This window comes from Bradyrhizobium sp. USDA 4353 (genome assembly GCF_054063215.1).
On record NZ_JBSSGB010000001.1, the window covers coordinates 2,439,126 to 2,554,468 of the forward strand.

Consider the following 115,343-nt stretch of genomic DNA (forward strand, 5'->3'; position numbering starts at 1 on the left):
TGTCCGTGGCCAGCGAGGTGAATGCTGGCGCCAATCCGAATACGAACAATGCGACGATCCTTCAGGCGCTGCGCCAAGGGTTCGGCAACGCAATGAGTCAGACGGGGCAGCAGCTCGTACGTCAGCAGATGAACGTTCAGCCGACTTTGACCGTCAGGCCTGGCTTTCCTGTGCGGGTGATCGTCAATCGTGATCTCGTATTGGAGCCCTATCGAGGATAGCCATGTCATCGATCTTGAAGATTACGGCGCTGCCCAATGAGAAACCCGTGAAGCTGACGGTAGAGTTGCCGGCTTCAGTGCATCGCGATCTCTTGGCTTATGCGCAGCTGATCGTGCCGCAGACCGGCAAAGCAGAGCAGGAGCTGGCTAACCTGATCGTGGCGATGGTGACGCGGTTTATGGCAACGGATCGTGCGTTCTTGAAAAAGCGACGCACTTCAGATCGGGGTTGACTGCCGGCGTGCCGGCTCTGGCGGGCCGCATAGACGAGTACGTCACCACAGCGCTGCAGGCCTCGAATGGCAGAGGGCCATCACTGAAAGGAGGTCTCCGACCGACGCGGCATGGCGGCTTCCTTGTTCCAGATTGCGGGCTGCCAAGCTCCCTGACCCCACCGACCCTCCGGGCAGCGGTGCAAAGACTCGACTCTGTGTTCATGTTGTGTTCTCATGATGGTCATGACGACCGACCGCCCCGCCAGCTGGCGCATGCCGACCCGGAGACAGATGGACCAGCTTGCCCGCTACGTCGGCAGGAAGGCCCCTCCCGGGCGCGGGCTCGCCCCAAACGACGACCTGCCGCCGGAATACTGGGAGGCGCTGCTGGAGGCCGCCGGCACCGCTGGTGACCAAGCGGGACCCGACGCGGCCCGACGACTGCTTCGACTCAATCAGGTGCCGGATCACGTGCTGCGCATCGGATGCCGGCGCTGCGGCCGAACCGTCGAGATCCAGAAGGCCGATGCCGTCCGGCTTTACGGTCCAGAGTCGGTCTGGCGGGACGTGGGCCAGCGCTTGCTCGACGACACCTGCACGCAGAGGACGGGACGCCACGAAGAGGACGGCTGCTGGCCGTCGTTTGGGTGAGCCGGCTGGATGGCGCCCAAACGTCACCCGACACCGCTCAGCGGAGGCGACCGCAAGGCGTTGCAGAAGGAGCTCGGCCGGCCTCGCGCAATGACGACCATCCTCGCCGAGCAGGCGGCCGAAGCACGGGCCGAAGGCGAGGCGCTGATCCGCAAGGCCGATAAGCTTCTCTCCGAAAGCTGGAACGAGCGGATGTGGGCCAACGGCGGCCCGGTCGACCCGTCGCCAGCGATCGACCAGGCGATCAACGGCGGCTATTCGTGGCTCGAGATCGCGTGCTCCAGCTGCAATGCGCGGCGGGAGGTCGACTTGGCCACGCTGCGCCATCCGCCGACCACGTTTGTCCACGACCTGGCTGGCCGGCTCCGGTGCAGCCGGTGTGCGGGGGCTAATCGCCGGCCGCCTGCGACGCTGGTACAACTGGCGCAGCGCCCCCGCCAGGCCGCTCCGGAGACCTGACGATGTGCAATCTCTACTCGATGACCAAGAACGCCGACGCCATCCGGCGGCTGTTCGGAGTGCAGCCGGGGAACGACCGCACCGGCAATCTGCCGTCCATGCCGGGCATCTTCCCGGACTATCCCGCGCCGATCGTCCGCAACTCGGCCGCCGGCCTGGAGCTTGCGATGGCGAGGTGGGGCATGCCGTCCTCGGCAAAGGCCATGATGGATGCGACCAAGAAGCGGGCCGAGAAGCTTGAAGCCAAGGGCAAGACCGTTGATTTCAAGGAGCTGTTGCGCCTCGAACCGGACAGCGGGACGACCAACATTCGCAACGTCGGCAGCGCGCACTGGAAACGCTGGCTGGGCCCGGACCACCGCTGCCTGGTCCCGTTCACCTCATTCTCCGAGTACGACACGATTGATGGCAAGAAGGTGCCCGTCTGGTTCGCCGCCGACGAGAGCCGGCCTCTCCTGGCGTTCGCCGGCCTCTGGACAACCTGGACATCGGTCCGCAAAGCCAAGGAGGGCGAGGTCACGATCGACGTGTATGGTTTCCTGACCTGTGAGCCGAACGCCGAGGTTGATGCCGTGCACCCGAAGGCGATGCCGGTGATCTTGACCACTTCCGAGGAATTCGAGGCTTGGCTGCGGGCGCCCTGGACGAGGCCAAAGCACTGCAGCGGCCGCTCCCGGACGGGGCGCTGCAGATCGTGGCGACCGGCCCAAAAGAGGACGCGGTGCCTTCGGGCTAGCTCTACGGGCGCGCACGGAACACATGAGCTCTGCCGATAGCACCCCTGCCGCCTACAAACCGCCCGGAACGGCGGGCGGTCGGAAAGATGGTGGAGTGATTTCGATATTGCGACCTCCGCTATCGCCCGTCAGGACCGCCCCGACGGCCTGTCGTTCGACGAAGCCTTCGCGGAGGTCCAGAGCGCTTTCTGTAGCTTCTACTACGCGCTCGCCCAGCGCCTAGTCTAAGCTCGGCTTCGATCCGCTTCTCCCTTCCGGGCCTCTTCCCTCCGCCGCTCGGCCTAGCGTTTTTTCTGATCGAGTTGAACTCCGCGGCGAGCTTTTGAGCATCCTCGACGTTGGGGGGCGGGGAGCGGCCCTGTGCTTCGCTTCCCGACGGCGTCCTCTCGTCGTGCCGCTGGGCTCCCCCTTCAAGTCTGTAGGCCGGCATGCTCACCGGATCGGCCGCTCGATCCGGCCGCACGCTTCAGCGCCACGCTCGGCTTCGCCATGGTGGCGGCGACCACGTCCCGATCTTTGGTTTCCTTGGCGACGTCCTGATGAAAGAGATTGCTCCCTGCACGCCATGCCTCCAGCGCCGCCTTCATAAACGGCGCTGCGATCGCGAAATCGCAGAACCCAAGCGAGGTCTGATAGAGATTCATGTAGTGCGACACGTTAGGTTACCTGCACGACCGCAAGGCAACAGCATACGATGCAGCATATGTGGTGCCCCTTGCCATCTGGCAGTTAAGATCAGGCGCTCCGTCCGTCCATCAAACCGCCCCGGCTCTCCAGCACTGTCTTTGGCCCAGCCATTGCGCCGTGCGACGCGGCTTCCGGACTCTTGGCCATCTTGGCGGCTAGGACGGCGCTTGGCCGACATCAGCTGCCCGGTCACAACGGAGCTCTCAGAGCCTCGGATCGGCCATTCGCCAAAGGCGCCCTTGCGCTACGTAGTAGCGTACGTCCAGTGTCGTGGGATGCTTCAAGCCGACTTGCGCTGGTTGCCGGCGGCTGGCTTCTTCGCCGGTGCCTCCTGACGGCGGCATTGTTCCCGGATAACGGCATTAGCATCTCCCGGCCGGCGGCAGCCTTCTTCGGCTTCCTCTCGGGCTTCGCTTCCTGTGATGGCTGCCGCGTGCAGACAAAACCGCAATCAGGTCGCATCACTGGTCCTGATCCCTTATGCGCTTCACCCGCGAAGTCTAGTGTAGTGGTGCAGTTGGTAGAGAAGTGACGCTCGTTGTAAAGGAGCGCTTCGTTGCCACCGCATCAGCTTTCTGGCCGTTCCGATCCGCGCCATTCGCGGCCGTGCTTGCACATGACAACCACATGAATGCTGGGTGGTCCTTTTTGGTGCATTCGAGGTGATCCGCCGGTCCACTCCTCCGCGACGCGGCGCTCCAACATTCCAAGGCGCGTTGCATGCGGACATCTCGTTGCTCGCGACCGTAGAGAGCGCGGCGTAGCTTGATCGAAGTTGTAATTGTAGTTCGCGCTCCCGCCCATGTTGTGGATAAAGCTTCGGTATAAATTGACCGTTCGAAACGAATAGCGTTCCATCAGCATGGAATAGTGCAGATGCTGCGGGGGGCAGGCATGTTCGGTGGTTCGGCTGCGGTGGGTAGAGGCAAGGGCGCGCAGGTCTTATTAAGGCGAGCAGCATGCCTGGGTTTCGGCATCATTTTTTGTTTCTCAAATTCAACCTTAAGTAGTGCCGGCAGTATGTCGCTGCCTGGTCAGTTCTCGGTCGGTCAGGTCGGGGCTGCGGCGTATTCCGTTCCGATCGCGTTGCCGCCTGGAACGGCTGGCGTGAGTCCGTCCTTATCGTTGAATTATAGCAGCCAAGGAGCGAGTGGGTTGCTCGGTGTGGGCTGGTCTCTTGGTGGTCTTTCTGCAATCGGCCGTTGTCCGAGGACGGTAGCGCAAGACGGTGTGGGGGGTGGAGTTAACTTTGACGGTAACGACCGCTTTTGTCTGGATGGACGGCGGCTCGTTGCGATCAATGGTGTGTACGGGGCGGACGGGACGGAATATCGTACCGAGATCGAGTCCTACTCCAAGGTCATCTCGCATGGGGCCGCTGGTAATGGTCCGGCTTGGTTCGAGTTGCATACGAAGGCCGGGCAGACGATGGAGTTCGGTCGTACGAGTGACTCCCGGGTGCTGGCCTCAGGTAAGGCGGCTGCACGTGCGTGGCTGCTTGATAAGGTGAGCGATAGCAAGGCGAACTATTTCTCTGTCGCGTACATGAACGACGCGCCGAATGGGCAGGCGTACCCGCAGCGTATCGACTACACCGGAAATACGGCGGCAGGATCGGCGCCCTATAATTCAGTAGAGTTCGTGTATGCATCGCGTCCCGATTATGTGCCGTCTTACCAGGCTGGTTCGGTGTCGCAGCTCCCCTATCGGCTTACCAACGTCAAGACATATGCTGGGTCCGGTCTAGTGGCCGACTATCAGATGTCGTACCAGCAGAGTGGGTCGAGTGGACGTAGCGAGCTTGTGTCTTTGAAGCTATGTGCCGGAGATGGGATTTGTTTGCCCCCATCGAGCTTCGGTTGGCAAGTCGGTGCGAGCAATGGTTCTTTTTCGGAGTCTACTCAGACTCTTCCGAATGGATGGAATTTCAACCTTGCGCATTATCCGGGTGAGATTCCGGTCGTCGGCGACTTCAATGGCGACGGCAAGACGGACTATTTGCTGGTGGATGCGAACGGCTATCCAAATCAGTACGTTTTTATGAGCAACGGCGATGGAACATTCACCGGGCAGACTCAGACGTTGCCGAACGGGTGGAATATCAGGTCGCCCAATGATGTTCTTCAGGTGACCGGTGACTTTAATGGTGATGGAAGGACTGATTTCGTCCTCATCGATGTCCATGGCTATCCGAATCAATATGTGTTTATGAGTAATGGTGACGGTACATTCACGGGGTACACTCAGACGCTTCCCAACGGTTGGAGCTTCAATAATGGGGCAGGATCGTACCAGCTGATCCCAATCACTGGAGACTTCAATGGAGATGGGCGGGCTGACTACCTTCTGATCGATGGCAGTGGCTATCCTTATCAGTATGTTTTCATCAGCAATGGCGACGGAACGTTCACTGGACAAACTCAAACGCTGCCCAATGGTTGGAACTTCGCGTCAGCGGTTTCCGTTTCGACGGCGCCAAACGCTGGATATGGGCTAGCGCATGCTTGGAGTGCGCCGTCGCCGCCCACGCCACATGAATTCATTCCGGTCACGGGCGATTTCAATGGCGACGGTAAGACGGACTATCTGTTGATCGATACCAACGGCTATCCGTACCAATATGTATTCTTGAACAATGGCGATGGAACCTTTGCAGGTCAAACCCAGACCCTACCTAACGGATGGAATTTCAACACCACGTCAGGATCAGGTTACAAACTTATTCCCATCACAGGTGACTTTAATGGTGATGGCGTGACAGACTACATTCTGATCGACGGCGGTGGCTATCCCAATCAGTACGTCTTCATCGGCAAGGGGGATGGGACGTTTCTCGGGCAAACGCAGACGCTGCCAAATGGATGGTCCTGGAACTTGGCGCAAAATCCAGGCGAGGTGCCGATCGTCGGTGACTTCAATAGAGATGGTAAGACTGACTACCTGCTAGTCGATACCAACGGCTATCCGTACCAGTACGTCTTCTTGAACAATGGCGACGGCACGTTTACCGGCCAGACGCAGACCCTGCCGAACGGCCTGAAATTCTCGAACCCCCACGGGTACATTCCGATCCGAGGTGATTTCAACGGTGATGGACGATCAGAGTTCATCCTGATCGATGGGAACGGATATCCCTATCAATACGCCTTCGCCAGCAATGGGCCGATCGGCGACTTGATGACCTCGATCTCGACCGGTACTGGTGCCAACATTGCTATTACGTATCAGCCGCTAACGAACTCGAGTGTCTACTCGAAGGATAGCAACGCGTCCTACCCGCGGGTCGATATCCAGGGTCCGATGTATGTTGCCTCACGCGTTGACAGCTCGAATGGCATCGGCGGGGTCTCCCGGACGACTTACACTTATGCTGGTGCCAAGGTTGATCTGACCGGTCGTGGCATGCTCGGTTTCCGGCAGATGACGGTGCGGGACGAGCAGACCGGGATCAGAAGCGCGACGACGTATCGGCAGGACTTTCCGTACACTGGCGCAACGTCAGCCGTGACCAGTTCGCTTGGCTCGCAGACGATTGGACAGAAGAGCTTCACCTATGTTGCAACATCGGCGCCACCGTATAGCGTCCAGCTCTCGCAAGTGGTCTCGAGCGGTTCGGATCTGGATGGTTCTGCATTGCCGACGGTGACGACGTCGAACCAGTACGATACGTACGGCAATCCGACCCAAGTGGCGGTGTCGACGTCGGATGGATTCAGTAAGACGACGGTGAACACCTACAGCAACGATCCGACGCTCTGGTACCTAGGCCGGTTGACCAGGTCGGTGGTGACGAGCGCAACGCCCTGAATTGACGGGGGGAGACGACTGCCGCGTGCCTGCGCGCGCGGCAGCGGGTGAGTTGTGTCCTGTGTTGGGGCGATGACGTTTATTTTTGGCTGGTTCGGCGACTTGGGGGCTTGGCGCCATGCGAAATGTAATCAAAGGTGGATATATCGCGGCGACGCTCGTCGGATTGGTCGCGAGCGGCCCGGGCTGGGCCGCTAGTACGGTCACGCAGACGTCGTCGTTTGCGTATGACGCCGACACCGGGCTGGTGACCCAGCAGGTGGTCGAGCCCGACACGCCGGCGTTCCGCCTGCAGACCGATTACAGCTATGACAATTTCGGCAATGTGCTGACCACGACAGTGAGTGGGGCTGACATCGTCACCCGCGGCAGCGTGAGCAGTTACGATACGCGCGGCCAGTTCGCCACCTCGAACAGCAACGCGCTGGGGCAAAGCGAGAGCGTGCAGTATGACGCGCGATCTGGTTCACCAACCAGCCAGACCGGACCGAACGGGCTGACGACGAGCTGGAGCTATGACGGCTTCGGCCGCAAGATCCTGGAGATTCGCCCCGACGGAACCCAGACCAAATGGGCGTACCAGTTTTGCAGCGGGGTCAACGGCGGAACAGCGACCTGCCCGACGGGAGCGATCTATCAGGTTCAGGAAACGCCCTATGCGGCGGACGGGACCACGGTCGACGGTCCGTTCGTCATCGTCCATTACGACGTGCTCGATCGGGAAATCGCGCGGGACAGCCAGGGCTTCGACGGCAGCACAATCCGGGCGACGACCAGCTACGATGCGTTGGGGCGGGTCGCGCAGACCAGCCGGCCGTATTTCGTCAACGGCGGCACGCCAGTCTATACTGCGTTCACCTATGATGTGCTGGGCAGGGCGCTGAGCAAGACCAAGCCCGACGGCAGCGTGTCGCAGGTCGCCTATCATGGTCTGAGCGTCACCAAGACCAATGCGCTTGGCCAGACCCGATCGGTCACGCGGGACAGCCAGGGCAAAGTCGTGTCGGTGACCGATGCGCTCAACCAGACCATGACGTTTGGCTATGACGCGGCCGGCAATCTGGTGCGCACCACCGACCCGGTCGGTAACGTCGTGACCGCGAGCTACGACGTCAGGGGCAACAAGGTCGCGAGCTCGGATCCCGACCTCGGTACCTGGAGCTACGCCTACAACACGCTCGGGCTCCTGGTCAGCCAGACCGACGCCAAGGGTCAGACGGTCACCCAAAGCTACGACAACCTCGACCGCATGGTGCAGTCGGTCGAGCCGGACATGACCTCGATCTGGATCTATGACACTGCCGCGCACGGCGTTGGCAAGCTGGCCTCGACCGTCATCACGGCGGGTCCCGGCAACGGATACTCCCGGACGGTGAGCTACGACGCGCTCGGACGCCCGGTGCAGGTCGCGACCACGATCGACGGTGCGATCTATACGATGGGGGCAAGCTATGACGCCAACGGGCTCCTGAGCACGGTCAGCTACCCCTCCGGCTTCACCGCGCGCTATGGCCATACCGCCCTGGGCGATACCAACCAGTTGCTCGACAATACGACTGGCCAGTCCTACTGGACCGTGAACACGCTGGATGCTGAGCTGCGGATCACGCAGGACACTGCGGGCAATGGCCTGACCACCACGCGCAGCTTCGATGCCCTGACCGGACGGTTGGTGGGCATTGCGACCGGCGGCGGCGCGGTGCAGAACTTCAGCTACACCTATGACCGCCGCGGCAATCCGCTCTCGCGCTCGGACGCCAACACCAATCTGAATGAGACCTTCACCTATGACGCACTGAGTCGGTTGACGTCATCCACGGTCAACCTGACACCGACGCCGCTGTCGAAGACCTTCACCTACGACCCCATCGGCAATCTGCTGACCAAGTCCGACGTCGGGACCTACAGCTATCCCGCGGCCGGCTCCACCAAGCCGCATGCGGTGATGAGCGTCTCCGGCGCATCGATCAGCACGACCTTCACCTATGACGCTAACGGCAACCAGACCTCTGGTCTCGGCCGCAGCCTCGTCTACACCTCCTACAACAAGCCGTCGAGCATCACGCAGGGGACGCGGACGATCTCGTTCTTGGACGATACCGATCATCAGCGCTTCAAGCAGGTGACGCCGGAGGCGACGACGCTGTACATCGCAGCGTTTGGGGTGACGGCGGAAGTCAGCAATCCTGGAACGCTGACCCAGAAATGGACCGACTATCTGTCGGTCGGAGGTACATCGGTCGGCATTCGGGTGACTCAAGCAAGCATGGCCACGCCGTCGACGCGATATCTCCACAAGGACCACCTCGGCTCCGTCGCGGTGATCACGAATGAGAACGGCGTGGTGCAGGAGCGGCTATCCTACGACGCCTGGGGCAAGCGGCGTCTTGCCAACGGGGCAGACGATCCTGCCGGCAGCATCACCAGCCAGACGACCCGCGGGTTCACGGGAGAGGAGCAGCTGTCGGTCGCCGGTCTCGTGCATCTGAATGGCCGTGTTTACGATCCCATCCTTGCTCGTATGACAAGTGCAGATCCGACTGTGCCATATGCAACCAGCTCGCAAGGATGGAATAGGTATTCATATGCGCGCAATCGACCAGTCCGATCGGTGGATCCCTCAGGGTTCGGAGATTACGACTATCTCGGTGTTTCTGACATCGACGAATCTGGGCTGCCCGCATGGAACGGCTATTCAATTATGCCCCTGTATGGACTCTCTTCTTCGACGAGCTCTGGTGGTTATTCCAGTTCTGCGAGCGGCTCGAGTTGGAGCTTCGGCTACACACCGTTGCCGTCTCCTACTATCTTTCCTTCGGTTGATGTTTCCCCGTTTCAAGCCCAGGTGGCTGCCGACAATGCCGTAAACGCTGCCCGTCAGGCACAGGTGTTAGCGGACATGGACGCTTACAATCAGCAGCTTAAGCAAAAATTCGAGGGCTTTGCGATTGGCAATAATCTGCAACAAGCGCAAAAGGCGCAAGTCATACAGGTAGGAAACAACGGCGGTCCGCGAAGCGGTAAAGGGCCGGATCCATTCAGCGCGGTCGGAGACTTCATGAGTCGCTGTCTCGAGGAATGTGGAGGAATAAACTATTTTACTGGCTCCAATGGGTTGCGAAGGGGGATCGCCGGACTATTGGAATTGTGCGGGGTCGGATGCGAAGAAGGCACGCAGGCGTCAATTGGTGATCTGCCAGGTGAAGCCATGGTCGGCATATTGGGGGCAATGGCTGCCACAAGAGTAGGCGCTGGCTCAATTCGCGGCGGGCGGTTCTACCGGGGAGCCAGAGTGGGTGAGGCACCGTCCTTTGTTCCAAGACCACAGGATTTCCAAGTCGATCGTCAGACGGGCCTTGTGAAGGAGGGTTACGGGCTATCTGTGTTCAACAATGCTGAAAGCCTTCGATCCAAAGGATTTATTCCGTACGAGGTCGACCAAAGCTCGATACCAGACTCTCTGCGTATAATTCAGCGCGGCCGGGATCCGAATCATTTCGAGATCGTGCCTCAAGTGGGTGCAAAGTTGACACCTGAACAGTACATTCAAGCGTGTAGCAGCATTGTCTGCATCAAGTGATGGAGAGGACCATGCAAGAGTTCGCCCTCATGTTTCCGCCTGATTTTGCAGATTATGAATGGGAGGTGACAGTAAAGGGACACTTCTCGCAGGCGAAACTTGTAGTCGATGGAAGAAGCTATAGCTTGAGCTTCTTTGACCCTGCGCGTCTGGCTCAGGAAATTCAGGACGAGCTAAGCAGGGGTGAAATATTTCTGGAGCCGAATCTGGTGGTAATTTCCTCTTTGACACGAGTGGAAATTGAACGGGCGGTTGAGTTATTGATGACGAGAGGTTGTGTCGAAAGGCTCTTGCCTGATTAGAGAATTGGCGCGGTAGAGATTGAGATTCGCTGGATTGAACATAAACTGTACTGAGATTCACGTAGTGGGTTGAATGGCTGCATGAAAGTTTGGAGCGTCCTAGGTGTTCGGCGATCCTGATTTATGCGATGCGGCTTTGGTTGTGCAGTGTGTCGTTCGGCGCACTCCGTGTACTAAAGTATGTACATGATTAGCTGGCGTGTCGTGCGAACAATATCTCTCGCTTTCAAAACCTTCTAGAATCTGCTTGTTTGTTGGCGAGCATACTTGGCGCTTCGCGATGGGGTGAACTGTAGTGCGTGGTGGCTGGTATCGGCCGGTGGGTGGTCTTCCCCGTGGCGCTGGTGCTGTCGGCTTGTCAGACAATGGAGGAAGTGTTCGCGGGGGGGGGGCGCGAGCGCGGTGGAGTCCGATGGGGTGGCGCAGGCGCGGGCGGCGATGCGGTCCCATGCAGGAAATGTACGTGCCGGAAGAATTGCAGGCTCTCCGCTGCTTCTTTGAAGATGAGGGCGTGCATTATTTCGCAACGCTTCTTTCCGCCGGTGTGGCGCTGCAGTGACGAGTGGAACTTGGCCGAGTCAATGCAGCTCTGAATTGTGATCGGTTGCGGTCCCTGCAAATGTTGCATTAATGCATGTGCATGACTCATTGACGCATCCCGCAAACAATATCTCTGGTGACCGAAACCCCTTAGACTGTGCTTGTTAGTTGCTGGGTAGTGTAGCTGTTCGAAGTCGGGGTGATTGCGTGCGCGGCGGAGTTCGCAAAGGTCGTTGGATGGCGCTGCCCGTGGCGCTGACGCTGTCGGCGTGCCAGACCATGGAGGAGGGCACGTCGTCGTTCGCCTGGAGTACGAGTGCCGCGGATTCCGGAGCGGCAGTGCAGGCGCAGGCGGCGATGCGGTCGCCCGCAGGGAGTGCGCGTCCGGGCAAGCTGTCGGGGTCACCGCTGCTCGACGACAATAGGGGCGGGCCGGCGACGATGGTCGAGGGCACCGGGCGCTTCGTCGGCGAGCCGCGGACGGGGGCGGTGTCGCGCGGCACGGAGGATGTGGTCGACGGCGTCACGATCAATCTCCTCGGCGTGCCGGCGCCGCAGGCGGCGAAGACGGTGCTGGGGGACATTCTCGGGGTCAAATACACCGTCGACCCGGGAATCGAGGGGCGGATCACGATCCAGACGCCGAAGCCGGTGGCGCGGGCCGCGGTCATTGACCTGTTCCAGGCGGCGTTGCGGGCTAACAACGCGGCTGTCGTCAATAACCGTGGCATCTATCGTATCGTGGCGGCGGACCAGGCCGTGACGTCATCAGCGTATCGCACGGATGACGTTGCTGATGGCGGCGAGATGGTCGGCAACGAGCTGCAGGTGGTGCAGCTGAAATATGTCTCGGCGTCCGAGATCCGGCGCGTGGTCGAGCCGATTGCGCCGCGCGGCGGGGTGGTGCGGGTCGATGATGCGCGCAGCCTGATCACGTTGTCCGGCAATCGCCAGGAGATCGCGGCGATGATGGAGGCGATCGCGCTGTTTGACGTCGACACCATGAAGGGCATGTCGTTCGCTCTGATCCCGGTCAAGACCTCGGCGCCCGACGCGATCGCCACCGAGCTCAAAAGCGTTTTCGCCTCTGACCGCGACGGGCCGATGGCCGGCATGGTGCAGTTCGTACCCAACAAGCGGCTGCGCTCGATCCTCGTGATCTCGCCGCAGGTTGCGTATCTGCGCCGCGCCGAGACCTGGATCCGCAAGCTCGACGCGCAGGCGCAAGGGTCCGAGAAGCAGCTCTTCACCTACGCCGTGCAGAACCGCCGCGCGCAGGAGCTGGTCGACGTGCTGCAGTCGATGTTCACGACGGACACGCAGGCCGCGACCGCCGGGCGGCGCACCGTCGCGCCGAACTATCAAGAGGCCAGCGTTCAGTCGCAGCCGTCGCAGTCCGGCGGCGGGTTTTCGGGGTCGTCGTCGCCGTCCTTCACCGGTGGGCTTGGAGCGTCGGGCGGCGGCTTCGGCGGCATGCGCAATTCCGCGCCGACGGCCGCTCCACCGAGCGTCACGCCCGCTACGGCGACATCGGCGCCCACCAGCCGCGACGGCGATGCGGACGGGCCGCGGCTGCGCATCGTTGCCGACGAGGCCAAGAATGCGATCCTGATCGAGGCTGCCTCCGCCGACTACAAGCGTGTGCTGCAGGTGATCGAGCGCCTCGATCAGATGCCGAACCAGGTGTTGATCGAGGCGACCATCGCCGAGGTCACCCTGAACGACGAGCTGCGCTTTGGCGTGCAATGGTATATGCAGAAGCACAGCTCGAAATTCACCCTGACGGAAGCGGCCTCCGGCGTCGTCAGCTCGGTGTTTCCCGGCTTCTCCTATGCGCTGACCGCGGCGAACATCGTTGCGACCATCGACACGCTGAACCAGATCACCAACGTCAACATCGTCTCCTCGCCGTCGTTGACCGTGATGGACAACAAGCCAGCCGTGCTGCAGATCGGGGACCAGGTGCCGATCACGACGCAATCGGCGACGGGCACGCTGACCCCAGGCGCGCCGATCGTCAATTCCGTGAGCTACAAGGATACGGGCGTGATCCTGTCGATCATCCCGCGCATCAACGAGAGCGGGCGCGTGCTGCTCGATATCGAGCAGGAGGTGTCGAGCGTGGCGCCGACCACGACGTCGAACATCGATTCGCCGACCATCCGGCAACGCAAGATCCGGACCTCGGTGGTCGTGAACGACAGCGACGCGCTGGTGCTTGGCGGGCTGATCCAGGATAGCCGCACCGCAGGGCGTAGCCAGTTGCCGATCATCGGCGATATTCCATTCGTCGGCAATTTCGCCGGCAGCCGCGACAACGTCATCGGCAAGACCGAGCTGATCATCCTGATCCGGCCACATGTGATGCGCAGCCTCGACGAGGCGCGCTATGTCACCGACGAATATCGCCGATTCATGGCGATCGAGGGACCGCACCGCCGCGCGCCAGCGCGGCGCCGCGCCGAGGACACCGGACGCAGGATCCTCGACTGATGCCGCGCTTCCTCTACCGCGCCTATGGCACCGACGGCTCCTTCGCGGAGGGGACGATCGAGGCCGCGTCGGCGGCGGCTGCGAATGCGGCGCTATGGGCGCAGGGACTGTCGCCGTTCCAGATGCGCGCTGCGGACAGCGACGGCACCAAATGGTGGAACCGCGAGATCACGCTCGGTGGCGGGTCCGACCGCGGCGATCTGCTCGCGTTCACGCGCGAGTTCTCCACTCTCTGCGTTGCCGACATCCCGATGGACGACGCGTTGCGTATAGTGCAGGCGCAGGCCTCCGCGCCGCGGCTGCGGACGCTGGTGGAGGCGCTGCTCGCTGACGTGCTCAATGGCCGGCCGCTATCGGACGCGATGCAGGGCCAGCCGCGCGTCTTTCCCGCCGATTATGTCGCTGTTGTGCGCGCCGGCGAGACCGGTGGGCGGCCTGCCCAGGTGCTGGTCGAACTCGCCGAGCTCTTGGAGCGGCGGGCGGAGATCCGGGCGCGTGTCCAGTCGGCGCTGATCTATCCGTCGATGCTGATCGTGCTCAGCCTCGCCACGCTCGCGATCATCGTCGGCGGCGTGATCCCGTCGATGGCACCGATCTTCATCCAGAGCGGCAAGCCCGTGCCGCTGACGATCCAGATCATGCTGGCGTTGAAGGCGCACTGGCTCGAGATCGTGATCGCAAGCCTCGCTGTGGTCGCGTTGCTCGGTGCTGCCCTTGCATTTGCCATGGCCGATGCCGGTCGCCGCCAGCGGCTCGATCGGCTCGCTCTGCGGCTGCCGCTGCTCGGAGGATTCCTGTTGCAACAGGACACCGCGCGCTTCGCCCGCACGCTGGGCACCATGCTGATGGCCGGCGTGCCGCTGATCGCGGCAGCGAGATCGGCAAGCGAGGTTGTCGGCAACCGCCATCTGCGGGCCGGCATGGACCAGGCGATCGAGGCCGTCCAGCAGGGCACGGCGCTGCACCGGGCATTGCGCAACTTTGTCGTGCTGCCGGCTGTGGCGCTGCAGATGATCGCGGTGGGCGAGGAGGCCGGCAAGCTCGACCGCATGCTGCTGCGGGTGGCCGAGATGCTGGAGAAGCAGTTGCAGACCAATGTCGACCGCTTCATGGCGGCGCTGACGCCGGCCATGACCGTCGGCATCGCCGTCATCATCGGCGCGCTGATCATGCCGGTGATGAATGCAGTGCTCAGCATCAACGATCTGGCTGGGCGATGAGCGCGCTGACGACACATTGGCCGGAGGAGACGAGCGCGGGCTTCACGCTGGTCGAGATGCTCGCCGTGCTGGTGATCCTGGCGCTCGCAGCGACTGCGGCGATGCCGCTGCTGTCGCGCGGTGCCGGCACTGTGAGCCTCGATGCGGCGACCAGCGAGATTGCCTCAGCACTGCGCGCCACGCGTGCCGCCGCGATCGTGCAGAACCGAATGATGACCTTGAACGTCGATGTCGACCGCCGCACCTTCGGCTCGGATGTGGTGAAGCCGCGATCGTTCGCGCCGGGCATCCAGGCGAAGCTGACCTATGCGGCCGCCACGCGCTCGGGCGCCGCAGAAGGCGGCTTCCGCTTCTTTCCGGACGGCTCGTCGACCGGTGGCGATCTGAGCCTGGAGCTTGGCGGACGGCAGGTCCGGCTGTGTGTCGAATGGCTGACGGGAACGGTGCGCACGGCGGCCGCATGTTGAGAGGATGGAGGCGATGATGCTGGGGTGGACGGGGGGGATCAGGGACGTCGTGAAGTATGGAGTTGCGGCGTGGCGCGGACGGCGGCGATTGCGCCGCGGCGGCCAAGGTGAGGCGGGATTCACCCTGGTCGAGATGCTGGTCGTCATCACGATCATTGGCCTCATCATGGGATTGGTCGGACCCCGCGTGCTGAGCTATCTCTCCGACTCCAAGCTCAAGACCGCGCGGATCCAGATCCGCAGCCTGTCGTCGGCGCTCGACCTCTATCATCTCGATAATGGCCGCTATCCGACCGCAGCCGAGGGACTCGGCGCTCTGGTCCAGAAGCCTGCCGCGGCAACTAGCTGGAACGGACCCTATCTGAGCGGCACGTCGGTCCCGAGCGATCCGTGGGGACGGCCCTACGTCTACAGATTTCCGGGGCAACATGGCGCCTATGACATCGTTTCGCTCGGGCCGGAGGGGCGCGAGGACGAGGCCTCCGCCAACGCTAATGTGACGAGCTGGCAGCCATGACGGCCGCTGCGGCAGCCATGACCGACGAGGACGAAGCCGGCTTCACGCTGGTGGAGGTCATCGTCGCGCTGGCCATGCTGTCACTCGGTCTCAGCCTGGTGATGAGCCTGTTTTCGACGGGTCTGGCTCGGGTAGGAATGGCCGAACGTCTGGCAGGAGCCGTGTCGCTGGCGCAATCGGTCTTGGCGCAGGTCGGCACTGCTATCCCTCTGCTTATCGAGGCGCGCGACGGCACCGACGCGAGCGGCTATCGGTGGCACCTCGAGGTGCAGCCCTATCGTTCGGAGAAGGGCGGCGATGCCCGGCCGGTCGAGCTGTACCAGGTCTCCGTCCAGATCAGCTGGCAGGAGGGGCAGGACCCGCGCTCATTTGCACTCTCGACGCTTCGTCTCGGACCCAGAGCCGCCAAGTCGCAGTGAGCAGTGTTGATGACCGCGTCAGAAGCAGTCGAACGGAATGACAGCAGTGCGGGCTTCACCCTGGTCGAGGTCCTGGTTGCGCTCGCACTGCTCAGCCTGCTAGCCGTCGTGCTGTTCGACAGCGTCAAGTTCGGGCTGCAGGCCTGGCGCAGCGGCAGCGCGCGCGCCGACGCGTTCCAGCGCGAGCTTGCGGCCCAGGATCTGCTGCGGCGGCTGATCGGCAATCTGTATCCGATGATGCTAGGCGAGGGCGCAGCCCAGCGCCGGATCGATTTCGATGGCCGGGCCGAGAGCCTCGAATTCCTGAGCGATGCACCGGCCGTCTCCGGCGGCGCCGGCCGGTTCCGCTTCAAGCTGTTAGCCGACCGCCAGCGCGATCACGTCGACCTCGTGCTGCAGGCCCGTCCCGAATTGGCCGTGACCCAGAATTCGGAGCGGACTCTGCTGATGTCGAACATTGACCGGGTCGAATTCAGCTATGCGGGGAGAGCGGCGGGGAGCGACAATGCAGGGTGGAGCAACAGCTGGCAGGAGCAGACCGATAGTCCGGGCCTGATCCGCCTTCGCGTCCTCATGCGTCCCGGCGACGGACGTAACTGGCCGGAGCTGGTGATTGCGCCACGCGTGCAGGCCGACGTGGCTTGCGTCTATGACGCGCTCACGATGCGCTGCCGCGGGCGCTAGCAGAGAGGAAGGACGACATGCCGGTCGTGTCGGTGCTTTGGGGTCTGACGCTGCTGACGGTCGTCTCGCTTTCGCTGTCTTGGTCGGGCAGCGTCTCGTACAGCCTTGCTCACAACGGCATCGAGCACGCCAGTCTCGACACGCTCGTCGAAGCCGGCGTCAACGCCGCCATCGATGGCCTGCTCGAGACGAACGCGGAGCGCCGCTGGCGCGCCGACGGTAGTCTCCACAAGGTCGATTTCAACGGCACGCAGATCGGCATCAGGGTTCAGGACGAACTGGGACAGATCGACGTCAGTCAGACCGACGAGGCCATGCTGAACAGCCTGCTGCAATCCGCGGGGTTGGATGTGCAGGCTGCCGGCAGCTTGACCGACAAAATCGTCAATTGGCGTACTGCGACTTCGCTGAAACACCTGAACGACGCCAAGGACCGCGACTACGCCTCGCGCAATGCCACCTACCATCCGCGCAACGGTCCGTTCCATCGCGTGGGCGAGCTCTTGCTGGTGATGGATATGATGCCCGCGACCTTTGAGCGGATTGCGCCGGCGCTGACGGTCCACTCGGGGCGGCAGTTCGTCCATCCGCAACTCGCGCCGCGCGAGGTGTTGCGCGTGTTGCCCGGAATGACGGCACAGAGTGCCGAGGCTGCCATCGCTGCGCGTGACGGCGGCCGTGCCAGCTCCGGTCTGGTCGAGGGCAATCCGATGACGGTTCTGCGCGGCCGCGCCTTCACGATCAGAACAGAGTTCTCCTTCTCGTCCCGCATGGTGCAGGGCGACGTTGCAATTCAACTGACCGAGAACCCGCAGCAACCCTACTGGGTGCTGAGCTGGACAATGAGATGACAGAACACGCGATGGCGATGCCTCGCCAGGACCCTGTCGCTGCTGCAAGCGTCCGCCCGCCGCACGCATCGCCGCGCCATCTCGTGTTCGAAACCGACAGGGCCGAGCTGCTGCGACGGTTCGGCGAATTCCTGCTGGCGGAGAACGTCCTCGATCGTCTGAGTCTCGACCGGGCCGGCCGGGCGTCCCAGACGACCGGCGACCGGCTGGACACCGTCCTGACCAAGCTCGGGCTGGTGCCGGAAGCAGGTCTCGTTGCGGCTCTTGCGAAATTTTTGGCTATCGATCTGGTGCGTGCCGGCGATGTTCCGTCCGAGCCCGTCCTGCCACAGCTGGTCGAAGCGGAGTTCGTGCGTCACAATCGGGTGCTGCCGCTCGGAAGCCACGATGGCAAGCTGACCGTCGGCGTGACGGATCCGTTCAACCACGATCCGGTCCGGGCGCTGGCATTCCTGACAGCGATGTCAGTCGATATGCGGCTGTTTACGGCGGCAGAGTTCGACAAGGCATGCGGCGCGCTCTATCCGATCCATGCGAATCATGACGAGACCCGCATTGTCGGCGGCATGGAAGCCAACGAGGCCGACGTCCAGCGGCTGCGTGATCTGGCGAGCGAAGCGCCGATCATTCGCCTAGTCAACCAGATCATCGCCAATGCGGTCGAGGGGCGCGCATCGGATATTCACATCGAGCCGAACGTGGATCAGGTGCTCGTGCGCTACCGGGTCGACGGCGTGTTACGTTCTGTTCAGGTGCTCTCTGCGGATCTGCGGGCGGCGATCACGTCGCGTGTCAAGATCATGTCGAAGCTCGACATTGCCGAGCGCCGGCTACCCCAGGACGGACGCATCAAGATCGCCGTTCGCGGCATCGACATCGACTTCCGCGTCTCGACGATTCCGACGGCCTTTGGCGAAAGCGTGGTGCTGCGCGTGCTCGACCGCAACCGCGTGAGTCTGGACTTCGCCGAGCTAGGGTTCTCGGACGAGCACATCGCCACGCTGCACGCCCTGTTGCAGCAGCCCAACGGCATCATTTTGGTGACGGGGCCAACCGGCAGCGGCAAGACGACCACCTTGTATACGGCGCTGAAGGCGCTGAACAACACGGAGCGCAAGATCTTCTCAGTGGAGGATCCGATCGAGTACCAGATGCCCGGCATCAACCAGGTCCAGGTCCAGTCGGATATCGGACTGACGTTTCCGCACGCGCTGCGCTCGATCCTTCGGCAGGATCCGGACATCATCATGATCGGCGAAATCCGCGATCTCGAGACGGCGCGCATCGCCATTCAGGCGTCGCTGACCGGGCATCTCGTGCTCTCGACGCTTCACACCAACAACGCGGCATCCGCCATTACCCGCCTGATCGACATCGGTGTCGAGAACTATCTGCTGGCATCGACGCTGAAAGGCGTGATTGCGCAGCGCCTGGTCCGCAGATTGTGCCGCCGCTGCTCGAGCAACTATCCGCAGGCGAGCTATTGGGCTGAGAGCTTCGAGCGTTCGATGACTGGACTCCGTGCGCGCGGAGAACCCGACATTCGCCAGGCGCTGGGCTGCTCCGCTTGCGGCAATGTCGGCTTCTCCGGACGTTCGACCATTGCGGAGATGCTGGTCGTCGACGAGGCCTGTCAGAGCCTGATCCTGGCCAGGGCGCCGGATACGGCGATCGAGCGCGCCGCCCGGGAGCAGGGCATGCAGAGCATGTATGACACAGGGGTCCGGAAGGTCTGGGGCGGCGAGACCACGATCGAGGAGGTCCTGCGCGCGACGCGCATGGGATAGGGCGGCAGGATGGCGATGAATCAGAGCAAGGACAAGGCAGCGCTGCTGGCCGCGGCTGGTGCGGCGAGCCTCCGCGAATGGGCGCAATCGGCGGTCGCGTGGTGGTGCAGGGAAGCGCTTGATCTGCTGCCGCAGCGCATTGCGGCCGCGCTCGCGCCGGCCGGTAGGCCGAGACTTCTGGTCGATCGCAGCGAAAGCGGGCTCCGGCTTCGGCTGGGTGATCTCGGATCCGGAACGGAGGTCTGTGAAACGGCCGTTCCCGAGCAGGTCCCGGCGGGGATAGCGGCCATGCTGAAGCGCCATGGTCTGGATCCGCGCGAAGTCGATCTGGGCCTGCGTTTGCCGGAGGAGCGCGTTTTCCGCCGAGACCTCGTCCTTCCGCGAGAGGCGAGGAACGCCATTGATACCATCGTCCCGCTGGACCTGTTGCGCCGGACGCCCTTCAAGGCGGACGACATCTATTGCGACCACTCGAGTGCTGTATGGGCTGACGGCCGGATCGCGGTTCGGCAGTGGGTGATGCGGCGTGATGACGTGCAGCAGGCGGCCGATCAGCTCGGACTAGCGGTCGGGCAGGTCGCCTTCGTCGTGTTCGGCGACGATCGTGCCTCGCCCTCAATCCGGCTCGCGCGTCCGACAGCTGTCCGCAAGACCTCCACGATCGCGATCGCGGTGCTTGGCTGTCTGGCCATCCTTCTTGGGACTGGCATCGCGGCCCTGACATTGGTCCGGCAGCAGGCCACGCTGGATCGGCTGGATGTCGAGATCGCTGGCGCGCGGAAGAGCGCAGAGCGCGTTCGGGCCATGGTGGACCAATTGCGGGAGCGTCGGACGACGCTGTCGCGCCTTCGCCTGCAACGCAGCGAAGTGCCGGGGTTGATCGACGTCTGGGACGAAGCCTCGCGCATTCTGCCGAAACATTCCTGGCTAACCGAATTGCGTCTCATAGAGGGAGCTGACCCACGGAGCGCAGCCGTCGTGATGACCGGGTTCTCGGCCGCGGCGCCGACTCTGATCAACACGCTCGGCGGATCGAGACTGTTCGTAGACGCCGCGCTGACGTCACCAGTAGCATTGGATCCGATCGAGAGCCGGGAACGCTTTTCAATCCAGGCGAGGATTCGGGTGCCCGATGCCTTCAAGGAGGTTTCGCAATGAGCGAATGGACGAAGCGCAGGGACGAGGTTGGACGCCGAGGCTTGTTCCTCGTGGTCAACCTCGCGCTTCTCGCGCTGTTGTTCTGGGGGGGCGTAGTGCCGATCGAGGCGATGTTCGCCGAGAGGGACGCGCGAATCCAACAACAACAGGCTCTCTTGGCACGGCTGAGCTCCATCGCTGCGCAAGCATCCGCAATCGAAGGCCTTGCCTCCGAAACGGAGTCGCAGTTTCAAAATGGGGAGTTTCTGACGGGGACGAATGAGAACGTGATTGGTGCCGACCTGCAGACGAAGCTGAAGACGATTATGGGCAATTCCGGCGCTCAGTCCCGTGCGATTCAGTCGCTGCCGCGCCGGGTCGTCGATCAGATCAAGTACAGCGGGGCGCGTATTGACTTTTCAGGGCCATTGCCGGCCGTCATGCGGGCCGTTCACGCCGTCGAGAGTGCAAGACCATATTTGTTTATTACTGCTGCGGTGCTCAAAAGCGGGCCGGCGCTGCGTCCGGGAATGGTCGAGGAGCCAGTGCTTCAGGCGCAGCTCGACATCTACGGGGCCGTGCAATGAGGAGTCCGGCGCGATGGCGGGTGATGCCGCAGGCCGGCGTGCTTGTGGTCCTGGCGTGTCTTGATCTGCTGCTCGCAGCCAGGTTCGCGACGTTGAGCATGGGCGAGGAGGGATCCACATCCGGCCGCGGGGCGTGGGACGCCCCGGTGCCCAGCGCAATAGCCAGCGTGGCTGGGCGCCAGCCTGTGGAGACGTATGCCGAGATCCTACATCATCCGGTATTCCAAAGGTCGCGCGAGCCTTTCGTTCCGCCTCCCCCGGCGCCGCCTTCACCGTTGCCGATCGTTGCTCCGCCCCCCGCGTCCACTGACCCCGGCCTCCTGGTCGCTGGGGTGGTGATCAATCGCGGCAACAGCAAGGCCTATCTGCTCAGCAAGGTCGGCGGAGGCGCAGGTTCTTGGATCATCGAAAATGAGACATTTCAGGGGTGGCGGGTGACATCGATCGCCCCATCGGGTGTTCGGATCGAACAGGCAGGGCGAGCGATCGAATTGCAGCTTTACCCGAAAAACTGACAGAAAATTGGGCTGATCCGCAGATAGTCGATCGCCGAGGAGGAGCAAGAAGTGCCGTTCGCGCTTGGCTCAGCTTCGCAGCCACACTATAGGAGCTTCGTCTCCCACACATGTTTTCGAAACTATCGCCCGCCAAGCGAACTTCGGAGCAAAGCTATCTGAGAGACCAGAATTGCCAGTCATAATGGTCGTGTGGATCCTCACACTATTGACGACGGTGTCGCTGTCGCTGCTTTGGGGGAGCGAGGCGTCCTACAGGCTTGCCCGCAACGATTCTGAAATTGCACGTCTTAGTGCGACTGCAGACGCGGCGCTGGCCTGCGCGCTGTGCTGGGCTTGTTTGATCAAGAATCTGATCGCCGTTGGCAGTCAGGCGGAGGCGAGGTTCATCTTCTCCACTTCGGCGAAGCCGAGATCCGTATCGTAATTCAGGACGAACTGGGTAAGATCGACATCAACCAGGCCGCCCCCGCCTTGCTCGCCAGTTTGTTGCGCTCGGCGGGGCTAAACGCGGATGCGGCAGCCCAGCTTGCGGACAAGATCGTGGACTGGCGAACCACGACCGAATTGAAGCATCTCAATGGTACCAAAGAGTTCGATTATCGCATGGCGAACAGTCCACATCGCCCGCGCAACGGCCCGTTTCAGAGCGTCGACGAGCTCCTTCTTGTCATGGACATGACGCCGGCTCTCTTCCAGCGAATCGAACCGGCCGTGACGGTCTATTCCGGAAGCCAGTTCGTTGATCCGCGGCATGCCACACCTGAAGCTCTGGCGGCTCTGCCCGATGTGATCAGAAAGCAAGGGACATCCTCAGATGCGCCGCTTCCGTTTCCAATCAGTGCGAACGAAAACCCAGCATCATCATTGCGCGGCCGCGCCTTTACGATCCGCATCGAATTCACAAATTCAGGTCAGGTTTTTCGATATCGAGCTGTCATTCGAATCACGGACGACCCGGTAAACCCCTATTTTCTGCTGAGCTGGAAAACGAGGTAAGCGCGGTACCGCGTTCTGTCAGATGCGCTATGTCTTTGGCACAGGATCTTGGCTATTCCTGTTTTCGGAACGGCACTATGCTGAATTAGGTAGTCCTCAGCTAAAACTCGTTTTCTCGGCCTGATGGCGTGCTTCAGCCTACCAGTCGGTGACAGGGAAGCCGGAAAGTCTCGGCAACAGCTCTCGGCGATACGGCATCTCGTGTTCGTTGCTTCTCAAAAGAGACGGCTGCTCCGCGCGGAACCGAATGAAGCTGGGTCTTGACCGGACTAAGTTCAGGAATCCGTGATTGCAGATCAATCGTGATGCCTGATTCGGTTGTGCCGACCAGCGAGCGCCGCGGCGGCAATCGCTTGCGCAAGATCGGCGCGTCCGTGACGCGGACGCTGAGTGCAATGCCGCGGGACGTAGCCGTTTGATTTCATCCGTTTTGGAAAGCCGCTCTCTCCCTCAAGATTTCTGCGACAACCCCACACGGATGCTCATTGAGTTGGGACCCGCGCGTTGCGCTCCCAGCTAGCTTGAGGAGCTTCGAGTGTTCGCTAGGCTCATGAGAGGCGCTCAATGTCGCAGACAATCCCAAGACCTACTTAGAAAGATCGTCCGAAGCCGCCAAGACTAGAGCTTTGGCAGCGCGTCGATCGCTTCTTTATATGAGCTTGCTGCCCTGATGCGGCTGATGGCCTGGATAGCCGGCTCTTTGTCGAGATCGTACCGGTATCGGCTCTCGATCGCGTCAACGACCCTCCGCTTGTAGTCGGTTAAGGATAGCACCTTCTCGTTTGTTAGCACCGGAGCCGCGAATATCGATCCGAGCAGACGCAGGCCTATCCCCCTCAGGCCGCCGAACGGTCGAACGCGCACCCAATTGGCAATATCGAAGCTACGCCCCTGGGCGTCGAGAAGATACCAATCTCCATTGCGGGTTTGCAGAAGCGTATCCTGGAAAATGGATCTGGGGTGCGCACATAGCTCCAGAGGAGTGCCTGCTAGGTAGGTGTATCCCTGACGCCAAAGCAAAGCAGGATATGATATAGGAGGAAGTACTTCGGCTAATTGCGACATGTACAGCCTCTGTTAAGAGCAGAATTCGCTCCACCAGCGATGCTTCCAGCGCCGGAACCCGCCAACCAGCCAGGCACTCGCAACATCTGCCGGAGCGCTGGATTCCAAGTGTCCGCCTTCGTCATGCCTGCAAGACTCCGAGAGGGATCAGTCAACGCGTGCGTTAGGGGGGATACGTAGTTCCCATTCAGTGTACTATTCACGAAGTCGCGCATTGGACTGAAGTCGAGCGCAGGCATGTAGCTATCGTTGACGCTCTTGCCGGAGCGGCTTAACGGTCGAATGTACCTGTCCGGTATCCAATGGGAGAACTCTGTTCCGACACGCTTGAGCCTAGTCACTGATCCCAAGCCTCCACCGAGAGCACCCAACCCGGCGGACAGTGCAACTTGGCCGACATTGACGCAATTGAAGTCTCCGCCGTTCATCAATAGCTGTAGGCTGACATCTGTCACGGCTCCCATGACGGCGCCCATGATCATTGGAGCGACAAAGAACTCGCCCGTGGGATCCACATTGTGAACCGGATCGCCGCCTGCATAAAGATAAAGGCTCGGCCCACCGGCTAGCCCGATCGGATCTGCCTGCGTATATCGGCCGATCGATGCATCGTAATGCCGCTGCCAATTGTAGTGAAGCCCTGACTCGACCAGGAAGTACTGCCCCGGCAATCGCAGATTGTTGCTCGCAGTCCCTGTGATCGAGCGAACCTCACCGTAAGGCCAATACCACGCGTCCCAAACCACGGCCTGATTTGCGTCCGTCATCTTGCTCGGCCGATCCAGATGATCGGGGTGAATATACCACTGCTTGGGTGCCGACGTGTCCAGATCGGCGAAGAGCGCCAGGGGGGTCTCGTCGAGCCAGACATATTCGCGCTGGATCGTGCCGTTCGCACTGGCTTCGGCCAGCAGCTGTCCGGCGCCGTCGTAGACGTAGTGAGTGGTAGCGGATGGCGTCATATTTTGGGTCGTGCGCGAGGCCATGCGCTCGAGCCCGTCATAGACATAGCTCGCGATCACGGTCGTTCCGCTCGTAAGTCGGTCGAGTCGGTTGTGATTATTGTAACGGTAATTGTAGGTCGTGGTACCCCTGATATCGGTGATGATGTTGCCGGCTCCGTCATTTGTTACTCTGCGGAGTGTTGTCGTGCCTTCAGTCGTTCCGACGTATAAATTGCTGTTATACGGATAGCCGAGAACTCTCGTCGTCGTGGAGGTGCCGTTTGCGAAAACATCGCCCGTTCGATTGCCTACCGGATCCTGCCAATAGGTCTGTGTCCCCCAATCGCCGTAGACGTTCTGTAGCCGATGGCTCGGTGTAAAAACATAATTATCGGTCCGCGCAGAGACGTTGTTGTCCCAGACATTGGTGATCTCAAAATCATTGTACCAATAGGTGTACGCCCGATTGATAACCGAGTTCGAGCCCTGCTCGACGACGAATGTACTAAGATTGTAGTCCTGAGTGAATGTCTTCCATAAGATCAGACCGTTTCCATAGGAGAGTGACTGCAATTTCCCGAAGGGCTTGTAAGTCACCCATTTTGCGAGCAGCGTTTCGGCACCTGCTGCGCCCGCCTGCTGCGTTACCGTGTTCACGAGCCCCGTTGCGCCGCGATAATAGTTGACGATCCGGCCGGATGGATAAATGACGCGGGTCAAATTGCCATCGAGATCATAGGCATAGCCAACGACGTAGGTGATGCCTGCGGTCGTCTTTTTCTCCTGGATGATCTGCCCGAGCGTGTTGAAGGTCCATTCGATGCTACCTGACGCGTCGTCGATCCGGGTAAGGTGCCCAACGCCTTTGTTGTCGCCGGAGGTTCCATCCCAGGTAAGTGTCACGTTTTCACCTGGCGCAGCCGGGTATTGCTTGCTCAACAAGCGCCCTGCTAAGTCATAGGTCAGATTAGTAACGATCCCGCGCCCGTCAGTGATCTGGGTCGGCCGACCAGCAGCGTCGTAGACATAGAGGGTCGTACCCGTATCGGGGCTCGTTCGCTGGATTACGTCGCCAAAGCCGTTCCGCACGAAGGTGGTATTTAGAGAGCGCGGATCGCTATAGTTGGCGATTTCATTCCTTTCGTCGAGCGTGACGGTCTCGATATTGCCCTCCTCGTCCTTTGAATTGATAAGCCTGTTCAGTGAGTCGAACGACCAACCGAAGACATTGGAGCGCGGGTCGGTAAGAGAGATACGATTGTTGGTCTTGTCGTAACCATGAATCCACGTCTGATTCGAAGCTCCGATAAATTTCAGCAGTCGACCGAGTTCGTCGAATATCGCCGTTTGTGCTAACTGGACTGTCCCGTCAGATCCCTTGATCTGTCGCGCTGTGGCGTTGCCCATCGCGTCGCGGGTGAGGAGGATGGCTGAGCCAGCGCTATCTTGTATCTGAACCACCCGCCGCGCATCATCGTATGTATACGCCAGATACGCTCCGTTAGCGCGAGTCAATCTGGTGACATCCCCAACTGCATTGTATGTCAGTGACATCGTCGCGGCCAGTCCCGACGGGTCAACAGTGACGGTTAGCAATCGTCCGAGCGCGTCGTAGGTCAGGCTGGTAGTGATGCCGTTTGGATCGGTGACGAGCGTCGGTTGTCCGCGGTAATTGACGGAGTTGATGATCGTGACTTGTCCGATTTCGTTTGTGTATGAGGTGGGATAACCGTTGGAGTCGTACGAAAAAGAAACGGTATCACCGGTGCCGGGAAGGGGTCCGTCAACGCTTGTGAGCAGGGTGCCAGTATAGGTGAACTTCCAGGTTCGTGTCTGTCCGTTGGTCGAGTATGGCGCTGTCTGCGAGGTCGTGTCGGTTTGGGTTACCTGCGATAGCTGACCCGTGGGGGTCCAGGTGTAGGCCGTTGTCAAGCCGGAATCGATCTGTTGCGCCAATACATTGAACGTGGTGTCGTACACAAAGCGCGTCGTCGAAGCTGCTCCGCTCCCGCTTCCGCGTACGATTGACGTCGGGCGTCCATATGAATCCCTTGTATAGGCTGTGATGCGTCCTTCGTCATCGGCGACCTGACTAACTTGGCCAAGGGCATTGTAGCTGACAGATCGGGCCGAAGCAGGGCAATTCGTGCTCGCCTTGCCAGTCACGGTTGCTGCCTTCATCGTTCCCTCTCGTTTCGAAAACGAATAGGTCGCCTGCTTCCCGAGCGCGTTGGTAACTGTGCGGGTTACGGCAGCATCATCATAGACGATCGTGGTCAGGTCTGCGCCGCCAGCGTGCGTACTTGATACCGGGCGACCGTCCTGGTCGTAGGTCCATGTCGCGTAACGCACGCCTCGCGCGTCGGTAACTCCAGTGAGAAGGTCCGGATAATTCGTGTTCTCGTAATGATACGTTGTGGTGTCGATTTGCTGCCATACTCCTGCGTTCTTTTCTGACCTTGTGACTGTCGTCAGGTTTTCGTTCGTGTATCCGTAGTCGATCTTGAAGTATTCCGTAGGACCGGTGTTCTGCGCATAGGTGTAGAACGTTGCAGTCGAGACATGCAGAGGTACGCCCGATGCGCTTGTCTCGTACCGGAAATCAATAAATCGCGAATCAGCGAAACTGATGGAATCGATTCTCGTTGGGTGAACTGCAGTATTGGCAACGGCGCCTTTGCTGACGCCATTCCTTTCTGTGATCGACTGAGGCCAATAAGTATTCCCGCTCTGTATGAAAACGACAGTTCGATCGTTTTCGTCCTTGAACGTGAACGTGTTCGTGCCGCCATTGTTCGAGCTCGTCAGAGATACTTTTTGACTCGCTATAGGTGCTCGCGTAGACCCCCGGCGTTGGCTGATTGAAATCATATTCGATGCCGTCGGGCGAAAAAACGGAAACGCTGTTTCCGGCTAAAATCTCGTACTCGAAGTCGAAGTGCCACCTTGCTGTGCCGAGCCGTTTACCCGGCGTTCCCCGACTCCGATAGTGTCGTACCAAGCCGAGAGGCCGGGCTCCTCCTGACATAAAGTCGACCGCATCTTCCGCTTTCGAAGAACCTGAGAGGGAGATAGGGTTTCCGACGCTCGGATCAGTTGCGCACGGATCCGGCTGATTTTGCGGCTCAGGTGCGTGGCTGTTTGGAGGACCGCGGCTCGGGTCTTTGGTGCATATGCCCCTCTCCAGGCCGTAGCCCGAGACGCAGTCTGGCGGCGCGATGTCGATCTCGTACGCGACGCGCGTTGCGTCGGCAACATAGCAGACCAAGCTGCCGTTCGGACGGATGTCGACGCCGTTGAACTTCAGCGGAAGATGGACGTCGTATTCATAAAATGCGACAATGATATACTGCGGGTACTGAGCTGCAAGCTGACAAGCGTCCGCCGGCTTGACGACATACTGCGTGGTCAAGGGAATGTTGTTGACGACAATTGGATACCCTAATTGCGGGTTTGCGTCGGCTGCCGTTGCGACGAGTGCGAGAATGAAGCAAGCTGGCGCCAAGCGACGTAGTGTACGTATCCCCGCAGCAATCATCCCGCAAACGTGGACAAACACTAATGAAATAAGGGTGGAGTAAAAATCGGCGTCTTTGGTGCGGTTGGGGATGGGTTGAAAGGGTTTAGAAAGCTCGACCGCTCTCAGTGACAACATCATATGCGCCCGCCTGCGTTCCGTAAATCTACGGAAACATAAGATGGCGACGGCAGTTTACCTGCAATCACTGCGATGGCTTATCAACAACTTTAAGGCGCAGCTCGGACGTGATCAAATGGACCGGTCGGGGATGAATTGCCCGAAGATGTATGGCCGGGTTGTGCAACCGTTGAGATGTGTATTGGATGCGAGAAAGGCTAGGAAAGTGAGGGAGAGATTTATCTGAGTGGGCCGAACTCTGGGGCCCTGGAACGAGGGCTGATTGGTGATCGGTTAAGGGCGGATAGTTGACTTAGCAGAAGTCGGTCGCGGGATATCGGCTCTATACGGATTGCAGGCTCCAGCAGGATGAAGGCTCGGAAGCTTTGCAATTTGTAGATTGAGATTTCCTCGAAGTGCGATTCCGCTCCCGAAGATAAAGATTGCGCGTGGCGATATCCCGCTAGGCTCGGAAGCGTTCTGGTGCGGCGGTGTAGGTCGTTAGGCGGTGTGTCAGGGCTAATGGATCCGATCTCGGCGGCGAAGCGCTGCCAACGGTTACCCATTGAAGGCGGCGGGTTAGCGGAATGTCCAGCGGGTTCGATGCCGCATAGAGTCCTTGACCCGAGCGGCATCCGGCGCTTGATGCGGCCTGCGCCGAAAAGAGTCCGGCTGAGGACGCGGCCTGTGAACGACATGGGCCGAGGCCTCGAGAGTCAGGTGGAGACTGCCCCAGAGCATCAGTGTTGCGGCGTCGGCTCTCAACGGAGTGTCACCGCCGATGCAGAGTGCATTCAGCATGAGACGAGCCGGACGTTATCCTAAGGCGGTACCAGACGCTTAAGCTTGGCGTCGGCCTCGTAGGCGGTCGGGATGACCGTGAGGGTCTCCGGCATGCAAATCGGTCCGCTGCGAACGCCCCAGCGTCTCCGGAAAGCGGTTCTGAAAACTTTATCCCAGGTCCGAGTAGAAGCGTGGTCTGCGTCGCTTAGGCTTGCGCGGCTTCCGAAAGGACGGCCAATATGGCAAAGTATCGCATTGAACGAACGGGCGGCCTTCATTTTACTCGCATTGTTGCACCTTGAGGACGGCAAGGCGCAGGTGGCCTACGGACTTGCGCCCCGGGGCGCTCAACATCGACTTCCACTGCCCGCATGCCCGATGGCTCATTCAGCAGGCAGCATTGCGGGCAACCGTTGATGCCGCTGTAGACTTATCGCCAGGCTAATTCGTGTTGTCGCGTCCTTGACGTTGTCGGCGGCGGTCAGAGGAGGGAGCTCGGATAGTCGGCGGCGGTCGCGGACTTGGGGCCGGATGAACTTCCTTCGCTGGACTTGGGATATTCAAGTTTTAGTGATGTGACGGAACGAGGTGCTGGGTACACCAGGGGGTACACCGCAGAATAATAACATGAAAAAGAAAGTGAAATCAGTGTTATACAATGCTCGTGGATTCCGCCCCTGGGCACCACGCTTCGCCCTACGGGCTACGCGTGGCGCAGCCAAGCCGTAGCCCGCAGGGCGAAGCGTGCCCGGCGTAGCCACTTGGCGAAGCCGGGCGTTTGAGCCCCCCAAGCGTCAACTTGAGCCCCGCTCCCTGATCTCAGATCCACCCTGTCAAACAGCCTGCGGCTCACTGCAGCCGCCGCTGACGCTCATGCCGCCGCGATCTCGCAGGCCGATCGCCCCGAGCTCTGCTGCAGCTTGGCGTCCTCATCCAAAGAGAGGGCGCAGGGAAGGCCGAGTGCCGACTGGCACCCGCGGCCCCCGTGCGGAAGAGAATGCACGGGGCAGGAACCACAGGCTCAGCCGGAAACAACCCGGCCTTCCCTGCGCGATGGTTTGAACGGCTGCTCCGCGCTCTCCCAGGGGACCGGGCTTGCTTGCCCCCGTCATCGACATCGTCGCCGACCAAGACACCAGCGTCGGGGTGTCGGGACCACACGGCTTGACCGTCCGCGACACGACGTTCGTCCGCACCCCCTATGGAGATGCTGCGTCGCCCCGCGGCCACCACTCCCCGCCGCAACGTCCCGTGACGATCGCGATACGCCCCTCTCAGTGCGGGCGGGATGGCGGGAAATGTGGAGGTGATTTGCCCGACGACGCAAGGGGAATCAGCACGACGGGCAGTTTGCGCAGGGCTGAGATGCTCTGGCCGACGATATGTGAGTTGGTAGTAGCAGCGCGGACAACTCAGAGACCTCGCCATGGTTTGACGTATGTATCATGAGATGATACATGCGCGGCATGATCAGAAGCTTCCGGGACAGGATCGCTGAGGCTGTCTTCGATGGCGAGAACCCGAAGGGCTTTCCGTCCGATCTGTTGAAAGTGGCTCGCCGGAAGTTGCGTTACCTCAACGCCGCGGCAGGTCTCGGTGACTTGCGATCGCCGCCCGGCAATCGGCTGGAGCTGTTGACGGGAGATCGCCAGGGGCAGCATTCGATCCGCATCAACGATCAATTCCGAGTATGTTTCACCTGGACGGCCGACGGTCCGGCGAACGTCGAAATCGTCGACTATCACTGAAAGGCGCTGCAATGACCAGGAAGTTGAAGCCGATGCATCCCGGTGAAGTTCTGCGCGAGGAGTTTCTCACTCCGCTCGGGATGTCCGCCGGCGCGCTCGCCAAGGTATGCGGCCTGCCGCGAACCCGGATCGAGCGGATCGCGAGCGAGCAGACCAGCATCACCGCCGACACCGCACTCCGCCTCGCCAAGGCGCTGGATACGACGCCTGAGCTCTGGCTGAACCTGCAGACGGACTACGATGTCCAGATCGCGAAGCGCAGCCTCGGCAAGACGCTCGAGCGGATCGAGACGGTGAACAAGCCGCGAGCGGCGTGACCGGCAGCTGGCGCGGAGCAGGTCGGCTGTGAGAAGTTTTGTGTGCTGCACCGTAATTCGGACTTTGTCGAAAGGTGACGCATGTCGAGGCCGGCAAGGCCGATGTGGTCACGGCCAAGGCGTTCGTCCTCGAGGACGCCCGCCATTGGCATCAAGGCGGCAGTCTCGACGCCGCCCCCGTGACGTTGCTTGTCATCGACCTCCGTCGAAAAAGGAAGTAAGAAAACGACCATTAGGGAGTAACGGATCACATCGCTCGATGTGGCAGCCCGACGCAGAGCGCCCCGGCCACGAGATGGCGGAACCGGGCGCCGTGCCCAGCTTAATTATTAGTTGGCCGAAGAGCGTATCTGATAAACGGGGAAACTACTGGTCTATCGTTTTTTTAAGATGTTTTAATCGGACCTCGCCATCGTCGTTTCTGACGACAGGTGCTTCGAACCATCTGGCCATTAGAAACCAGACATCAACGAACAACTGGTCTGCGGATCCGACCTTGGTGCAATGAAAGATGCGAGTTTGTCCACCCAAGGCGGAACTCGACAAGTCTGCGAGAGCGTGCGCGACAAAAGCCCTGCGAGCCGCTCGTTTCTTATTTCGAAAAAAGCGAAGGTCGAGCGCCGGGATCGCGCGGGGCGTATCGCGCCGACTTTGTTTCGCAAATAGCTGACTTAGTTTCACAATCGACAGAGGGCTATCGGGTGAGTCTCTGACTTACTTCGTAGCGAGCAAGCCATCTTGGGGACGAACATGTTCAAGAATGCGATCAAGATCCGCGAGACCATGACGATCAGCCGCGAGGCGGCGAAGATTCCCGATAGTTCATTCCGTCAGATGGTCGAGCAGATGCCGGTGAACGTCATGCTCTGCGATCTGGACTTCACGATCATCTATGTCAATGAATCGACGCGCACGACGCTGCGCAAGATCGAGCATGTCCTGCCCGTGAAGGTCGACCGGTTGATTGGATCGTCGATCGACGTCTTCCACAAGAATCCGATGCATCAACGCCGCATGCTTGCGGACCCCAAAAACCTTCCGCACAAGGCGCGCATCACCATCGGCGGCGAAGTTCTCGATCTGCTCGTGACGGCCATCACGGACACGAGAGGCAGGTATCTGATGCCGATGTTGACCTGGCAGCTCGTGACCGACCAGGTCAGGATCGAGAATGAGACGGCGCGTCTCATGCAGATGGTCGACAACATGCCGACCAACGTCATGATGTGCGACCGGGATGTCAAGATCAACTACATCAACAAGACCAGCATCGAGACGCTCAGGCCGCTGCAGCATCTGCTGCGCGTTCCGGTGGACCAGATCCTGGGCGCCAGTATCGACGTGTTCCACAAGAATCCGGCGCATCAGCGCAGCATGCTGATGGATCCCAAGAACCTGCCTCACCGCGCCAAGATCAAGCTTGGCGACGAAATCCTGGACTTGCGGGTCTCCGCTCTGACCGACAAGAATGGCGAGTATCTGGCGCCCATGCTGACGTGGTCGGTGATCACGTCTGCGGTGAAGCTGTCCGACAGCGTCAAGGGGCTCGTGAGCACTCTGTCCTCCTTGTCAGGGGAGATGCAGGCGACCGCGCAGAGGCTGGCGGACGCGGCAGAGCAGACCAGTGAGCAATCCGCGGCAGTCGCGTCCGCGTCCGAGCAGCTGACGAGTTCCGTCAGCGAGATATCCCGTCAGCTCACCGATTGCACCCGGGTTGTCGACCAAGCCGTGACCGAGGCGACCAACTCCGAGCGGATGGTCTCCGGACTGGTGGAGGCCGCTGGAAAGATCGGAAGTGTCAGCGACGTCGTCGCCCAGATCGCCGGTCAGGACCAACCTGCTGGCTCTCAATGCCACGATCGAAGCGGCCCGCGCAGGCGATGCTGGAAAAGGCTTCGCGGTGGTCGCGTCCGAAGTCAAATCCCTCGCCAGCCAGACCGCCAAGGCAACGGACGAGATCGGGGATCACGTCAAGGGCATTCAGGAAGCCAGCCAATCCACCGCGCACGGCATCCAGGGGATCGCCGACATCATCAACAAGGTGAGCCAGATCAGCACGTCGATCTCCGGCGCGGTCGAGCAGCAGTCGGCGGCGACCAGAGAGGTGACGACGAACATCGCGGGCGTCCGGCAGGCGGCAACGGACACCGGCCAATCGTCGGGCAGTCTGCTGACTCTGTCGCATGACCTCGCGAAGATGTCGGGTGAGCTGGAGCAGCAGATCGGAGAGTTTCTCGCAAGACTCTAGGAGCGAGGACGACCTCGTCAGAGCGAGCATGTTCGGACGAGCCTGCCGTCGCGGCCTGCGAGAGCGCAGGCCGTGCCGACTCCTGGGGTAGTCGATCGTGTGAGGGGGATATCGGCGCGGTCGCGTCGTATCCTCGGTATTGGCCTCCCCTCGGCCGCGAACGCCCTCATCGTGAGGGCGAGGTCGTGCCGCGAGGTCGCGAAAACATGATCCGCGCCCGGTCCGCCGCCGTTCCATCGCGGCGCGCTGCCCGCTATCCTTGTTCGCGAGTCCATGCGCGAACCCTGGCGCGAACCCTGGCGCGAACCCTGGCGCGAACCCTGGAAAGTCCCCCATGTTCGTCGACCTGCCCGCTTATTGGCCTGACGATCCCAAGCCCGAGCGTCCGCCGCGGCGGCTGTCGGCCCGCGGCGAGAAGGTGCTGATCGGGCTGCTCGGCTTCAACATGGTGCTGCTGGTGGTCGCCCCGATCGGCGGGGTGACGCTGATCCACTGGCTGATCGCGGTGCTCGCGCGCTGATCGCGCGGCTCACGGCATGCGGCGATAGATCTGCAGATAGTTGGTCGAGGGCCGGCCGCCGATGCGCCAGCGCATCGTCAGCGGGTTGAGCTCGACCGCGACCGTCTCCACCGGCATGAAGCGATGCGGCGCGAGCAGGGTCTGCAACTCCGCGGGCTTGACGAAGCGGCGCCAGTCATGCGTGCCGCGCGGCAGCCAGCCGAGGATGTATTCCGCGCCGATGATCGCCTTCACGAACGAGACCGGCGTGCGGTTCAGGGTGCCGATCACGAGGATGCCGCCGGGGCGCACGAGATCGGCGACGTCGCCGACGAAGCGGACGAGATCGGCGACGTGCTCGACCACTTCGAGCGTCAGCACGATGTCGGCACGCAGGCCTTCCCTGACGAGGTCGTCCGGCACGGCGTGGCGATAGGCGACATCGGCGCCTTGTTTGCGGGCGTGGTCGGCGGCGACCAGCACGTTGCGCTCGGCGGCATCGATGCCGAGCGTCCTGGCGCCGAGCCGCGACAACGGCTCGGTCACGATGCCGGCGCCGCAGCCGACGTCGATGATGTCCAAGCCGGCCAGCGGCAGGTTCGCGGCTGGCTCGCGGCCGACCAGCGCGGGCAGGCGGTCGCAGAGATAGTTCACGCGCGCGGCGTTGAAGGCGTGGACGAGCTTGAACGCGCCGTCCGGCTTCCACCATTCTTCCGCAAGCCGCGAGAACCGCGCGATCTCGGCGGGGTCGATGGTCGAGGGGCCCTCGGCGGTGGCGGCGAAGGCGGGCTTCACGGCATCCTTGTAGAGCATCGCGTGGTCCTCTCTCCGCGGTGACGTTACTGCGCGAGGCGCAGCAGCACGCCGCCGCTCAGCACGATATGGATCAAGGTGAGCACGACCGAGGCGCCATGAAGGCGCTTGAAGCGGTTGGACTCGCCTGCGTCGGTGGCGCGGTTGATCGCAGGCATCAGGATCTGCCGCGCCACCACCGCGGTCAGCGCGATCGCGACCAGGGCGCCGCCTGCGAGCTCGTCGCCGGCCAGCGCCAGCAGGCCGGCGGCGGCCGCGGTTGCGATGACGAACAGATAGAAATGCGGGAAGGCGCGGCGGATCAGCGTACGCGTGGTCTCGATCGGCAGGGCGCTGAACAGGAACGGTGCGAAGCCGAACGAGAACAGCGTCATGCCGCCGAACAACAGCGCTGTCATGAGCAAAGCGGCGGCGTTGGTCATGGTGTGGGCTCTCCGCGGGCGGGCCAGCGCGGCAGGATGTAAGGCACGCGGGCGCGATAGGTTTCAAACCGCGCGCCATAGATGCCGGTGAAGCGTCGTTCCTTGAAGCGCGGCGCGAGCAGGCAATAGGCCGTCAGCACCGATGCGACCGCGAGCTGGTCCGGCGTCCACACCGGCACCGTCCAGAGCGACAGCGCGAACGACAGATAGATCGGCTGGCGGATCAGCGCGAACAGGCCTGTGACGGGCATGTCTGGAAAGCGCGGCGGCTTGTTCGCGGCCAGCGACAGCCAGCCGAGCGCGCCGGACTGCACCTCAACGCCGGCATCCCAGCTCGCCTTGATCAGCAGCAGCCAGGTGCTGGCATAGACGAGGCAGAGCACGACGAAGGCGGTACCTTCCGCGCGCCACCAGATCACGCCGCTCGGCGTCCACATCGCAAACAGCGACAACAGCTGCAGCGAGGCGATGATCGCGTAATGCGTCGTGGCGAGCGTCGCGCCATGCTGGCCGAGACGCGTCAGAAAGCGGCGGCCGGGGCCGAGCAGCAGCGAATGCACCAGCGGAAACTGCAGCAGCAGCGCGGCATTGGCGGCGAGCGACCACGGCCAGGACACGCGGCCAAGACTCTCGCTCATGCCGAAGAACATCGCGCCGATCATCGCCAGCACCGCGAGCGCGAACAGGATGTGGCAGACCAAGCCGGTGACGACGGCCGTCGCGATCCGGCTCGCGCCCGCAGGCGCAGCCAGCGCCGCGCGTAGCAGCGCCGTCAGGCGGGCGAGGTGGGAGATATTGGCCGGGGTGCTCACATTGCGGCTACGCCGGGGGCGGAGACGCGGATTTCAGCAGATCATCACGGATGCGTGAGCGTCGCAGTCAGGGGCGCGGCTCGGAGCGAGACGCCTCAGACCTTCATGTCGATGACGGTGCGGCTCATCTCGTCGCTCGCCTTCAGCACGCGCGCATTGGCGGCAAAGCTGTATTTGGCGACCAGCTGGCTGATCATCTCCTGGGCGAGATCGACATTGGGCGCAGCGACCAGGCCGTCCTTGTTGGCGAACGGCGCCGTCGGCTGGTAGCTCGGCGACGTCCCCTGGCTCGCCTTGGTGATGGTGGTCTGCGTGCCGCCGCCAGCGACATCGCTCTGCACCAGCGTCAGCGGATCATAGGCCTTCGGCGCACCCGGCGGCAGCGTGCCATCCGCATTCGGCAGGGCGCCGGTGCTCATCGCATTGGCGACGTTGGACGCCGACACCTCGAGCCGCCGCGAGGCTGCTTTCATGCCGGAGACTGCGTTGGAGGCGATCGGGCTCATGGGCGGCAGTTAAGCGCGCCGCGTGCGAAGCAAGTGTCAAGCCGGGCGGCGACATCCGAGCGTTCGACGCAAGGTTTCGTTCACCATGGCCTCGCCTCAGCCGTGGCATGATCACGGTGGATTGCTGCAGAAGCCGATTCCGGCCGGCCCCCCTTTCGCGGTAATTTCGCAACCTTCCAAGGAGTTTTGTCATGCCCAAATCCGGCACCCAGCCCGGTCTCGATCACCACGCCAGGAAGCTCGCCGTGGGGTTTGCCAAGGGGCGGCTGCCGCAGCCGACGCCGGAGCTCGAGCGCTTCCTGCTCAGCAACGCCACCGAGATCTTCGCGGCGTCCGAGGGCGTCTGCCGTCACATGCCGCCGGCCGGCGACGACGAGCCGCTCGGCATTGCCTATCTGTTCCTGCTGCAGATGCTGCTCGCGGGCCTGAACGAGCGGGCCAAGCGCGGCGCCAAGGAGGCCGCCGAGCTGATCGCGCGCTTCCAATCGGATCTCGCCGCCCGCGTGGAAGACGGCGAGATCGAGGGCACGCTGCTGGCCTATCTCGGCGGCGCGCTGCAGCAGGCCGGGATCGCCCCGTCCCCCGAGCTCACCGCGGCCTCGTCCGAGCTCGTCGACGAGGATGACGACGATGGGTTGCCGGGCGATATCGGCCAGGTGCTCGATGAGATACTCGAAGCCTGTGACGGCGATCCGTTCGAGATGGTGTCGTCGTTTGCAAACGGCGCGCATCTTCTCCCTGATGAAGCCAAGGCCGCCCTGGTCACGCATCTCGCGCGGCACGAGCAGCCGGATGCGCGCGCGGCCGCGGTGCTGTTCCTGCAGAACGGCAGCCCGACGGTGCGCAAGGAAGCCGCGGCGGTGCTGGCCGAGCGGGCCGCAACCTTGTCGCCGGTCGATCTCCGGCGTGTGATCGCGATGCGCAATTGGCGGCCGGAGCGCGAGCGCAAGGCCGTCGATGCCATCATCCAGAAGGCCCGCGCGGCGGGCGTCGATTGCGCCGCCTGGGACAAGGGAGCGGTGGATGAGCTCAAGTCCAGCCCGATCGACGGCTCCGGCGCGCAGTTGCTGATCGCGATCTCGCCGGTGGACCGCAAGACCAAACGGATGTCGACCATCTTCACCGGCGACGGGCTCTCCGAGGCGATGACCAGCGCGCCGCAACCGGTCCCGACGCTCAAGAAGCTGTTGGCGGAGCTGGCGACGCGCGGCCCGTTGCTGGACGTCAGCCGGGCTTTCATCGACCGCATGATCGCGCATCATCTCGCTCTCACCGTCAAGGCGGGCGAGGTGCCGTCCGCGGGGCTGCTGGAGGTCGCGGAAACGATCGGCGGCGCTGAGTGGCAGCCAGAGCGGATCGACTGCCGCGCGGCGCTCGACGCGCTGATGGCCGAGCTGCCGGACGATCTACGTGATCCGGACGACGTCGCCCAGGCGCTTTCCGACAGCGGTGAGATCTCGGAGCTCGACGAGATCGAAGGCTCCTGGTTCCTGGACGATCCCGAGCTGGAGCAGAAGGTGAAGAGCGCGAGCCAGCGCGCCCGCGAGAAGCTTCCCGCCAAGCTGCTGCAGGACAATGGCGCGATCGGCGCGCAGCGGAAGCGCTGGGCCGAGCTTTTCGTGCTGACCGCGCTGTGGATGCGCGAGGGGCCACCGGGCGAGTGGCTCAGTTGGGCCGATCTCGCCGTGGTCGCGCGCGCCGTGCTCGACGGCCATGATCTCTCGGAGATCGGGCTGATGCGCAACATTGCGGACCGGACCGTCGCGGCGCTCGCCCGCGAGGAGGACGACGACGACGATTTTCAGGACGACGATCTGTTCTGATCGTCGTGCAGGCAGGCCAGGGCGCCTGCGACATCCTCGGCGGTGGCCACGAGCACAAAGTCCCCGCGCGCCGCGCGAACGCCGCCGGTGACGACGACGGCGCGCTTCGGGCAGAGGCCGAAGCAGCTCGTCATGATGACGCGCGGCGGCTTGCGGCTGGACGGGGCGGCGAGCCTGCTCTCGCGCTTGATCGCCGTCTTGATCCCCTTGGCGTCGTTGCTGCGCTTCAGGCATTTGCGACAGACGAATACGGGGGCAGGGCGGCGCGGATGGATGATGGTGGGGGAAGCCATGACTCCGAGCTAGGTGTTCGGCCTGCGGGCCGCACCCCTCGCGATCGCGCGGCCGACGTGCGGCGAACGCGGTTCCGATGTCTTCAGTCCGCGGCGCGGCGGGCCAGCAGCCAGCGTGTGCCCAAGCCGATGGCGAGCGCGGGCAGCACGACCATCGCGCCGGCGACGACCGCGAGCACCAGCTCCAGCGGCCACAGATTGTGCGAGGTCGGATCAACAGCGGTATGCCGCCAGATCGGCACGATGACGATGCTCGGCACGGTGGCGATCATCACCTGCGCGATGCGCCGCGGCGCGGCTGCCGCGGTGACCACGAGGACATAGGTCAACAGCCCGAGCAGCAGCGCGCCCGGCAGGATCGCAAACCGGCCCTGGTTCAGCTCGGCATAAGTCAGCCGCCAATAGGGGAGGCCGATCGCCAGCACGACGGCGACATAGCCAAGCGCCAGCGCGGTGAAGCCCGTGACCATCTTCATGCCGCGAGACTTGCACGGCTCGGCTTAAGGGGATCTCACCGAGGGGAGTGAGCTATTGCCCGGTGGTCGGGCATATGATCTGCTCGAACGTCGCCGGCTGGGGATGTCGCTGGAGCGCGGTTCCCGCGGTCAGGACGGCCATGTCATAGTGCGGCTGACCCACGTCGGACGATGGTCCTGCGGGACAGGCAAATCGGAAGGAGACCGCGCGAAGTCATGGCGGGCAGCGACAGCGACAAATCACGCCTCGACGATGCCGCCCGCGCCGGCTGGCTGTATTTCATCGCCGGCCATACCCAGGACGAGATCGCCCGGATGCTGCAGGTGTCGCGCGCCTCGGCGCAGCGGCTTGTGTCGCTGTGCCTCGCCGAGCGGCTGATCACTTTTCGGCTCGAGCATCCGATCGCCTCCTGCATGGCGCTCGCCGCGCAGCTCAAGGAGCGGTTCGCGCTGGCGCATTGCGAGGTGGTGCCGACCGATCCGGCCGCGCCGACCGGCGCCGCAGGGATTGCCGAGCGCTGCGCCAATTTGCTGGAGACGACCCTGCGCGCGGAGACGCCGGTCATCATCGCGCTCGGCACGGGACGTGCGGTGCGCGCCGCGGTGGAGCGCGTCTCGCCGATCGATCGGCCGGAGCATCAGATCGTGTCGCTGGTCGGCAATATCCTGGCGGACGGCTCGGCGAGCTTCTTCGATACGGTGGGACGTCTTGCCGACCGCACCGGCGCGCGGCATTATCCGATGCCGCTGCCGTTCCTGATGGGGAGCGAGGACGAGCGCGACCGCATGGTGCGGCTCGATGCCATCGCCAAGGTCAAGGCGGTCGCCGACAAGGCCGACCTGAAGCTGGTCGGCATCGGCCAGATGGACCAGAAGGCGCAGATGCATGTCGACGGCTTCGTCACCCGCGACGAGCTCACCGAGATGATGCGGCTGGGCGCCATCGGCGAGATCACCGGCTGGGCCTATGATGCGAAGGGGCAGGTGATCGACGCCGGCATCAACCGCCGCCTGACCAGCATTCCGCCCGATGTGCCGGCGCGGGCGCTGACCATCGCGGCGGCGCTCGGACCTGCGAAGACCCCTGCCATTCGCGCGGCGCTGATGGGGCGGCTGATCAATGGCCTGATCACCGACGAGGCGACCGCGCGCGCGGTCCTGGGCTAAGCGCCGCGTTCGAAATCAGCTGCCTTTCAATCTCAAGCTATCAAACTCACCCGTCGCACAACCTGTGCGCGCTGGTGCGTGCTTGACAAACTCTGACCGTTGTTGTGAACATCAGCTCAGCCCGTGAGCATATGTTCAAAAGACACGGGAAGGGAGGAGACCGTGAAGACCATCTTCACTCGCACGCGCACGCTTGCCGCCCTAATGGGCGCCGCCACGCTGCTGACCACGCTGCCCGCCTCGGCCGAGACCACCCTGACCATCGCCACCGTCAACAATGGCGACATGATCAGGATGCAGGGCCTGACCGGCGAATTCACCAAGGCCAATCCCGACATCCAGGTGAAGTGGGTGACCCTGGAAGAGAACGTGCTGCGCCAGCGCGTCACCACCGACATCGCCACCAAGGGCGGCCAGTTCGACATCCTCACCATCGGCACCTACGAAGTGCCGATCTGGGCCAAGAAGAACTGGCTGGTGCCGCTCGACAAGCTCGGCGCCGATTACGACGCCAACGACATCCTGCCGAAGATCAAGGACGCGGTCTCCGTCGACGGCAAGCTGTACGCCGCGCCGTTCTACGGCGAGAGCTCGATGGTGATGTATCGCACCGATCTGTTCGAGAAGGCCGGGTTGAAGATGCCGGAGAGCCCGACCTGGGAGTTCGTGATCGACGCCGCCAAGAAGCTCACCGACAAGCAGGCCGGCACGTTCGGCATCTGCCTGCGCGGCAAGGCCGGCTGGGGCGAGAACATGGCGTTCCTGACCGCGATGTCGAATTCGTTCGGCGCGCGCTGGTTCGATGAGAAATGGCAGCCGCAGTTCAACACGCCGGAATGGAAGAAGACGCTGTCGATCTATGTCGACCTGATGAAGGAGGCCGGCCCTCCCGGCGCCAGCTCCAACGGCTTCAACGAGAACCTCGCGCTGTTCAACTCCGGCAAATGCGCGATGTGGATCGACGCCACGGTGGCGGCTTCGTTCGTGACCAATCCGAAGGAGTCCAAGGTCGCGGACAAAGTCGGCTTCGCGCTGGCGCCGAACACCGGCCTCGGCAAGAACGCCAACTGGCTGTGGGCCTGGAATCTCGCGATCCCCGCCGGCTCGAAGAAGACGGACGCCGCAGAGAAGTTCATCGCCTGGGCGACCAGCAAGGACTACACCCAGCTCGTCGCCTCCAAGGAGGGCTGGGCCAACGTGCCGCCGGGCACGCGCACCTCGCTCTACAAGAACGAGGACTATCTCAAGGTCGCGCCGTTCGCGAAGATCACGCTTGCGTCGATCGATGCGGCTGATCCCAGCCATCCGACCGTGAAGCCGGTGCCCTATGTCGGCGTGCAATACGCCGCCATCCCTGAATTCCAGGGCATCGGCACCGCGGTCGGCCAGCAGTTCTCGGCCGCACTCGCGGGATCGATGACCGTCGATGCGGCGCTCGCTGCTGCGCAGTCCGCCACCGAACGCGAGATGAAGCGCGCCGGCTACCTCAAATAGGCGCTTGAAGTTATCAGCTCGACACGAAACTCCTCCCGAGCTGATCACTGGCGGCCATCCCTCCCCACAAGGGATGGCCGCATTTTCTCTGCGGTTGAATCTGAGTTCCGTAGGGTGGGCAAAGCGCAGCGTGCCCACCGCTGGGCGCCGCCGCGAGGCCGGTGCCAGTTAATGCGCCCTCTCCCCTTGCGGGAGAGGGCATCACCGGCCCCTCCACGTGCTCGGTTGGGTGAGGGGTCTCTCTCCGCGTGCGATGCTCGTTGAGAGAGACCCCTCACCCAACCGAGCTTGCCGCACTTTCCTCCATGCCCTCTCCCGCAAGGGGAGAGGGCACAATCACCGGCACCGCGTTCGAGCACCACTGTGAGAGTTGTTTTTCACCGCCCGGGAGCTGTCACCTCGTCATTGCGAGGAGCGAAGCGACGAAGCAATCCAGGGTCCCATCGACGCCCCTGGATTGCTTCGCGTCGCTCGCAATGACGAACATATTGATCGAGTGAATGAGGACGGCAGCAATGGCCACCCGACAAACCCAACTGCTCGCCCGGGCGCTGATGTCGCCGGCGGTGATCCTGCTGTTCGTCTGGATGATCGTGCCGCTGGCGCTGACGGTCTACTTCTCGACCTTGCAATATAGCCTGCTCGACCCCGGCTCCGAGAGCTTCGTCGGTCTGGAGAATTTCGAGTACTTCCTCACCGATCCCGCCTTCCTCGCCTCGCTGCAGAACACCCTCGTCCTGGTCGGCTCGGTGCTGCTGCTGACCATCGGCCTCGGCATTCCCCTGGCCATCCTGCTCGACCAGCCGGTGATCGGCCGCAACTTCATCCGCCTGATGGTGATCGCGCCGTTCTTCGTGATGCCCACCGTGAGCGCGCTGGTGTGGAAGAACCTGCTGATGCACCCGGTGTCCGGCCTGTTCGCGTGGATCGCGACCTCGCTCGGGCTCAAGCCGATCGACTGGTTCACCGATGCGCCGCTGCTCGCCGTCATCTTCATCGTCGCCTGGCAATGGCTGCCGTTCGCGACGCTGATCCTGCTCACCGCCCTGCAATCGCTCGACGAGGAGCAGAAGGAGGCCGCCGAGATGGACGGCGCCAGCGCGCTGTCGCGCTTCATCTACCTGACCTTGCCGCATCTGGCGCGGCCAATCACGGTGGTGATCCTGATCGAGACGATCTTCCTGCTCACGGTGTTCGCCGAGATCTTCGTCACGACAGGCGGCGGGCCGGGGCTGCAGACCACCAACATCGCCTTCCTCGTTTATTCGCAGGCGCTGATCCAGTTCGACGTCGGCACGGCCTCGGCCGGCGGCCTCGTCGCCGTGGTCATCGCCAATATCGTCGCCTTCTTCCTGGTCCGCATCGTCGGCCGCAATCTGGAGGCCTGACATGGCGCGCAAGGTCACCGGACGTCATGTCGTGATCTCAACGCTCGGCGCCTGGCTCGCCGGCTTCGTGATCTTCTTCCCGATCCTGTGGATGGTGCTGGCGAGCTTCAAGACCGAGTTGGAGGCGTTCGCGACGCCGCCCTCGTTCCTGTTCTTCCACTGGACCACCGAGAACTACGTCACCGTCCAGGAGCGCAGCGACTATCTGCATCATGCAATGAACTCGCTGATCATAGCCGGCGGCTCGACCCTGATCGCGATGCTGATCGCGATTCCCGCGGCGTGGTCGATGGCGTTCTCCCCGACCAAGCGCACCAAGGACATCCTGCTCTGGATGCTCTCGACCAAGATGATGCCGCCGGTCGGCGTGCTCGTCCCGATCTATTTGATCTACAAGAACATGGGCCTGCTCGATACCCGCACGGGGCTCGTCTTCATCCTGTGTCTCGGCAATTTGCCGATCGTGATCTGGATGCTGTTCACCTACTTCAAGGAGATCCCCAAGGACATCCTCGAAGCCGCGCGGATGGACGGCGCCACGATCGGGCGCGAGCTGATCTATGTGCTGACGCCGATGGCGATCCCAGGCCTCGCCTCGACCTTGCTGCTCAATCTGATCCTGGCCTGGAACGAGGCGTTCTGGACCTTGAACCTGTCGACCCTGGAGGCGGCGCCGCTGACGACGTTCATCGCCTCTTATTCGAGTCCCGAGGGCCTGTTCTGGGCGCGGCTGTCAGCGGCCTCGACGCTCGCCATCGCGCCGATCCTGATTATCGGCTGGTTCAGCCAGAAGCAGCTCGTGCGCGGGCTGACCTTCGGCGCAGTGAAGTAATAGAGGGGCTGAATCATGGGACGGATCACGCTGGAAGGTGTGCAGAAATCGTTTGGGCCGGTCCACATCATCAAGGGCGCCGACCTCGACATTCCCGACGGCGCCTTCGTGGTGTTCGTCGGTCCTTCCGGCTGCGGCAAGACCACGCTGCTGCGGCTGATCGCCGGGCTGGAGGATGTCTCCGGCGGCCGCATCCTGATCGATGGCAACAACGTCGTCGACGTGCCGCCGGCCAAGCGCGGCCTGTCGATGGTGTTCCAGTCCTATGCGCTGTATCCGCATATGAGCGTGCGCGGCAACATCGCCTTCGGCCTGAAGATGGCCGGCCTGCCGAAAGCCGAGATCAACCAGAAGGTCGAGGCGGCCGCGGCGACGTTGAATCTCACGCCCTATCTCGACCGCAAGCCGCGCGAGCTGTCCGGCGGCCAGCGCCAGCGCGTCGCCATCGGCCGCGCCATCGTGCGCGAGCCCAAGGCGTTCCTGTTCGACGAGCCCCTGTCGAACCTCGACGCCGCGCTGCGCGTGCAGATGCGACTGGAGGTGACGCGGCTGCAGAAGCAGCTCGGCACCACCGCGATCTACGTCACCCACGACCAGGTCGAGGCCATGACCATGGCCGACAAGATCGTGGTGCTGAACGCCGGCCGCATCGAGCAGTACGGCTCGCCGATCGAGCTGTACCAGCGGCCCGCGAATCTGTTCGTCGCCGGCTTCATCGGCTCGCCGAAGATGAACTTCATCGTCGGCGAAGAGGCCACGCAGCGCGGCGCCACCACGATCGGCGTGCGGCCCGAGCATATCGGCATCGTCGAGGACGGCGGCGAGGGCTGGCGCGGCAAGGTGCTGATTGCCGAGCATCTCGGCAGCGACACGTTCCTCTATGTCGACGCCGGCGCGCTGGGCACGTTGACGGTGCGCTGCGTCGGCGAGAAGCGGCTCAGCGCCGGCGATGCCGTGACGCTCAGGCCAGAGCCGAACCGCATCTACCGCTTCGACGAGAGCGGCAACTCCATTTTCGCATGAGAGGTGACGTCCCCTCCGGGCGTCAACGACAACCACGGACGACGACGATGTATCTGGAAAAATTCAAGCTCAACGGCAAGACCGCGCTGATCACCGGCGGTGCGCAGGGCATTGGCCTTGCCTGTGTCGAGGCGCTGGCGGAGGCGGGCGCGCATGTCGTGATCGCCGATCGCGATGCCAAGGCGGCGGCGGACGCGCAGGCCGCGATGAAGGCCAAGGGCTTCACCACCGAGACCGCGCAGATGGACGTCACCAATTCGGCGCAGGTGACAGAGATCGCCGACGATCTCGTCGCGCGCCACGGCAAGGTCGACATCCTCGTCAACAATGCCGGCATCGCGCGCAGCGAGACGCCGGCCGAGACCGTCACCGATGAGCACTGGCTCAACGTGCTCGACGTCAATCTCAACGGCACCTTCTGGTGCTGCCGCGCCTTCGGCAAGCACATGCTGGCGGCCAAGAGCGGCACCATCGTCAACATCGGCTCGATGTCCGGCTTCATCGTCAACAAGCCGCAGGAGCAGTCGTTCTACAACGCCTCCAAGGCCGCGGTGCACCATCTCACCAAGTCGCTGGCCGCCGAATGGGGCGCGCGCGGCATCCGTGTCAACGCGGTCGCGCCGACCTATATCGAGACGCCGCTGAATGCCTTCGTGAAGAGCAATCCGCGGATGTACGACGCGTGGATCGGTGGAACCCCGATGGCGCGCATGGGGCAGGTCGAGGAGATCGCCTCGGTGGTGCTGTTCCTCGCCTCGGAGGCGGCAAGTTTGATGACCGGCAGCGTCGTCGTAGTCGATGGCGGCTACACTTGCTGGTAAGCTCGCGTCAAAATTGACGGGAGCGAAACATGGGCCAGGCCTTGGTCGGAGGTGCCTTTGTCGGTGTCGATGTCGGCACGAGCAGCACGCGTGCTGGGATTTTCGACGAGACCGGCCGCCTGCTCGCTGCGGCGCGGCATCCGATCCAGACCTGGCATGACGCCGGCGATGTCGTCGAGCAATCCTCCGACGACATCTGGCGCGCCTGCTGCGCGTCGGTCAAAGCAGCGCTCGCGGAAGCGGCCATCGCGCCGGAGCTGATCAAGGGCATCGGCTTCGACGCGACCTGCTCGCTCGTGGTGCTCGATCCCAAGGGCGAGCCGGTCACCGTCAGCGGCTCCGGCGATCCGGCCCGCAACGTCATCGTCTGGATGGATCACCGCGCGCTCGTCGAGGCGCGCGACATCAATGCGACCGGCGACGAGGTGCTGCGCTATGTCGGCGGCTCGATCTCGCCGGAAATGGAGATGCCGAAGCTGCTCTGGCTGAAGCGGCATCTGCGTATGAGCTTCGACGCGGCCGGGCAATTCTTCGATCTCGCCGATTTCCTCACCTGGCGCGCGACCGGCTCGAAGGCGCGCTCGATGTGCACGGTCACCTGCAAGTGGAATTACCTCGCGCATGAGACGCGCTGGAGCGCGGACTACTTCCGCCGCATCGGGCTGGAGGAGTTCGTCACCGAGGACTACGCGCGCATCGGTACTGAGATCGTCGCGCCCGGCACGGCGCTCGGCCGCGGGCTGTCGGCGCAGGCTGCGGCGGAGCTCGGCCTCCTCACCGGCACGCCGGTCGGCGCGGCGCTGATCGACGCCCATGCCGGCGGCATCGGCGCGATCGGCGGGCGGGCGGCTGACGGCGGCGAGGTCGATGTCTGCGAGCGGCTCGCCTACATCATGGGAACCTCGGCCTGCATCATGGCGACGACGCGCGCGCCGTCCTTCGTGCCTGGTGTGTGGGGCCCTTACTATCAGGGCATGGTGCCTGGCTTTTGGCTGAACGAGGGCGGCCAGTCCGCGGCGGGCGCGGCGATCGATCATCTGCTGCGCTCGCATCCGGCGGCGGCCGAAGCCACCGCCGCGGCGCGCGCCGAAGGGCTCGACCTGATCAGCTTCCTGGAGAAGCGAATCATGGCTCGCTCGCCGAGCGTCGGTGCGGCCGCGCTGCTGGCGCGCGACATCCACATTCTTCCCGAGTTTCTCGGCAACCGCTCGCCCTATGCCGACCCGGATTCGCGCGCCGTGATCGCCGGTCTCGATCTCGACACCGACATTGGCGCCATGGAGCGGCTGTTCGTCGCGGGACTGTGCGGCCTCGCCTATGGGCTGGCCGACGTGATCGACGCCTTTGCCGCCAATGGCGTCGCGAGCCGGACGCTGGTGATGGCGGGCGGGGCTTCGCGCAGCCCGTTGGTGCGCCAGATCATGGCCGACACCACTGGGCTCACGGTCGCCTTGCCCGGCACGCAGGAGCCGGTGCTGCTTGGCGCGGCCATGCTCGGCGCCGTCGCCAGCGGCGCCTTCCGCTCGATCGGCGAGACGATGAGCTCGATGTCCACGCTCGGCCGTCTCAGCGATCCGACCGAGCCGGGGATTGCCGACTTCCATCGTCGCAAGCGCCGCATCCACGGCCTGTTGCGGACGCTTGATCGCGACAGCCGTTCCGTGATGCACGGTGCCGATGGCGGGCGCGAGCACGCGTCTTGACATCGGATCCAGGCTCTTGAAGGCAGGGACGGTGCGCTCCCTCGCCCCGCTTGCGGGGAGAGGGTTGGGGTGAGGGGGACTCTCCACGAGCGCGGTGCGTGGAGAGTCCCCCTCACCCGGATTGCATCTTTCGATGCAATCCGACCTCTCCCCGCAAGCGGGGCGAGGTGGAGTCCCGTCGCCGCGCGGACGCGTGCTCACACGAGGGCCGATAGGGGAGGGCTGACCATGATCCTGAGCTGTGGCGATGCGCTGATCGATTTCGTTCCTGCGAAATCGGCCGATGGACGGGATGTGCTGCGGCCGGTGGTCGGCGGATCCTGCCTGAACGTCGCGGTCGGGCTGGCGCGGCTGGGCGCGCCAACCGGCTTCGTCGGCGGCATCTCGACCGACCTGTTCGGCACCATGATTGCCGCGCATGCCGAAGGCTCCGACGTTGACCTCCGCTATGCCACCCGCAGCTCCGACCAGACCACGCTCGCCTTCGTCCGTCACGTCGGCAACGAGGCGCAATACGCGTTCTACGACGCTGAGACCGCCGCGCGGAAATGGATGTTCCGGCCGGGCAGCATTCCTTTTGCCGAGATCGACGCCATCCATGTCGGCTCGACCACGTTGATCCATGACCAGGGCGCCCGGCAGACCCGCGCCATGATCGCGGCGACGCAAGGCGCCGTGACGATCTCGTTCGACCCGAACTGCCGGCCGAACCTCGTGACCGACAAGGCGGCCTATGTCGTCGGCATGGACGAATTTGCCGCACGCGCCGACCTGATCAAGATGTCGGATGTGGACTTCGACTATCTGCACGGCCATGACGATTATGCGACACGCGCCGCGGCGCTGCTGGCGGGTGGCACGAGCCTTGTCGTCATCACCCGCGGACCGCAGGGCGCGCTCGGCTGGCACGCCGAAGCGGGTGCGGTGGAGGTTGCGGTCCCCAAGGTGAATGTCGTCGATACGATCGGCGCCGGCGACACCTTCCAGGCCGCGATGCTGTTCGCGTTGCGCAAGCTCGGCCGGATCGGCCGGGAGGCGCTCAAGGGCCTGAGCGAAGCCGAGCTGCGCAAGGTGCTCGCCTTTGCCGGCGCGTGTGCCGCCGTCACCTGCACGCGCGAGGGCGCCGACCCGCCGCGCTGGAGCGAGATGGCTGCAACCTGGGATCGCCTGGGCTGAAGCACCCCATTGCGCTCCGCATTGGGAACTGGTTGGCTATTTCCCCGTCATATGAGAGGACCGGAAGCCGACGCGAGACCTCGCGGCGGCCGGCACGGTCCCGCGAAATCGTGACGCGCCAACGAGTTGCAGGGAGGAGACATATGGCACCAGCCGCCAGGACCGAACCGCTGTCCCGTCACGCGCTGGCCTTCGTGCTGGCGGGCGGACGTGGCAGCCGCCTGCTGGAGCTGACGGACCGGCGCGCCAAGCCCGCGGTCTATTTCGGCGGCAAGTCGCGGATCATCGATTTCGCGCTGTCGAACGCCGTCAATTCCGGCATCCGCCGCATCGCCGTGGCCACGCAGTACAAGGCGCACAGCCTGATCCGGCATCTGCAGAACGGCTGGAACTTCTTCCGCCCCGAGCGCAACGAGAGCTTTGACATTCTGCCCGCCAGCCAGCGTGTCTCCGAGACGATGTGGTACGTCGGAACGGCCGACGCCGTGTATCAGAACATCGACATCCTCGAGAGCTACAACTCGAAATACATCGTCGTGCTCGCCGGCGACCATATCTACAAAATGGATTACGAGCTGATGCTGCAGCAGCACGTCGACCAGCGCGCCGACGTCACCGTCGGTTGCCTGGAGACGCCGCGCGCGGAATCCTCAGGCTTCGGCATCATCCACATCAATGAGGACGAGACGATCCGCGACTTCATCGAGAAGCCGGCCGATCCGCCGCCGATTCCCGGCAAGCCGGACAAATCGCTCGCCAGCATGGGCATCTACGTATTCGACGCCAAGTTCCTGTATGACGAGCTGAAGCGCGACGCCGCCGACCCGAACTCGAACCACGATTTCGGCCGCGACATCATCCCCTATATCGTCAAGAACGGCCGCGCTGTGGCGCACCAGTTCACCCGCTCCTGCGTCCGCACCGAGCATGATACGCGCAGCTATTGGCGCGATGTCGGCACCGTCGACGCCTACTGGGCCGCCAATCTGGATCTGACCGATGTGACCCCTGAGCTCGATCTGTACGATCAGGCGTGGCCGATCTGGACCTATTCGGAGATCACGCCGCCGGCGAAGTTCGTTCATGCCGAGGACGGCCGCCGCGGCGAGGCGGTGTGCTCGCTGGTCTCCGGCGGCTGCATCGTCTCCGGCGCCTCCGTGCAACGCTCGCTGCTGTTCACCGGCGCGCATCTGCATTCCTATTCCAAGGTGCACAATGCCGTGCTGCTGCCCTACGTGAACGTCGCCCGGCACGCGCGGCTGACGAACGTCGTGGTCGACCGCGGCGTGCAGATTCCCGAAGGGCTTGTTGTCGGCGAGGATCCGGAGTTCGACGCCAAGCGCTTCCGGACGACCGAGAACGGCGTCACCTTGATCACCCAGCCGATGATCGACGGGCTCAATTCATGACGCTACTGCGCGTTCTGTCGGTTGCGTCCGAGGTCTATCCCATCGTCAAGACCGGCGGCCTTGCCGATGTCGCCGGCGCGCTGCCATGGGCGCTGATGGCGGAGGAGATCGAGGTCCGCACCTTGATCCCCGGCTATCCCGCCGTGATGAAGGCGCTCGAGCACGCCAAGGAGATCAGCTCGCTGCCGAACTTCTTCGGCGGCAATGCGCGGCTGCTCGGCGGCAGCCATGGCGCGCTCGACCTGTTCGTGCTCGATGCGCCGCATCTGTATGATCGCGAGGGCAATCCCTATCTCGGGCCGGACGGCAAGGACTGGCCGGACAACCCGTTCCGCTTCGCCGCGCTCGCGCGCGCGGCGTCCTATGTCGGCTTGGGCGCAGTGCCGAGCTTCGTCCCGGATGTCGTTCACGGCCACGATTGGCAGGCCGGGCTCATCCCTGCCTATCTGCTGTATAGCCATCGGCCGCATCCCGGCACGGTCATCACCGTGCATAACCTGGCCTTCCAGGGCCGCTTCCCGCGCCATTTCCTGCCGCCGCTCGGTTTGCCGCCGGAATCGTTCTCGATCTACGGCCTCGAATATTACGGCGACATCAGCTTCCTGAAGGCCGGGCTGCAATTCGCCGACAAGATCACCACGGTGTCGCCGACCTATGCCAGGGAGATCCAGAGCGACGAGCACGGCATGGGCCTCGGCGGCCTGCTGCGCCAGCGCTCCTCGGATCTCGTCGGCATCCTCAACGGCATCGACACCCATGTGTGGGACCCCGGCAGCGATCCCGCCATCCCCTCGCATTTCGGCATCGAGAAGCTCGAGGCGCGGGCGCCGAACAAGGCCGCGCTGCAGACCCGCATGGGCCTGCACGTGTCGCCCGAGACGTTCCTGCTCGGCGTCGTCAGCCGGCTGACCTCGCAGAAGGGGCTCGATCTGCTGCTGTCCTGTCTGCCGACCCTGACCAGCGCCGGCATCCAGTTGGCGCTGCTCGGTGACGGCGAGGCCGATCTGCGCGACGCTTTCCGCGCCGCCGCTGCGCGCCATCCTGGGCAGATCGGTGTCCTCATCGGCTATGACGAGAGCCTCGCGCATCTCATCCAGGCCGGCTGCGATGCGCTGGTCGTGCCGTCGCGGTTCGAGCCGTGCGGCCTGACGCAGCTCTGCGCACTGCGCTACGGCGCGCTGCCGATCGTCACGGCCGTGGGTGGCCTCGCCGACACCGTGATCGACGAGACCGAGGCCGGCGTCGCCGCCACCGGCTTCAGATGCGCTGCTGTCACCGCCGAAGCGCTCGACCAGACCCTGCGCCGCGCCGCCGCCGCCTTCTACGCCGCCCGCAGCAACGCCTCCAACTGGACCCGCATGCAGCTCAACGCGATGCTGACCGACGTGTCATGGCGGCACCGCGCCGGGCGTTATGCCGAGCTGTACCGCCAGATCGTCGCGCAGCGGCGGCCGGCAGGGTGACGCTCGGCTGCTTTTGATGCGAGCATCGCGCGGCTTGCTCGCTCCTTACCTCTCCCCGCGCGCGGGGAGAGGTCGGATTGCATCGAAGATGCAATCCGGGTGAGGGGGACTCTCCGCACGGTCGGTGGGTGTGGTTGCCCCTCACCCCAACCCTCTCCCCGTAAGAACGGGGAGAGGGAGCGCACCGCCGATGTGGAAGCGTTCCATGTCGCGTCGCGCCGGAGTAGTAGCTGCAACGATCGGAGCGCAACACACCGAGGCCTAGATCTCACGCCTCGATCAGCACCTTCAGCGCATGCGTTTTCGCAGCGGCGCCGAAGGTCTCGTAGGCATCGAGGATCTGGTCCAGCTTGAAGCGGTGCGTGATCAGCCGCTTTGGCTCGAGCTTCTTGGACTGCACCGTCTTCAGCAGCATCGGCGTCGTCACAGTGTCGACCAAGCGCGTGGTGATCGCGATGTTGCGGTCCCACAGCTTCTCCAGATGCAAATCGGCCTTGACGCCGTGGACGCCGACATTGGCGATGATGCCGCCGGGGGCGATGATGTCCTCGCAGGTCACGAAGGTCGCGGGCACGCCGACCGCCTCGATCGCGGTGTCGACGCCGCGCCCCTGAGTCAGCGCCATGACCTTCTCGACGGCCTTGCCGTCGCTGTTGTTGATGACGCTGGTCGCGCCGAAGCGGGCGGCGACCTCCAGGCGGTTGTCGTCGAGGTCGATCATGATGATCTCGGCCGGCGAGTAGAACTGCGCGGTCAAGAGCGACGCCAGGCCGATCGGGCCGGCACCGACGATCGCCACGCTCGAGCCCGGCTCGACCTTGCCGTTGAGCACGCCGCATTCGAAGCCGGTCGGCAGGATGTCGCTCAGCATCACCAGCGCCTCCTCCTCGGTGCCGGCGGGCACGTGATAGAGGCTGGTGTCGGCATGCGGCGTGCGCACGTACTCCGCCTGGGTGCCGTCGATCTTGTGGCCGAGGATCCAGCCGCCGTGCCGGCAATGCGAGTACATGCCGCGGCGGCAATAGTCGCAGGTGCCGCACGCCGAGATGCAGGAGATGATGACGTGATCGCCCGGCTTGAACGCGCGGACGGCGCTGCCGACGGCATCGACCACGCCGACGCCCTCATGCCCGAGGATGCGGCCTGGCGTGCAGGTCGGCACGTCGCCTTTGAGGATGTGAAGATCGGTGCCGCAGATCGTGGTCTTCAGGATTTTGACCACGGCATCGCCGGGTTCGAGGATCGCAGGCTTCGGGCGCTCGTCGAGGGATTTCTGACCGGGACCGTGATAGACCAGGGCTTTCATGATTGCTTCTCCGCCAGGGTTGCTGGAGAGAGAGTGGCGCAAGCCAGGTTGCGCGCCGTTGAGGCGTATCAAGGCCGGACGCGATCCGTCTCACGATCCTGTGTCTCGTAAAATGAGACCGGGCTAATTGAAGCGCAGCCCAGCCCGGCGCGCATGACATGCGGATGACGCTGGACGCGCCGACGCGGCTCCTGGATAGTTCTGCAGTTCCAGCGAGACCTAGCTCATGACCAATCATCCGACGTCCTTCGATCTGATCATTCGCGGCGGCACCGTCATCGACGGCACGCGCGCGCCGCGCTACGCGGCGGATATCGGCATCAAGGACGGTCGCATCGTCGTCATCGGCGAGGTCGCTGGCGAGGCGCAGCGCGTGATCGACGCCGCCGGCCGCATCGTCGCGCCGGGCTTCATCGATGCCCACACCCATGACGACAGCGCGGTGCTGGTCGATCCCGGGATGACCTGCAAGGTGTCGCAGGGCGTTACGTCCGTCGTCACAGGCAATTGCGGCGTCAGCATCGCGCCGCTGAAGCCGGGCTCGCCGCGGCCGATGCCGCTCGGCCTGCTGTCGCCGGGCGATGGGCGCGTTGCGGAGTATGCGTCGTTCGCGGACTACGTTGCCGCCCTGCGCGCGGCGCCATCGGCCGTGAACGTCGCGCCGATGGCCGGCCACACCTCGCTGCGCGCATCCGTCGTGAGCGATCTCGGCCGCGCGGCGACCGAGTCGGAGGTCGCGGAGATGCGCGCCTACGTGCAGGAGGCGCTGGACGCCGGCGCCATCGGCGTCTCGACCGGGACGTTCTATCCGCCGGCCGAGGCGGCGTCGACCGAGGAGATCATCGAGGTCTGCCGGCCGCTCTCCGGCAGCGGCGGCGTCTATGCGACGCATATGCGCAACGAGGCCGACGACGTGGTCAAGTCGCTGGAGGAGAGCTTTGCCATCGGCAAGGCGCTCGACGTCCAGGTCGTGATCTCCCACCACAAGGTGGTGGGCCCGGCGAATTTCGGCCGGACGAAGCAGACGCTGCCGCTGATCAGCAAGGCGATGAGCTGCCAATGCGTGGCGCTCGACTGCTATCCCTACAATGCGTCCTCGACGATGCTGCACACCGATCCCGCCAAGCTTCAGGTCAAGGTCGTCGTCGCCGCGTCAGGTCCACATCCGGAAGTCGCGGGCCGTGATCTCGCCGACATCGCCGCCGAATGGGGCGTCGACCGGCTCGAAGCCGCGAAGCGGCTGCAGCCGGCTTCCGCCATCTACTTCTCGATGGACGAGGCCGACGTGCGGACCATCCTGTCCTTCGAGCCGACCATGATCGGCTCCGACGGTCTGCCGTTCGGGGAGCGGCCGCATCCGCGGCTCTGGGGTACCTTCCCGCGCGTGCTCGGCTATTACTGCCGCGAGCTCGAGCTGTTCTCGCTGGAAACCGCGGTGTGGAAGATGAGCGGCCTCACGGCGCAGAACTTTGGCATCAAAGGCCGCGGCACGTTGGCCGTCGGCAACCATGCCGACATCACCATCTTCGATGCGGCCAGCGTGCGCGACAGCGCAACCTATGACGATCCCTGCGTGCCCGCTGCCGGAATCGAGGCCGTCATCGTCAACGGCGCGCTGACCTGGTGGCAGGGCGCGCACCAGAACGCGCGAGCGGGCCAGGTGATCGCGCGCGCCTCATCGCACTGATCAGCGTCGCGGCTGCGCCGTCGAGCCGCGGATGATGAGCTGGGGGGCGAGCACGACGTGCTCGTCCACGGCCTCGCGGTCGGCAATGCGCGCGAGCAGCAGCCGCGCCGCTGATGCGCCCATGTCGCGCTGGGCGATCCGCACCGTGGTGAGCGGCGGCGAGACCAGGTCGACGAACGGCATGTCGTTGTGGCCGACCACGGAGACATCGCCGGGGCAGGCAAGGCCGCGCTCGGCGAGTGCGTCATAGACGCCGAGCGCCAGCAGATCGTTGGCGGCAACGATCGCCGTCGGTCGGGTGCGGCGAGCGAGCAGGCGCAGCGCCGCCTCACGTCCGGCCGCGCGCGTGTAGGTCTCGGCGATCTCGACGGGCGTGTGACGTGCGGGCAGGCCGGCATCCCTGGCGCTGGCCTCGAAACCCTCGCGGCGCCGCGTGCCGGTCGAGATCTCCTGCGGACCCGCGACATGGCCGATGCGCTGGTGGCCGAGCGCCACGAGATGTTCGACGGCGAGGCGCATGCCGGCGGCGTCATCACTGGCGGCCGATGGCAGCAACCCCGCGGCATCGACACGGTTGACGAGCACGACCGGCAGCGCCGCATCGAGGCAGTGCTTCACGACATCATCGCGCAAGCTCACCGTCGCCAGCACCAGGCCATCGACTCCGCGCGCGATCAGGCGATCGACGAGATCCTGCTCCGAGCCGTTGCTACCGACATCCACGACGATGGTCGCATAGCCCTCGGCATTGAGATGATCGGCGATGCCGGAGAGCACCGGCGGAAAGCCGGGGTCGGCGATGTCAGGCGCCAGTACGCCGATCAGGCCGCTACGCCCGGTGCGCAAGCCCTTCGCCGCCATGTTGAGTCGATAGCCGATCGCGTTGGCCGCGGCCTGGATGCGGTCGGCGACATCGGTCGCGACCAGATGCTTCATCGCGGGGCTGAGCGCGCGTGACACCGTCGAGGGATGCACGCCGCAGCGGGCGGCCACGTCCTTGATCGTCGGACGCGCGGACGCAATCACCCGCGCGCCTCTCGCCGGTCGCAATGTGCCCTTCATGTTCAGCCTCCGATCTCGCGGCGCAGCAACGTTTCCACCTTAGTCTTACCTTGACACCCTTAACGTGCATGCAATAAATCGGCTAATGCAATCGATTGCAATAATACAATGGGAAACGTCCACATGACAGCGAGCGCGCTGAAGCCACATCTGGTCAGCCCGGAGCATCTCGATCCGCATTGGCGCTGGAGCCGGGCGATCCCCTCGCACGGCCATGTCTCGGTGGATTTCGAGCGCCGCGTCGATTTCGATCGTCTCAGGCGATACCGGCTCGCGCGGACGCGCCAGGCCCTGAAAAACTCCGGCTGTGGCGCGCTGCTGCTGTTCGACGTCAACAACATCCGATACGTCTCCGGCACCAAGATCGGCGAGTGGGAGCGCGACAAGCTTTGCCGCTTCGCGCTGCTCGCCGGCGACGGCGAGCCGATCGTGTGGGACTTCGGCTCCGCCGCCGTCCACCATCGCATCTTCTGCGATTGGCTGGCGCCGGAGAACTGCCGCGCCGGCATGCTCGGCATGCGCGGTACCGTGCCGCCGGCGGTCGGGCTGATGAAGGCGCATGCCGAGGAGGTGATGAGTCTGCTGCGCGCGGCCGGCGTCGCCGACATGCCCGTCGGCGTCGACCTCGCGGAGACCGCGATGTTCTTCGAATTGCAGAAGGCCGGCATGAAGGTCGTCGACGGCCAGCAGGTGATGCTGGACGCGCGCGAGATCAAGAACATCGACGAGATCATGCTGCTCAACCAGGCTGCGGCGATGGTCGACGGCGTCTATCATTCGATCTACGAGAACCTGAAGCCCGGCGTGCGCGAGAACGACATCGTCGCGCTCGCCAACAAGATGCTCTACGAGATGGGCTCCGACGACGTCGAGGCGATCAACGCCATCTCCGGCGAGCGCTGCAATCCGCATCCGCATAATTTCACCGACCGTATCCTGCGTCCGGGCGATCAGGCGTTCTTCGACATCCTGCAGTCCTATCAGGGCTACCGCACCTGCTATTACCGCACCTTCAATGTCGGCCGCGCGACGCCGGCGCAGCACGATGCCTACAAGCGCTGCCGCGAATGGCTGGACAATGCGATCGCGCTGATCAAGCCGGGCGTGTCGACCGACACCGTCGCGAAGGTGTGGCCGGCCGCGGAGGAGTTCGGCTTTCCCTCGGAGATGGCCGCGTTCGGCCTGCAATTCGGCCATGGCCTCGGCCTCGCGCTGCACGAGCGCCCGATCATCTCGCGGCTCGTCTCGCTCGACAATCCAATGGAGATCAAGACCGGCATGGTGTTCGCGCTCGAGACCTACTGCCCGGCGACCGACGGCTTCTCCGCCGCGCGCATCGAGGAGGAGGTCGTGGTGACCGACAAGGGCTGCCAGGTGATCACGCTGTTCCCCGCTGAAGAGCTGCCGATTGCCAACCGCTACTGAGTGGAAAGAATCACAACAATAGCGATCTTTGTGTTGTCGTCATTGCGAGCGAAGCGAAGCAATCCAGGGGCTGAGCAAGGACTCTGGATTGCTTCGCTTCGCTCGCAATGACGGATACCTTGATCAGCAGGACGAGGAGACGATAATGAGCACCACGCATTCGCTCGGCTGGATCGGCATGGGGCGCATGGGCTATCCGATGGCGGAGCGCCTGTTGAAGGCCGGCCACAAGGTGTCAGTCTTCAACCGCACGCGCGCCAAGGCCGAGCCGCTCGCGGTGAAAGGCGGCGTCATCGTCGATCGTCCAAGCGACCTCGCAGGATGCGACATCGTGTTTTCGATGGTGTCGACCGGAAAGGATCTCGAGCAGGTCTATTTCGGCGACAACGGCCTCGTTGCGTCGAGCGCGGGTCCGCGTCCGAAAATTCTGGTCGATTGCTCCTCGATCGGTGTCGAGCAGTCCGAGGCGATCGACGCCAAGCTGAAGCAGCTCGACTGTGCGTTCGTGCGCGCGCCGGTCTCGGGCAACGGCAAATGCGTCAAGGCCGGCAAGCTGTCGTCGGTGGTGTCAGGCCCGAGAGCCGCGTTCGACGCCATCGCGCCATATCTCGCCAAGATCGCCGTCTCCGGCGTGTCCTATGTCGGCGAGGGTGAGCTCGCGCGCATCTGCAAGATCGCGCACAACGTCTTCCTCGGCGTCGTGATCCAGAACCTCGCCGAGATTACGATTCTGGCGCAGAAGGCCGGCGTGCCACGGCATGCCTTCCTCGACTTCATGAACGCCAGCGTGATGGGCTCGACCTTCACCAAGTACAAGAGCAACGCGCTGGTCAATCTCGACTGGACCACGACCTTCACGCCGACGCTGTTGCGCAAAGACCTCGATCTCGGCCTGTCTGCCGCACGCCAGCTCGACGTCGCGATGCCAGTGACCGCGGCGACCCGCGAGGCGCTGCAGTCCCATGTCGGCGCTGCCTCGTTGCAATCCGATCCCGCCGCCTATCTGGAGAAGGATTTCGCCGCGCTGCTGGAGACCGTCGCGCTCGCCGCCGGCCTCAAGCTGCAGCCGGAGAACGTGCCGATGCCGACCGGCTTGGAGACGGAGGGTTAAGCTGGCCCAGACGCTGCCAACGCCCGCCAGCGCGTATCGCGTGCGGACGGGCGGCGGTGCAGGCGGGCATCGAGCAGCTCGCGTGCCTTGACCAGATCGCCGCTCCGGATCAGGGCCAGGATGTAGGTGTCCTCGATCACCTCGCGCTGGGCGTGGCTGCCGCCGATGCGGGCGAGATCGCCGATCACGGGCGCAAGCTCGCGCGCGCAAGAGCGCCAATTCTCTTCGGCGAAGGCCCGTAGCGCGCGCAGCATATTCGGCACGATGGGTCCCGCCGGCAGCTTGGCCTCGAGCTGTCGCCGCTCGATGGCGGCGAGACGTCCCTTGAGCGCCGCCGTATCCTTGGTGGCCGCGCCGATCATCATCAGGTGCATCTCGACGAAGGCAAGCGTCGAGCCAGTGAAACGCGGGCTTGCATAGGCGGCAAATTCCGCCCACGCCCCGTCGGGCAGGGGGTCGTCCTCCGCCATCAGCCGCCACAGCAGCGAGGCGCAATCAGACAGCGTATTGAGCGGCGGCGCCGTGTCCATCGTCGGCACCAGCACGTCGGTGTAGACGGCGAGCGCCTTGGCGGCGTCGCCGCGATCCAGCGCGCCCAGCGCCTGATGCCAGCAGATATGACCGTGCAGCATGCCGGTGCGGTCATAGCCGCCGATCCAGTCGTCGACGAGCGCATCGGCCTCCTCATAGGCGCCGGCCTCGAACATCGCGTGCAGCAGCGCATGCACGGCATAGGCGTTGTGCCGGCGCAGCGCGAAGCTGCGCTCGGTGATCGCGCGGCCCTGCGCGACGTCACCGGCCTCGGTCAGCGCCCAGCCGTGGTTCGACAGGAACCACCAATCCTCGCCATAGGCGGCGGCAAAGCGGTCGCAGAGGTCGCGCCGGGCGGCGTCGTGGTCGCGCCGGCCGGAGAAGGCGAGCAGGCCAAAGGCGCCGAGCGGCAGCGCCATGATCATGGCATCGCGCGGCCAGCTCTCCAGATGGGCCAAGGTCGCGTTCAGCGCCTCGGTGCCGCGGCCCTCGATGACCAGCGCCAACGTCGCGATATGGCTCTGCTCGCGCTCCGTACCCCGCTTGGCGACGAGATCGCGGGCGCGCTTGATCGTCTGCAGCGCCGCTTCGCGCTGCATGTAGATCGCATGGATCCGGGCCCGCGCGGCATGCGCCAGCGCGAAATCGGGATCGAGCATGATCGCCCGCTCGAACGCATCCGTTGCGCCGGGCCAGAAGGCGAGCAGCAGATCCATGCCCTCACGATAAGCGGCCGCCGCGTCAGCGGACGCAGTCGAGAGCTGCAGGCCGTAGCGATCCTGCTCCATGTCAGCCCACCCGTGGCCTGCGGCCTTCGATCGGATAGGCCGGATCGTTGTAGCCGGGCGTCGACGCGTGTCCGGTGACGACGAGACGGTCGATCAGCGCCTCGTCGTCGGCGGCGAAGGGATAGTCGAGCGCGCGGATGTAGTCGTCCCACTGCGCCTCGGTGCGCGGCCCCGCGATCACCGAGCTGATGAAGGCGGAGTTCAGCACCCATGACACGGCGAACTGGCCGGGCGTAAAGCCCTTGGTCTCGGCGTGGCGCTTGATCTCCTGCGCCAGCTTCAACGATTCCGGCCGCCACTCGGTCTGCATCATCCTGGTATCGTTACGGCCGGCGCGCGTCTCCTTGTCCGGCGGCGCATCTGGATTGTACTTCGCCGTCAGCACGCCGCGCGCCAGCGGGCTGTAGGGCACGACGCCCAGGCCGTAATAGCCGCAAGCCGGAAGATGCTCGACCTCCGGCATGCGGTTCATCGCGTTGTAATAGGGTTGGCTGACCACGGGACGGTCGATGCCCATGCCGTCGCAGAGATTGCAGATCTCGGCGACGCGCCAGGCGCGGTAGTTGGAGACACCGAAATAGCGGATCTTGCCGGCGCGCAGGAGGTCGCCCATCGCGCGCACGGTCTCCGCCAGCGGCGTCGCGTGGTCCTCCTTGTGCAGGTAGTAGATGTCGATGTGGCCGGTGCCGAGCCGCTTCAGGCTTTCATCGGCTGCCTGCAGCACCCAGCGCCGCGACAGGCCGGCGCGGTTCGGATCATCGCCCATCGGATTGGCAAGCTTGGTCGCGACGATCCAGCGGTCGCGCTCCCGGGCGATCGCACGGCCAACGACCTCTTCCGAGGCGCCCTTGTTGTAGGCATCGGCGGTGTCGATGAAGTTGATGCCGGCATCGCGCGCTTTGGCGATAATGCGGCCCGAGGTCGGCTCGTCGGTCGGGCCGCCGAACATCATCGTGCCCAAGCAGATCGGCGACACTTTCAGGCCGGAACGGCCGAGCTGGCGATATTGCATTCTTGCCTCATTTCAAACCATCACCGCCCGCGGACGGGGTGGGCAGGATAGCTCGCTCAGCCCGCCATTGCGAGCGCAGCGACGCAATCCAGGGCGGAACGCGCGACTCTGGATTGCCTCGTCGCGGAGCCGGTCATCGGGCCACGCTTTGCGCGGACCCGTTGGCTCCTCGCAATGACGCTGGAGAGAGCCGGGGCTCACTCGCTCTTCAGGATCTTGAACACGCCGGAGGCCATTGCGATCACGCGATCGGCGGCCGTGACCTCGGTGGTGATGAACACCAGGCTGCGGGTGATCCGCACCACATGTGGCCGCGACACCAGGGTCTCGCCGATCTTGCCGGCTTCGACGAAATGCGTGTCGAACTGGATCGTCGCCATGTGCTCCTTGCCGGCGGCGTAGCGGGCGGTCATGCCACAGCTCCGATCGGCGAGCGTCATGATCACGCCGCCCTGGACCAGGCCGCGGCGATTGTGGTGCTTGTCCTCGGTGACAACAGCGTACTCAAGGACGCCGTTGACGACCCGCTGCCACAAGGGGCCGATCAGATGCAGGAAGCCGGAGGTGTCGACGATCTCCCAGCCGTCCGACTTCATCTTCGCCGCGGCTGATTTGGTCATGTCGGATACCCCCTCGGTCGATGCCGCAGGCCGGCACGTGATCGTTTCATCCGCTGCGGGGCTGGTGTAGTCAAGCTGGCATGGCCATGCCGTTCGACGATGCCACACGACGGAAAATCGCGACCTGCTGCGCGGGCTTCGCGCGGCTCGACACGATGGCGGAGACGCCAACGCTGAAGCGCGCCGCCGTCGCGATCGCGCTGGCCCCGCATGATGTCACCGGCGCCACCACGCTGCTGCTGACCCTGCGGGCATCCGGCCTCCGCAGCCATGGCGGCCAGTGGGCGCTGCCGGGCGGGCGCTGCGACGCTGGCGAGACGGCGGTCGAGGGTGCCCTGCGCGAGTTGGACGAAGAGCTCGGGCTGATGCTCGCAGCCGACGCCGTGCTCGGCCTGCTCGACGATTACCCGACGCGCTCCGGCTATCTGATTACCCCCGTCGTCGTCTGGGCGGCGAATGGCCGCACGCTGCGGCCCAATCCGGACGAGGTCGCCTCGGTCCATCGGATCGGACTCGATTCCATCACTGCGGATGATGCGTTCGATTTCACCGCGATCCCGGAGAGCACGCGCCGCGTGATCCGCTTTCATGCCCGCGAGGGCCTGATCCATGCGCCAACGGCCGCCTTGATCTATCAGTTCCGCGAGGTGCTGGCCGGCCGCGACACCCGCGTCCACGAGCTGGAACAGCCGGTGTTTGCCTGGAAGTAACCACTGTTTCGGCTACAAGAGCGGCATGCTGCATCAGCCGATTCGCAAGCTTGCCGTAATTCTCGCCTGCGTCGTCGCGGGCGCACCGCCTTTGCTGGCCGGGGAACCCGGTCCCGCCGCTCGCGATGCCTTTGCGCAGATGGCCTCGCCGGCCGCCATTGCCGAGTACCAGCGTAAGCTCGCCGAATACCAGCAGGCGCGGGCGGAGTTCGATCAGGAGGCCGGCGCCTATTGGAAGGCGATTTCCGACAAGCGTCGCATCCGCAATGCCAAGCGCCGCGACCGTCAGCCGATCGGGCTCGACGATTACGTGCTGGAGCAGCCGCCGGTCTACACCGGGCCGAAGCGCCCGGTGAATCCCGAGCCGGAGCCGGAGGGCGAGCCGCGCGAGCGCAAATACATTCCTGTCGTGGCCGATCTCCTGAAGGCGGCGCAGGAGCATTTCCAATGGTCGCCGCAGCGGCCGACCAACGACTTAGATTTCAAGCGCGCTTATGCCCGCTTCGCCGCGGCCTCGGGACTCACCCGCGAGCAGGCGGTCCGCGTCTATTCCTTCGAGACCGGCGGCAACGGTCGCCACGACTCGCAATCCGGCTTCAAGGGCAATCGCGCGATCTCGACCGCGATCGGCTACAATCAGCTGCTCACGACCAACACGGTCGAGCTGCTCGCGGAGCAGGGGCCGTTGTTCATCCGCCTGCTCGGCGAACGCGTGGCGCAGACCTCGGGTCCGTCGCGCGGCGCGATGGAGCACAAGCTCGCCGTCTTGAAGAAGATGGTCGCGATCGCGCGGTCGGTGCCGGACGAATGGTCGGCGCATGAGAAGATCGGCAAGACCGAGCAGGGCTGGGCGATGCATGCGATGGTGCTCGACATCGATGTCGGGCCGATGCTGCAGACCCACAAGCTGCTGACGTCCGTGCTGTTCGCGCGCGCCAAGGGCTACACAAGGCCGCTGTCGGCCGCCGAGCTCGAGATGATGAACCTGACCGGCGACGGCACCGGCTTCGACATGGTGACGATGCCGCAGGAGATGCGCGACCAGGTCCCGACCGCCAACTTCTTCCAGCGCGGCGGCTATGAGCGCAATCCCGTCGCCGTCCGCCACAACACTGTAGCCAAGCTGCTCGCGGTGACCGATTCCAGGATGGACTCGCTCAGCAGCCTGCCCGGCGCCAAGGAGCTGGCGGCCGCGTTCTGAGCGGCGGACCCTCGCTTGAGTGGGTGAGAGCGCGCTCGCGCCACATCCACAGCCGTCGTCCCGGCGAACGCCGGGACCCATAACCACAGGGCGTCGTGATTGCGGCGAACGGGGCTCCAGCGTGCTCACTAACTGAGGGCGGTGGCTATGGGTCCCGGCTCGGAGGCCGGGACGACGCCGTTGATGTGGCGCGCTCGTGCTGCATCAGGTTGGCGAACTCACTCGTCGGCGCCGAACGAGAAGCTGCCGTCGCCTTCGAGATACGGCGCCGTGCGCATATAGAGCTGGCCGTTCTGGCCGATAAAGAACAGCGTGCCCTTCGGCACCTTCTTGGCGCCCTTCAGCAGCATATCGGCGTTCTTGGTGCCCATCTTGTAGGCCAGCGTCTTGCCGTCCTTGCCATAGGCGTAGCCCATGTCGGGCTTGAGATCCCACGGCTCGGGCGGCGCCGCGCGGGCTGCGCCTGCCAGTGCGCACAGCGCTCCCAGGGTCATCAGGGCTTTTAGAACCGGGCTCGTCATATCCTCCTCCACTTCCCAATTATCTTGAACAAATCACGAACGTGATTGCGAGGTCAACGCCGTCAGCGCGCGGGGGCGCCCGACGGAATTTCCATTCGCCGATCTCGCGATTATCCTGCAGCGTGGTTTAGAAACAAATGCCAACAAAACGATTTGGGGATGATTCGGATGAGCCTCGTCACGAAGTTCGGTTGGGGTGCGGCGCTGTCGCTGGTGATGCTGGCGTCCGCCGCCCGGGCCGACGACTTCAAGTTGTCCAACAACCAGCGCATCGCCTGCAGCCGTGGCCTGTCCGCCGGCAAGCTCAACACCGCCGTCTGCAAGTCCTACGCCTATCTCTTCAACGCGAAGACGTCGGAGTATTTCCGCTGCCAGGTGTCGCTGTCGCTGACCCGGGACAACAAGGAGGTCCTGAACGTCCAGACGGATGGTAGCTGCACCCGGAAGCCGCGCGTGTTCGACACCGAGTCGAAATACGAGTTCGACGCCACCGAGACCGAGCCGGCGAACACCAATTCCTTCTTCGGCAATGGCGGCTATTCGATCTGGGTGGCGGACACCACTCAGCAGAAGCTGCGCGGCTGCATCACGATCTCCTCGGGCCTCGGCTCCGACATCTCCAAATGCGTCGAGATGACCTTCCAATGAGCCGCCCGGCTTGATGGCGCGGCGCCCCGGTGCGGCCCCCGAGCAGCCGCGCCATGCGCCGCAGCCAGTCTTTCGGATGGGTTGACCCCGCGGCTGCATCCGTCCAATTTGCCGGCAAAATCAATGGGAGGACCGATGCGTTTCCTTAAATTGTCGTGCACTGCAACCGGATTGTTCCTGGCCGCCGCCTGTCTGCTCGCGGCCCCCGCGGCACAGGCGCAGAGCTTCATCAACGTGCTCACCGGCGGCACCTCGGGCGTGTATTATCCGCTCGGCGTCGCGATCGGGAAGATCTACGGCGACAAGATCCCGAACGTGAAGACCCAGGTGCAGGCGACCAAGGCCTCGGTCGAGAACCTGATCCTGCTGCAGCAGGGCCGCGGCGAGCTCGCCTTCGCGCTCGGCGATTCCTTGAAATCCGCCTGGAACGGCGAGGAGGAGGCCGGCTTCAAGACCAAGCTGGACAAGCTGCGCACGCTCGGCGCGATCTATCCGAACTACATTCAGATCGTCGCGACGGCGGAGTCCGGCATCAAGACCCTGGCGGACCTCAGGGGCAAGAGCCTGTCGGTCGGCGCGCCGAAGTCCGGCACGGAGCTGAACTCGCGCGCGATCCTGGCCGCAGCCGGCATGAGCTACAAGGATCTCGGCAAGGTCGAGTATCTGCCGTTCGCGGAATCAGTCGACCTGATGAAGAACCGGCAGCTCGGCGCGACTTTGCAGTCCGCGGGCCTCGGCGTCGCCTCGCTGAAGGACCTGTCGACCTCGTCGCCGATCACCGTGGTGTCGGTGCCGAAGGAGGTCGTCGACAAGATCGGCGCGCCGTTCGTGGCTGCGACGATCCCGGCCAACACCTATACCGGCCAGGACAAGGACGTGCCGACCGCGGCGGTGATCAACTATCTCGTCACCAGCTCGGCGGTGTCCGACGATCTCGCCTACCAGATGACCAAGCTGATCTTCGACTCGCTGCCCGAGCTCGCCAACGCGCATGCCGCCGGCAAGGAGATCAAGCTGGAGACGGCGGCGCAGGATAGCCCCGTCCCGCTGCATCCGGGCGCGATCCGCTACTACAAGGAAAAGGGCGTCCTGAAATAAGGGCGCTGCGCGGCCGGACCGCGCGGCGGGCCGGCTCGTTTGCATCCGACTGCGCGGGAAGCCTCCCGCGCAGTCTTGTCGTTGAAGCGGGACGCCAAGGGCCGGCCGGGTTCGCGGCGCGCTGGGGGAATCATGACGATCGAAGCCGTGAACATGGAAACGCCCGTGAAGGTCGAGTTCGACAATTTCGAGCACGGCTTCCCGGAAGGTTTTGGCCCCGGCCGCTGGGGCTATCTCGCCTATGGCATCGGTCTCGCTTTCGCGCTGTTCCAGCTCTATGTCGCCGCCTTCAACTATCTGCCGAGCCAGGTCGTGCGCGGCGTCCATGTCGGCTTCCTGCTGCTGCTGACCTTCGGCCTGATCGGCAATTTCACCGCCAAGACGGATGCCGGGCGCATCGCCGGCTGGGCGATCGGCGCCATGGGCTTCCTGTGCGGTCTGTATCAGTGGATCTTCTACGCCGACCTGATCGCCCGGGACGGTGATCCCACGCGCGCCGATCTCGTGGTCGGAACATTGCTCGCCGTGCTCATCTTCGAGGGCACGCGCCGGCTGATGGGCCTGGCGCTGCCGCTGATGTGCGGCGCTTGTCTCTTGTACTGGTTCTTCGGCCAATACCTGCCGGCGCCGCTCAACCATCGCGGCTATGATTTCGACCAGGTCATCACGCATTTGTCGTTCGGCACCGAAGGCTTCTACGGCGTGCCGATCTACGTCTCGGCGACCTACATCTTCCTGTTCATCCTGTTCGGCTCGTTCCTCGAACATGCGGGGATGATCCAACTGTTCACCGACGTCTCGCTCGGACTGTTCGGCCGCACCCGCGGCGGTCCGGCCAAGGTCGCGGTGTTCGCCTCGGGCATGATGGGCACGATCTCCGGCTCGGGCGTCGCCAATGTCGTCACCGTCGGCCAGTTCACGATTCCCTTGATGATCCGGTTCGGCTACCGCCGCGCCTTCGCGGCCGGCGTCGAGGCGACGGCGTCGATGGGCGGGCAGATCATGCCGCCGGTGATGGGCGCGGTCGCCTTCATCATGGCCGAGACGCTCGGCGTGGACTACTCGGTGATCGTCAAGGCCGCCGTCATTCCGGCGATCCTCTACTTTGCTTCCGCGTTCTGGATGGTCCACCTGGAGGCCGGCAAGCACGGCCTCACCGGCATGAAGCCGTCGGAGATTCCGAGCGCCTGGAAGGCCCTGGTGGCGCGCTGGTACCTCGTGCTGCCGCTCGCCGCTCTCGTCTACATGCTGTTCGAGGGCTTCACGCCGCTCTATGCGGGCTCGATGGGGTTGGCGCTCACCGTGGCGCTGATCCTCGGCACATCGATCACGATGGGCTTCTCCAACCAGGTGCTGCGCTACGTGTTCTGGATCGGGCTCGCGCTGGTGGTCGGTGCGCTCTCGCGCAACGGTCTTCAGATCGTGCCGGTCGCCTCCGTGGTGGTTGCGCTGGTCGTCATCACTGCGTTCGTTCGCGGCGGCATGGCCACGCTGCACGCCTGCCGCGATTCGCTCGCCGAAAGCGCCAAGTCGGCGCTCACCGTCGGCATGGCCTGCGCCATCGTCGGCGTCATCATCGGCATGATGACCCAGACCGGCGTCGGCTCGATCTTCGGCAGCTGGGTGATTGGCCTCGGCAAGACCAGCCTGTTCGCGGCGCTGATCATGACCATGCTGCTGTCGATCCTGCTCGGCACCGGCATTCCGACCATCCCGACCTACATCATCACCGCCGCGCTGGCGGCGCCCGCGCTCGCCAAGCTCGGCGTGCCCCTGATTGCGAGCCACATGTTCGCGTTCTATTACGGCATCATGGCCGACCTCTCGCCGCCGGTGGCGCTGGCCGCGCTCGCCGCCGCGCCGATCGCCAAGGAGAATCCGGACAAGATCGGCTGGGAGGCGATGCGGATCGCGCTGGCCGGCTACGTCATCCCCTTCATCTTCGTCTATTCGCCGGCGCTGATGCTGCAAGCCGGCGATCCGATGGAGGCGCAGCTCGGCTTCCTCGGGGCGGTGACCTACGCCACCGTGAAGGCACTGATCGCGATCGGGCTGTTCGGCATGGTCGCGATCGGCTTCCTGTTCACGCGCATGATGCTGGTGGAGCGCGTCCTGTCGCTGGTGGCCTCGATCTGCCTGCTCGGCGAGTTCCCGTACAGCGACGCGCTGGGCTTCACGCTCGCCGTCCTGATCGTCGCCTGGCAGTGGCGGCAGCGGCCGCCGGCGGCCGTGGTGGCCTCCGCTTGAGCCTCTGTCTCGCGACGTCAGGCGTGGTGAAGGCGCTGGCGCTGGCCGGCTTCACTTTGGCCTGGACCCATTCGGTCGAGAAGACCGGGTGGCAGGAGGATTGGCGCGTCACGGAAGACGGTCTGCAACTGGTCCAGGCGCGGGTGAAAGGCTCCGGTGCCGGCATGGACCCGCCGCCGGAGGCGCGGCTGGTCGACGGCTGGTATCAATGGTCTGTCGAGCGCGAGCCGCTGTCGCGGATCGTGCTCGCAAATTCCGGCGCGGCCGGCGAATGGCGGATCTGCTCGGACGGACAATGCCGCACGATCTCGGAGATCTTCGGCCATGACATCGGCGCCGCCACGATCACGATGAGCGCCTGCAACAAATAGAACAACGGGGAGAACGCGATGGGACGTCTCGAGGGCAAGGTGGCGCTGGTGGTCGGCGCCGGCTCGATCGGACCGGGCTGGGGCAACGGCAAGGCGACCGCGGTGACCTTCGCGCGGCAGGGCGCAAAAGTGTTCTGCGTCGATCGCAACAAGGAAGCCGCGGCCGAGACGGCGGCGATCATTGCTGGCGAGGGCGGTCAGGCCACGGCCTACACGGCTGAGGTTTCGAAAGCGGCCGAGGTCGAGGCGATGGTCAAGGCATGCCTTGCGGCCTATGGCCGCATCGACGTGCTCGACAACAATGTCGGCATCGCCGAGATGGGCAGCGTGGTCGATGTCGAGGAGGCAGAATGGGACCGCGTGTTCGCGGTCAACCTCAAGAGCGCCTATCTCGCGATGAAGCACGTCATTCCCGTCATGACCGGGCAGGGCGGCGGCTCCATCATCAACATCTCCTCGGTCGCCTCGATCCGCCAGGTCGGCATCTCCTATGTCAGCTACGGCGCGAGCAAGGCGGCGATGAACCAGATGACGCGCACGACCGCGGTCGAGTTCGCGCCGAAGCACGTTCGCGTCAATGCGATCCTGCCCGGCCTGATGAAGACGCCGATGGTCGAGCACTCCGCGGGCCTCGCCGCGAGCTACGCCAAGGGCGATGTCGAGGAGATGTGGAAGAAGCGCGATGCGCAGGTGCCGATGGGCCACATGGGCGACGCCTTCGACGTCGCCAACGCCGCGCTCTTCCTGGCCTCCGATGAATCGAAATACGTCACGGGCATCACGCTGGTGGTCGACGGCGGGCTCACCTGCCGCAGCTAGCCTAGGCGGATTGCATCACGGCGCCGGCTGCGTCATATCCGTGCAGGGGCGATTTGATCCGGATGTGACGATGCAGCCAAGCCGCCTGGGAGCGGTCATCCTGACCATGCTGACAGCCTGGTCGGTCCTGCTGGCCGTCGAGGCCCATGCCGTCGGCGCGGCCGAGCCGGCCAAGGAGCCGGCGGTCGATGCGAGCGCCTGCATCGCTGCGTCCGAGGCGCGCGACGGCGACAAGGTGCTCACCGAATGCGGGGCGCTGATCGACAACCCCAAGGCTCCGAAGAGCGATCGCATCAATGCGCTGATCGCGCGCGCCTCGATCTTCATCGTCAGGGGAGAGGCCGATCGCGCCATCGCCGACTATGGCGTCGCCCTGCAGCTCGATCCGACGCTCGCCAACATCTTCAACGCGCGAGGCGAGCTGTATCGGAAGAAGGGCGACCGCCCCAAAGCGCTGGCCGATTTCGCCGCGGCGCTGCGGCTCAACCCGGACCACGTCGCCGCGCGCAGCAACTATCATGACCTCGCCGTCGAGCTCGAGCGTCTCGGCGCGCAAATGGCGGTCGCCGGTCGGCCGAGCTTCAATTGCGCGACGGCGCGGCGCGCGGTGGAGAAGGCGATCTGCGCCGATCCGGAACTCGCCAATCTCGATCGCGAGATCGACGGCTCGCATGCACGGCTCGTTCGCGAGGCGCCGGGGCCGGCGGCGGCCCGTGCGCGGCAGCGTGAGCAGGACGCCTTCATCGCGCGGCGCAATGCTGATTTTGGCCGAAACGGCTATAATCTGAAAAGATCGATGCAGGATCGCCTGCGACAATTGAACGGCCCCGACGGCTACTAGCCACTGCCGCCAACGCGAAGCGCCGGATCGGTACGCGCAATGCTCCCGCCTGCAGACGGCGACGCGCGACGGGGGATTCAGTGCTGGTGCTCTGTCCCTCGGACTGGCTACGACCTTTGTCTAGGCGGCGCCCCGCCTCGTTTTCCGCGTCGGAAAATGATCGGCCCTCACGCTGCCGGCTGATCTGGATCAATTCATGACGGCTTGAACTGTCGCTTTGTCCCGGACAATAGTCGGGAATAAACACAGATCTTGGGGAAACGTCATGAGCGCTGCGAGCCGCTATCACGAGGTCCATGCCCGGTCGCTGCAGGATCCGGAAGGGTTCTGGGCCGAGGCCGCCCGCGCGATCGACTGGATCGAGCCGGCCAAGAAGGTGTTCGATCCGTCGATGGGGGCCTATGGCCGGTGGTTTGCCGGCGCCGTGGTCAATACCTGCTACAACGCGCTCGATCGCCACGTCGCCGCCGGCCGCGGCGAGCAGCTGGCGCTGATCCATGATTCGCCGCTGACGAACTCCGTCACGCGGATCACCTACGCCGAGATGCTGAAGGAGGTGCAGACGCTCGCCGCCATCATGCAGGATTTCGGCGTGGCCAAGGGCGACCGCGTCATCCTCTATATGCCGATGGTGCCGGAGGCGATGGTCGCGATGCTCGCCTGCGCGCGCATCGGCGCGGTGCATTCGGTGGTGTTCGGCGGCTTCGCGGCCAAGGAGCTCGCGACCCGCATCGACGACGCGACGCCGAAGCTCGTGCTGTCGGCGAGCTGCGGCATCGAGCCCGGCCGCATCGTGCAATACAAGCCGCTGCTCGACCAGGCGATCGAGCTGGCCGACTACAGGCCGAAGGCCTGCATCATCCTGCAGCGCCCCGAGCATGTCTGCGAGCTCAAGCCCGGCCGCGACTACGATTGGGCGGCGCTGCGCAAATCCGCGCTCGCCAACGGCAAGCTCGCGCCTTGCGTGCCCGTGCTCGCGACCGATCCGCTCTATATCCTCTACACCTCAGGCACCACCGGCAAGCCGAAGGGCGTCGTGCGCGACAATGGCGGGCATCTCGTCGCGCTGAAATGGTCGATGGAGAATCTCTACGGCATCAAGCCGGGCGAAGTCTGGTGGTGCGGCTCCGACATCGGATGGGTCGTCGGCCACAGCTACATCATCTACGGGCCGCTGATCCATGGCGCGACCTCGGTGATGTATGAGGGCAAGCCGGTCGGCACGCCCGATGCCGGCGCGTTCTGGCGCGTCATCGCGGACCACAAGGCGGTGGCACTGTTCACCGCGCCCACCGCCTTCCGCGCCATCCGCAAGGAGGATCCGGACGGCACGCTGCTGCGCAAATATGATCTGTCGCAGTTCCGCACGCTGTTCCTGGCCGGCGAGCGCGCCGATCCGCCGACGGTGGAATGGGCCGAGCAGCAGCTCAAGGTGCCGGTGATCGACCATTGGTGGCAGACCGAGACCGGCTGGTGCATCGCCGGCAATCCGGTCGGCCTCGGTCTCTTGCCGGTCAAGCATGGCTCGCCGACGGTGCCGATGCCGGGCTATCAGGTCGACATCGTCGACGAGGCAGCGAAGCCCGTGCCCGTCAACACCATGGGCTCGATCGTGATCAAGCTGCCGATGCCGCCGGGCTGCCTGCCGACACTTTGGCAGCAGGAGGATCGCTTCAAGGAATCCTACCTCAGCGAATTCCCCGGCTACTACAAAACCTCCGACGCCGGCTACAAGGACGAGGACGGCTACGTCTTCGTGATGGGACGCACCGACGATATCATCAACGTCGCCGGGCACCGCCTCTCGACCGGCGGCATGGAGGAGATCCTGGCGTCGCATCCCGATGTCGCGGAGTGTGCCGTGCTCGGCATCAAGGATGCGATCAAGGGCGAGGTGCCCTGCGGCTTCATCGTGCTGAAGGCCGGCGTCTCACGCAGCCCGTCGGTGATCGAGAAGGAGATCGTGGCGCTGGTGCGCGACAAGCTCGGTCCCGTGGCGGCGTTCAAGCTCGCCATCACCGTCGGCCGGCTGCCGAAGACGCGCTCCGGCAAGATCCTGCGCGGCACCATCAAGAAGATCGCCGACGGCGAGCAGTGGAGCATGCCGGCCACGATCGAGGACCCCAAGGTGCTCGAGGAGATCGGCGAGGCGCTGAAGAGCCGGGTGTAGCGTTGCGCTGCTCATCGTCGTGGCGTGGCTCGCGCTCCACCCTCGCCATGAACACGCCTTTCGGCGTGTTCATGGTCGGTGTGCAGGACCCCCTTCGGTGCCAGAACCTCATGGTGAGGAGCGCCGTAAGGCGCGTCTCGAACCATGAGGCCACAGTGCGGCCTCGCCCGAGACGCCCGCCTCCGGCGGGCGCCTCTGGGTGAGGAGCCGAGATGCGCCTAGACATTGGACATCGCTTCCTGAGAGGACTCTGCGCCCTCCACATGCGCGCGCCAGCCTCTCCCCGCGTGCGGGGAGAGGCCGGATTGCATCGCAGATGCAATCCGGGTGAGGGGGGCTCTCCGCACGGTCGGTGCTCGTGGCTGCCCCTCACCCCAACCCTCTCCCCGTGAAGAACGGGGAGAGGGAGCGCACCGACATCCCCGCGCCGACATTCCTTCTGCCTCATCCACCCGGGCTTGACCCCGGCCTCCATTGCCGTCAAGCAACGGCTTCGGACTGCCCGATTGACGAGAATGGACCGCTCGATGCGACAGACCTCCGCCCGCTTCGCCCTGGTGCTGATGGCCGCGCTTTCGCTCACCGCCTGCGCCTCCCGGAATCAGGGCGCCGCGGTGGCGCTCGGCAATGATGATGACGATGCGGTCTGCCAGGCCGGCGGCAAGGTTGCGCCGGGCTCCTCGGAGTATGTCGCCTGTCGCAAGGATCGCGACGTGCAGCGGCAGCGCGCCGAGGCGCGCGCCGATCGCCGGCAGCGCGATCTCGGCGAATACATGATGAACCATCCCGATCGCCCCTGAGCGCGACTGCAACCGCCTCTCATGGCGCGTGTCGCCAATGCAACAGTTTGGCGACATCGGCGCTGCAACAACGCCGATTGATTGAGATCAAATCCAACGCGATGGCGTCCCTGCCACATCTGTGACCGCAAGAGCGCGGCTGGCCTGCGCGAATTGAGCGGAAGTGCAGCTCAAGTGTGGCTATGGGGACCTCGATGAATAGAACCTTCCAACTCTCGTCTTCGATGCTGGTGCTGGCGGCGATCTGCGGAGCGATGGGCTCTGCGCGGGCAGCCGACCTGCCGGCCGCGCCGGTCTATGCCAAGGCGCCGGTGGTCGAAGCCTGGAATCCCTGGATGATCCGCGTTCGCGCGCTCGGCGTGCTGCCGGATGCCGGGGGGTCCAGCGTGAACGTGACCGGTGTGCCGGCGCTGTCGTCGCCGAATTCGGGCCTGAAGATTTCCAATCAGGCCGTGCCCGAGCTCGACATCAGCTACTTCTTCACCAAGAACATCGCCGCCGAGCTGATCCTGGGCGTGACCCGCCACTCGATCAGCGGCACCGGCACGCTGGATGGCCTCAATATCGGCAAGGCCACGCTGCTGCCGCCTACGCTGACGCTGCAATATCACTTCACCGATTTCGGCGCCTTCAAGCCCTATATCGGCGCCGGCGTGAACTACACGGTGTTCTTCAACCAGAGCGCCGCCAACCAGGCGTTCAACGGTCTCGCCGTGACCAACCTGCACATCTCGAACCAATGGGGCGGCGCGGTCCAGTTCGGCTTCGACTACATGCTCGACAAGCATTGGGGCCTGAACGTCGACGTCAAGAAGCTGTGGCTGCAGCCGAACTATTCGGCCACCGTCAACGGCGCCATTCCGATCTCGGGACGCGCCAACATCGACCCGTGGCTGGTCGGCGCCGGCGTCACCTACAAGTTCTGATTGGTCGCGTTCCTCCCAAGACTATGATGGCGCCGGCATCCCCGGCGCCATTTTTTTGGGAGGTTTTCCGCTGCGACCCTATGAGTTTGACGGGAGCTCTCGCCTCCCCACCGCCGTCGTCCCGGCCTTGAGCCGGGACCCATACGCCGCAGCGGGAGTGAGGAACGAGGCGCTGAGTCACAACCGGCTGGGCCGTTACGCGAGCCGGTGGTTATGGGTCCCTGCGTTCGCAGGGACGACACCGAGAGTCGGGCGGGCGCCTGTGAATCGACCCGAGAAAAGGACGCTTCTTGCGTCCTACTCCTCGTCCTCGTCGTGCTTCTTGCCGCCGATGGTCTTGAGCTTGGCGAACACGGCGTCGACGTTGAGGTCGTCCTCGTCGCGGCCGGCGGGCTCGTACTCGTCCTTGCGGGTGGTCTCGGACGCCGGCAGCAGGGTGGCGCCGCTGTAATTGGCGTCGAGCGGCTTTTCCTTGGCGGCGCGCTGCACCTCGAAGTCCAGTTCGATCTGCGAGCACAGGCCCAGAGTTACCGGATCCATCGGCGTCAGCGTCTGAGCGTTCCAATGGGTGCGGTCGCGGACGCTGGCGATGGTGGTCTTGGTGGTGCCGACCAGGCGCATGATCTGCGCGTCCTTGAGCTCGGGATGGTTCCGCACCAGCCAGAGAATGGCGCTCGGGCGTTCATGGCGGCGCGACACCGGGGTGTAGCGCGGACCCTTGCGCTTCGGCTGCGGCGGCAGCACGACCTTGCTCTCCTGGAGCCGCAGGCGGTAATTCGGGTCGCGCTCGGCCTTCTCGATCTCCTCGCGGGTGAGCTGGCCGGTCGAGATCGGGTCCATGCCCTTGATGCCCTGGGCGGCGTCGCCGTCGGCAATGGCGCGTACCTCCAGCGGGTGCATCTTGGTAAAATCGGCGACCTGGTCGAAGGTCAGCGCGGTATTGTCGACCAGCCACACGGCAGTTGCCTTCGGCATCAGCGGGGCGTTGCTCATGGCAAATCTCCTTTGTGCTCCGCCCCGGTCCTGGGAGGCGAAACCTGCGGTCATCGGCGATGACGGGGAATTCGCCCTATATAAGCCGTCCCGGGGGCGGGGCGCAATGGCCTGGCGAAAACGGCCTTGACAGCGCTCGAAAGCAGTCCCAAGTCCTATTCAAACGAGTTCTAGCTCGAAGCCGTGACGTTTCGACCGCCCCCGCTTGCCGGCCCGGGGTGCCTCGGTCGCCGCAACAAGCCCGCACAGATCAGCTCAGACCCGCCCATGGCAGCCAAACCAGACCTGAAAATCGTGCTTTGCTCGCCGCGCGGCTTCTGCGCCGGCGTGGTCCGCGCCATCGACACCGTGGAACGGGCGCTCGCCATCTATGGCGCCCCGGTCTATGTCCGCCACGAGATCGTGCACAACAAATACGTCGTCGATAGCCTGAAGACCAAGGGCGCGATCTTCGTCGAGGAGCTGGCCGAGATCCCCGACAGTACCAACGCACCGGTGGTCTTTTCCGCCCATGGCGTGCCGAAATCGGTTCCGGCCGAGGCCCAGGCGCGCAATTTCTTCTCGCTCGACGCGACCTGCCCGCTGGTCACCAAGGTGCACCGCGAGGCCGCGATCCATTTCAAGCGCGGCCGCGAGATCCTGCTGATCGGTCATTCCCACCATCCGGAGGTGGTCGGCACCGTCGGCCAGCTCCCGCCGGGCGCCGTGACCCTGATCGAGACCGCCGAAGATGCCGCGACCTTCACCCCGAAGGACCCCAACAACCTCGCCTTCGTGACCCAGACCACGCTGTCGATCGACGATACCGCCGACATCGTCGCGGTGCTGAAGGGCCGTTTCCCGAACATCTCGGGCCCGCACAAGGAAGACATCTGCTACGCCACCACCAACCGCCAGCTGGCGGTGAAGAAGGTGGCGCCAGTGGTCGACGCGCTGATCGTGGTCGGCGCGCCAAACTCGTCGAACTCGCAGCGCCTGCGCGAGGTCGCCGAGCGCGAGGGCTGCCCGATTGCGGTGCTGGCCCAGCGCGCCTCGGACATCGACTGGACCCGCTTCGAGGGCATCAAGAGCCTCGGCATCACCGCCGGCGCCTCGGCCCCCGAGGTGATCGTCGAGGAGATCATGGGCGCGTTTGCCGAGCGCTACGTGCTGCATGTCGAGACCGTCTCGGCGGCCGAGGAGAACGAGTTCTTCCCGCTGCCGCGCTCGCTGCGTCCGGAAGCGGCTGCCGAGTAAATCGGCCGCCGTCTTTTCCACCCCTGGCGGCCCATCGGCCTTGAACGCGGCGTCCGCATGCGCGATGAAGGGCGCCAACGGGCCTGTCCGATGATGAAGTTCGCATCGGAAAGGCGGGGCAGGCGAACTTCGATCACTGGGATAGCGCATGGCGGTCTACACCGATGTCGCCGCCGACGAGCTTGCGGATTTCCTCAAGACCTACGACATCGGCGAGCTGCTCTCCTACAAGGGCATCGCCGAGGGCGTCGAGAACTCCAACTTCCTGCTGCACACGACCAAGGGCTCCTACATCCTCACGCTTTATGAGAAGCGCGTGGCGGTGGACGACCTGCCGTATTTCCTCGGCCTGATGGCGCATCTCGCCGAGCGCGGCGTCAGCTGTCCGCAGCCCGCGCGCAACCGCGACGGCGCGGTGTATTCCAGCCTGTCGGGCCGGCCGGCGGCGATCATCAACTTTCTCGAGGGCATGTGGCCGCGCAAGCCGAGCGTCGTGCATTGCGCCGGTGTCGGCGAGGCATTGGCCCGGATGCATCTCGCCGGCCGCGACTTCCCGATGGTGCGCAAGAACCCGCTCTCGGTGTCCGGCTGGCAGTCACTGTTCGCCCAGGCCGCCGATCGCGCCGATACGGTGCAGGCTGGACTTTCGGCGCTGCTGTCGACCGAGCTCGATCATCTCGCGCGCGCCTGGCCGATGCATCTGCCGGAAGGCGTCATTCACGCCGACCTGTTTCCGGACAACGTGTTCTTCCTTGGCGATCATTTGTCCGGGCTGATCGACTTCCCGTTCTCCTGCAACGACATCCTCGCCTATGACGTCGCGATCTGCCTGAACGCCTGGTGCTTCGAGGCCGATCATTCGCTCAACGTCACCAAGGCGCGCGCCTTCTTCAACGCCTATGGCCGTGCGCGGCCGCTGTCGGAGGCGGAGCTGGAGGCGCTGCCGCTGCTCGCGCGGGGTGCGGCGATCCGCTTCCTGCTGACGCGGCTGGTCGATTGGCTCAACGTGCCCGCGGGTGCGCTGGTGAAGCCGAAGGACCCGCTCGAATATGTCCGCAAGCTGCGCTTCCACCAGGGGGTGACGAGCGCGCGCGACTACGGCATTGGAGCATCGGCATGAGCGAGCTTCCGGTCGTCAGCATCTTCACCGACGGCGCCTGCTCGGGCAATCCCGGCCCCGGCGGCTGGGGCGCGATCCTGCGCTTCGGCGACAAGGAAAAAGAGCTCAAAGGCGGCGAGCCGCACACGACAAACAATCGCATGGAGCTGATGGCCGCGATCTCGGCGCTGGAGGCGCTGAAGAAGTCGTGCCAGGTCGAGCTCTACACCGACAGCCAATATGTCCGGCAGGGCATCACCGGCTGGATCCATGGCTGGAAGCGCAACGGCTGGAAGACCGCCGACAAGAAGCCGGTCAAGAACGCCGAGCTCTGGCAGCGCCTCGACGCCGCGCTGAAGCCGCACAAGGTCAATTGGCACTGGGTCAAGGGCCACGCCGGCCACCCCGAGAACGAACGCGCCGATCAGCTGGCGCGCGACGGGGTCGCAATGGCCAGGATGCAGAAGAACGTGCGGGGCTGATCAGCTCGTCGGCAGCCGTCCCTCACGGCTTGAAATAGACATCGACCTTCATGCCCACCGCGAACGGCCCGGGCTCGGCGAGATCCACCAGCACCTCGACCACATCCACGTCCGTCATGTTGCGCTGGCTGAGCGCCGCCGCGCGGCTGCTTTCCACCAGCGGCGCGACCGACGCGACCTTGCCGGCCACGTCACGGCCGCGGAAGGCGTCGGAGCGGACGACGGCCTGCTGGCCCGGCTTGATCTTGTCGAGGTCGCGCTGGTCGAGCTCGGCGCGCACCCGCAAGGACGACATGTCGCCGAGCAGCACCAGCGGCTGTGTTGATTGCGGCGCGGCGATCTCGCCGGCGCGCGCGTTGACCTGCAGCACGGTGCCGTCGAGCGGTGCGCGCAGCGTGAGCTTCTCCAAGCCGGCGCGCGCCGCCTGCAGCTCGCTGCGGGCGACATTGAGCTGGCCCTCGGCGCTGATCGGCAGCGGCGCGTCGGCGGTGATTTTGCGCAGTTCGTCGGTCTGCTGATCCAGCTTGGTCTGCGCGTTCGTGAGCTGTGTCCTGGTGGCCTCGACATCGCTATCGGCACCGCGCCCGGCGCGTCGCTCGGCGATCGCCTTGTCGAGCGCGATGCGGGCGTCGAACACCGCCGCCTGCGCATCAGCCACACCATCTTCGGCGCGTCGCCGTGGCCCGGCGCCGGATGGCGTCGATTCCTTGTTGCGCACGCGCTTGCGCATCGCGGCCTGCGCCTCGGCGCTGGCGAGCTGGGCGCGCGCCTCGGCGTCGGAGAGCCGCACCAGCGCCTGGCCGGCAAACACGGTGTCGCCGGGCTTCACCAGCACCTCCTGAATCGCGCCGACGACGGGCGCGCCGAGCTTGATCAGGCCGGAGGCCGGTTCGACGCGGCCGGGCGCGACCGCGAGCCAGCGCTCCTCCTGGGCGTTCGCGGCGCGCGCCTCCAAGATGACCCGTGGCGCGATCGCGAGCGCGGTCGACATGGCCAGCAGCAGCGCGACGGCATGGTGAGCGCGACCGGACTTGTTCATGCGTTCGAGACCTTCTTCATCGAGTCTGTCACAGCCTCCTCGCGGACGATCCGGCCATCCTCGATATGCACGACGCGGCTGGCGAACGGCAGGATGCGCGGATCATGTGTCACGACAAGAACGGCGCGCGACGGATCCTTGGCGATATCAGCGAGCAGCGTCATGATCGCCTGGCCGTTGGCGGTGTCGAGCGCGCCGGTCGGCTCATCAGCAAGGATCACCTGCGTCTTGCCGACGATCGCGCGCGCGATCGCGACGCGCTGCTGCTCGCCGCCGGAGAGCTCGCGCGGCAGCGATTTGCGCTTGTGGCCAAGGCCGACGGTGGCCAGCACCTCGCGTGAGGCCAGCTTGGCCGCCCGCGCGCGCCCGCCGCGGACGTCGAGCGCGAGCCGCACATTGTCCTCGGCATTGAGCGTCGGGAACAGATGATAGGACTGGAAGATGAAGCCGATGCGCTCGCGCCGGAGCTTTGCCAGCGCCTCCGCATCCAGTCCGGCGACGGCTTGGCCTGCGACCTTCACCGTGCCGGCATCCGGCGTCATCAGGCAGCCGAGGATCGACAGCAAGGTTGTTTTTCCGCTGCCCGAGGGGCCCATCAGCAGCACCAGCTCGCCGCCCTTCAACGCCAGACTCACGCCCTTCAGCGCCTGCACCCGGCCGGCGCCCTGGCCGAGGTAATGGACGAGATCGGTGGCCTCGAGCACGATGTCGCTCATCGCGAGAACACCATCGCCGGATCGATGCGCATCACCTTGACGATCGCCGCGATCGCCGAGCCCACGCACATCGTCACCGTCAGCAGGAACAGCGCCACCGTCAGCGCCGGCGTCATGATCACCGGCAGCGCCGACTCCGCGGTCGCGGCCGCGACGATCTTGCCGATGCCGGCGGCGCCGGCGAAGCCGACGATCGCGCTGAGCAGCGCCTGCCAGATGATGACCGTGTAGATGTAGCGGCTGGACGAGCCGATCGCGCGCAGGGTGGCGAATTCGTTGATGTGGTCCTTGGTGCTCGAATACAGCGTCTGCGCCACGATGACCGTGCCGACGATCACCCCGAGCAGCGCGCCGGCGAACAGCGCCGCGCCCGCGCCGGTGCCGAACAGCCAGAACGAGCGGCTGCGGTTGCGAAACTCCGCCGCGGTCAGCACCTCGACATTCCCCAGACTGTCGCGCAAGCCCTGCTGCACCTTCCAGAGATCGGCGTCGGGCGCCAAGCGAACCAGCAGATAGGAGGCCTTGCTCGGCGTCGTTCCCGTGTAGTTGCGCGCGCGCTCGACGTCGGTGAACACGTAAGGTGTGGTCGTGAACGAGCGGATGCCCTTGCTCACCGCCATCACCTGCACCTTGCGGTCGCGCAGCTCGGCGGTCTGCTCCACGCCTGAAATGCCGAGCCGCTCGAAATAGGTCTGGTCGATTGCGACCGCGCCGGGGACCGAGAGGTCGTCGAGGCGGCCCTCGACCACGTTCCACGGATGCAGGCCGAGCCCGCGGAGCTCCGAGCCGACGACGAACACCGGCGTCGTGGTGCCCTGCGGCAACCGCCATTGCGCATAGCCGATGACGAGGGGCGTGGCTTCCGCAACGCCGGGAACCGCGAGCGCCCGGAACCGCTGCCGCTCGTCGAGCAGCGAGGGATCCTCGAAACATTTGGTGCCGACCGGCATGATCCAGAGCTGCGCCGGGGCATGGTCGATCATCGTCGTGACCATGCGGCGGAAGCCGACATAGAGCCCCATCTGCACGGTCACCAGCACGATCGAAAAGATGATGCCGATGACGGTCGCGACGAAGCGCAGCCTGTCATGGAACAGGTTTCGCGACGCAAGCCTGAACTGCAACGACATGAACCAAAACCACCCGGCGGCCCCGGCGGCATTTCAGCCGGTTATGCCGGCGATGTCCACGCTGGATAGGGGGCGATTAGCTGTGGCGCTTTGTCATTCGTCGCGGTCGTGGCGTGGGGGACACGGGCAATGGGAGCCAATGGCCGTTCGTCACATTCGCTGTCGTCCCGGCCTTGAGCCGGGACCCATAACCCCGGGAGAAATTGGTTTACTCGGTCTCAGCCACCGCAGACTACGGATATATCACGCGGTATGGGTCCCGGCGTTCGCCGGGACGACAGTTGTGGGTGGGGAGGCAGCGCGGGCTACTTCGCGCCCACGGCCTTCTTGCGCCACGCCAGATGCACCGCGCAGGTGCAGCCCACGGGATGGCTGGCGAGTTCGGCTGGCGCTGCGTCGTTCGCCGGGGCAGGCGAGGCGACGGGGCGGGCCGTCGCGTCGGGCTGTTGCCCGCCGCGCGCCGGGATGTAGTTCAAAATCGGCGCCAGCCAGCGTTCGACCTCGGCGACCGTCATGCCCTTGCGCGCGGCGTAGTCCTCGACCTGGTCGCGCTCGATCTTGCCGACGCCGAAATAGAAGCTTTCCGGCGAGGCGAAATACAGGCCCGAGACCGACGAGCCCGGCCACATCGCAAAGCTCTCGGTCAGCCGCACGCCCGCGTTTGTCTCCGCGTCGAGCAGCGCGAACAAGGTCGCCTTCTCGGTGTGATCAGGCTGCGCCGGATAGCCCGGAGCAGGGCGGATGCCCTGGTACTTTTCCAGGATCAGGTCGTCAGGCGAGAGCGTCTCATCCGGCGCATAGGCCCAGAACTCGCGGCGCACGCGGGCGTGCAGGCGCTCGGCAAAGGCCTCGGCCAAGCGATCCGCCAGCGCCTTGACCAGGATCGAGGAGTAGTCGTCATTGGCGTTCTTGAAGCGATCGGCGACGGCATCCTCGCCGAGTCCCGTCGTGACGACGAAGCCGCCGACATAATCCAGCACGCCGGAGCCCGCGGGCGCGATGAAGTCCGACAGAGCGGTGTTGAAGCGGCCCTCGCGCTTCTCCAATTGCTGGCGCAGCGTGTGCAGCGTCGCGATCTCCTTGGTGCGGCTGTCATCGGCATACAGCACGATGTCGTCACCGACGGCGTTGGCCGGCCAGAAGCCGATCGCGGCGCGCGCGGTGAACCACTTCTCGTCGACGATCTGCTTCAGCATCTTCAGCGCGTCGTCATACAGCGCCCGCGCGGCCTCGCCGACCTTGGCGTCGTCGAGGATGGCGGGGAAGCGGCCGGCGAGCTCCCAGGTCTGGAAGAACGGCGTCCAGTCGATATAGGGCACGAGCTCGGCGAGGTCGTAGTCCACAAAAGTCTTCGTGCCGAGGAAGGTCGGCTTCACCGGCTTGGCCTTGTTGAAATCGATCGTCGGCGCATTGGCGCGGGCGTCAGCCAGCGACAGCCGCTTCTTGTCCGCCTGGCCGCGCAGATGCGCGGCGGCGATCTTCTGATACTCGCCGCGGATGTCGGCGGCATAGGCGTCCTTGCGCTCCGGCGACAGCAGCGACGAGGCGACGCCGACAGCGCGGCTGGCGTCGTTGACGTGCACCACCGGGCCGCCCTGGTAGTTCGGGTCGATCTTCACGGCCGTGTGGACGCGGCTCGTGGTGGCGCCGCCGATCAAGAGCGGCACGTTCAGCCCCTGGCGCTCCATTTCGGACGCCAGATACGCCATCTCGTCGAGCGACGGCGTGATCAGGCCGGAGAGGCCGATGATGTCGGCATTCTCGGCCTTCGCGGTGTCGATGATCTTGGCGGCCGGCACCATGACGCCGAGGTCGATGACCTCGAAATTGTTGCACTGGAGCACGATGCCGACGATGTTCTTGCCGATGTCGTGGACGTCGCCCTTGACGGTGGCGAGCACGATCTTGCCGGCGTTGGAGCGTTCGGCGGCAGCGCCCTTGTTAGCGGCCTTCTCGGCCTCCATGAACGGCATGAGATAGGCGACTGCCTGCTTCATCACGCGCGCCGACTTCACGACCTGCGGCAGGAACATCTTGCCGTCGCCGAAGAGATCGCCGACCACGTTCATGCCGGCCATCAGCGGGCCTTCGATGACGTCGAGCGGCCGCGTCGACTTGGCGCGCGCCTCCTCGGTATCCAGCTCGATGAATTCGGTGATGCCGTGCACCAGCGCGTGGGAGAGCCGCTTGTCGACCGGCCATTCGCGCCAGGCGAGATCGGCCTCCTTGGTCTGCTTGCCCTGGCCGCGGAATTTCTCGGCGAGCGCGAGCAGCCGCTCCGATGCGCCGGGATCGCGGTTGAGGACGACGTCCTCGCACACTTGGCGCAGCTCCGGATCGATGTCGTCATAGACGATCATCTGGCCGGCATTGACGATGCCCATGTCCATGCCTGCCTTGATGGCGTGATACAGAAACACCGAGTGCATCGCCTCGCGCACCGGCTCGTTGCCGCGGAACGAGAACGACAGATTGGAGACGCCGCCGGAAATATGGGCATGCGGCAGGTTCTGCCGGATCCAGCGCGTCGCCTCGATGAAGTCGACGCCGTAGTTGTTGTGCTCCTCCAGCCCGGTGGCGATCGCAAAGATATTCGGATCGAAGATGATGTCCTCAGGCGGGAAGCCGACCGTCTCGACCAGGATCTTGTAGGCGCGGGCGCAGATCTCGGTCTTGCGCTGATAGGTGTCGGCCTGGCCGGTCTCGTCGAACGCCATCACGACGACGGCCGCGCCGTGGCGGCGCGCGATCTTCGCTTCGTGAATGAATTTCTCCTCGCCTTCCTTCAGCGAGATCGAGTTCACCACCGGCTTGCCCTGCACGCATTTCAGGCCGGCCTCGATGACGTGGAACTTCGAGGAATCGACCATCACCGGGACGCGGGCGATATCCGGCTCGGCGGCGACGAGGTTGAGGAAGGTCCGCATCGCGGCTTTCGAGTCGAGCAGACCCTCGTCCATGTTGACGTCGATCACCTGGGCGCCGTTCTCGACCTGGTCACGCGCGACCTGCAGTGCTGCCGTGTAGTCGCCGGCGGTGATCAGCTTGCGGAATTTGGCCGAGCCGGTGACGTTGGTGCGCTCGCCGACATTGACGAACGGAATCGCCGGCGTCAGCTCGAATGGCTCCAGCCCGGACAGCCGCAGCCGCGGCGCGATGTCAGGCACGGCGCGCGGCTTGTGCGGGGCGACGGCGGCGGCGATCGCCGCGATATGGTCCGGCGTGGTGCCGCAGCAGCCGCCGACGATGTTGACGAGGCCGGCCGATGCGAACTCGCCGATCAGCCGCGCCATATAGGCCGGCGTCTCGTCATACTGGCCGAACTCGTTGGGCAGGCCGGCATTGGGATAGGCGCAGACCAGCGTGTCGGCGACGCGGCCGATATCGGCGACATGGGCGCGCAGGTCCTCGGCGCCGAGCGCGCAGTTGAAGCCGATCGTCAGCGGCTTGGCGTGACGCACCGAATTCCAGAATGCCTCCGGCATCTGGCCCGACAGCAGGCGGCCGGACTTGTCGGTGATCGTGCCGGAGATCATCACGGGCACGTCGATGCCGCGCTCCTCGCACAGCTCGGCAATCGCGTACAGCGCGGCCTTTGCGTTCAGCGTATCGAAAATGGTCTCGACCAGCAGGATGTCAGCGCCGCCGTCCAAGAGCCCGCGCGCCTGCTCGCCATAGGCGAGGCGCAGATCGTCGAAGGTGACGGCGCGAAAGCCGGGGTTGGAGACGTCAGGCGAGATCGAGGCGGTGCGGTTGGTCGGGCCCATCGCGCCGGCGACGAAGCGCGGCTTGCCGTCCTCGGCCGCCACGCGGATCGCGGCGTTGCGCGCGAGGCGCGCGCCCTCGCGGTTGAGCTCGTAGATGATGTCGGAGAGATCGTAGTCGGCCTGCGCGATCGACGTCGCCGAGAAGGTGTTGGTGGCGACGATGTCGGCGCCGGCGCGCAGATATTGCGCGTGGATATCCTCGATCGCCTCGGGCTGCGTCAGAATCAGCAGATCGTTGTTGCCACGCAGATCGCGATGGAAATCCTTGAACCGTTCGCTGCGGAAGGCGGCCTCGTCGAACTGCAGCGCCTGGATCATCGTGCCCATGGCGCCGTCGAGGATCAGGATGCGCTCGCGGGCGGCGGCGAGGAAGGCGGTACGCGCGGTGGAAACAGCGGGGGACATCAGGCGGCGACCTTGTTGACGGACTTCGGCCGGATGCCGAGCAGATGGCTGATCGCAAACACGAGGTCGGCGCGGTTCATGGTGTAGAAATGAAAGGTGTCGACGCCATGCTTGGCGAGCTTTTGCACCTGGCCGGCGGCGACGGTGGCCGCGACCAGCTTGCGGGTCTCGGGATCGTCATCGAGGCCGTCGAACTTCTCCGCGAGCCACTCCGGCACGCTGGTGCCGTTGCGGGTCACGAAGCCGCGGGCCTGCTTGAAATTGTGCATCGGCATGATGCCGGGCACGATCGGAATGTCGATGCCGCGAGCGCGGACGCGGTCGAGGTAGCGGAAGTAGACGTCGTTATCGAAGAACACCTGGGTGATCGCGCGGGTCGCGCCGGCGTCGACCTTGGCCCTGAGCATGTCGATGTCGGCGTCGAAGTCGCGGCTCTCCGGATGCTTCTCGGGATAGGCCGACACCGAGACCTCGATGTCCGGGTGGCGCTTCTTGATGCCGGCGACCAGGTCGGGCGAGCTTTGATAGCCCTCGGCATGAGCCTGATACGGCGTGCCGATGCCGCCGGGCGGATCGCCGCGCAGCGCCACGATGTGGCGGACACCGACCTCGTGATAGCGGTCGACGACCTCGTCGATCTCCCCGCGCGAGGCGCCGACGCAGGTCAGATGCGCCGCCGGCAGCAGCGCGGTCTCTTTCAGGATGCGCGCGATGGTGGCGTGGGTGCGCTCGCGGGTCGAGCCGCCGGCGCCATAGGTCACCGAGACGAAGCTCGGCTCCAGCGGCGCGAGACGCTCGATCGAGGTCCACAGCGTGCGGTCCATCTCCTCGGTCTTCGGCGGGAAGAACTCGAACGAGATCTTGGGCCGGATGATCGCGGCGTGTCCGTCAGCGATGGCGGTGGCGAGGTCGGTCATGGCGGCGCAGGTTCCCGATGGCGCGTAAATTTCAACTTGAGAGCGGATCGCTCCTCAGATGCGCCAAGATAGGGGAAGTGCGTCGCAATAAACAGCCCACCGCAAATGGGATTTAGCCCACAATCGTCGATCGAAAGGCATTTCAGGTGCTGTAAGTGGATCTTCGAGTGGGCGGAAAAAGAGAAGCTTTATCAATGATTATGGTATCGAACCAGCTAAGTCGCCCCAAATTTTAGGGTGGGACCGATGTTCTCCGGGTATGTATACAGCTTGTCCGTCCCAACGCAATTTCGACCTGATCCCTGCATTTCCGGCAGATCACCGGCGCGCTTGGCCCATTGTGGCGGGCGTCCCAGTCACTAGGTTGAAGCCATGATCCCGATTTCAGTCCTCGACCTCTCGGTCACCACGACAGCGACGCCCGCCTCAGCGGCGCTGCGCAACAGCATCGACCTGGCGCGCCATGTCGACCAACTCGGCTATGTCCGCTACTGGCTCGCCGAGCATCACAGCCTCGTCTCAGTCGCGAGCCCGTCGCCCGACATCATGATCGGGCAGATCGCCGCCGTCACCAAGCACATCCGCGTCGGCTCCGGCGGCGTGATGCTGCCCAACCACGCGCCGCTGGTGGTCGCTGAGCGCTTCAAGATGCTGGAGGCGCTGTTCCCCGGCAGGATCGATCTCGGTCTCGGCCGCGCGCCCGGCACCGACGGCACTACGGCCTATGCGCTGCGGAGCCGGCTCGACCGCCGCGAGGGCGACGATTTCCTGGAGCGGCTGCATGAGCTGACCCTGTGGGAGACGCGCGAGTTTCCTGCCGGCCATCCCTACAACAACGTCATCGCGATGCCCGATGATGCGCCGCTGCCGCCGATCTGGCTGCTCGGCTCCAGCGACTATTCCAGCGAGCTATCCGCGCAGATGGGCATGGGTTTTGGCTTCGCGCATCATTTCGCGAACCACGATGCCATCGACGCGATGACCAATTATCGCGCCCATTTCACCGCGTCGCGCTGGCGCTCGCAGCCGCATGCGATCCTCGCGGTCGCTGTCGTGACGGCGGAGACCGACGCCGAAGCCGAGCGGCTGGCATCCTCGATGGACCTCAATCGCCTCCGGCGCGACCGCGGCCAGTTCCTGCCGCTGCCGAGCCCCGAGGAGGCGGCAGCCTATCCGTATACAGACGCGGAGCGCGCCTCGATCGCCCGCAACCGCTCCCGGCTGTTCGTCGGCTCGCCGGCAACTGTGCGCGCCAAGCTCGACCCGATGATTGCGGCCAGCCAGGCCGACGAACTGATGGTCATCACCGCGATCTTCGACCACGAGGCCCGCAAGCGCTCCTACACCCTGCTCGCCGATGCCTTCGGCCTGGAGCGTCAGGCCGCGGCGTAGGCCGCGCGAATCTGCGAGCAAATGCGTTCCGGATCGTGCGGCAGGCCGATCACCTCTCCCGAAGGGAGAGGTCGGATTGCATCGAAGATGCAATCCGGGTGAGGGATTCAGGCGCAACCGATCGGTCGATAGACCCCCTCACCCGGCGCTGCGCGCCGACCTCTCCCCGTCGGGGAGAGGTGAGCGGAGTTCGCGTGGAGAGTTGGGTCAACCAAGACGCAGCCAGCTGGACTTCACCTGCGGTGTCCTGCTCACCACGTGATCAGAGGCGAGCGGCGCAGGAAGCTGTCGTCGTTCACCTGATCCACCACGAAGCGCGCGACATCGGCGCGGGCGATCGTGCCGCCGTGGACGCCGGTGAGATCCGTCAGTGCACGAACCGTCTGGCCACCCGGCTTGTCGTTGAGCATCGTGGGACGGACGATGACCCAATCGAGCCCGCTGTCGCGGATGATCGCCTCCTGCCGATTCTTGTCGGCATAGACGTTGCGCAAGAGCAGCGGCAGGATCAGCCGGTCGTAGACGAAGCCGCCATGCCCGCGGCTGTCGCCGGCGCCGATCCCGGTGATCGCGACCAGACGGGCGACATTCTCCGCCTTCATCGCCTTGACCAGCGCGCGTGTCGACGTCGAGAGCGTCGTGACCTCCTTGAACGGGCTGAGCGCCGTGCCCAGTGAACTGATAACGGCGTCCTGTCCCTTCAGCGCCTTGCGCAGCGTGGCTTCATCGCGGGCATCGCCGACGATCAGTTGCGCGCCTTGCAGATCCCCGGCCTTGTCGGGCGAGCGCACCAGCGCAGTGACGTGATGGCCCCGCGCCAGCGCGTCGCGCACGATCAACCGTCCGGTGCCGCCGGTCGCGCCGAGCACAAGGATGTTCGGCCGGGATATCGTGGCATTGTCGATGTCGAGACTGGTCATGACGACCTCCTTCAGATGAGAGCGACACGCGTCTGCTCAGGTCATGACCGGAAGATAGCGATCCACATTCGGGTCAATAGACGCTATATCTGGACAGATCGTCTCACAGGTGGAACAGATGGATCTGCTGGCACTCGCCGATTTCACGCTCGTCGCTCGTCACGGCGGCTTTGGCCGCGCGGCGCGGGCCAGTGGGCGGCCGAAGGCCACGCTGTCGCGACGCGTGGCGGAGCTCGAGGCCGGCCTCGAGGTCAGGCTGATCGAGCGTGGCGGGCGGACGCTGAAGCTGACCGAGGAAGGACGGGCGCTGTTCGAGCGCACGGGCGCGCTGCTGGCCGAGCTCGACGAGACCGTCGGCGCGATCTCATCGGGCGGCCACGCGCCGCGCGGCCGGTTGCGCATCAGCGCACCGCTGCTGTTCTCGCAGACCGCGATGGGCAAGCTCGCGGCGACCTTCGCGCTGAAATATCCGGACGTGCGGCTGGACGTGACGACCGACGATCGCACGGTCGACATGGTGGAGGAGGGCTATGACCTGGTGATCCGGGTCAATCCCGGTCCCGATGACAGCCTGGTCGGGCGCATCTTCCTTCGTGACCAGATGGTGGTGGTTGCCCACCCGGCGCTTGCGCGGCCCGCGACGGAGGTCGCCATTCCCGCGATCGTCCGCAGCACCGACCAGATCACAAAGTGGAACGTCACAGGGGCCACGGCGCCATCGCGCCTCGCGATCAATCCGATCCTGCGCCTGTCATCGGTGATCATGGTGCGCGATGCCGCCCGCGCCGGCGTCGGCGCCGCCTGCCTGCCGCTGTCGCTCGCCAGCCATGATCTTGCGGCCGGCGGGCTGGTGCAGTGGGCCGAACTCGACGCGCCGCCGGTCGCGCTGTGGACGCTGTATCCATCGCGCCGCCTGCTCAGCGCGCGCGTGTCCGCATTCCTCGATCATCTGAAAGAGGCATTCCCAACGGGCACGTCAGCCGAGCTCGCCGCCTATATCGAGGGATAGATGCCGCTGTGACCCCTGCTGTCGTCCCGGGCAAGCCCCAGCAGCGCAAAGCGCTGGTGGGGCGCTGACCCGGGACCCATACCGCGTGATATCGCGGTGAGAAGACGGTGGGGGAGGCTATGCCAGAACCACTGCGCGCTGTGACGATGGGCCCCCGCGTTCGCTGGGGCGGGGCGCGAGACTTACTCGCGCGTCTCGCTGAACGTCGCCCGGAACGGATGCGCCGGATACACGCCGACGATGCGCAGCTCGCGCGAGAAGAATTTCAGCTCCTCCAGCGCAAACGCCAGTCCCTTGTCCTCGGGATGGCCGTCGACATCGGCGTAGAATTGCGTGGCGAAGAAATTGCCGTCGACCATGTAGCTCTCGAGCTTGGTCATGTTGACGCCGTTGGTGGCGAAGCCGCCGAGCGCCTTGTAAAGCGCTGCGGGGAGGTTGCGGACGCGGAACACGAAGCTCGTCACCAGCGGCCCGGAGTTCTGCTCGGCCCATTGCGGCTCGCGCGCCAGCACCACGAAACGGGTGGTGTTGTGGGCCTCGTCCTCGATGTCCTCGGCGAGGATGTCGAGGCCGTAGATCTTCGCGGCCAGGCGCGAGGCGATCGCCGCGACGCTCCTGTCGCCGCGCTCGGACACGTCGCGGGCGCTGCCTGCGGTGTCGCCGGCGACGATCGGGCGGATGCCGAGCTGGCGGATGTAGCGGCGGCACTGGCCGAGGGCCTGGACATGGCTCTCGACGGTCTTGATGTCGCTGAGCTTGGTGCCCTTCAGCGCCATTAGCTGGTGGCGGATCGGCAGGAACCACTCGCCGATGATGTACAGGCCCGAGCCCGGCAGCAGATGGTGGATGTCGGCGACGCGCCCCGCGACCGAGTTCTCGATCGGGATCATGCCGAGATCGGCCTCGCCGGACGAGATCGCGCTGAGCGCGTCCTCGAAGGTCGGGCAGGGCATGGCCTCGGCGGTCGGATAGGCCTCGGAGATGGCGATGTGGGAATTGGCTCCCGGCTCGCCCTGGAATGCGATTTTCAAGATCTTGCTCATGAGGGGCCTTGTAGCAGCTTAGGTCTGGGACAGCAGCCGGCGCGCTGTGTCGAGGTCGGCCGGGGTGTCGACGCCCAGCGGTACTGAGTTGACGATGGCCGCGTCGATGCGCATGCCATCCTCCAGCGCGCGGAGCTGTTCGAGCTTCTCGCGGAGCTCGAGCGGCGAGGGCGGCAGGCTGACGAAGCGTTCGAGGGCCGAGCGGCGATAGGTATACAGGCCGATGTGGTGATAGCGCGGTCCGTCACCGGAGGGAGCCGTGGCGCGTGTGAAATACAGCGCCCTCATCCTGCCCGGTGCGACCGTCGAGCCGACCAGCTTCACGACGCTCGGATTGGTGTGTTCCTCGTGGTGACGGATCTCCGCGGCCAGCGTCCCGATATCTACGTTCGGCTCGTCGAGCAGTGCGAGGGCTGCGCGAATATCATCTGGCGGAATGGTCGGCAGGTCGCCCTGGACATTGACGATGGCGTCCACGTTGCCGCCCGGATCGAGCTTCTGAAGCGCCTCGTAGATCCGGTCCGAGCCGGAGGGATGATCCGCGCGGGTCATCACGGCTTCACCGCCTTGGGCGGTCACGGCGTCCGCAATCTCCTTCGTATCGGTGGCCACCGCCACGCGACCGATCGCCGCCTCCTGCGCGCGGCGGAGCACCTGCACGATCATCGGCACGCCCGCGATGTCGAGCAGCGGCTTGCCGGGCAGGCGGGTCGAGGCCATGCGGGCGGGAATCAGGACGAGAATTTTGGATCGGGGCATCCGGAAAAGCGCATTCGGAGCCGGTCGCAACAGCGCGTCCGGACGGGATGGGGACAGCAAAAACCGCCCGCTTATACGGGTTGCCAGAGCACGGGCAAACCGATATCTCACTTCTGCCGCAGGGGGAGGCGCGACGGCTCGATTCCTTGGTCGATGCCTTCTCGAAATCCTGAGGCGATTCACGGCCGCGGCCCCGCGGCCTCAAAACAATGAAATCCGCCCTCGGAGCCTGATTCCAAAATGGACTCCTTCGAACTGAACAAAATCCTCGGCGCCGTGCTGGCTGCCTGCCTGGTCGTGCTGGTCACGAGCTTCTCCGCCAACGCGATCTTCGCGCCGAAGATGCCGGAAAAGCCGGGTTTCGAGATCGCCGTGAAGGAGGCCGAGGGCGCCGCCAAGTCGGGCGCCGCGCCCGCCGCCGCCGAGCCGATCGAGAAGCTGCTGCAGACTGCTTCCGTCGAGAAGGGCGCCGCCGCTGCCAAGAAGTGCGCCGCCTGCCACACCTTCGACAAGGGCGGCAAGAATGCCGTCGGCCCGAATCTCTATGGCATCGTCGGCGACCACATCGGCGAAGGCCGCAATTTCAACTTCTCCGCGGCGATCAAGGCCAAGGGCGGCACCTGGACGATCGATGCGCTCAACCAGTTCATCGCCAACCCGAAGGGTTACATCCCGGGCACCGCGATGGGCTTCGCCGGCATCCAGAAGGACTCCGAGCGCGCGGACGTGCTCGCCTATCTGAACTCGCTGTCGGACAATCCGGCGCCGCTGCCGACCGCCGCCAAGTAGCGCGCATCTGATCTCGCATTGCAAACGGCCGGGCCTCGCCCGGCCGTTTTGCGTTCCGGGAGCGAATTTCGCCGCATTTGGGACCTTTGGTCGCAGCCGACCCGTTCACAACCCGGTATTATGAGGAAAAAGCAAGGTTATTCGTCGAAACCTTGCCGTATATTGGTCCCCTGAATGGAACGGGTTCGCAGATCGAGCCACCAGGCTCCGGCCGGCGCAACCTGCCCTCGCGAAATGGGTTACGATCACACGTTGGATCTGGAAGCAGGACCGGCCGAGGCCGACCATCTTGCTCCCGAGCGGTCTTATTCAGAGGAAGTCTCATTTGACGATTACCCGACGACAGCTCCTGCAGAGCAGCGTCCTCGCTGCGATGACCCCGGCGCTCGGCACCGCCGCCAGCCTCGCTCCGCTCGATGCCGCACACGCGCAGGCCGGCGAGCAACTGATGTGGCGCCATGGCCTGTCGCTGTTCGGCGAGCTGAAGTACCCGGCCGACTTCAAACGCTTCGACTACGTCAATCCCGACGCGCCCAAGGGCGGCACGGCGCGGATGATCTCGATCGGCACCTTCGACAATTTCAACATCGTCGTGATGTATGTGAAGGGCAACATCGCCGCTGCCGCCATGACCGTCTACGAGACGTTGATGTCGCGGGCGCAGGACGAGGTCTCGACCGAATACGGCCTGCTCGCCGAGGCGGCCGCCTATCCGGACGATTACTCCTGGGTGATCTATCGCCTGCGCAAGGAAGCGCGCTGGCACGACGGCAAGCCGGTGACGCCCGACGACGTCATCTTCTCGCTCGACGTGCTCAAGAAGAACAGCCCGTTCTACGGCTCCTACTATCGGCACGTCGTCAAGGCCGAGAAGGTCAGCGACCAGGAGGTCAAGTTCACCTTCGATGGTCCCGGCAATCGCGAGCTGCCGCACATCGTCGGCGAATTGCTGGTTCTGCCCAAGCATTGGTGGGAAGGCACCGACGCGCAAGGGCGCAAGCGTGACGTCACCGCGACCTCGCTGGAGCCGCCGCTCGGATCGAGCCCATACCGTATCAAGGAGTTCGTGCCGGGCCGCTCGATCAAGGTCGAGCGCGTCAAGGATTATTGGGGCGCCAACCTGCCGGTGCGGATCGGCCAGAACAATTTCGACGAGCTGCAGTTCGAGTATTTCCGCGACAACCTCGTCGCGCTCGAAGCCTTCAAGGCCGACCAGGCCGATTGGATCAACGAGAACTCGGCCAAGCAATGGGCGACGGCCTACGACTTCCCGGCGATCGCCGACAAGGGCGCGGTCAAGGAGGAGTTTCCGGTCCGCGATTCCGGCCGCATGCAGGGCTTCGTGTTCAACCTGCGCCGCCCGCAATTCCAGGACGCGCGGCTGCGTCGCGCCTTCAACTACGCGTTCGACTTCGAGGAGATGAACAAGCAGCTGTTCTTCGGCCAATACAAGCGGATCAACAGCTATTTCGAAGGCACCGAGCTTGCCTCGTCCGGGCTCCCGCAGGGCCAGGAGCTGGAGATCCTCGAGGGCCTACGCGACAAGGTGCCGCCGGAGGTGTTCACCACCGCCTATCAGAATCCGGTCGGCGGCAATCCGGAGAATGTCCGCGCCAATCTGCGCGAGGCTAACAGGCTGTTGAAGGAGGCCGGCTACGAGATCAAGGACCGCAAGCTGATCGACCCCGCCGGCAAGCCGGTCGCGATCGAGCTGATGGTTCAGGACCCGTCGTCCGAGCGCATCGTGCTGTTCTACAAGCCCTCGCTGGAGCGGCTCGGCGTCACCGTCACGGTGCGCCAGGTCGACAATGTCCAGTATGAGAACCGGGTGCGCAGCTTCGACTACGACATGATCACCGATGTCTGGGGCCAGTCGCTGTCGCCCGGCAACGAGCAGCGCGATTTCTGGGGCTCCAAGGCCGCCGACGAGCCGGGCTCGAAGAACTCGGCCGGCATCAAGAACCCGGCGATCGACGAGCTGATCGAGAAGATCATCTTCGCCAAGGACCGCGCCACCTTGGAGGCCGCGACGCATGCGCTCGACCGCGTGCTGTTGTGGAATTTCTACGTCGTGCCGCAGTTCACCTATCCGTTCCTGCGCAGCGCGCGCTGGGATCGCTTCAGCCATGCGACGTTCCCGAAATATGCCAGCACCGGTTGGCCGTCGCTGTGGTGGTACGACGCCGACAAGGCTGCCAAGGTGAAGCGCTCTTGAGCACGTTCTCGCATCTGTCGCGCCGCGGCGTGCTCGGGCTTGGGCTCGGCGCGCTCGCGAGCCCGTTGATCAAGCCGGCTGCCGCCGCAGAGTTCGGCCCGGACTCGCACGGCACCTCGGCGTTCGGCGATCTCAAATACCCGGCCGACTTCCCGCACTTCGACTACGTCAACCCGGACGCGCCGAAGGGCGGGCTGTATTCGACGATCCCCTCGGTGCGCGCCTACAACCAGTCCTACCAGACCTTCAACTCGTTCAATGCCTATGTCCTCAAGGGCGAGGGCGCGCAGGGCATGGACATGACCTTCGCCACCCTGATGGTGCGCGCGAGCGACGAGCCGGACGCGGTCTACGGCCTGGTCGCGAAGTCCGTCGCGATCTCCGCGGACAAGCTGACCTATCGCTTCACCTTGCGGCCCGAAGCGCGCTTCCATGACGGCAGTAAGATTACGGCGCACGACGTCGCGTGGTCGTTGAACACGTTGAAGGAGAAGGGCCATCCGCTGATCATCGTGCAGCTGCGCGACTTCGTGAAGGCCGAGGCGCTCGACGATGCGACCGTGGTGGTGAGCTTCGTCGAGAAGCGCGCCCGCGACGTGCCGCTCTATGTCATGACCTTGCCGATCTTCTCCAAGGCTTACTACGCCAACCGGGTGTTCGACGAGAACCCGCTCGACGTCCCGCTCGGCTCCGGGCCGTACAAGGTCGGCAAATACGAGATCAACCGCTACGTCGAGTTCGAGCGCGTCAAGGATTGGTGGGCGGCCGACCTGCCGGTCAGCCGCGGCCTATATAATTTCGACATCGTCCGCTACGAGTTCTATCGCGACCGCGACGTCGCTTTCGAAGGCTTCACCGCCAAGAGCTATCTGTTCCGCGAGGAGTTCACCTCGCGCATCTGGGCCACGCGCTACGATTTCCCGGCGATCAAGGACGGCCGCGTCAAGCGCGAGCTGCTGCCGGACGAGACGCCGTCGGGCGGGCAGGGCTGGTTCATCAACACCCGGCGCGACAAGTTCAAGGATCCGCGCGTCCGTCAGGCGCTGACCTACGCGTTCGACTTCGAGTGGACCAACAAGACCATCATGTACGGCGCCTATGCGCGCGCCGTGTCGCCGTTCCAGAACTCCGACATGGTCGCGGTCGGTCGGCCGTCGCCGGAGGAGCTGAAGCTGTTGGAGCCGTTCCGCGGCCAGGTCCCTGACGACGTGTTCGGCGAGCCGTTCGTGCCGCCGGCCTCCGACGGCTCCGGCCAGGATCGCGCCCTCTTGCGCAAGGCCACGCAGCTCCTGCAGCAGGCCGGCCTCCCCGTGAAGGACGGCAAGCGTATCTTGCCGTCGGGCGAGGTGTTCTCGATCGAGTTCCTGATCGACGAGGTCTCGTTCAAGCCGCACCACGGCACCTTGATCAAGAATTTGCAGACGCTCGGCATCGATGCAGACCTGCGCGTCATCGATGCCGTGCAATATCGCGCCCGCGTCGAGGATTTCGACTTCGACATCACCGTGCAGCGGCTGTCGATGTCACCGACCCCCGGCGACGGCCTGCGCTCTTATTTCACCTCCGACACCGCCAAGACCAAGGGCTCCTACAATCTCGCCGGGATCAGCAATCCCGCCGTGGATGCGCTGGTCGCCAAGGTCATCGCCGCGGAAAGCCGCAGCGAGCTGACCATCGCCTGCCGGGCGCTCGATCGCGTGTTCCGCGCCGGGCACTACTGGATCCCGCAATGGTATCGGCAGACCCATCCGATCGCCTATTGGGATCAGTTCAGCCACCCGCCGAAGCCGCCGAAATATGCGTCCGGCGTCGGCGCCCCCGACATCTGGTGGTACGATGCCGCCAAGGCCGCAAAGCTGGAGCAGGCGAAGTAGTTCATGGCTGCCTATATCGCTCGCCGCATGTTTCTGATGCTCCCGACCCTGCTCGGGATCCTCTTCATCTCCTTCGTCGTGGTGCAGTTCGCGCCGGGCGGCCCGGTCGAGCGCGTCATCGCTCAACTGACCGGCGCCGACACCGGCGGCACGTCGCGCATCTCCGGCGGCAGCGGCTCGGATTTCGGTGCCCGGCCGCCGGGCCAGGTCGGCTCCGGCGGTGACACCAACTCGAAATATCGCGGCGCGCAGGGGCTCGACCCGGCCTTCATCAAGCAGCTCGAGAAGCAGTTCGGCTTCGACAAGCCGGCGCCGGAGCGCTTCGCCTTGATGGTCTGGAACTTCGCCCGCTTCGATTTCGGCAAGAGCTACTTCCGCGACACGACCGTGCTGCAGCTGATCAAGGAGAAGCTGCCGGTCTCGATCTCGCTCGGCCTGTGGATGACCCTGCTGACCTACCTGATTTCGATTCCGCTCGGCATCCGTAAGGCCGTGCAGGACGGCTCGCGCTTCGACGTCTGGACCTCGGCCGTGATCATCATCGGCTACGCGATTCCCGGCTTTCTGTTCGCGATCCTCCTGATCATCCTGTTCGCCGGCGGCTCCTTCCTCAACATCTTCCCGTTGCGCGGCCTGACCTCGGACGGCTGGGCCGCCTTCCCCTGGTACTGGAAGATCATCGACTATTTCTGGCACCTCACCTTGCCGCTGCTGTCGATGGCGCTGGGCGCCTTCGCCACCATGACGCTTCTCACCAAGAACTCGTTCCTCGACGAGATCCGCAAGCAATATGTCATGACGGCGCGCGCCAAGGGTTGCAGCGAGACCCAGGTGCTCTATGGCCACGTCTTCCGCAATGCGATGCTGATCGTGATCGCGGGCTTCCCGGGCACCTTCATCCACGCCTTCTTCTCCGGCTCGCTCCTGATCGAGACCATCTTCTCGCTCGACGGCCTCGGCCTCTTATCGTTCGAGAGCATTCTCAACCGCGACTACCCGGTCGTGTTCGGCAATCTCTTCATCTTCTCGCTGTTGGGCCTGGTGGTGAACCTGATCTCCGACCTCACCTATATGTGGATCGATCCGCGGATCGATTTCGAGGCGCGGGAGGTCTGACGATGCTCAAAACCGTCCCCCCCGTCGAGACCACCACGCAGGCCCCGCTCGGCGAGGCCGTGCCGCCGACGCGGCACAGATTCCGGCCGTCGCCGCTCAACCAGCGCCGCTGGCAGAACTTCAAGGCCAACCGCCGCGGCTACTGGTCGCTGTGGATCTTCATGTTTCTGTTCATCGTCTCGCTGTTCGCCGAGCTGATCGCCAACGATCGCCCGTTCCTGATCAAGTTCGACGGCCATCTCTATTGGCCCGCCTTCGTCTCCTATCCGGAGACCGCGTTCGGCGGCGACTTCGAGACCGCGGCCGACTATCGCGACCCCTATTTGCAGAAGCTGATCGCGGACAAGGGCGGCACCGTGATCTGGCCGCTGATCCGCTATTCCTACGCTACCCACAATCTCGATCTGCCGACGCCGGCGCCATCGCCGCCGACCTGGATGCTGACCGAGGCGCAGTGCAAGGCGGTGGTCGAGAAAAAGGGGCTGAAGAGCTGCCGGGATCTCGAATACAACTGGCTCGGCACCGATGACCAGGGCCGCGACGTCGTCGCGCGTCTCATCTACGGCTTCCGCATCTCCGTGCTGTTCGGCCTGTCCTTGACCTTTTTCTCCTCGATCATCGGCATCGCCGCCGGCGGCGTGCAGGGCTATTTCGGCGGCTGGGTCGACCTGTTGTTCCAGCGCTTCATCGAGATCTGGAACGCGATTCCATATCTCTATCTGCTGCTGATCCTCTCGGCGGTGCTAGTGCCCGGCTTCTTCACGCTGCTCGGCATCATGCTGCTGTTCTCGTGGGTGTCGCTGGTCGGCCTCGTGCGCGCCGAATTCCTGCGCGGCCGCAATTTCGAATACATCCAGGCGGCGCGCGCGCTCGGCGTCTCCAACGTCGTCATCATGTGGCGGCATCTGTTGCCGAACGCGATGGTCGCGACCATGACCTTCCTGCCCTTCATTGTGTCCAGCTCGGTGATGACCTTGACCGCGCTCGACTTCCTCGGCTTCGGCCTGCCGCCGGGCTCGCCGTCGCTGGGTGAGATGCTGTCGCAGGCGAAAGCGAACGTGCAGGCGCCGTGGCTCGGCCTCACCGGCTTCTTCTCGGTGGCGATCATGCTGTCGCTCCTGATCTTTATCGGCGAGGCCGTGCGCGACGCCTTCGATCCGCGCAAGACGTTCAGGTGATCGACATGGATGCGATGACCCAGCCGCTTCTTTCGGTCAACGATCTCTCGGTCGCCTTCCATCAGGGCGGCCGCGCATCGACAGCCGTCGATCATGTCTCGTTCGAGATCAAGCGCGGCGAATGCGTTGCCCTCGTCGGCGAGTCCGGCTCCGGCAAGTCGGTCAGCGCGCTGTCGGTGCTGAAGCTGTTGCCCTATCCGGTCGCCTCGCATCCCTCGGGCAGCATCCGCTTCAAGGGACGCGATCTGCTGCCGCTGTCCGAGCGCGAGATGCGCGAGATCAGAGGCAGCGACATCTCGATCATCTTCCAGGAGCCCATGACCTCGCTCAATCCGCTGCACACGATCGAGCGGCAGATCAGCGAGATCCTGCAACTGCACCAGCCGATCTCGAACAGCGCGGCGCGCAAGCGCGTGCTGGAGTTGCTGACGCAGGTCGGCATCCCCGAGCCGGAGACGCGGCTCGGCAGCTATCCGCACCAGCTCTCCGGCGGCCAGCGCCAGCGCGTGATGATCGCGATGGCGCTCGCCAACGAGCCGGACCTGTTGATTGCCGATGAGCCGACCACCGCGCTCGACGTCACCGTGCAGGCGCAGATCCTGGCGCTGCTCGCCGATATCAGGGCGCGGCTCGGCATGAGCCTGCTGTTCATCACCCACGACCTCGGCATCGTCCGCCGCATCGCCGATCGCGTCTGCGTCATGAATGGCGGCAAGATCGTCGAGCAGGGCCCGGTCGAGCAGGTGTTCACCGCGCCACAGCATCCCTACACCAGGGCGCTGCTCGCCGCCGAGCCGAAGCCCGATCCGGCGCCGCCGCGGCCCGATCAGCCGGTGGTGATGCAGGCGAAGGATTTGAAAGTCTGGTTTCCGATCAAGCGCGGCCTGTTCCGTTCCACCGTCGGCCACATCAAGGCCGTCGATGGCGTCAGCGTCGCCGTGCGCAAGGGCGAGACGCTCGGCGTGGTCGGCGAATCCGGCTCCGGCAAGACCACCTTGGGCTTGGCGCTGCTGCGGCTGATCTCCTCCGACGGTCCCATCGTGTTTCTCGGCAAGGAGATCCAGGGCCTCACCTTCAAGGACGTGCGTCCGTTCCGCCGGGACATGCAGATCGTCTTCCAGGATCCGTTCGGCGCGTTAAGCCCGCGCATGTCGGTCGGCGACATCATCGCCGAAGGCCTGACGGTGCATCAGCCCAAGCTGTCGGACGAGGCGCGCGAGGCCAAGGTCGTCAAGGCGCTCAATGATGTCGGCCTCGACCCGGCAACGCGATTTCGCTACCCGCACGAATTCTCCGGCGGCCAGCGCCAGCGCATCTCGGTCGCCCGCGCCGTCGTGCTGGAGCCGTCCTTCGTCGTGCTCGACGAGCCGACCTCCGCGCTCGACATGCTGTTCCAGTCGCAGATGGTCGAGCTGCTGCGCGATCTCCAGCGCAAGCGGGAGCTGACCTACATGTTCATCTCGCACGACCTCCGCGTCGTCGCGGCACTGGCGAGCCACCTGATCGTGATGCGTCACGGCAAGGTGGTGGAGGAGGGACCGGCGGCGCAATTGTTCAAGGCCCCGAAGACGGACTACACGCGTGCGCTGTTCGCGGCGGCGTTCCGGAACGAGACCGCGGGGAACGGGGCGGCGGCTTCGTAGAAGATCGGCGAACATCGGTCCTCAGGCAATCGCGAGACAATGCCGTCCAAACAGGATCTGATAAGAGCTCTTCTGCTGTCCGAGTGGGACCCGATCGGCGTTTCTGGCTGCGAGGGCGCCGAAGACGAATATGATCGTTACGCTGTCCAGGTCTTCAACATGCTCGAAGACGGAGCCGATGCAAAGTCGATCGCGAACTATCTCACCGGAGTCGTCGCGGACGAGATGTCACTGCCGGGACGCCCTGAAGCCGATCATCGGATCGCTGCGAAGGCTTTGATGATCTATCAGAGCTAGGTCGCCGATGGAGGCGGATCGAGCTGTAACGAACGGAATGGCAATGTCCGGCAGGGACACGGTTCATTGGACCAAGGGCTATACGCAATCTGAGCTCGACAGAGCGCAACGTCGATTCGGGCTGGTCTTTCCGCCCGATCTGATTGCGCTCCTGACGCAGAGGCGACCGGTGGACGGCCACGACTGGTCGGATGAGCGCGCGATCAGACGCGCGCTCCAGTGGCCGTTCGAAAGCCTTCTTCATTCTGTCGAGAATGGAAAATTGTGGTGGTCGGAGTGGGGAAGGTTGCCTTCGACTGCACGCGCCCGCGAAGAGATGCTTTGGGACATCGTGTCCCGGGCACCCAAACTCATCCCGCTGATCGGTCATCGCTATCTGCCTGAGCAGCCGCACGAGTCGGGCAACCCGGTCTTTTCGATCTACGGGATCGACGCGATTTACTACGGCGCCAATTTGAACGACTATTTTGAACGAGAATTCACGGGCTGGAGCAGCAAGCCATGGCCCGTGCAGATCAAGCACATTCCGTTCTGGTCCGACCTCGTCGAGCGATTTGCTGATGACACGAACACGTCCTGATCCCGTCGATGTCGCCCGGCAGGCCTACCGAGAGGGTTCATCTTGTCATTCTTTCACAGATGCCGCTCTTGTCTGCAAACCTTTCCGGCCTTCAGCAGCGGCGTGCAAGTCTGCGGCGTTGTGCGGAGGCCCTGACATCGAGGAGGCGCCCGAGATCGGAATGGGCGAGCGCCTGGAGCGTGGTGCGATCTACAGGGTGGATCTCTCCAATGGACGGCTGACCAGGCATGGCGGCGGCGTTCCAGAGGCAGATTAGTTCGCACCACGGGCATCGACCTCGGCGGCGACCCTCTCAATTAGAAAAACTTGCTCAGGCCAACCCGCAAACCTGCCTCGATGTCCTTGATCACCAAAGACAAGAGGTGCATTCGAGCCATGAGAATCACCTCGAGCTCATCGAGCGACGCGAAGCTTCTGTAAAGGAGATCGAAGGAGCGGATCAAGTGCGTGAACTCGACGATGAGCGACTGATCCCAGTTGGCATGTGCCGCCGGCCTGCGATGACGTCGGGCCTGGAGGCTGAGAATGGTTTCCGCCTTTCCATCCTGTCGTCCCGGAAACCAGGCTAGCGGCTCCGGTGAAAGGCAGAGGTCCCACCCGTCGATCAACTCCTTCGACAACACCGGGCGGTCTCTCGCCGACCTCTCGACGTCGGCGCTGAAGCCCAACGGCCTCGACTCACGCTCCATCACGGCTTGGTAGAATCGTGCAGGTTGATCAAGTTCTCCGCCGAACTCCTTCGATAGTCCGGACGCATGCCGAGCGGTTTCGCGAACGCGCCGTTGCTTCTCTTCCGTCTCCACGCACGCGAAGCGGCGATCGTAGACAGCCCGATCCTCATACCGAAGCCGTTCCATCCGGCGGAGGCAGGGATCGAGTCGCTGCATCCATGACGGCCGGCTGAGAGCCCGGTGACTTCCGAACTGCTCCTCGTGACGACGACGCAGATCGTCCATATATGGGGTCGAACACGGCTGGCCTTCGGGGAGGCGGAAGCGAATGTTGGGATTCCCCAGGCTGATTTTCGCGTGTTCGACGACGTAGCGCCTAAATTCGGATTGCTCCTCTTCGCTCTCGGCGAACGAGGCCTCGAAATCGAGCCGCGGCTTCACGACGTCCCAGCCCGCGTGTTCGAGGATCGAGACAAATTACCAGTGGCGTTCAGCGAGAGCGAACAACTCGGCCAGAACACGACGCTGCGCATCGATGTCGAGCGAATGGGGCCTCTGTTTTGTCATTCACGAACTCCGCGCGCCCAGAATAGCTCGCTCCAACGAGGACACAGTATGCCTCTTTTCGAGCATCCAACGAGGTGATTTGCCCGACGGGCGCCGTTCGCGACGGCGTGTCCAGCCCCTCCGCGAAAGATATTTTTGTTTCTTATTTTCGGAATTCGTGCATACTGCGCCCGTCCTGCCCACGAGAGGGACGTACGCGTCGTCACGGACGTCGGTGCGGGATGCGATGGCCGCGATGATGCTGCGTGTGCAGGTGCGCACGGACGAACGGCATCATGCGGACGATGAAATCGTGTGGTCCTGGCGCCCCGATGCTGGCGTCAAGGTTGCGAGCGCTGATGAGGCCCGTGGCCGACAGGGGCAAAACAGCCGGTCCCTGGGGAGAGCACGTATAATTCGTAAGCCCATCGCGCAGGGAAGGCCGGATGTTCGGCCCGTACCTGTGGCGACTACGCGTGCTTTCCTGCACGCAACCACGGGTGCGCTCGGCACCCGGCCTTCCCTGCGCCCTCTCATGTTCGAGGGTGGATGAACGTTGTACAGCTCGGGCGGATGACGCTGCGAGAATGCTGATGCTCGTCCGTATGCTGTTTGAGATGTGGATCAGTTTGAACGCGCGATATAGATCGCGCCTTGCAGCAATGCACTGTCAGTACGATGGCCGTGATTGCGCCCTCTCCCCTTGCGGGAGAGGGCATGTAGGAAATCGCGACTTGCTCGGTTGGGTGAGGGGTATCTGTCCGCGCGCTGCGCTCGTAGATGCATACCCCTCACCCAACCGAGCTTGCAGCTCCGTCCTACATGCCCTCTCCCGCAAGGGGAGAGGGCGCAGTCAATGGCGCCGTGACTCGTTGCGCGACCGGATGTCGATCTGATGAGTTGTCGGTGTCGTCGTCAGCAGTAGGGTGGGCAAAGGCGCTCGCGCGATGGCTGCTCCGGTCTCGCCTGTCGCGCGCCGTGCCCACCATTGCACCCGCGTGCGCATCTGCGATGGTGGGCACGTCACGATCGCGTCGCGATCGTGCCTTTGCCCACCCTACGTACCCAGCCGCTTGATCGCGAGCACGTCGCTGCCGCTCGCCTTGATACGTGCGATGGCTTCCGTGGTCGGCTCGATCTGCGTGGCCATGTGGAAGGCGTTGGCGTGGACGATCGTGTCGGCCTCGCTGATGATGGCGACATGGCCCTTCCAAAAGATGAGGTCGCCGCGACGTGGCTGCTCAGCCTCAGCAAGCCCGCGTCCAAGCGCAGCCAACTGCATGTCGCTGTCGCGCGGGCAGTCCACGCCCGCGGCGTTCAATGACACCTGAACCAGCCCGGAGCAGTCGATGCCGAGGCTGCTCTTGCCGCCCCACAGATAGGGCGTGCCGACGAAGCGCTTGGCGATGGCCACGTAGTCGGGCTCGACATGGTCGAGGCCTGCGACGTGCTGCTTCGGTACGTACCAGCCCTCGGCCGTCACGACGAAACTTGCCTCTTCGCGGACCACCGCGATGGTCGAGCCCATCAGCACTGTTTCGATCGGCGGCAGCTTGATCGACGGACCGGGGAACGCGAAGCTGCGCAGCGCGCTGATCTCGTGCGTCGGCGCGGCAGCAGGCGCGGCGAGCGCGGCCTCGGGCAGCCAGCCGACATAGCCGTCGCGAGCGAGCTGGCCCCAGGCCCAGCCCTCGCCGTTGCGATCATAGATCGTGACGCGCTCGCCCTTCAGTGCCTGCGTCGCCAGCTCTGCCGCCGGAGTGTGGCTGCTGACGCAACGGCGCGATGGGATCAACGACCACGCGCAGCTCGCCGTCGACGAAACGATCGGCGATCACCTGGCCCTGGAGATGCCTCGCCGCGATGTCGCCGCGGGCCGGCGTGAGGCGTGGATCAGCCATAGCGCTCGCTCAGGAGCTTGTAGAGCGCACGCGCGGCCTGGCACTCGCCGCCTTCGGGGCGGCCGGGCTTCGCCGACGGCGTCCAGGCGAAGATATCGAGGTGCAGCCAGCGCGTGGTCGGCTCGACGAAGCGCTGCAGGAACAGCGCGCAGGTGATCGAGCCGGCGAAGCCGCCTGACGGAGCGTTGTTGATGGTCGCGACCTTGGAGTCGAGCCACGAATCATACGGCGCCCACAACGGCATTCGCCACAGCGGATCGTTCTCGGCGGCCGCGCAGCGCGCGACGTCGGCGGCGAGCGCCTCGTCATTGGTGTAGAACGGCGGCAGCTCCGGGCCGAGCGCGACACGCGCAGCACCAGTCAGCGTGCCCATGTCGATCAGGAGATCCGGCTTGTCCTCGCAGGCCAGCGCCAGCGCGTCGGCCAGGATCAGTCGGCCCTCGGCATCGGTGTTGCCGATCTCGACCGTGAGGCCCTTGCGCGAGGGAAACACGTCCATCGGCCGGAAGGCATTGCCGGCGACGGAGTTCTCGACCGCGGGGATCAGCACGCGCAGCTGCAGCTTGAGCTTGGCGTCCATCACCATCTGCGCCAGCGCCAGCACGTTGGCGGCGCCGCCCATGTCCTTCTTCATCAGCAGCATGCTGCTGGACGGCTTGAGGTCGAGCCCGCCGGTGTCGAAGCAGACGCCCTTGCCGACCAGGGTGACCTTGGGATGGTCAGCGTCGCCCCAATTGAGCTCGATCAGGCGCGGCGCTCGCGTCGAGGCGCGGCCGACGGCGTGGATGAGCGGAAAATTCTGCTGCAGCAGGTCGTCGCCGACGATGCTGCTGAAGCGGGCGCCGAAGCGCTCGGCGATCTGCTTGGCGGCGGCCTCGAGCTCCTCCGGCCCCATGTCGTTGGACGGCGTATTGACGAGATCGCGCGCCAAGGTCGCGGCGTCGGCGACGCGGTTGAGTTCGGCGGCAGCGATGCCGTCGGGCGGCAGGAGCCGAACTTCCGGGGCCTCGGCCTTGCGGTAGCGGCCGAAGCGATAGCTGCCGAGCGCGAAGGCCAGCGCGGCAAGGCGGGAGTCATGCGGCGCATTGGCGAAGCGGTAGGTGCCGGCGGGCAGCAGGCCGGGCAGGGTGCCGGGGCGGAAGAGATCGCGGTGCTTGGCGTCGGCATCCTCGATGCCGAACAGCACCTGCGCGATGCGCCCGTCCGCGGCGGGAAGGATCAGACAGCTGCCGGGCTTTGCGCTGTAGGCATTGGCCTCGGCGAAGGTGCGGGCCTCCGGAGACAGGCTCTCCTTGATGCCCGGCCAGCTCGACTTCGTCACGAAGCTGATCGGAACCGCGGAAGGTGCGGACGAGGTCTCGAAGATCGACGGCATGCCTAATCGTTCCTTAAAGGGACGCGCTCGGCGAACAGACTTCGCAGAGTTCGGCGGCGGCTGCAATCGCAGCGGACGCATGGCCCGCAAACCGACGCAGAGCAGCCATCAGCGCCCGCGTTCCCGCCATTAACCGGCTGTTAGCGTTAACAGTTTATTGCTGGCGCGTTCATTTCGCACGTCCTCGAGTCCAGTGACAATGCGTCAGCAGCCTGCCATCAGCCGCATCCTCGCGTCGGTCGCCTTCGCCGCGCTTCTCGCCGCCGGCCTCGGCGGTTGCCAGACCGTGTCCGACGTCACAGGCTCGCTGGGCAGCCGTGCCGAGCCGCCGCCGGCGACCCCGCAGCGCGCGGTCGAGGTCTATGGCGAGCGCTACCGCGCCAATCCGAAGGATGCGGCGATGGCGGTGGCCTATGGGCAGGCACTGCGCAACAACGGCCAGCGCGAGCAGGCCGTCGCGGTGCTGGAGCAGGCGACGCTCGCCAGTCCCGGCAACAAGACGGTGCTCGCGGCCTACGGCCGGGCGCTCGCCGACAACGGCAATTTCAAGCTGGCCTTCGACGTGCTGTCGCGCGCGCACTCGCCCGACAATCCCGACTGGAAGCTGCTGTCGGTGCAGGGCACCGCGCTGGACCAGATGGGCCGGCACGACGAGGCGCGGCGCTACTACGAGAGCGCTCTGAAGATCGTCCCCGGCGAGCCGTCGGTGCTGTCCAATCTCGGCCTATCCTACATGCTGACGCGCGACCTGCCGAACGCCGAGCAGGCGCTGCGCCAGGCCTATGGCTCGCAGCGGGCGGATGCCCGGGTGCGGCAGAACCTCGCGCTGGTGGTTGGGCTGCAGGGCCGCTTCGCCGAGGCCGAGCAGATCGCGCGCGCCGACCTGCCGCCGGATGAGGCCGCGGCGAACGTGGCCTATCTGAAGCAGATGATCCAGGGCCAGCGCGACGGCCAGGGCAAAGGCAAGACGCGTAGCACAGCGCCGATGGCCTCGCTCAGCCAGCCGGACGAGTGAGTCGGATTACCGCGCGTCCGCGAGCAGCCGCCGGCAGGTCTCGACGAACACGTCGGCGCCTGTGACGATATCCGCGTCGGAGGTGTTCTCGGTCCAGTGGTGGCTGATGCCGCCGATCGAGGGCACGAACAGCATCCCCGCAGGCATGATCGTCGCCAGCACCTGCGCATCATGCCCGGCGCCGCTCGGCATCCGCAGCGATTTGCCGTCGGCAAGTGCGCCACTGGCCGCCTCAATCGCATCCTGGAAGCGACCGTCCATCATCGCCGGCGCACCGGTGCGGATGCGCTCGACGGCGACCTGACAGGGACCGCTCGCCGAGGCTTGCATGGCCATCTCGCGCAGCAGTGCCTCGAGCCGGTCGACCACGGCGGCATTGTCGTCGCGGATCTGGAACAGCATCTCGGCCTGGCCGGGGATGATGCTCGGCGCGCCCGGATCGAGCGTGATGCGTCCCGTGGTCCAGACCGTGCGCGGGCCGCAGGCGGATGGAAAGCGCGCATCGATGTCGACGCAGAATCTGGCCAGCGCGAGGCCGGCGTCCTTGCGCACCGCCATCCGCGTCGTGCCGGCGTGGTTCTGCTCGCCGGTGAAGACGATGCGATACTGCCAGATGCCGACGATCGAGGTGACCACGCCGACCTTGAGCTCGCCCTTCTCCAGCGTGTCGCCCTGCTCGATATGCGCTTCGAGATAGCCGATGTGGCGGCCGCGCTCGGCGTGCAGGCGAGGGCGACCGGCGAGGCCCATTTCCGCCAGCGCCTCGCGCATCGTGCGCGGGCTGCTGCGGTCGCGGGCGGCATCGATGTCGGCCTCGCTGACGTCGCCGACATAGGAGCGGCTGCCGAGGAAGGCGCCGAAATGGCCCTCCTCGTCGCACCAGGAGGCGACTTCGACCGCGCCCGCAATGGAGGGATCGGGGTTGAGCACGCGCGCTGCCTCGAGCGCGTAGATCACGCCGAGCGGGCCGTCGAGCCAGCCGGCATAGTTCTGACTCTCGAGATGCGATCCCGCCAGCAGCTTCGGCCCCGGTTTGGCGCTCATGCCGAGCACGTTGCCGATGCCGTCGATCTCGGCTGTGAGCTGCGCGTCGGGCAGGCGTGCGGCGAGCCAGTCCAGCGACTGCCGGTGCGCGTCGGAAAAGGTCGGCCGGTGGACGCCGGTCTTGTAGGTGCCGAAGGCGCGCAGCGCGTTCAGATCGGCGAGCACGCGGGCGCCATCGGCGCGGCGGAGAGTGTCGGACATCAGGCGGAGACCTCGATCATGCTCCGCCTAGCTTTCAAAGTGGCGCCGCGACCGCAAGCGAAATTTCGCCTCAGCCGTCCACGCCTATTGCATGGCGGCCACTTTGATGCCGGTCGGACCCAGAATGACCACGAACAGCACCGGCAGGAAGAACAGGATCATCGGCACGGTCAGCTTCGGCGGCAGCGCGGCGGCCTTTTTCTCGGCCTCGTTCATGCGCATGTCGCGGTTTTCCTGCGCCATCACGCGCAGCGATTGCCCGAGCGGCGTGCCGTAACGCTCGGATTGCTGGAGCGCGAGACAGACCGACTTGACGCCTTCGAGGCCGGTGCGGCGGGCGAGGTTCTCATAGGCGACCTTGCGGTCCTGCAGGTAGGACAGCTCCGCGGTGGTCAGCGTGAACTCCTCCGACAGCGCGATCGACTGGCTGGAGATCTCCACCGCCACCCGGCGGAACGCGGCCTCGATCGACATGCCGGACTCGATGCAGATCAGCAGCAGGTCGAGCGCATCCGGGAAAGCGCGCTTGATCGAGAGCTGGCGCTTGGAGATCGCGTTGCTGAGGAACAGCATCGGCGCCTGCAGGCCGAGATAGGCCATGCCGACGCAGATGCCGATCTTGACCGGCATCGATTTCTGCAGATTGGCGATCACGAAGACGTACAGCACGGTCCCGACGAACAGCACGACCGGCGTGACGAGGCGTGCGAACAGGAAGGTGATGTAGGGCGCCTGACCGCGATAGCCGGCCATGATCAGCTTTTCGCGCGCCGCCTCCTGGGCCAGCCATTTGGTGAGGTTGAAATCCTCGACCACCCGCGAGACCAGCTGCTTTGGCGTCTGCCGCAGCGAGACCTTCTCGCCGGCATTCATCCGCTCGCGTTCGCGCTGCTTGATGCGCTCGCGCTCGCTGGCGACCGCCTTCATGCGCTTGTTCAGGTTCTCGCCTGCGAACAGCGGCATGATCAGCGTGTAGACGGTGGCGCTCGCCGCGATCGCGGCGAAGAACATCGTCATGAAGTGCGGATCGTGCAGCTTGCTGACCAGAAAGTCGACCATGGTCCAGCCCCTCAGAAATCGAAGTTGATCATCTTCTTCATGACCAGGATGCCCATGGACATCCAGACCACGCAGCCGACCAACATCAGCTGGCCGGTCGGATGGGTCCAGAGCAGCGAGATGTAGTCGGGCGTGCTGAGATAGACCAGCAGCATCACGATCGGCGGCAGCGATCCGATGATGCCGGCGGAGGCCTTGGCCTCCATCGACATCGCCTGGATCTTCTCGGCCATCTTCTTGCGGTCGCGCAGCACCTTGGACAGATTGCCCAGCGCCTCGGAGAGGTTGCCGCCCGATTTCTGCTGGATGGCGACGACGATGCCGAAGAAGTTCGCCTCCGGCAGCGGCATGCGCTCGTACAAGCGGGCACAGGCTTCGCCGAGCGGCATGCCGATCGCCTGGGTCTCGATGATCGCGAGAAACTCGCTGCGCAACGGCTCCGGCGAGTCGGCGGCGACGACCTTGATGGATTCGAACAGCGGCAGGCCGGCCTTGATGCCGCGCACGATGACGTCGACGGCATCCGGCAACGCGGCCAGGAATTTCTTCTCGCGGCGCTTCTTGAGATAGCCGAGCACCCAGCGCGGCAGGCCGAGGCCGGCCGCGAAGCCGAGGCCGAGCGCGCCGAGCGGGCCGCCGCCGGCCACGAAGGTCACCGCGCAGACGGCGAAGCCGAGCACGCCGGAAATGATCCAGAATTTCTGCACGGTCCAGTCGAGGCCGGCCTGCGAGATGCGCATGTTCAGCGGCACCTTGCTCTGCTTCTGCGCCTTGGCCTCGAGATCCTTCAGCGAGGTTTCCACCTGCTCGCGTCGCGAGCGCTGGGTGCGTTCGGTCTGGCGGACCACCGGCTCGGACTTCGCGACGGTGCTGCGCCGCTGCTCGGCCTTCCGCTCGCCCGACAGCAGAGGATACAGGAACACCCAGGCGATGCCGCCGATAGCGGTCGCAGCGAGGAAGGCGAGGGCGAGAGCCTGAAACTTCATGGGTCGCTCCGTTATTCCTTGCTCGCGACTTCGGCGGCATCGAGCGCAGCCGCAAGCCGCTTCTCCTCGCCGTAATAGCGCGCGCGTTCCCAGAAGCGGGGCCGGCCGATCCCGGTCGAGCGGTGCCGGCCGATGATCTTGCCGTTCGCGTCCTCGCCGATCAGGTCGTACAGGAAGATGTCCTGGGTGATGATGGTGTCGCCTTCCATGCCCATCACCTCCGTGATGTGCGTGATGCGGCGCGAGCCGTCGCGCAGGCGGGCGGCCTGGACGATGACGTCGATCGAGGCGCAGATCATCTCGCGGATGGTGCGCGAGGGCAGCGAGAAGCCGCCCATCGTGATCATGGATTCGCAGCGTGACAGCGCTTCGCGCGGGTTGTTGGCGTGCAAGGTGCCCATCGAGCCGTCGTGACCGGTGTTCATGGCCTGGAGGAGGTCGAAGGCCTCCGGGCCGCGGACCTCGCCGACGATGATGCGTTCGGGACGCATACGCAGACAGTTCCTGACAAGCTCACGCATGGTCACCTGGCCTTCGCCCTCGATGTTGGGCGGCCGGGTTTCCAGACGCACCACATGCGGCTGCTGCAGCTGAAGCTCGGCGGCGTCCTCGCAGGTGATGACGCGCTCGTCGTGATCGATGTAGTTGGTCAGGCAGTTCAACAGCGTGGTCTTGCCCGAGCCGGTACCGCCTGAGATCAGCACGTTGCAGCGGACGCGGCCGATGATCTGCAGGATCTCCGCGCCTTCCGGCGAGATCGCGCCGAACTTGACGAGCTGATCGAGCGTCAGCTTGTCCTTCTTGAACTTACGAATGGTGAGCGCGGGACCATCGATCGCCAGCGGCGGCACGATGGCGTTGACGCGGGAGCCGTCGGCGAGACGGGCGTCGCAGATCGGCGAGGATTCGTCGACGCGGCGGCCGACCTGGCTGACGATGCGCTGGCAGATGTTCAGCAATTGCTGATTGTCGCGGAAGCGGATGCCGGTGCGCTGGATCTTGCCGTTGACTTCGATGAACACCGTGCCGGCGCCGTTGACCATGATGTCGGCGATGTCGTCGCGCGACAGCAGCGGCTCCAGCGGGCCGTAGCCGAGCACGTCGTTGCAGATGTCGTCGAGCAGCTCCTCCTGCTCGGCGATCGACATCACGATGTTCTTGATCGCGATGATCTCGTTGACGATGTCGCGGATTTCCTCGCGCGCGGATTCGCCGTCGAGCTTGGCGAGCTGCGCGAGGTCGATGGCCTCGATCAGCGCGCCGAAGATCGTCGCCTTGACCTGGTAATAATTGTCCGAGCGCCTGGCCTCGACCACCGGGGGCGGCGGCGGAGGCGCCTGCCGGGTCGGAGCCAGAGGAGGCGACGACACGGCTGGAGACGCCGCACGGGGGGCCGCGGGCGCCAGCTCGGGCGCTGGCGCGGCCGGCCTGAGGGTCCTGGTATCGCTGTCCGTTCCGCTACGCTTACCAAACACGACTTAGAACTCCACGAGGTCTTACTTCGCCTTCAGCTTGTCGAGCAGAGGCGACAGGAAGGAGCCTTTCGGCTTCTTGGTCTCGCTGCGGCCGGTGAGCCGCTGCGCGATCTGGAGAAACATCTCGGTCGTCCGATGATTGGGCGACATCTCCGCAATCATCTGCCCATTGTTCGCCGCCGCACCGAAGATCTGCGGCTCGAACGGGATCGTCACGATCGGCGGGCTTTCGATCGCCTTGGCGAACTCGCTGGCATTGATCTCCGGCCGCTTGGGCACGCCGACCTGGTTCAGGCAGTACAGCGGCATGCGGTCGTTGGGGCGCGCCGCCTTGAGGAGGTCGAACATGTTCTTGGTGTTGCGCAGCGAGGCGAGATCGGGCGCGGCGACGATCAGGATGTCGTCCGCGCTGATCAGCGCCCGCTTGGTCCAGCCGGACCATTGGTGCGGAACGTCGAGCACGATGCAGGGCATCGACGCCCGCAGCGTATCGAACACCGCATCGAAGGCCTCGGCGCCGAAATCGTAGACGCGGTCGAGCGTCGCCGGCGCGGCCAGGAGGCTTAGATGATCGGTGCATTTCGACAGCAGCCGGTCCATGAAGGCGATGTCGATGCGATCGGGCGAGAAGACGGCGTCTGCGATGCCCTGGGCCGGATCCTGGTTGTAGTCGAGACCGGCGGTGCCGAAGGCGAGATCGAGATCGGCGACGACCGAGTCCATCGCGAGATCGCGGGCGATCGCCCAGGCGATGTTATGCGCGATCGTCGACGCGCCCGCGCCGCCCTTGGCGCCGACCACGGCAATGATGCGCCCGACGGCCTTGGCCTCCGGAGCCGAGAACAGGTTGCAGATCGAGCGCACGACGTCGATCGGGGTCACCGGCGACAGCACATAGTCGCTGACGCCGCGGCGTACGAGCTCGCGATACAGCGTGACGTCGTTGACGCGGCCGATGACGACGACGCGGGTGCCGGGATCGCAGACGGTCGCGAGTTGGTCGAGACCGGCCAGGATGTCGGAGCGCGCGTCGGTCTCCAGAATGATGACGTTCGGTGTCGGCGCCGAGCGGTAGGCCTCGATCGCCGCCGCCATGCCGCCCATCTGAACCTTCAGATGCGCCTTGCCGAGCCGCCGGTCCTCGCCGGCGGCCTGCACGGTCGCGGCGGTCTCCACGGTTTCGCAGAACGCCTGCACCGAGACACGCGGCGCCGGCGCGATGTGATCGTCGGCCGGCGGCGGCACGACGTCAGGCTGCTCCTCTTGGGTCTGTCGGGCGTAGCTGATCATTTGCCTGTGTCACTGAGTTTGGCCTTGTCGGCCTCGGGATACGTGATCGCGGTTGACGCTCCCTTGCGGTATTTCTCGAACAACGCGGTGCGCCGGGTAGTATAGGACGGGGTCTCGGCTCGCGGCTGGACCAGATCGGCCGGGTTGTCGACCATCGCGGCCATGTTGCGCTGATAGGCGCAGCCGAAGTTCCAGTCAGGCTTGTTGTCGAACCAGTTCTTGTTCTTGATCGAGGGCCCGAGGTCGTCCGGCCACACACCGCAGGGACCGGCGGTGGCCGAGAGCTTGGGATAGCTCAGCCGGATCGCGGCCATCTGGCGCGGATCCTTGGGCTGATAGTTGCGCACCGTCAGGCCCTGCGGCGGAACGCCGGCCGCCGCGAACAAGGATTGGATCTCGCGCATCGAATCGGCGGCCGCGCGGGCGTTCGGCGTGCCGGTCGGCACGTCGGCCACGATGGCGCCCGTGCCCTGGCGCATCCAGCTTTGCGCAAGGCCCATGACCTCGGCGCGCTGCTCGGCCATCAGGCCGCCGCGGCCCTGCCCGACGAAGACGACGAGGGAGTCCGGGGCTTCCTGGACCGCGATCGGGTGGCGCAGCCGGTAGTCGTCGGGAATGCTGGCCGTGACGGCCGGGTCCCGGCGGAAGTTGCAGGCGCCGAGCAGGACTGCGGTTCCGGCGAGAGCCGCGGCAAGCTGCAGTCTGCGGCGTCGAGCAAGGCTGGGTGTCGTGGTCATGGGTGCAAGTCCTTGGTCCCTGCTCAGTCCGTGATGAAGCCGTAGGTGCCGCGATAGTTACGTGCCGGCTCGGTTCGCCCCGGCACGCCGTAGATGCGGTTGATGCTGCCCAGGAGCTCGGCCTGCGGATCCGAAGCCGCCGCAAAGCCGTCATCCGGACGGGAGAGATCCTTCTGCGCGACCGCGCGCACGACGAACGGCGTCACCAGCACCATCAGCTCGGTCTGGTTGTTGACGTAGTCGCGGCTGCGGAACAGCGCACCGAGCACCGGAAGCTGCATCAGGCCCGGCATGCCGCTGATCGCCATCTTGGTCTGCTGCTGGATCAGGCCGGCCATCGCCATCGCGCCGCCCGAAGGGATCTCGAGCGTCGTCTCGGCGCGGCGGGTCTTGATCGAGGGCACGGTCAGGGAGTTCGTGGTGGTTGCGCTCACCGCCTGCGACAGGGTGATCGAATTCTCATTGGAGAGCTCGGACACCTCGGTCATCACCCGCATCGAGATGCGGCCTTCGCTCAGCACCACCGGCGTGAAGTTCAGCGAGATGCCGAACTTCTTGAAGCTGATCTGGGTCGTACAGACGTGGGTCGTCGGATCGCACGAATAGCCGGCCGGAACGGGAAATTCGCCGCCGGCGATGAAGGTTGCCGACTCGCCGGAGATCGCGGTCAAGTTCGGTTCGGCCAGAGTGCGGATGACGCCTGCGTTCTCCATGGCCCGCAGCGTGGCTGTCACGGATGGGGTCGCTCCTCCCAACGCCGCGCTCACGGCATTGTTGGAGACGAGGTTGCTGCCATAGGCCGTGAACGGATTGGAGTTGGCGAACTTGACGACGGCCGTGCCGTAGTTGAGCTGGCCGGAGAGATCGATGCCGAGCTGCTTGACGACGGAGCGCTGCACCTCGGCGACCGTCACCTTCAGCATGACCTGGTCGCGGCCGCGGACGGTGATCGAGTTGACGACCTTCTCCGTGCCGCCGGCGAGGCGCGCGGCCAGCTCGCCGGCCTGCTGCGCCTCGATCTGGCTCGAGGCCGAGCCGGTCAGCACGACGCTTTCGCCGAGGCCTTCGATCTGGATGTCGGCGTTCGGCAAGAGCTGCTTCAGCGCAGCGCGCGCGCCGTTCAGGTCGCGCTTCACCGCGATGTCATAGGCCGCGATCTGTTGGCCCTGAGCGTCGAAGAAGACGATGTTGGTCTGGCCGATCGCCGCGCCGATGATGTAGGCGCGCTGCGACGAGCGCACCACGGCGTTCGCGATCTTCGGATCGGCAACGAGGACGTCCTTGATGTCGCGCGGCAGGTCGATGACCACGGACTTGCCGATCCCGAGCGCGAGGAAGCGCGCGTTGATCTGGCCGTCGGCGGGGGCGGCGGTTGCGGCCGCCGGGCGGTAGTCCGCCGCAATCACCGGTGCAAGCGCAGGATTCAAGGTCAGCGCAGCAGCGGCCGAAAACGACAGCGCGCGAACCATGAGGGTCCGCAGTTTCCGCTGATTTTCGCTGCAAGTCATCTCGGTCGTCCTCTCGGTCACTTCTGCGTCGTCATCGTGCTGGGAATGCCGAAGCGAACGACGGCCACGCTGTCGCCGCGCCTGCGGCTGTTCTCGTCCGAAAGCTTCTCGGCCATGTTGACGTCGGCAATGCTGCGGAGCGCCAGCGACAGCGTCCCGGTCTGCCGCGCCCGCGCCAGCGCCTCGGCCTGCTCCGGCTTCAGCTCCAAGGTCACCGTCTTGCCGACCACCGTGGTCTGCCCGTCCTTTTCCTTGGGCGCCTGGTCGATCGCGAGCACGCGGATGTTGGCCAGGATGATTTCCGAGCTGACGATGTCGCCGGCATTGGGCTGATCCGGAATCCGCTCGCGCTTGGACAGGATCACGTCGACCCGGTCATTAGGCAGAATGAAGCCGCCCGCGCCGGTCTCCGGCGAGATCTCGGTGGACACCGCGCGCATGCCCGAGGGCAGGATCGCGGCCATGAAGCCGGAGCCATCGGCCTTGACCAGCTTCTGCTCGCGGATCGGCTCGCCGGCAATGAACGGCGCCCGGGCGATCATGCCGGTCACCTCGCTATCGCCCTTCGCGCGATCCTTGCGCTGGATGAAGCTGGAGCTCGCGGTGGCGGCCGGCCAGCTCTGCCACTGCAGGTGCTCGGGCTTGATCGACTGGCCCAAAGGGATGTCCGACTTGGCGATGAGAACATCGACCGTCTCGACCGCCGGCGCGACTGCGGCAACGGGAGCCGGCCGATCGTCGGACCCGCTCGCCAGATATGCGGCTATGCCGCCAGCGCCCACAGCGATGGTCAGAACCACAATGCGTGCGGTATTCATACGCTTCACTTTCCACATTACGCCGCGACGCTTGCGCCGCCGTGATGGGAGTTGAGCAGTTATTCGTCAAAGCATGGTTAATGAGGCGTATCTAAATCGCCTTAACACCGCGTTCACACGGTGTTTTCAGAGCAATGCAAGACGCGCAGCGTCGATTGCCTTCACCCACTCGGTCTCCGGATAGACCATCAGCGCGCCAAGCGCGAGCGCGATGCCATAGGGCACGCCGCTGTCCTTGGCGTGGAGGCGCGCAAGCCAGGGTTGCCCTGCGAGCATGTAGGGCAACGGCCATTGCCGGAACTGCATGAGAGCGAGCGTGAGCACGCCGCCGAAGATCGAGGCGTACAACAGATAGTTCATCAGATGCGCGAAGCCGAACCAAAGGGCGGCCGCCGAAGCGACCTTGGCGTCACCGCCGCCGATCCAGCCGAACGCGAAGCATGTAAAGGCGATCACCAGCAGCAGCGCGCCGGCGCCGACATGCATC

At 64.6% G+C, this 115,343-nt stretch carries 98 protein-coding genes and 4 pseudogenes (2 of these 102 cut by a window edge); 65 read left to right on the forward strand and 37 right to left on the reverse strand.

The window, feature by feature from the left end; genetic code table 11:
• From ACVILH_RS10885 to ACVILH_RS10905, 5 genes and pseudogenes are all read left to right on the forward strand, one after another.
• On the forward strand, positions 1-221 hold the 3' end of the coding sequence (locus ACVILH_RS10885) for a TrbI/VirB10 family protein (RefSeq protein ID WP_456712887.1). It extends 979 nt beyond the left edge of the window; only the last 221 of its 1,200 coding nucleotides appear in the window; the start codon falls outside the window, past its left edge; it ends in the stop codon at positions 219-221.
• Positions 222-223: 2 nt separating this feature from the next.
• Positions 224-454: a DUF2274 domain-containing protein gene (locus ACVILH_RS10890; RefSeq protein ID WP_456712888.1), complete on the forward strand. Its 231-nt coding sequence runs from the start codon at positions 224-226 to the stop codon at positions 452-454.
• Between the two features lie 273 nt (positions 455-727).
• Positions 728-1,087 (forward strand): hypothetical protein, encoded by a 360-nt coding sequence (locus ACVILH_RS10895; protein WP_456712889.1) that lies wholly within the window; start codon positions 728-730, stop codon positions 1,085-1,087.
• A gap of 9 nt (positions 1,088-1,096) precedes the next feature.
• Positions 1,097-1,546, forward strand: a complete 450-nt coding sequence (locus ACVILH_RS10900; protein ID WP_456712890.1) for a hypothetical protein — start codon at positions 1,097-1,099, stop codon at positions 1,544-1,546.
• A 2-nt stretch (positions 1,547-1,548) separates the two neighbouring features.
• A pseudogene (locus ACVILH_RS10905) lies at positions 1,549-2,282 on the forward strand (SOS response-associated peptidase).
• Between the two features lie 411 nt (positions 2,283-2,693).
• Here ACVILH_RS10905 and ACVILH_RS10910 read toward each other — a convergent pair.
• Positions 2,694-2,927: a hypothetical protein gene (locus ACVILH_RS10910; RefSeq protein WP_456712891.1), complete on the reverse strand. Its 234-nt coding sequence runs from the start codon at positions 2,925-2,927 to the stop codon at positions 2,694-2,696.
• Between the two features lie 937 nt (positions 2,928-3,864).
• Here ACVILH_RS10910 and ACVILH_RS10915 point away from each other — a divergent pair.
• The 15 genes from ACVILH_RS10915 (at position 3,865) to ACVILH_RS10985 (ending at position 22,875) form a co-directional block, all read left to right on the forward strand.
• Positions 3,865-6,777: an FG-GAP-like repeat-containing protein gene (locus tag ACVILH_RS10915; RefSeq protein WP_456712892.1), complete on the forward strand. Its 2,913-nt coding sequence runs from the start codon at positions 3,865-3,867 to the stop codon at positions 6,775-6,777.
• 118 nt (positions 6,778-6,895) lie between these two features.
• Positions 6,896-10,357, forward strand: a complete 3,462-nt coding sequence (locus ACVILH_RS10920; RefSeq protein ID WP_456712893.1) for an RHS repeat domain-containing protein — start codon at positions 6,896-6,898, stop codon at positions 10,355-10,357.
• A gap of 11 nt (positions 10,358-10,368) precedes the next feature.
• Positions 10,369-10,659 (forward strand): hypothetical protein, encoded by a 291-nt coding sequence (locus ACVILH_RS10925; RefSeq protein WP_456712894.1) that lies wholly within the window; start codon positions 10,369-10,371, stop codon positions 10,657-10,659.
• Between the two features lie 777 nt (positions 10,660-11,436).
• Positions 11,437-13,692 (forward strand): type II secretion system secretin GspD, encoded by a 2,256-nt coding sequence (gene gspD, locus ACVILH_RS10930; RefSeq protein WP_456712895.1) that lies wholly within the window; start codon positions 11,437-11,439, stop codon positions 13,690-13,692.
• A complete protein-coding gene (locus ACVILH_RS10935) occupies positions 13,692-14,912 on the forward strand; it encodes a type II secretion system F family protein (RefSeq protein WP_456712896.1) in 1,221 nt (406 codons plus the stop codon). Before gspD ends, ACVILH_RS10935 begins: the two co-directional genes overlap by 1 nt.
• Positions 14,909-15,379, forward strand: a complete 471-nt coding sequence (locus tag ACVILH_RS10940) for a GspH/FimT family pseudopilin (RefSeq protein ID WP_456712897.1) — start codon at positions 14,909-14,911, stop codon at positions 15,377-15,379. The genes ACVILH_RS10935 and ACVILH_RS10940 overlap by 4 nt, the downstream gene beginning before the upstream one ends.
• A 13-nt stretch (positions 15,380-15,392) precedes the next feature.
• Positions 15,393-15,896, forward strand: a complete 504-nt coding sequence (gene gspG / locus ACVILH_RS10945) for a type II secretion system major pseudopilin GspG (RefSeq protein ID WP_456712898.1) — start codon at positions 15,393-15,395, stop codon at positions 15,894-15,896.
• Complete coding sequence (locus tag ACVILH_RS10950; RefSeq protein ID WP_456712899.1) at positions 15,893-16,315, forward strand: type IV pilus modification PilV family protein; 423 nt, start codon at positions 15,893-15,895, stop codon at positions 16,313-16,315. The genes gspG and ACVILH_RS10950 overlap by 4 nt, the downstream gene beginning before the upstream one ends.
• A 9-nt stretch (positions 16,316-16,324) precedes the next feature.
• Positions 16,325-16,999 carry a prepilin-type N-terminal cleavage/methylation domain-containing protein gene (locus ACVILH_RS10955; protein ID WP_456712900.1) on the forward strand — a complete coding sequence of 225 codons (675 nt, stop codon included), beginning with the start codon at positions 16,325-16,327 and terminating at the stop codon, positions 16,997-16,999.
• A gap of 17 nt (positions 17,000-17,016) precedes the next feature.
• Positions 17,017-17,850: a general secretion pathway protein GspK gene (locus ACVILH_RS10960; protein WP_456712901.1), complete on the forward strand. Its 834-nt coding sequence runs from the start codon at positions 17,017-17,019 to the stop codon at positions 17,848-17,850.
• The gene (locus ACVILH_RS10965) at positions 17,847-19,637 is read left to right on the forward strand and encodes a GspE/PulE family protein (RefSeq protein WP_456712902.1); all 1,791 of its coding nucleotides are present in this window, start codon (positions 17,847-17,849) and stop codon (positions 19,635-19,637) included. The genes ACVILH_RS10960 and ACVILH_RS10965 overlap by 4 nt, the downstream gene beginning before the upstream one ends.
• Before the next feature lie 9 nt (positions 19,638-19,646).
• Entirely contained in the window at positions 19,647-20,795 is a 1,149-nt protein-coding gene (locus ACVILH_RS10970; protein ID WP_456712903.1) for a PilN domain-containing protein, read from the forward strand.
• Entirely contained in the window at positions 20,792-21,361 is a 570-nt protein-coding gene (gene gspM, locus ACVILH_RS10975; RefSeq protein WP_456712904.1) for a type II secretion system protein GspM, read from the forward strand. Before ACVILH_RS10970 ends, gspM begins: the two co-directional genes overlap by 4 nt.
• Positions 21,362-21,384: 23 nt before the next feature.
• Positions 21,385-21,876 (forward strand): hypothetical protein, encoded by a 492-nt coding sequence (locus ACVILH_RS10980; RefSeq protein ID WP_456712905.1) that lies wholly within the window; start codon positions 21,385-21,387, stop codon positions 21,874-21,876.
• Between the two features lie 327 nt (positions 21,877-22,203).
• A complete protein-coding gene (locus ACVILH_RS10985) occupies positions 22,204-22,875 on the forward strand; it encodes a general secretion pathway protein GspK (RefSeq protein ID WP_456712906.1) in 672 nt (223 codons plus the stop codon).
• 618 nt (positions 22,876-23,493) lie between these two features.
• Here ACVILH_RS10985 and ACVILH_RS10990 read toward each other — a convergent pair.
• The 3 genes from ACVILH_RS10990 to ACVILH_RS11000 form a co-directional block, all read right to left on the reverse strand.
• Positions 23,494-23,940 (reverse strand): hypothetical protein, encoded by a 447-nt coding sequence (locus tag ACVILH_RS10990; protein ID WP_456712907.1) that lies wholly within the window; start codon positions 23,938-23,940, stop codon positions 23,494-23,496.
• Complete coding sequence (locus tag ACVILH_RS10995) at positions 23,928-27,236, reverse strand: RHS repeat-associated core domain-containing protein (protein WP_456712908.1); 3,309 nt, start codon at positions 27,234-27,236, stop codon at positions 23,928-23,930. The genes ACVILH_RS10990 and ACVILH_RS10995 overlap by 13 nt, the downstream gene beginning before the upstream one ends.
• A 265-nt stretch (positions 27,237-27,501) precedes the next feature.
• Positions 27,502-28,542 carry a DUF6531 domain-containing protein gene (locus ACVILH_RS11000; protein ID WP_456712909.1) on the reverse strand — a complete coding sequence of 347 codons (1,041 nt, stop codon included), beginning with the start codon at positions 28,540-28,542 and terminating at the stop codon, positions 27,502-27,504.
• 2,228 nt (positions 28,543-30,770) lie between these two features.
• Here ACVILH_RS11000 and ACVILH_RS11005 point away from each other — a divergent pair.
• The 6 genes and pseudogenes from ACVILH_RS11005 (at position 30,771) to ACVILH_RS11030 (ending at position 34,137) form a co-directional block, all read left to right on the forward strand.
• Positions 30,771-31,052: a type II toxin-antitoxin system RelE/ParE family toxin gene (locus ACVILH_RS11005; RefSeq protein ID WP_456716943.1), complete on the forward strand. Its 282-nt coding sequence runs from the start codon at positions 30,771-30,773 to the stop codon at positions 31,050-31,052.
• Between the two features lie 11 nt (positions 31,053-31,063).
• Positions 31,064-31,369: a HigA family addiction module antitoxin gene (locus ACVILH_RS11010; RefSeq protein ID WP_456712910.1), complete on the forward strand. Its 306-nt coding sequence runs from the start codon at positions 31,064-31,066 to the stop codon at positions 31,367-31,369.
• 74 nt (positions 31,370-31,443) lie between these two features.
• Entirely contained in the window at positions 31,444-31,590 is a 147-nt protein-coding gene (locus ACVILH_RS11015; RefSeq protein ID WP_456712911.1) for a hypothetical protein, read from the forward strand.
• A 613-nt stretch (positions 31,591-32,203) separates the two neighbouring features.
• Positions 32,204-32,650, forward strand: a pseudogene (locus ACVILH_RS11020) (PAS domain-containing protein); the annotation flags it as partial.
• Positions 32,651-33,181: 531 nt separating this feature from the next.
• A pseudogene (locus ACVILH_RS11025) lies at positions 33,182-33,617 on the forward strand (methyl-accepting chemotaxis protein); the annotation flags it as partial.
• Between the two features lie 334 nt (positions 33,618-33,951).
• Positions 33,952-34,137, forward strand: coding sequence for a hypothetical protein (locus tag ACVILH_RS11030; RefSeq protein WP_456712912.1), 186 nt, complete (start codon positions 33,952-33,954; stop codon positions 34,135-34,137).
• 9 nt (positions 34,138-34,146) lie between these two features.
• Here the strand turns inward: ACVILH_RS11030 and ubiG are convergent, their stop codons facing one another.
• From ubiG to ACVILH_RS11050, 4 genes are all read right to left on the reverse strand, one after another.
• The gene (gene ubiG / locus ACVILH_RS11035) at positions 34,147-34,929 is read right to left on the reverse strand and encodes a bifunctional 2-polyprenyl-6-hydroxyphenol methylase/3-demethylubiquinol 3-O-methyltransferase UbiG (protein ID WP_456712913.1); all 783 of its coding nucleotides are present in this window, start codon (positions 34,927-34,929) and stop codon (positions 34,147-34,149) included.
• A 26-nt stretch (positions 34,930-34,955) separates the two neighbouring features.
• Positions 34,956-35,351, reverse strand: a complete 396-nt coding sequence (locus tag ACVILH_RS11040) for a DUF4149 domain-containing protein (RefSeq protein WP_456712914.1) — start codon at positions 35,349-35,351, stop codon at positions 34,956-34,958.
• Positions 35,348-36,163: a methyltransferase family protein gene (locus ACVILH_RS11045; RefSeq protein WP_456712915.1), complete on the reverse strand. Its 816-nt coding sequence runs from the start codon at positions 36,161-36,163 to the stop codon at positions 35,348-35,350. The genes ACVILH_RS11040 and ACVILH_RS11045 overlap by 4 nt, the downstream gene beginning before the upstream one ends.
• 95 nt (positions 36,164-36,258) lie before the next feature.
• Positions 36,259-36,669, reverse strand: coding sequence for a flagellar basal body rod protein FlgC (locus tag ACVILH_RS11050; RefSeq protein ID WP_456712916.1), 411 nt, complete (start codon positions 36,667-36,669; stop codon positions 36,259-36,261).
• Between the two features lie 191 nt (positions 36,670-36,860).
• Between ACVILH_RS11050 and ACVILH_RS11055 the strand changes: the two genes are divergently transcribed.
• The gene (locus ACVILH_RS11055; protein ID WP_456712917.1) at positions 36,861-38,492 is read left to right on the forward strand and encodes a hypothetical protein; all 1,632 of its coding nucleotides are present in this window, start codon (positions 36,861-36,863) and stop codon (positions 38,490-38,492) included.
• Here the strand turns inward: ACVILH_RS11055 and ACVILH_RS11060 are convergent.
• Positions 38,471-38,785, reverse strand: a complete 315-nt coding sequence (locus ACVILH_RS11060; RefSeq protein WP_456712918.1) for a hypothetical protein — start codon at positions 38,783-38,785, stop codon at positions 38,471-38,473. The genes ACVILH_RS11055 and ACVILH_RS11060 overlap by 22 nt on opposite strands.
• 83 nt (positions 38,786-38,868) lie before the next feature.
• Complete coding sequence (locus ACVILH_RS11065; protein ID WP_456712919.1) at positions 38,869-39,261, reverse strand: hypothetical protein; 393 nt, start codon at positions 39,259-39,261, stop codon at positions 38,869-38,871.
• A 216-nt stretch (positions 39,262-39,477) separates the two neighbouring features.
• On the opposite strand from ACVILH_RS11065, the gene ACVILH_RS11070 reads away from it, so the two are divergent.
• From ACVILH_RS11070 to glgA, 10 genes are all read left to right on the forward strand, one after another.
• Positions 39,478-40,428 carry a sugar-binding transcriptional regulator gene (locus tag ACVILH_RS11070; RefSeq protein ID WP_456712920.1) on the forward strand — a complete coding sequence of 317 codons (951 nt, stop codon included), beginning with the start codon at positions 39,478-39,480 and terminating at the stop codon, positions 40,426-40,428.
• 204 nt (positions 40,429-40,632) lie between these two features.
• Entirely contained in the window at positions 40,633-41,922 is a 1,290-nt protein-coding gene (locus tag ACVILH_RS11075) for an ABC transporter substrate-binding protein (protein WP_456716944.1), read from the forward strand.
• A 515-nt stretch (positions 41,923-42,437) separates the two neighbouring features.
• Positions 42,438-43,310, forward strand: a complete 873-nt coding sequence (locus ACVILH_RS11080; protein WP_456712921.1) for a carbohydrate ABC transporter permease — start codon at positions 42,438-42,440, stop codon at positions 43,308-43,310.
• Position 43,311: 1 nt separating this feature from the next.
• Positions 43,312-44,142 (forward strand): carbohydrate ABC transporter permease, encoded by an 831-nt coding sequence (locus tag ACVILH_RS11085; RefSeq protein ID WP_456712922.1) that lies wholly within the window; start codon positions 43,312-43,314, stop codon positions 44,140-44,142.
• A gap of 15 nt (positions 44,143-44,157) precedes the next feature.
• On the forward strand, positions 44,158-45,165 hold the full coding sequence (locus ACVILH_RS11090; RefSeq protein ID WP_456712923.1) for an ABC transporter ATP-binding protein: 1,008 nt from the start codon (positions 44,158-44,160) through the stop codon (positions 45,163-45,165).
• Positions 45,166-45,212: 47 nt separating this feature from the next.
• Positions 45,213-45,986 (forward strand): SDR family NAD(P)-dependent oxidoreductase, encoded by a 774-nt coding sequence (locus ACVILH_RS11095; RefSeq protein WP_456712924.1) that lies wholly within the window; start codon positions 45,213-45,215, stop codon positions 45,984-45,986.
• A 29-nt stretch (positions 45,987-46,015) separates the two neighbouring features.
• Positions 46,016-47,689, forward strand: coding sequence for an FGGY-family carbohydrate kinase (locus ACVILH_RS11100; protein WP_456712925.1), 1,674 nt, complete (start codon positions 46,016-46,018; stop codon positions 47,687-47,689).
• Positions 47,690-47,917: 228 nt separating this feature from the next.
• Positions 47,918-48,865 carry a carbohydrate kinase family protein gene (locus ACVILH_RS11105; RefSeq protein WP_456712926.1) on the forward strand — a complete coding sequence of 316 codons (948 nt, stop codon included), beginning with the start codon at positions 47,918-47,920 and terminating at the stop codon, positions 48,863-48,865.
• A gap of 143 nt (positions 48,866-49,008) precedes the next feature.
• Positions 49,009-50,274, forward strand: coding sequence for a glucose-1-phosphate adenylyltransferase (gene glgC / locus ACVILH_RS11110; protein WP_456712927.1), 1,266 nt, complete (start codon positions 49,009-49,011; stop codon positions 50,272-50,274).
• On the forward strand, positions 50,271-51,737 hold the full coding sequence (glgA, locus tag ACVILH_RS11115; protein ID WP_456712928.1) for a glycogen synthase GlgA: 1,467 nt from the start codon (positions 50,271-50,273) through the stop codon (positions 51,735-51,737). The genes glgC and glgA overlap by 4 nt, the downstream gene beginning before the upstream one ends.
• Positions 51,738-52,005: 268 nt before the next feature.
• Here the strand turns inward: glgA and ACVILH_RS11120 are convergent, their stop codons facing one another.
• Positions 52,006-53,043 (reverse strand): zinc-dependent alcohol dehydrogenase family protein, encoded by a 1,038-nt coding sequence (locus ACVILH_RS11120; protein ID WP_456712929.1) that lies wholly within the window; start codon positions 53,041-53,043, stop codon positions 52,006-52,008.
• A gap of 226 nt (positions 53,044-53,269) precedes the next feature.
• Here ACVILH_RS11120 and ACVILH_RS11125 point away from each other — a divergent pair, with 226 nt between their 5' ends.
• A complete protein-coding gene (locus ACVILH_RS11125; RefSeq protein ID WP_456712930.1) occupies positions 53,270-54,730 on the forward strand; it encodes an N-acyl-D-amino-acid deacylase family protein in 1,461 nt (486 codons plus the stop codon).
• Here the strand turns inward: ACVILH_RS11125 and ACVILH_RS11130 are convergent, their stop codons facing one another.
• Complete coding sequence (locus ACVILH_RS11130; protein WP_456712931.1) at positions 54,731-55,792, reverse strand: LacI family DNA-binding transcriptional regulator; 1,062 nt, start codon at positions 55,790-55,792, stop codon at positions 54,731-54,733.
• A gap of 123 nt (positions 55,793-55,915) precedes the next feature.
• On the opposite strand from ACVILH_RS11130, the gene ACVILH_RS11135 reads away from it, so the two are divergent.
• Together ACVILH_RS11135 and ACVILH_RS11140 are read left to right on the forward strand one after the other, a co-directional pair.
• Positions 55,916-57,217, forward strand: coding sequence for a M24 family metallopeptidase (locus tag ACVILH_RS11135; protein ID WP_456712932.1), 1,302 nt, complete (start codon positions 55,916-55,918; stop codon positions 57,215-57,217).
• Positions 57,218-57,362: 145 nt separating this feature from the next.
• Complete coding sequence (locus ACVILH_RS11140) at positions 57,363-58,328, forward strand: NAD(P)-dependent oxidoreductase (protein WP_456712933.1); 966 nt, start codon at positions 57,363-57,365, stop codon at positions 58,326-58,328.
• Here ACVILH_RS11140 and ACVILH_RS11145 read toward each other — a convergent pair.
• The 3 genes from ACVILH_RS11145 to ACVILH_RS11155 form a co-directional block, all read right to left on the reverse strand.
• Entirely contained in the window at positions 58,325-59,647 is a 1,323-nt protein-coding gene (locus tag ACVILH_RS11145) for a tetratricopeptide repeat protein (protein ID WP_456712934.1), read from the reverse strand. The genes ACVILH_RS11140 and ACVILH_RS11145 overlap by 4 nt on opposite strands.
• 1 nt (position 59,648) lies before the next feature.
• On the reverse strand, positions 59,649-60,659 hold the full coding sequence (locus ACVILH_RS11150) for an aldo/keto reductase (RefSeq protein ID WP_456712935.1): 1,011 nt from the start codon (positions 60,657-60,659) through the stop codon (positions 59,649-59,651).
• Positions 60,660-60,856: 197 nt separating this feature from the next.
• The gene (locus ACVILH_RS11155) at positions 60,857-61,279 is read right to left on the reverse strand and encodes a PaaI family thioesterase (RefSeq protein WP_456712936.1); all 423 of its coding nucleotides are present in this window, start codon (positions 61,277-61,279) and stop codon (positions 60,857-60,859) included.
• 80 nt (positions 61,280-61,359) lie between these two features.
• Between ACVILH_RS11155 and ACVILH_RS11160 the strand changes: the two genes are divergently transcribed.
• On the forward strand, positions 61,360-61,989 hold the full coding sequence (locus ACVILH_RS11160; protein ID WP_456712937.1) for an NUDIX hydrolase: 630 nt from the start codon (positions 61,360-61,362) through the stop codon (positions 61,987-61,989).
• A gap of 25 nt (positions 61,990-62,014) precedes the next feature.
• On the forward strand, positions 62,015-63,190 hold the full coding sequence (locus ACVILH_RS11165; protein ID WP_456712938.1) for a hypothetical protein: 1,176 nt from the start codon (positions 62,015-62,017) through the stop codon (positions 63,188-63,190).
• Positions 63,191-63,408: 218 nt separating this feature from the next.
• On the opposite strand, the gene ACVILH_RS11170 is transcribed toward ACVILH_RS11165, so the two are convergent.
• Complete coding sequence (locus ACVILH_RS11170; protein WP_456712939.1) at positions 63,409-63,711, reverse strand: hypothetical protein; 303 nt, start codon at positions 63,709-63,711, stop codon at positions 63,409-63,411.
• A gap of 168 nt (positions 63,712-63,879) precedes the next feature.
• Here ACVILH_RS11170 and ACVILH_RS11175 point away from each other — a divergent pair, with 168 nt between their 5' ends.
• The 9 genes from ACVILH_RS11175 to ACVILH_RS11215 all read left to right on the forward strand — a co-directional run bounded on the left by ACVILH_RS11175 (position 63,880) and on the right by ACVILH_RS11215 (position 73,631).
• On the forward strand, positions 63,880-64,359 hold the full coding sequence (locus ACVILH_RS11175) for a hypothetical protein (protein ID WP_456712940.1): 480 nt from the start codon (positions 63,880-63,882) through the stop codon (positions 64,357-64,359).
• A 135-nt stretch (positions 64,360-64,494) separates the two neighbouring features.
• A complete protein-coding gene (locus ACVILH_RS11180; protein ID WP_456712941.1) occupies positions 64,495-65,457 on the forward strand; it encodes a TAXI family TRAP transporter solute-binding subunit in 963 nt (320 codons plus the stop codon).
• A gap of 153 nt (positions 65,458-65,610) precedes the next feature.
• Positions 65,611-67,704 carry a TRAP transporter permease gene (locus ACVILH_RS11185; protein ID WP_456716945.1) on the forward strand — a complete coding sequence of 698 codons (2,094 nt, stop codon included), beginning with the start codon at positions 65,611-65,613 and terminating at the stop codon, positions 67,702-67,704.
• The gene (locus tag ACVILH_RS11190; protein ID WP_456712942.1) at positions 67,701-68,075 is read left to right on the forward strand and encodes a DUF1850 domain-containing protein; all 375 of its coding nucleotides are present in this window, start codon (positions 67,701-67,703) and stop codon (positions 68,073-68,075) included. The genes ACVILH_RS11185 and ACVILH_RS11190 overlap by 4 nt, the downstream gene beginning before the upstream one ends.
• An 18-nt stretch (positions 68,076-68,093) precedes the next feature.
• Positions 68,094-68,894 carry an SDR family NAD(P)-dependent oxidoreductase gene (locus ACVILH_RS11195; RefSeq protein WP_456712943.1) on the forward strand — a complete coding sequence of 267 codons (801 nt, stop codon included), beginning with the start codon at positions 68,094-68,096 and terminating at the stop codon, positions 68,892-68,894.
• 70 nt (positions 68,895-68,964) lie between these two features.
• Positions 68,965-69,735 (forward strand): tetratricopeptide repeat protein, encoded by a 771-nt coding sequence (locus ACVILH_RS11200; RefSeq protein WP_456712944.1) that lies wholly within the window; start codon positions 68,965-68,967, stop codon positions 69,733-69,735.
• A gap of 265 nt (positions 69,736-70,000) precedes the next feature.
• Positions 70,001-71,905 (forward strand): propionyl-CoA synthetase, encoded by a 1,905-nt coding sequence (locus ACVILH_RS11205; RefSeq protein WP_456712945.1) that lies wholly within the window; start codon positions 70,001-70,003, stop codon positions 71,903-71,905.
• 527 nt (positions 71,906-72,432) lie between these two features.
• Positions 72,433-72,705: a hypothetical protein gene (locus tag ACVILH_RS11210; protein WP_456712946.1), complete on the forward strand. Its 273-nt coding sequence runs from the start codon at positions 72,433-72,435 to the stop codon at positions 72,703-72,705.
• A gap of 194 nt (positions 72,706-72,899) precedes the next feature.
• Complete coding sequence (locus tag ACVILH_RS11215; protein WP_456712947.1) at positions 72,900-73,631, forward strand: OmpW/AlkL family protein; 732 nt, start codon at positions 72,900-72,902, stop codon at positions 73,629-73,631.
• Between the two features lie 297 nt (positions 73,632-73,928).
• On the opposite strand, the gene ACVILH_RS11220 is transcribed toward ACVILH_RS11215, so the two are convergent.
• Positions 73,929-74,624, reverse strand: a complete 696-nt coding sequence (locus ACVILH_RS11220; protein ID WP_009030002.1) for a DUF1013 domain-containing protein — start codon at positions 74,622-74,624, stop codon at positions 73,929-73,931.
• Between the two features lie 267 nt (positions 74,625-74,891).
• Here ACVILH_RS11220 and ispH point away from each other — a divergent pair, with 267 nt between their 5' ends.
• The 3 genes from ispH to rnhA all read left to right on the forward strand — a co-directional run bounded on the left by ispH (position 74,892) and on the right by rnhA (position 77,441).
• The gene (gene ispH, locus ACVILH_RS11225) at positions 74,892-75,860 is read left to right on the forward strand and encodes a 4-hydroxy-3-methylbut-2-enyl diphosphate reductase (RefSeq protein ID WP_456712948.1); all 969 of its coding nucleotides are present in this window, start codon (positions 74,892-74,894) and stop codon (positions 75,858-75,860) included.
• 148 nt (positions 75,861-76,008) lie between these two features.
• Positions 76,009-76,980, forward strand: a complete 972-nt coding sequence (locus tag ACVILH_RS11230; protein ID WP_456712949.1) for a homoserine kinase — start codon at positions 76,009-76,011, stop codon at positions 76,978-76,980.
• Positions 76,971-77,441, forward strand: a complete 471-nt coding sequence (rnhA, locus tag ACVILH_RS11235; protein ID WP_456716946.1) for a ribonuclease HI — start codon at positions 76,971-76,973, stop codon at positions 77,439-77,441. The genes ACVILH_RS11230 and rnhA overlap by 10 nt, the downstream gene beginning before the upstream one ends.
• 22 nt (positions 77,442-77,463) lie before the next feature.
• Here rnhA and ACVILH_RS11240 read toward each other — a convergent pair whose 3' ends face one another.
• The 5 genes from ACVILH_RS11240 to metF all read right to left on the reverse strand — a co-directional run bounded on the left by ACVILH_RS11240 (position 77,464) and on the right by metF (position 85,415).
• A complete protein-coding gene (locus tag ACVILH_RS11240; RefSeq protein ID WP_456712950.1) occupies positions 77,464-78,480 on the reverse strand; it encodes an HlyD family secretion protein in 1,017 nt (338 codons plus the stop codon).
• On the reverse strand, positions 78,477-79,196 hold the full coding sequence (locus tag ACVILH_RS11245; protein ID WP_456712951.1) for an ABC transporter ATP-binding protein: 720 nt from the start codon (positions 79,194-79,196) through the stop codon (positions 78,477-78,479). The genes ACVILH_RS11240 and ACVILH_RS11245 overlap by 4 nt, the downstream gene beginning before the upstream one ends.
• Positions 79,193-80,326 (reverse strand): ABC transporter permease, encoded by a 1,134-nt coding sequence (locus ACVILH_RS11250; RefSeq protein WP_456712952.1) that lies wholly within the window; start codon positions 80,324-80,326, stop codon positions 79,193-79,195. Before ACVILH_RS11250 ends, ACVILH_RS11245 begins: the two co-directional genes overlap by 4 nt.
• A gap of 305 nt (positions 80,327-80,631) precedes the next feature.
• Positions 80,632-84,498 carry a methionine synthase gene (gene metH / locus ACVILH_RS11255; protein ID WP_456712953.1) on the reverse strand — a complete coding sequence of 1,289 codons (3,867 nt, stop codon included), beginning with the start codon at positions 84,496-84,498 and terminating at the stop codon, positions 80,632-80,634.
• Positions 84,498-85,415, reverse strand: a complete 918-nt coding sequence (gene metF, locus ACVILH_RS11260; protein ID WP_456712954.1) for a methylenetetrahydrofolate reductase [NAD(P)H] — start codon at positions 85,413-85,415, stop codon at positions 84,498-84,500. The genes metH and metF overlap by 1 nt, the downstream gene beginning before the upstream one ends.
• A gap of 372 nt (positions 85,416-85,787) precedes the next feature.
• Here metF and ACVILH_RS11265 point away from each other — a divergent pair, with 372 nt between their 5' ends.
• The gene (locus tag ACVILH_RS11265) at positions 85,788-86,807 is read left to right on the forward strand and encodes an LLM class flavin-dependent oxidoreductase (RefSeq protein ID WP_456712955.1); all 1,020 of its coding nucleotides are present in this window, start codon (positions 85,788-85,790) and stop codon (positions 86,805-86,807) included.
• 251 nt (positions 86,808-87,058) lie between these two features.
• Here the strand turns inward: ACVILH_RS11265 and ACVILH_RS11270 are convergent, their stop codons facing one another.
• A complete protein-coding gene (locus ACVILH_RS11270; RefSeq protein ID WP_456712956.1) occupies positions 87,059-87,727 on the reverse strand; it encodes an NAD(P)-dependent oxidoreductase in 669 nt (222 codons plus the stop codon).
• A 118-nt stretch (positions 87,728-87,845) separates the two neighbouring features.
• Here ACVILH_RS11270 and ACVILH_RS11275 point away from each other — a divergent pair, with 118 nt between their 5' ends.
• A complete protein-coding gene (locus ACVILH_RS11275) occupies positions 87,846-88,736 on the forward strand; it encodes a LysR family transcriptional regulator (RefSeq protein WP_456712957.1) in 891 nt (296 codons plus the stop codon).
• A gap of 182 nt (positions 88,737-88,918) precedes the next feature.
• Here ACVILH_RS11275 and ACVILH_RS11280 read toward each other — a convergent pair whose 3' ends face one another.
• Together ACVILH_RS11280 and ACVILH_RS11285 are read right to left on the reverse strand one after the other, a co-directional pair.
• Positions 88,919-89,779 carry a prephenate dehydratase gene (locus tag ACVILH_RS11280; RefSeq protein ID WP_456712958.1) on the reverse strand — a complete coding sequence of 287 codons (861 nt, stop codon included), beginning with the start codon at positions 89,777-89,779 and terminating at the stop codon, positions 88,919-88,921.
• 18 nt (positions 89,780-89,797) lie between these two features.
• Complete coding sequence (locus ACVILH_RS11285) at positions 89,798-90,538, reverse strand: 3-deoxy-manno-octulosonate cytidylyltransferase (RefSeq protein WP_456716947.1); 741 nt, start codon at positions 90,536-90,538, stop codon at positions 89,798-89,800.
• 240 nt (positions 90,539-90,778) lie between these two features.
• On the opposite strand from ACVILH_RS11285, the gene ACVILH_RS11290 reads away from it, so the two are divergent.
• The 8 genes from ACVILH_RS11290 (at position 90,779) to ACVILH_RS11325 (ending at position 100,230) form a co-directional block, all read left to right on the forward strand.
• A complete protein-coding gene (locus ACVILH_RS11290) occupies positions 90,779-91,327 on the forward strand; it encodes a c-type cytochrome (protein ID WP_456712959.1) in 549 nt (182 codons plus the stop codon).
• Positions 91,328-91,700: 373 nt separating this feature from the next.
• Entirely contained in the window at positions 91,701-93,542 is a 1,842-nt protein-coding gene (locus ACVILH_RS11295) for an extracellular solute-binding protein (protein WP_456716948.1), read from the forward strand.
• Positions 93,539-95,416: an extracellular solute-binding protein gene (locus ACVILH_RS11300; protein WP_456712960.1), complete on the forward strand. Its 1,878-nt coding sequence runs from the start codon at positions 93,539-93,541 to the stop codon at positions 95,414-95,416. Before ACVILH_RS11295 ends, ACVILH_RS11300 begins: the two co-directional genes overlap by 4 nt.
• A 3-nt stretch (positions 95,417-95,419) precedes the next feature.
• Positions 95,420-96,532, forward strand: a complete 1,113-nt coding sequence (locus ACVILH_RS11305; RefSeq protein WP_456712961.1) for a microcin C ABC transporter permease YejB — start codon at positions 95,420-95,422, stop codon at positions 96,530-96,532.
• Between the two features lie 2 nt (positions 96,533-96,534).
• Positions 96,535-97,710, forward strand: a complete 1,176-nt coding sequence (locus ACVILH_RS11310) for an ABC transporter permease (protein WP_456712962.1) — start codon at positions 96,535-96,537, stop codon at positions 97,708-97,710.
• A 5-nt stretch (positions 97,711-97,715) separates the two neighbouring features.
• Positions 97,716-99,353, forward strand: a complete 1,638-nt coding sequence (locus tag ACVILH_RS11315; protein WP_456712963.1) for an ABC transporter ATP-binding protein — start codon at positions 97,716-97,718, stop codon at positions 99,351-99,353.
• Between the two features lie 39 nt (positions 99,354-99,392).
• On the forward strand, positions 99,393-99,650 hold the full coding sequence (locus ACVILH_RS11320; RefSeq protein WP_456712964.1) for a hypothetical protein: 258 nt from the start codon (positions 99,393-99,395) through the stop codon (positions 99,648-99,650).
• Between the two features lie 43 nt (positions 99,651-99,693).
• A complete protein-coding gene (locus tag ACVILH_RS11325) occupies positions 99,694-100,230 on the forward strand; it encodes a hypothetical protein (protein WP_456712965.1) in 537 nt (178 codons plus the stop codon).
• Positions 100,231-100,526: 296 nt separating this feature from the next.
• Here ACVILH_RS11325 and ACVILH_RS11330 read toward each other — a convergent pair whose 3' ends face one another.
• From ACVILH_RS11330 to ACVILH_RS11340, 3 genes and pseudogenes are all read right to left on the reverse strand, one after another.
• On the reverse strand, positions 100,527-101,342 hold the full coding sequence (locus ACVILH_RS11330) for a hypothetical protein (protein WP_456712966.1): 816 nt from the start codon (positions 101,340-101,342) through the stop codon (positions 100,527-100,529).
• A 1,162-nt stretch (positions 101,343-102,504) separates the two neighbouring features.
• Positions 102,505-103,348: pseudogene (locus ACVILH_RS11335) on the reverse strand (C40 family peptidase).
• Positions 103,341-104,723 (reverse strand): leucyl aminopeptidase family protein, encoded by a 1,383-nt coding sequence (locus tag ACVILH_RS11340; RefSeq protein ID WP_456712967.1) that lies wholly within the window; start codon positions 104,721-104,723, stop codon positions 103,341-103,343. Before ACVILH_RS11340 ends, ACVILH_RS11335 begins: the two are co-directional and overlap by 8 nt.
• A gap of 199 nt (positions 104,724-104,922) precedes the next feature.
• On the opposite strand from ACVILH_RS11340, the gene ACVILH_RS11345 reads away from it, so the two are divergent.
• A complete protein-coding gene (locus tag ACVILH_RS11345) occupies positions 104,923-105,738 on the forward strand; it encodes a tetratricopeptide repeat protein (RefSeq protein ID WP_456712968.1) in 816 nt (271 codons plus the stop codon).
• A 6-nt stretch (positions 105,739-105,744) separates the two neighbouring features.
• Here the strand turns inward: ACVILH_RS11345 and ACVILH_RS11350 are convergent, their stop codons facing one another.
• The 9 genes from ACVILH_RS11350 to ACVILH_RS11390 form a co-directional block, all read right to left on the reverse strand.
• The gene (locus ACVILH_RS11350) at positions 105,745-106,983 is read right to left on the reverse strand and encodes a hydantoinase/carbamoylase family amidase (RefSeq protein ID WP_456712969.1); all 1,239 of its coding nucleotides are present in this window, start codon (positions 106,981-106,983) and stop codon (positions 105,745-105,747) included.
• 84 nt (positions 106,984-107,067) lie between these two features.
• On the reverse strand, positions 107,068-108,042 hold the full coding sequence (locus tag ACVILH_RS11355) for a type II secretion system F family protein (RefSeq protein WP_456712970.1): 975 nt from the start codon (positions 108,040-108,042) through the stop codon (positions 107,068-107,070).
• A gap of 11 nt (positions 108,043-108,053) precedes the next feature.
• Positions 108,054-109,028: a type II secretion system F family protein gene (locus tag ACVILH_RS11360; protein ID WP_456712971.1), complete on the reverse strand. Its 975-nt coding sequence runs from the start codon at positions 109,026-109,028 to the stop codon at positions 108,054-108,056.
• 11 nt (positions 109,029-109,039) lie between these two features.
• A complete protein-coding gene (locus tag ACVILH_RS11365; RefSeq protein WP_456712972.1) occupies positions 109,040-110,503 on the reverse strand; it encodes a CpaF family protein in 1,464 nt (487 codons plus the stop codon).
• Between the two features lie 21 nt (positions 110,504-110,524).
• The gene (locus tag ACVILH_RS11370) at positions 110,525-111,793 is read right to left on the reverse strand and encodes an AAA family ATPase (protein WP_456712973.1); all 1,269 of its coding nucleotides are present in this window, start codon (positions 111,791-111,793) and stop codon (positions 110,525-110,527) included.
• Positions 111,790-112,530 (reverse strand): CpaD family pilus assembly protein, encoded by a 741-nt coding sequence (locus ACVILH_RS11375; protein ID WP_456712974.1) that lies wholly within the window; start codon positions 112,528-112,530, stop codon positions 111,790-111,792. The genes ACVILH_RS11370 and ACVILH_RS11375 overlap by 4 nt, the downstream gene beginning before the upstream one ends.
• 23 nt (positions 112,531-112,553) lie before the next feature.
• A complete protein-coding gene (locus ACVILH_RS11380) occupies positions 112,554-114,038 on the reverse strand; it encodes a type II and III secretion system protein family protein (RefSeq protein ID WP_456712975.1) in 1,485 nt (494 codons plus the stop codon).
• A gap of 17 nt (positions 114,039-114,055) precedes the next feature.
• On the reverse strand, positions 114,056-114,856 hold the full coding sequence (cpaB, locus tag ACVILH_RS11385; RefSeq protein ID WP_456712976.1) for a Flp pilus assembly protein CpaB: 801 nt from the start codon (positions 114,854-114,856) through the stop codon (positions 114,056-114,058).
• Between the two features lie 126 nt (positions 114,857-114,982).
• A protein-coding gene (locus ACVILH_RS11390) for an A24 family peptidase (RefSeq protein ID WP_456712977.1) crosses the window boundary here: on the reverse strand, positions 114,983-115,343 show its 3' portion. 164 nt of this gene lie beyond the right edge of the window; the window shows 361 of its 525 coding nt (coding positions 165-525); its start codon lies off the right edge, out of view — the gene reads right to left on this strand; its stop codon occupies positions 114,983-114,985.

Excerpts from the sequence above, each read along its gene's own strand:
- ACVILH_RS11080 (WP_456712921.1), top strand. The coding sequence starts at position 42,438 with ATGGCCACCCGACAAACCCAACTGCTCGCCCGGGCGCTGATGTCGCCG.
- ACVILH_RS11265 (WP_456712955.1), top strand. The coding sequence starts at position 85,788 with ATGATCCCGATTTCAGTCCTCGACCTCTCGGTCACCACGACAGCGACG.
- ACVILH_RS11205 (WP_456712945.1), top strand. The coding sequence starts at position 70,001 with ATGAGCGCTGCGAGCCGCTATCACGAGGTCCATGCCCGGTCGCTGCAG.
- ACVILH_RS11290 (WP_456712959.1), top strand. The coding sequence starts at position 90,779 with ATGGACTCCTTCGAACTGAACAAAATCCTCGGCGCCGTGCTGGCTGCC.
- ACVILH_RS11340 (WP_456712967.1), bottom strand. The coding sequence starts at position 104,723 with ATGCCGTCGATCTTCGAGACCTCGTCCGCACCTTCCGCGGTTCCGATC.
- ACVILH_RS11005 (WP_456716943.1), top strand. The coding sequence starts at position 30,771 with ATGATCAGAAGCTTCCGGGACAGGATCGCTGAGGCTGTCTTCGATGGC.
- ACVILH_RS11230 (WP_456712949.1), top strand. The coding sequence starts at position 76,009 with ATGGCGGTCTACACCGATGTCGCCGCCGACGAGCTTGCGGATTTCCTC.
- ACVILH_RS11175 (WP_456712940.1), top strand. The coding sequence starts at position 63,880 with ATGAGCCTCGTCACGAAGTTCGGTTGGGGTGCGGCGCTGTCGCTGGTG.
- ACVILH_RS11145 (WP_456712934.1), bottom strand. The coding sequence starts at position 59,647 with ATGGAGCAGGATCGCTACGGCCTGCAGCTCTCGACTGCGTCCGCTGAC.
- ACVILH_RS11210 (WP_456712946.1), top strand. The coding sequence starts at position 72,433 with ATGCGACAGACCTCCGCCCGCTTCGCCCTGGTGCTGATGGCCGCGCTT.
- ACVILH_RS10925 (WP_456712894.1), top strand. The coding sequence starts at position 10,369 with ATGCAAGAGTTCGCCCTCATGTTTCCGCCTGATTTTGCAGATTATGAA.
- ACVILH_RS11245 (WP_456712951.1), bottom strand. The coding sequence starts at position 79,196 with ATGAGCGACATCGTGCTCGAGGCCACCGATCTCGTCCATTACCTCGGC.
- ACVILH_RS11295 (WP_456716948.1), top strand. The coding sequence starts at position 91,701 with ATGACCCCGGCGCTCGGCACCGCCGCCAGCCTCGCTCCGCTCGATGCC.
- ACVILH_RS11345 (WP_456712968.1), top strand. The coding sequence starts at position 104,923 with ATGCGTCAGCAGCCTGCCATCAGCCGCATCCTCGCGTCGGTCGCCTTC.
- ACVILH_RS11250 (WP_456712952.1), bottom strand. The coding sequence starts at position 80,326 with ATGTCGTTGCAGTTCAGGCTTGCGTCGCGAAACCTGTTCCATGACAGG.
- ACVILH_RS11130 (WP_456712931.1), bottom strand. The coding sequence starts at position 55,792 with ATGAAGGGCACATTGCGACCGGCGAGAGGCGCGCGGGTGATTGCGTCC.
- ACVILH_RS11120 (WP_456712929.1), bottom strand. The coding sequence starts at position 53,043 with ATGAAAGCCCTGGTCTATCACGGTCCCGGTCAGAAATCCCTCGACGAG.
- metH (WP_456712953.1), bottom strand. The coding sequence starts at position 84,498 with ATGTCCCCCGCTGTTTCCACCGCGCGTACCGCCTTCCTCGCCGCCGCC.
- ACVILH_RS11060 (WP_456712918.1), bottom strand. The coding sequence starts at position 38,785 with ATGGCTTCCCCCACCATCATCCATCCGCGCCGCCCTGCCCCCGTATTC.
- cpaB (WP_456712976.1), bottom strand. The coding sequence starts at position 114,856 with ATGAATACCGCACGCATTGTGGTTCTGACCATCGCTGTGGGCGCTGGC.
- ACVILH_RS11150 (WP_456712935.1), bottom strand. The coding sequence starts at position 60,659 with ATGCAATATCGCCAGCTCGGCCGTTCCGGCCTGAAAGTGTCGCCGATC.
- ACVILH_RS11135 (WP_456712932.1), top strand. The coding sequence starts at position 55,916 with ATGACAGCGAGCGCGCTGAAGCCACATCTGGTCAGCCCGGAGCATCTC.
- ACVILH_RS10895 (WP_456712889.1), top strand. The coding sequence starts at position 728 with ATGGACCAGCTTGCCCGCTACGTCGGCAGGAAGGCCCCTCCCGGGCGC.
- ACVILH_RS11320 (WP_456712964.1), top strand. The coding sequence starts at position 99,393 with ATGCCGTCCAAACAGGATCTGATAAGAGCTCTTCTGCTGTCCGAGTGG.
- ACVILH_RS10955 (WP_456712900.1), top strand. The coding sequence starts at position 16,325 with ATGACCGCGTCAGAAGCAGTCGAACGGAATGACAGCAGTGCGGGCTTC.
- ACVILH_RS10980 (WP_456712905.1), top strand. The coding sequence starts at position 21,385 with ATGCCGCAGGCCGGCGTGCTTGTGGTCCTGGCGTGTCTTGATCTGCTG.
- gspD (WP_456712895.1), top strand. The coding sequence starts at position 11,437 with ATGGCGCTGCCCGTGGCGCTGACGCTGTCGGCGTGCCAGACCATGGAG.
- ACVILH_RS11065 (WP_456712919.1), bottom strand. The coding sequence starts at position 39,261 with ATGAAGATGGTCACGGGCTTCACCGCGCTGGCGCTTGGCTATGTCGCC.
- ACVILH_RS11185 (WP_456716945.1), top strand. The coding sequence starts at position 65,611 with ATGGAAACGCCCGTGAAGGTCGAGTTCGACAATTTCGAGCACGGCTTC.
- ubiG (WP_456712913.1), bottom strand. The coding sequence starts at position 34,929 with ATGCTCTACAAGGATGCCGTGAAGCCCGCCTTCGCCGCCACCGCCGAG.
- ACVILH_RS10920 (WP_456712893.1), top strand. The coding sequence starts at position 6,896 with ATGCGAAATGTAATCAAAGGTGGATATATCGCGGCGACGCTCGTCGGA.
- ACVILH_RS11055 (WP_456712917.1), top strand. The coding sequence starts at position 36,861 with ATGCCCAAATCCGGCACCCAGCCCGGTCTCGATCACCACGCCAGGAAG.
- glgA (WP_456712928.1), top strand. The coding sequence starts at position 50,271 with ATGACGCTACTGCGCGTTCTGTCGGTTGCGTCCGAGGTCTATCCCATC.
- ACVILH_RS11100 (WP_456712925.1), top strand. The coding sequence starts at position 46,016 with ATGGGCCAGGCCTTGGTCGGAGGTGCCTTTGTCGGTGTCGATGTCGGC.
- ACVILH_RS10910 (WP_456712891.1), bottom strand. The coding sequence starts at position 2,927 with ATGAATCTCTATCAGACCTCGCTTGGGTTCTGCGATTTCGCGATCGCA.
- gspG (WP_456712898.1), top strand. The coding sequence starts at position 15,393 with ATGATGCTGGGGTGGACGGGGGGGATCAGGGACGTCGTGAAGTATGGA.
- ACVILH_RS11095 (WP_456712924.1), top strand. The coding sequence starts at position 45,213 with ATGTATCTGGAAAAATTCAAGCTCAACGGCAAGACCGCGCTGATCACC.
- ACVILH_RS11090 (WP_456712923.1), top strand. The coding sequence starts at position 44,158 with ATGGGACGGATCACGCTGGAAGGTGTGCAGAAATCGTTTGGGCCGGTC.
- ACVILH_RS11000 (WP_456712909.1), bottom strand. The coding sequence starts at position 28,542 with ATGATGTTGTCACTGAGAGCGGTCGAGCTTTCTAAACCCTTTCAACCC.
- ACVILH_RS11040 (WP_456712914.1), bottom strand. The coding sequence starts at position 35,351 with ATGACCAACGCCGCCGCTTTGCTCATGACAGCGCTGTTGTTCGGCGGC.
- ACVILH_RS11200 (WP_456712944.1), top strand. The coding sequence starts at position 68,965 with ATGCAGCCAAGCCGCCTGGGAGCGGTCATCCTGACCATGCTGACAGCC.
- ACVILH_RS11010 (WP_456712910.1), top strand. The coding sequence starts at position 31,064 with ATGACCAGGAAGTTGAAGCCGATGCATCCCGGTGAAGTTCTGCGCGAG.
- ACVILH_RS11355 (WP_456712970.1), bottom strand. The coding sequence starts at position 108,042 with ATGGTCGACTTTCTGGTCAGCAAGCTGCACGATCCGCACTTCATGACG.
- ACVILH_RS11275 (WP_456712957.1), top strand. The coding sequence starts at position 87,846 with ATGGATCTGCTGGCACTCGCCGATTTCACGCTCGTCGCTCGTCACGGC.
- ACVILH_RS11370 (WP_456712973.1), bottom strand. The coding sequence starts at position 111,793 with ATGATCAGCTACGCCCGACAGACCCAAGAGGAGCAGCCTGACGTCGTG.
- ACVILH_RS11350 (WP_456712969.1), bottom strand. The coding sequence starts at position 106,983 with ATGTCCGACACTCTCCGCCGCGCCGATGGCGCCCGCGTGCTCGCCGAT.
- ACVILH_RS10915 (WP_456712892.1), top strand. The coding sequence starts at position 3,865 with ATGTTCGGTGGTTCGGCTGCGGTGGGTAGAGGCAAGGGCGCGCAGGTC.
- ACVILH_RS11085 (WP_456712922.1), top strand. The coding sequence starts at position 43,312 with ATGGCGCGCAAGGTCACCGGACGTCATGTCGTGATCTCAACGCTCGGC.
- ACVILH_RS11180 (WP_456712941.1), top strand. The coding sequence starts at position 64,495 with ATGCGTTTCCTTAAATTGTCGTGCACTGCAACCGGATTGTTCCTGGCC.
- ACVILH_RS11050 (WP_456712916.1), bottom strand. The coding sequence starts at position 36,669 with ATGAGCCCGATCGCCTCCAACGCAGTCTCCGGCATGAAAGCAGCCTCG.
- ACVILH_RS11310 (WP_456712962.1), top strand. The coding sequence starts at position 96,535 with ATGCTCAAAACCGTCCCCCCCGTCGAGACCACCACGCAGGCCCCGCTC.
- ACVILH_RS10890 (WP_456712888.1), top strand. The coding sequence starts at position 224 with ATGTCATCGATCTTGAAGATTACGGCGCTGCCCAATGAGAAACCCGTG.
- glgC (WP_456712927.1), top strand. The coding sequence starts at position 49,009 with ATGGCACCAGCCGCCAGGACCGAACCGCTGTCCCGTCACGCGCTGGCC.
- ACVILH_RS11360 (WP_456712971.1), bottom strand. The coding sequence starts at position 109,028 with ATGAAGTTTCAGGCTCTCGCCCTCGCCTTCCTCGCTGCGACCGCTATC.
- ACVILH_RS11305 (WP_456712961.1), top strand. The coding sequence starts at position 95,420 with ATGGCTGCCTATATCGCTCGCCGCATGTTTCTGATGCTCCCGACCCTG.
- ACVILH_RS11325 (WP_456712965.1), top strand. The coding sequence starts at position 99,694 with ATGTCCGGCAGGGACACGGTTCATTGGACCAAGGGCTATACGCAATCT.
- ACVILH_RS10940 (WP_456712897.1), top strand. The coding sequence starts at position 14,909 with ATGAGCGCGCTGACGACACATTGGCCGGAGGAGACGAGCGCGGGCTTC.
- ACVILH_RS10900 (WP_456712890.1), top strand. The coding sequence starts at position 1,097 with ATGGCGCCCAAACGTCACCCGACACCGCTCAGCGGAGGCGACCGCAAG.
- ACVILH_RS11165 (WP_456712938.1), top strand. The coding sequence starts at position 62,015 with ATGCTGCATCAGCCGATTCGCAAGCTTGCCGTAATTCTCGCCTGCGTC.
- ACVILH_RS11075 (WP_456716944.1), top strand. The coding sequence starts at position 40,633 with ATGGGCGCCGCCACGCTGCTGACCACGCTGCCCGCCTCGGCCGAGACC.
- ACVILH_RS11380 (WP_456712975.1), bottom strand. The coding sequence starts at position 114,038 with ATGACTTGCAGCGAAAATCAGCGGAAACTGCGGACCCTCATGGTTCGC.
- ACVILH_RS11285 (WP_456716947.1), bottom strand. The coding sequence starts at position 90,538 with ATGCCCCGATCCAAAATTCTCGTCCTGATTCCCGCCCGCATGGCCTCG.
- ACVILH_RS11215 (WP_456712947.1), top strand. The coding sequence starts at position 72,900 with ATGAATAGAACCTTCCAACTCTCGTCTTCGATGCTGGTGCTGGCGGCG.
- ACVILH_RS11375 (WP_456712974.1), bottom strand. The coding sequence starts at position 112,530 with ATGACCACGACACCCAGCCTTGCTCGACGCCGCAGACTGCAGCTTGCC.
- ACVILH_RS10960 (WP_456712901.1), top strand. The coding sequence starts at position 17,017 with ATGCCGGTCGTGTCGGTGCTTTGGGGTCTGACGCTGCTGACGGTCGTC.
- ACVILH_RS11170 (WP_456712939.1), bottom strand. The coding sequence starts at position 63,711 with ATGACGAGCCCGGTTCTAAAAGCCCTGATGACCCTGGGAGCGCTGTGC.
- ACVILH_RS11280 (WP_456712958.1), bottom strand. The coding sequence starts at position 89,779 with ATGAGCAAGATCTTGAAAATCGCATTCCAGGGCGAGCCGGGAGCCAAT.
- ACVILH_RS11240 (WP_456712950.1), bottom strand. The coding sequence starts at position 78,480 with ATGAACAAGTCCGGTCGCGCTCACCATGCCGTCGCGCTGCTGCTGGCC.
- ACVILH_RS11195 (WP_456712943.1), top strand. The coding sequence starts at position 68,094 with ATGGGACGTCTCGAGGGCAAGGTGGCGCTGGTGGTCGGCGCCGGCTCG.
- ACVILH_RS11160 (WP_456712937.1), top strand. The coding sequence starts at position 61,360 with ATGGCCATGCCGTTCGACGATGCCACACGACGGAAAATCGCGACCTGC.
- ispH (WP_456712948.1), top strand. The coding sequence starts at position 74,892 with ATGGCAGCCAAACCAGACCTGAAAATCGTGCTTTGCTCGCCGCGCGGC.
- ACVILH_RS11315 (WP_456712963.1), top strand. The coding sequence starts at position 97,716 with ATGGATGCGATGACCCAGCCGCTTCTTTCGGTCAACGATCTCTCGGTC.
- metF (WP_456712954.1), bottom strand. The coding sequence starts at position 85,415 with ATGACCGACCTCGCCACCGCCATCGCTGACGGACACGCCGCGATCATC.
- ACVILH_RS11105 (WP_456712926.1), top strand. The coding sequence starts at position 47,918 with ATGATCCTGAGCTGTGGCGATGCGCTGATCGATTTCGTTCCTGCGAAA.
- ACVILH_RS10935 (WP_456712896.1), top strand. The coding sequence starts at position 13,692 with ATGCCGCGCTTCCTCTACCGCGCCTATGGCACCGACGGCTCCTTCGCG.
- ACVILH_RS11270 (WP_456712956.1), bottom strand. The coding sequence starts at position 87,727 with ATGACCAGTCTCGACATCGACAATGCCACGATATCCCGGCCGAACATC.
- ACVILH_RS11125 (WP_456712930.1), top strand. The coding sequence starts at position 53,270 with ATGACCAATCATCCGACGTCCTTCGATCTGATCATTCGCGGCGGCACC.
- ACVILH_RS11030 (WP_456712912.1), top strand. The coding sequence starts at position 33,952 with ATGTTCGTCGACCTGCCCGCTTATTGGCCTGACGATCCCAAGCCCGAG.
- ACVILH_RS11220 (WP_009030002.1), bottom strand. The coding sequence starts at position 74,624 with ATGAGCAACGCCCCGCTGATGCCGAAGGCAACTGCCGTGTGGCTGGTC.
- ACVILH_RS10970 (WP_456712903.1), top strand. The coding sequence starts at position 19,647 with ATGGCGATGAATCAGAGCAAGGACAAGGCAGCGCTGCTGGCCGCGGCT.
- ACVILH_RS11140 (WP_456712933.1), top strand. The coding sequence starts at position 57,363 with ATGAGCACCACGCATTCGCTCGGCTGGATCGGCATGGGGCGCATGGGC.
- gspM (WP_456712904.1), top strand. The coding sequence starts at position 20,792 with ATGAGCGAATGGACGAAGCGCAGGGACGAGGTTGGACGCCGAGGCTTG.
- ACVILH_RS11070 (WP_456712920.1), top strand. The coding sequence starts at position 39,478 with ATGGCGGGCAGCGACAGCGACAAATCACGCCTCGACGATGCCGCCCGC.
- ACVILH_RS10965 (WP_456712902.1), top strand. The coding sequence starts at position 17,847 with ATGACAGAACACGCGATGGCGATGCCTCGCCAGGACCCTGTCGCTGCT.
- ACVILH_RS11155 (WP_456712936.1), bottom strand. The coding sequence starts at position 61,279 with ATGACCAAATCAGCCGCGGCGAAGATGAAGTCGGACGGCTGGGAGATC.
- ACVILH_RS10950 (WP_456712899.1), top strand. The coding sequence starts at position 15,893 with ATGACGGCCGCTGCGGCAGCCATGACCGACGAGGACGAAGCCGGCTTC.
- ACVILH_RS10990 (WP_456712907.1), bottom strand. The coding sequence starts at position 23,940 with ATGTCGCAATTAGCCGAAGTACTTCCTCCTATATCATATCCTGCTTTG.